This window comes from Streptomyces sp. MGP-P1, from assembly GCF_057766565.1.
In genome coordinates this window covers 1,078,236-1,192,464 of the sequence record NZ_JBYMEM010000006.1, presented here as the reverse complement: position 1 = coordinate 1,192,464, position 114,229 = coordinate 1,078,236, and the positions used below count along the sequence as shown (strand labels likewise).

Sequence of the window (114,229 nt, the reverse complement as noted above, 5' to 3'; positions counted from 1 at the left end):
ACTGTTCCTTGGCGCTGGTGTTGTGGCCGTCGACGACGTCCACACCCGCGAGGGCCTGGCGGATCTCGTCCTCGTTGTCGCCGGAGATGGTACGGGCGGCCTTGATGGACTCCTGGAAGCGAACGAGCTGCTTGGCCAGGCTGACCATGCGATTGTTGATCTCGGTCTGCTTCTGGTTGAAGTGGTTGGCGCCGATGCCCTTCCACTTGCCTTCGAGGTTGTCGATCGTCGCCTGGAGCTGCCGGAGCTGCCCCTTCACCGAGTCGAACTTGATGCTGAGGTCACCCTCCAGCTTCAGGAGCGCGGCATCTGAGACCTTCTGATCTGCCATGGTTCTCTTTCCCTTTCGGTTGGTTCTGCAAGGCCGGCATGGATCGCCGGCCGGTACATGCGGAACGTGCGGTCAAGCGGCCCTACGCCTGCGGACCACGGCGTAGGCCACTCCTCCGAGCACGACCACAGCTGCGGCCACTCCGAGGATCAGGCCCAACTGGCTCTCGTCCCCCGAGGACTTGGTTTCTTCCACCGCTACCGGCTTGTCGCCCTCCGCGCCGTTCTTGGCGGGCTGCGGCGAGGCGGAGTCGGCGGGCTTCTTGGACGAGTCGGCGGGGCCGGTCGTCCTCTCCTTGGTGAGCGGGCTGATGTCCGGGTCGCCGGGGTCGCCCTTGCCCTTGAGGACGTTCATCGAAGGGCGGATCAGACCGTGACCGAGGTACTTGCTGGTCTCGCCCTTCTTCCAGTCACGGCCAGCCGTGTCGAAGAGGACGTTGAGCACCTGGTTGGCGGTCCAGTCGGGGTGGAGGGACCAGACGAGGGCGGCGGAGGCGGAGGCGATGGCGGTGGCGGCGCTGGTGCCGCCGTCGCCGTCGCAGTAGCTCTTGAAGGAGCTGTCGCACCAGTACGGGACGTCACTTCCAGGTGAAGCGATATCTACCGTATCCGAGTGCTGTGAATAGAACGAGACTTTCCCTTTACGGTCCGCCGAAGCAACACCTACTGCTTCAGGGTACGAGGCTGGATATCCTCGCCTGTTCTGTTCATGCCCCTCGTTCCCCACAGCAGCGAGAAACAGCTTTCCTTTGCTTTCTGCGTACTTAACCGCTTCACGTTCCTGGGGTATGGAGTACGGACTACCGAAAGACATACTGATGATTCGCGCATCGCTGTCAGCCGCAGCTCGGATGGCATCCACAGTGTCGTTGGCCTTGGAGGAATGCTTCTTCTCGAACTCACTATCGGAAACACGCACCGGAATAATCTTGGCTCCCGGGGCGAGTCCCTTCAGACCGCCACCGTTCCCCGTACCGGCGATGAGTTCAGCCATCGTCGTACCGTGACCGTTGTAGTCGTCAGTTTCTTCGCCTGGCGCCCCAGACGCGTCGACCCCCTTGAGTACCTGCCCTCGGAGGGACGGCGTTGACGAATGCACACCGGTGTCAATGACAGCGACCTTGATGCCCTCGCCGGTCGTGACCTTCCACATGTCCTCAGCCTGCATCGCGCTGAGGTACCACTGCTTCGACTGTGTGTCGGCTGCAGCCGGCTGCGCCGCGCCGACGAACAACACACTCCACGAAGCGGCCGCGGCCAGCGCACCGAGCACACGCACGCGCCTCTGAGCTCGGCTCATTCCTGCTGTCATCCCGGCTTCCGAACCTTCCCTGGGGCTTCTACTCGACGACCGGCGGCACAGATCCGCGCCGTCCGGCGTTCCACGTCTCTTCGTCTTCCGTCAGGTAGTCGGGACGGGTTGACCCGTTGTCATCATCCTCACGGCCGGAGTTCCGTCGACCGGCGGGACCACGTACCAGACCTGCCCCACCAGATGTAAAGCCCTTGGCGTTCGAGCCAGCGGCGGCAGCCTTGCGGGGAGCGCCCACGACTCCGTTCGCGCCCGAAGCCTGACCGGGTCGACCACCAGGGCGGGAAGTGGCAGCTGCTACTCCGCGCCCGCCGATCACTCCTCGCTGGCCGGAAGCTCCAGCAGCGGCTCTGCCCTGAGGCGCGTTCTGAGGGCTTCCACCGACGATGCCATTCCTGCCTCCCGCGCCAGGTGCGCCGACTGTGGACGCACCGCCCTGGCCGGTGATAGCCCGTCCGCTCGTAGGAGTGGAACGGCCGGTGATCGGTGACTGCGGGCCGACCGGCGAACGGCCGGTGGCCGATCCCCCGCCTCCCATGGGACTGGGACGACCGACCGGGGGGCCGCCCGACCCCCTGGCTACAGGACCTCCTCCTGTGGGCTGTGCCCTGCCCATGCCCAGACCGGTCTGGTTCACCGTCCGCTGCGTTGAAGGCCCCGTGGTACGTGCCGGGTTGCCCTGTGCGGTGTTCATGAAAGGCGGTGGAACGGGCGATGGCGGCGTTCCGGTCGGCCCCGTTGCGGGCGTAGGCGAGGGCAGCGGTGGCGTGCTGGTAATCGTCGTCGGGGCCTGTGGAGGCGCAACACTGTTGATCTCCGTACCTGCGCTCGCGTCCGGCAGGGGTGCGGAGCCAAGGACCTCAGCCTGTGGCCGATGGGCTGAGGCTACTGAAGCAGAGCCCACTTCGGTCTGGCGTCCTGAAGCGTCTGGTAGAGCGCCGTTGCCGATGGATTCACGGCTCGCGGTAGAGACACTGGAGCCGGGAGACCTCCAACTGCCGTCATCCGGCCTCGGCATGCTGATACCGGCGAGGCTCTTCTCGAACCGCGGCGGCTCCTGCCCTGCCAGCACCTCCTCCGACACCGAGTAGTACGACGCCAACCGATTGACCTGGTTGATCGCCTCCTGGCGGTTCTTCTCCACCTCAAGCGCCGCCGCGTACTGCGGGTTGGTCTCCGTCCGGGCCGGGAACAGGATGTCCTTCACGTCCGTCTGGATCATCCGGCGGTCACGCGGCGGCATGGCGCTCTTCACCGACGCCAGGCCGGTGCCCGCGACCGTGATCTGGGTTCCGGCCGCGTCCGCGAAGTCGCCCAGCTTCTCGGCGTGGGCGACCAGGCCCGTGCCGAAGGCTCGGAAGGCCGTGCCGGACTCGCCCTCCCAGTCGACTCCCTTGAGGTGGTCCTTCAGTTCCTTCGCCGCGCGCCGGATGGCGTCCCTGGCCTTCCAGAGGGCCTCGCCGGCGCTCTCCAGGTGTTCCGGGTTGGAGTTCTCCACCATGTCGATGAGGGCGTTGAGCTGGTGTCCCTCGAAGGAGGTACGGCCGCCTGTGCGAGGGTTGCCGAAGCCGAAGGATTCCAGGGCCCGGCCGGCCATCTCCGTCATGTCCGTGACGACGATCTGGGTCTGGACGCGTCCCTCGTCCTGCTTCGACTGCTCGGCAGGCGTCAGGTTCTGCTGCTTCTCGTTGCTCATTCCGCTGCCCACCCGGCGTCCGACTGCTGCTCTTTGTCTGCCTGTTCAGGCTCGGACTGCTCAGACTTCGCGTGCTTCTCGCGCTCCGCGTCCATCCGGTTCTGGATCTCGTAGAACCGCCGCCTGATGTCGTCCTCGACGTTGTCGAAGCCGACGGCCGCCGCGTGCACGCCCAGGCTCAGGTACTCGATCTGGTCGCCGAGGGACCTGGAGAGCGAGACGAGAGAGGAGTGGACCCGGTTGTACTGGGTGTAGAGGCCGTCCGCCTCGGCGAAGCGTGCGTTCGGGCCGCTCAGTGAGGCCCGCGAGACCTTCTGGTCGGCGACCTTCGTCTTGCTGGCCGCCGAGCCCTCGAAGTCCGCCAGCAGGGCGTCCACACGACTCTTGAACTTCTCCAGCGCACCCACTCCGCGCCTGAGGTCACCCGTACCGCCACCGCCACCTGGATCGGTCACAATGCCGTCCTCCCCGTTCCGCATCCCCGTTTGCTCGGATCGTCCCGCGTTGCTATCGCACTGACGCGGTTCGATCCGATCTCATCCCGACAACTCTAGTCACTGCGTACGACAGCGCCAATCGACTTGAGCGTCACGTGACTTGTCTCATGACCGACTCTTCGCTGCCCTACACCGTTCCCGTCGTCATGCCTCTGCCGCCAGGCGCCCCGCGCGTCTCCGCTTGTCCCTTACCGCCACGGCCGTACCCGCGATGGCCGCCACCAGGACGCCGCCGCCGACCACGACGTACGTCGCCAGGCGCGCGTTCCGCTCGTCGGCCGTTTCGCCCAGGTGGAGTTCGGCGGGAGTGGGGGCTTTGCCCTTGCTCATCCCTTCGCTCGCGACCGGGCGGTCGATCGGCCTGTCGTCCTCCGTGAGGGCGCGAACCGGGTCGACCACGCCCCAGCCGACCAGGATGTCGTGGCCCGCGACCGAGCGTTCCGCCGTCTGCTGCATCTGCGCGACGATCTGCTCCTGCGTCCAGTCGGGGTGCTTCGCCTTGATCAGGGCGGCGACTCCCGCGACGTACGGGGCGGAGAAACTGGTTCCGTTGTCGGCGCAGTGTCCGCCTCCGGGGACCGTGGAGATCATGTCCACCCCGGGGGCGGCGATGCCGACGAAGTCGCCGGACTGGGAGAAGGCCGCCCTTTCGTTGTTCCGGTCCGAGGAGGCGACGGCGAGGACGCCCTTGAAGGACGCCGGGTAGGTCTCCTTGACGTTGCCGCCGAGCCCGTCGTTGCCGGCCGAGGCGACGACCACGACGTCCCGGGCGAGAGCGTTGTCCACGGCCTGTCGCAGTTCCGCGGACGGCTTCACGGCGTCGGCGGTGTCCTGGGAGATGTTGATGATGTCCGCGTCCGCCTCGTTGACGGCGTACCGAATCGCTCGGGCGAGGCTGTCGGTCGTGCCGTGGCCCTCGGCGTCGTTCTGCTGGATCGGGATGATCGTCGCGTCGGGGGCCAGGCCGCTGAAGCCCGTGCCCTTCATCTCGCGCGCGGCGATGATGCCGGCGACCTTGGTGCCGTGGCCCACGGTGTCCGTGGTGCCGTTCTCCTTGCCGCGTTCGACCTTCGTTCCGTCGTCGTTCTTGAGGCCCTTCGGCAGGAAGTTGCGCCCCGCCCCGGTGTCCACGGCCGGCTTGAGCTGTTTGTTCCTGACGTCGACTCCGGTGTCGATGACCGCTACGCGTACGCCCTTGCCGGTGGACTGCTTCCACACCTCGTCCAGCAGCACGCGTTGCAGCGCCCAGGGCCGGCCCGGGTAGTTCTTCGAGGGGAACGTGCACTGGGTCGAGTCGTCCGCGGCCGCCGGGATCGCCGGCAGGGTGACGACGAGGACGGCCGCCGCCGCCGTGGCGATGAGCAGGCGGCGGGCCGGCCCGTGGTGGTCGTGGTCGTGGATCGCCATGTCCGTGCCCCGCTCACGAACCCTGCGGCTGGCTGGCCGCACCGGTGGAGAGCCGGGGGCCGGTCGGCAGGAGGGCGGACCAGACCGCCGGTACGGGGTGTGGGTCGACGCCCTTGTAGCCCAGCCGGTTCTGCGCCTGCTGCGCCTCCTCCTGCTGGGACTCCCGCTCCTTCTTCGAGCCGGATTCGCCGATGCCGGAGTCGCCCTGGCCGCTGTCGCTGTTGGACTGCATCGCGTAGCGCAGGCCGGTGTCGGTGACCAGGAACAGGAAGCCTGCGCTGGTCGAGGAGCCCTTGAACTGGCGGAAGAACTCGCCCGATCCCGGCGTGACATAGGCGCTGCTGGAACCGGTGGGGAGCGTCGCGGGGAAGCTCGTACCCACCCAGGTGCTCAGCGTGGTGGCGCCGCTGTCCGCGTCGACGCCGCGCAGTACGTTGCACACGGTGTTCCGGCTGCCCTTCTTGACTTCAGGGGAGTTGACGGGCACGGGCTTGCTGACCGGCCAGTCCTTCTTCTGGTTGAAGGGGGCGCTCGGTTCGAACGCGCCGGCGCTGACCAGCTCGGCGTTGCCCGCCTGCTTGAGGTCCACCAGTTGCCGGCTGCTGAGCAGGAGCTTGGCGGTGAAGTCCGATACCGGCGCGACCCTGCCCGGCAGGACGACGTAACTCTGGGTCCCGGTTCCCGCCGGGGCGGTCAGGACCATGCCGACCCGGTTCGTCCGGTCGTCGAGCGTGCCGGGGGCGCCCGCGGGGGCCCCCGGGGTGCCGTCCACGGTCGGGAAGGTGATCGGGGCCCCGATGTGGAGCGTGGCCAGCCAGGCGGCCGAGACCCGCTGGGGTTCGGAGCCCTGGTCGACCAGGGTGCGCAGGAGCAGTTCGTCCTTCTGGACGGGGTAGGCCTTGCCTGCGGCGTCCACGATGTAGCGGGTCCGATCCGGTCCCGGCCCCTCGACGTACATCAGCTGACCGCCCCGCAGGGCGTTCTTGCCCCCGGTCTTCTTCTCCTCGCGCTCGGCGAAGATGAAGGTCGCCTTATGGATGGCCCTGCCGCCCTCGCCGGGCCGTTCGCAGACCGCCCAGCGCTTTGCCGCCCCCGCTTCCTTGGCGTCGGGCAGGCGGTCGGGGGCGTACGGGATGCCGAGCGTCGCGCCGTGCGGAATCCTGCCGCTGTCCAGCACCGACTCGTTGACGTTGACGACGGTGCCCTTGTCCGGGGCGAGCAGGAGCTTGGCGGAGGCCATGTTCAGGACGGGGTGCAACTGCTTCTTGCCGTCGGTCTTCAGCACCACGTACCGGGTGGTGGATTTGCTGGCGATGATGACGTGTTCCTTGGCGACGTCCCACTTCTGGGGGGCCACCGGCTTGAACATGCCCCAGGCGCCGAAAACGGCGAGAACCACGACGGCGACGATGGCCCCGGGGAGTACCGCGCGCAGCGGTTTGGGGGCGCCTTCCTCGGAACCGGTGGGGTTGGGTTGCAGGAACTGTGCGATCAACCTCCGCTTCGCAAAGGTATAGGCGTTGAGCTCATCCCGCCGTGATGCCATGTGTCCGCTGACCCTTCTCCCCAGTGATCGAACAGGGTCCCACGCGCACCGTCGGCCCCCGCTGCCGTACCGCGCCCCTACTATGCCTGCTGGGGTTCCGCCCCCTGTGCTCAGGTAGGGTGACGACCCGATCAACACCCGTGTAAAAAGCGGTGAATACGGACACGAGGGGGCAACGCGGCGATGGGTGCAGCTACGCGCGAGCGTACCGGGCGGGCCGGCCGTAGAACCTCCGGGACTTCCCGGAGGCAACGTAGCAACGAGTCGCCCGCGACGCCCCCCGTCCCGCCCTCCGGCACCCCCGGTTCGAACGCCCCCGCCGCGACGACACTGCGTTCGATCTCGCGGACCGACCGGGTGCGCCCCGTGCTGCGGCAGCTGGTGATCGTCGAGGTGGGCCTCGTGATCGCCGCCGTGGGCGCGGCGCTCGGTGGCGCCTGGCTGATCCCGTCGCTCGTGGTGCTCTGTCTGCTGGTCGCTCTCGCGGTGGTACGTCGGCGGGGCCGCGCGCTCCAGGACTGGGTGTCGAGCGCCCTCGGGCTCCGGGCCCGGCGCCGGTCCGCGGCCACGCCGCCCTCGGACGCGGAGCCGATGCTGGCGCCGGTCGCCGAGAACGTGCCCGGCTTCGGCCCGCAGGTGTATGTGGACCGGGCTCACCGGACGGTCGGCATGCTCGGCGACGGCACATTCCTGACGGCCGTGGTGCGGGTGGAGGCGAGCGGTGAGTCGCTGCGGCCCGCGTTCGGCGCCCGGTCGCTCCCGCTGTCACTGCTGGGCGACGCCCTCCAGGTCGACGACATCGTGCTGGAGTCGGCGCAGTTGGTGCAGCAGGTGCGGTGCGCGCCGGCCCCTCATCTGCCGCAGCAGTCGGTGGCCCGGCTCAGTTACGCCCCGTTGCAGGACCAGACCGGTGCGCCCGCCCTGCGGATGACGTGGGTGGCGGTGAAGCTGGATCCCGAGCTGTGCCGTGAGGCCATCGAGGCGCGCGGCGGCGGGCTGGAGGGTGCGCAGCGCTGCCTGGTGCGGGTCGCGGACCATGTGGCGAGCCGGGTCACGGGCGCCGGTTTCCAGGCGGCCGTGCTCGACCAGGACGAGTTGAACTCCGCCGTGGCGACCTCCGCGTGCGCCAATCCCATTCTGTCGGGGCGTGCGGGCCGGCCGGACGCCGCTCCGCAGCGGCGCACGATGGAGACGTCCCGGGTCTGGCGGTGCGACGACCGCTGGCACACCACGTACGCGGTGGACCGCTGGCCCGAGTTGGGCCGGGGCGCGACGCCGCTGCCGCAGTTGGTCGCGCTGCTGACCTCGGTGCCGGCCTACGCGACGACGTTCAGCCTCACCGTGCGCAGCGGGGTGCGCCAGGGCTCGACGAGCGTGGCCGGGCATGTGCGGGTCACCGGCGGTTCGGACACCGAACTGATCGGTGTGAGAAGGACGTTGGAGCAGGCAGCCCGGCACGCCAAGGTCGGGCTGGCACGACTGGACCGCGAGCAGTTGCCGGGCGTCCTGGCCACGCTCCCGCTGGGAGGCGCACAGTGAGCAACCGGACCGAGCCCCGGCGCGGGCTGCGCGGCCCCCGTCACGCGGGTCACACCGTGGCCGCGGACCACCTGGGGGCGTTGTCCCTGCCGGTCGGCGACGACGGTGTGATCATCGGCAACGACGCGAACAACAAGCCGCAGCTGATCGGCTTCCACCGCCCGGTGCCGTACGACGTCACGCTGATCGGCGGGCTGTGGACGGCACAGGTCCTGGCGTTGCGGGCGGCGGGCACCGGTGCGCGGGTGGCGGTCGAGACCGGTCGCGTCCAGGCCTGGACCACGCTCGCCCAGGCGGCGGGCGCCGGGCTGGAGTGTGTCTCCCTGTACGACGTGGGCCGTGTTCCGCCGACGGGAGCGACGGTGGGCAGCCCCGTGGTCGTCGTGCGGGACTGCGGCATGCGACCGCCGCGGGGGCGGGTGGTGTCCTCGCCGTGGCAGTCCGTGCTGACGCTGCTTCCTTATCTGAGCCCCGTCGCACCGCGGTTGATGCGGTCGTCCGCGCTGGTGGGCATCCAGCGGGTCTCGCCCGGCGAGGCCGAGCAGATCGGCCGGATCCTGGGGCTGGCGCGCGCCGAGTACGAGGCGCTGCCCACCCTGGCGGACGGTGTCACCCTCTGGGTGGCGGGGCGCGAACACCATTGGGTGATGACGAACGCGACGGACGCCGAGACCGGACTGCTGGGCACAGCTCGCCGGATGGACTGATTCCTGCACCGTTCTGCCCACGAACACCCCTCCCTCCGGGGAACATGGACCACGCACCGAATCCGTTCGATCGAAGGGACGCCGTCATGGGCACCCAGCAGGAAAAGGACGAGCTCTACGCTCTCGACATCTCGGATGTGACGTGGCTCAGCGCGCCCGGCACCGAGGAGGCAGAGGAGCGGGTCGAGATCGCGCATCTGCCGGGCGGCGCCGTCGCCATGCGCTCCTCGCTGGACCCGGCCACCGTCCTGCGGTACACGGAGGCGGAGTGGACGGCGTTCGTCCTGGGCGCTCGCGACGGCGAGTTCGACCTCACATAGGTCCCCTCGGTCAGGTCCCCTCGCACAGGTCCCCTCTGCCAGGCCCTCTCGCAAGGGTCCTCTAGCACGGGGCGTGCGTCACTCGGAGCCTGCGTCACGCAGAGTCGGCGTCACGCAGAGTCGGCGTCACGCAGAGTCGGCGTCACGCAGGGGCCGCTCTCGCGGAGGCGCGGAGTGCCGCGAAGAGTGGCTGCCGGAGCGAGCACTCCCGTTTCATCCTGTACGCGTATGGCACGGATTGACCGTCTCGTCGTCCCCTTTCCTTCGCACGTCGTTCACCGGGGTGCGACACCTGGCCCGTGGGGCGGGGTCTGCCGTGCCCCACGCCCTGCCTGAGTTCACCGGATGGCGATTAGGGTGGGTGGGGCGCGGCAGAAGAAACCTGCGAGCAGGTGATGCGCGTCGCAAGGGGGAGAGCCGGGCGTACCGGCACATCGGGAACGGTCGCCCCCACCCACCACGGCACAAGGGTGCTCGACCACACCAGGAGGCAAAGTGAACGGCGATCGGGACGAGATCCGCGGCGGATGGGACATGCCCGTCGACGAGTCGTCCGACGCGGATCCCGCCGAGATGACGGGTGAGTTCACCATCGACTACACCCCTCCCGCCTGGTACACGCAGAACGCGGCCGGGGATTCGTCGGGAGGATCAGGCTCACACCTGGCGCCTCCTCCGCCGGTCGGGGCGCCCCTGTCCTCGCCCGACCTGTCGGCGACGCCGGGCGGCTTCGACCCCAACTGGACGCCCGCCCCTCCGGCGCCGGCCGAGCCGGTCTCCCCCGCAGCTCCGGAGACCCCGGTCTCCCCCGCCGTGCCGGAGACGCCGTACGCTCCCGCTCCGCACACGCAGACTCCGCAGACCCGGGCTCCGGACGCTACCGCTCCGCACCCGCAGGCGCAGGACGCTCCGGCTGCTGCTCCTGCGGCTGCTGGCGGCGATGCCGGTCCGTTCGGCGGCGATGTGGAGAGCGGCTCGACGATGCGGTTCTCGCCCGCCGCGCTCAAGCGGGAGATCGCGGAGCGCGAGGCGGAAACCGCGGCCGGATCCGCCGGAGGGACGGGTTCCGGGGCTGCCGCGGACGGCCTGTCCGGCGCCGGATCCACGACGGACGACGGAAAGCCCGACACTTTCGCCTCCGGTTCGGGCTCCGAGGACGCTTCCCCGTCCGTCACGTCCTCTACGCCCTCCGATACGTCCTCCGAGTCGGCCGCCTCCGCCCTTCCCCCGCTCGCCGACACGCACTCCGAGGCCGCCTCCCGTACGGACGCGGGCCCCACGGACTCCGAGGACGGCGGCACGGCCGGAGCGAGCACCGACGAGGCCCCGGGCCCCGATGGCGCACCCGCCCCCGCCCCCGACGCCGTGACGAACGCCGCCGGCGCGGGCGCGCAGGACGTCGTATCGCAGAACGCGGGTCCCCGGGACGCCGCGCCCGGGGACGTACCGCCTCCCGTCGCCGACGCCCCGCAGGCCGCCGCCGCACCGGTGCCGTGGTCGCCGCTCGCCCAGGGGGCGCGCTGCCGCCGCTGCCGCCCACCTTCCAGCCGGCCGCTCCGGCGCCCTCCGCGCCGCAGCCCGCGGCGCAGTGGCCCGGTTCCGCCTCCGCGAACGAGGCGCCCGGCGGCTACGGCTTCCCGCAGACGGGACAGCCGCCGCAAGCACCTCAGCCGCTTCAGGCACCCCAGGCACCTCAAGCACCCCAGCAGCCGCACCAGCAGCAGCCGTTCCCCGGTCAGCACGGTCAGCACGGTCAGCACGGCCCCGGAGCACCGCTGCCGCCTCAGGCGCACCCGCAGGCCCCCCAGGGCGCGGGCGGGTACGGCTTCCCGCCGCAGGGCGGCTACGGCTTCCCGCAGCCCGGCCACCCGGGTCAGCCGGGCCAAGCGTCCAACGGGCCGCAGCAGCACGCCCCCTTCCCCGCCCAGGGCGCCCCCAACCTCCCCGCCCCCGTCGCCCCGCAGCAGCCGGAGGCGTACGGGCAGCAGCCCCGGGCCGCCCAGGCCCAGCCGCCCCAGCAGCAACAACAGCCGCCTGTCGACCCGCGTACGGGCGGGGCCTGGCCCACCCCGGTCGCGCACGACCAGCGCGAGCGGTCGGTGCCCGGCGCCCCGCTCGGGTACACGGCGGCCGTCGAGCTCTCCTCCGACCGGCTGGTGCGGGGCAAGCAGAAGGCCAAGAGCAGCCGTAACCCCTCCGCCGCCTCCCGGTTCAAGCTGGGCGGCAAGAAGGAGGAGGCCGAGCGACTGCGCAAGCTGGAGCTGATCCGCACCCCGGTGCTGTCCTGCTACCGCATCGCCGTCATCAGCCTCAAGGGCGGTGTCGGCAAGACCACCACGACGACCGCGCTGGGTTCGACGCTGGCCACCGAGCGGCAGGACAAGATCCTCGCCATCGACGCCAACCCGGACGCCGGCACGCTGGGCCGACGGGTGCGCCGCGAGACCGGGGCCACCATCCGCGACCTGGTCCAGGCGATCCCGTACCTCAACTCGTACATGGACATCCGGCGGTTCACCTCGCAGGCGCCCTCCGGTCTGGAGATCATCGCCAACGACGTGGACCCGGCGGTCTCCACGACCTTCAACGACGAGGACTACCGGCGCGCGATCGAGGTGCTCGGCAAGCAGTACCCGATCATCCTCACCGACTCGGGCACCGGGCTGCTCTACAGCGCGATGCGCGGGGTGCTCGACCTCGCGGACCAGCTGATCATCATCTCGACGCCCTCGGTCGACGGCGCGTCGAGCGCGTCGACGACGCTGGACTGGCTCTCGGCGCACGGCTACGCCGACCTGGTGCAGCGTTCGCTGACCGTCATCTCCGGCGTCCGCGAGACCGGCAAGATGATCAAGGTGGACGACATCGTCCAGCACTTCGAGACGCGCTGCCGCGGGGTCGTCGTCGTGCCGTTCGACGAGCACCTGGCGGCGGGCGCCGAGGTCGACCTCGACATGATGCGGCCCAAGACCCGGGAGGCGTACTTCCACCTCTCGGCGCTGGTGGCCGAGGACTTCGCGCGGGCCCAGCAGCAGCAGGGGCTGTGGACGGGGGACGGCCAGAACCCGCCGCCGCAGTTCGCCCCGCCCATGCCCGTCCAGCAGGGCTACCCGGCGCCGGGACAGCCCATGCCGGCACAGCAGGGCGCCCCCGGTCAGCACGCGCCCGGTCACCAGGTCCCCGGTCAGCAGATCCCCGGACAGCAGATCCCTGGCCAGCAGATCCCCGGACAGCAGCCTTACGCACCGCAGCAGCCCGGCCCCGGCCAGCCCTACCCGCAGCAGCAGCAGCAACACCAGCACCAGCACCCCGGACACCCCCACCCGGGACAGTCTGGACAGCCGGGGCAGCCGGGGCAGCAGGCCGGACAGGCACAGCCCGGGCAGCACCAGCAGCCGTACCCCCAGCAGCAGCCCTACGGTGGACAGCCGCCGTACGGGGGATATCAGGCGGCCGGTCAGCCGAGTGGCCCCTACGCCCCGCAGGGGGCACCGGGGGGACCGCAGAACGGATGGGGTCAGGCCCCTCCCCCGCAGGCCGGGCCGGGTGCGCCCGCGGCCGGTGCGCCGCAGCAGACGCAGCCGGAGCAGCCGGGTGAGCACGCCAACCCGGCAGGCCAGCCCGAGTTGCAGGGTCCGGTGCCGCCCGCCGGGTGGCAGCAGGCGCCTCCGCAACCGCCGGCGGCACCTCAGCAGTAGGGCCGAAGTGGTTTAGACCAATGGGGGTCATGGAAGGGCCCGTACCGTTCGCGCGGTGCGGGCCCTTCCGCTATTCCCGCAGCCCACACGCTGTTTGACTGACCGTTGACGAGCCTCGACCACCGCTGATAAACCTTCGCTTCACCAACTGGCGAACCAGAGATCTACCCGCCTTCTTCAGCGAGTGATGACGCGAGGTCCCCGTCCATGGTCACTAGAGTTCCCCACCACTCCACCCGGCCACGCCGACGCCTGCGCCTCCTGCTGGCCTCCGGCGTGGCCGCCCTGGCACTCACCGCCGGATCCGTCGTACCCGGAAACCTGCTCGCGCCCGCCCCCTCCGAGGCGCGCGCGGACGACGGGAGGACGACGCTCACGGTCGCCGTCGCGCAGAGCGTCGACTCACTCAGCCCGTTCCTGGCGCAGCGGCTGCTCAGCACGAGCGTCCTGCGGCTGATGTACGACTTCCTCACCAACTACGACCCCAAGGACAACAAGGCGATCCCGGGCCTCGCCACCGCGTGGGAGCCCTCCGCGGACAAGCTGACGTGGACGTACACGATCCGCTCGGACTCGAAATGGTCCGACGGGCAGCAGGCCACCGCCGAGGACGCGGCCTGGACGTTCAACAAGATGATGACGGACGACGCCGCCGCGACCTCCAACGGCAGCTTCGTCGGCAACTTCGAGAAGGTGACCGCCCCCAGCAAGGACAAGCTGGTCATCACGTTGAAGGAGCCGCAGGCCACGATGGCCGCGCTCGACGTTCCGATCGTGCCGAAGCACCTCTGGGAGAAGGTCGGCGACTTCTCGAAGTTCAACAACGACAAGGAGTTCCCCATCGTGGGGAACGGTCCCTTCATCGTGACGGACTACAAGGTCGACAGCTATGTGAAGCTGAAGGCCAACAAGGACTTCTGGCGCGGCTCCCCCAAGTTCGACGAACTGGTCTTCCGCTACTACAAGGACCAGGACGCTGCGGTGGCCGCCCTGCGCAAGGGCGAGGTGTCCTTCGTCGCGGGCAGCCCCAGCCTGACCCCGGCCCAGTCCGCCTCGCTGGAGAGCGCGCCGGACATCAAGGTGAACGACGCCCCGGGCCGCCGCTTCTTCGCGCTCGCCGTCAACCCCGGCGCCCGCACCAAGGACGGACAGAAGTTCGGCGACGGGCACCCGGCGCTGCTGGACCAGAAGGTGCGGCACGCGCTGTTCATGGCGGTCGACCGCAAAACCATCATCGACAAGGTCTTCCAGGGCCACGCCGTCGAGGGCGAGGGCTACATCCCGCCGCGCTTCGGCGACTACTTCTGGAAGCCGTCGGCGGACCAGAAGCTGGCCTACGACCCGGCGAAGGCCGCGGCCCTGCTGGACGAGGCCGGGTACAAGAAGAACGGCGCGGGCAAGCGCGTCGGCAAGGACGGCAGGCCGCTCGACTTCCGCATCCTCTGCCACGCCACCGACCCCAACGACAAGGCGATCGGCAAGTACCTCCAGGAGTGGTGGGGCGAGCAGGGCATCGGGCTGAAGGTCGACTGCCTCGACAACGTTTCCGACCCCTGGTACGCCGGTGAGTACGACCTCGCCTTCGACGGCTGGTCCGTCAACCCCGACCCCGACTTCGTCCTGTCGATCCACACCTGCGACGCCCTGCCGGCGAAGCCGAAGGAGACGGCCTCGACCGACAACTTCATCTGCGACAAGCAGTACGACGAGCTCTACAAGAAGCAACTGGCCGAGTACGACCCCGCCAAGCGGGCGGATCTGGTCAAGCAACTGGAGTCGCGGCTGTACGACACCGGGTACATGAACGTCATGGCGTACCCGAATGCCGTCGAGGCCTACCGCACCGACCACATCGAGTCCATCACCACCATGCCGTCGGCCGCGGGCAACATCTACGGCCAGGACGGCTACTGGAGCTGGTGGTCGGCGGTCCCGGCCGCCGGAGCCTCCTCGTCCGGTTCCTCCGACTCCGGTGGCAGCTCCACCGGGGTGCTCATCGGGGTCGGGATCGCCGTCGTCGTCCTCGCCGGTGGCGGACTCCTGTTCGCCATGCGTCGCCGCTCCACCGCGGAAGACCGTGAATAGTCCATGAGCTCAGAAAGCACTCCCGCCCTGCTGAAGGGCGCGGCGGGCGTGGAGAGCACCGAATCCGGCGGCCCGGCTCCGGCCGGGCCGTCGGCCCGCTCCCCGCGCTCCCGCTCCACCGCCGCCTACGCCCGCTACGCGGCGGGCAAGCTCGCAGGGGCGGCCGTCTCCCTCTTCGCCGTCCTCGTCACCAGCTTCTTCCTCTTCCGGCTGATCCCCGGCGACCCGGTCAAGCAGATGACCGGCGGCCGCCAGGTGTCGACCGAGCAGATCGCGGCGATGCGCCGCGAGTTCGGCCTCGACCTGCCGCTGTGGGAGCAGTTCACGCAGTACTGCGGCAAGGCGCTGACCGGCGACTTCGGTACGTCGTACCAGTTCCGCGCGCCGGTCGTCGACAAGATCGCCGAGGCGCTGCCCGCCACCCTGCTGCTGACCGGCACCGCCTTCGTGATCTACACGCTGCTCGGCATCTGGCTGGGCGCCCGCTCCGCGTGGCGCAACGGCAGTGCCGGGGACCGCGCCAACACGGCGTTCGCGCTGACGCTGTACTCGGTGCCCTCGTTCTGGCTCGGCCTGCTCCTCATCATCACCCTGTCGGTGGGCATCGGCCCGATCCCCGGGCTCTTCCCGACCGGCGGTATGGAGTCCGGCGACACCGAGGGCTTCGCCCGGGTGCTGGACATCGCCCACCACATGGTGCTGCCCGTCATCACGCTCGTCGCCGTGGAGTACGCGCGCACCCTGCTGGTGATGCGCTCCTCGCTGCTGGACGAGATGGGCAGCGACTATCTGACGACCGCCCGCGCCAAGGGGCTGCGCGACGACCTCGTCCGCCGGAAGCACGCCGTGCCGAACGCGATGCTGCCGACCATGACGCTGCTCTTCGTGAACCTCGGCACGACGGTCGCCGGGGCGATCCTGGTGGAGACGGTGTTCTCCTGGCCGGGGCTCGGCGGCCTCTTCTACCAGGCGCTGAGCGTGCCCGACCTGCCGTTGGTGCAGGCGCTGTTCTTCGTGTTCGCCGCCGCGGTGATCCTGATGAACACGCTGGCCGATGTGATCTATCCGCTGCTCGATCCCCGGGTGGGCCGATGACGACCTCGACGCAGAAGCCCGAGCCGCTGGAGCCGGAGGCCCCGAAGCCCTCCGCGCAGCCGGAGAAGCCGGTCCCGCCGCCGAGCCCCCGCGCCCTCACCCGGGCCCGGCGGCGGCAGGCGGTGGCCCGCTTCTGGCGGCAGTACCGCACGCACCGCGCCGGTCTCGTCGGGCTCGCCGTGCTGGCGGTGATCGCCCTGCTGGCGCTGACCGCCCCGCTGCTGGTCGGAGCCGACTCGCAGAGCGTGACCAACGCCCCGGGCGGCCCGATGGAGGCGCCGAGCGGTGAGTTCCCGCTCGGGACCGACCAGTTCGGCCGCAGCCTGCTGGCCCTGATGCTCTGGGGCACCCGGGTCTCGCTGACGGTCGGCCTGCTCGCCGCGTTCCTGTCCGTGGCGATCGGCACCCTCATCGGGATCACCGCGGGCCACTTCAAGGGCTGGTACGCCACCGTCATCATGCGGGTCACCGACTGGTTCCTGGTGATGCCGACCCTGGTGCTGGCCATCGCCCTGGCGACCGTCCTGTCCCGGTCGGTGTGGACGACGATCCTGGCGATCGGCGTGACGACCTGGCCGACGACCGCACGCCTGGTCCGCGCCCAGACGCTGTCCGTCGAGTCCCGCCCGTACATCGAACGCTCCCGGGCGCTCGGCGGCGGACACCGCCACATCATGTCCCGTCACGTCCTGCCGAATGTGATGCCGCTGGTGCTGGCCCAGACCACGCTCGTGATCTCCACCGCCATCCTCACCGAGGCGACCCTCGCCTTCCTCGGGCTCAGCGATCCCACGATCGTCTCCTGGGGCGGCCTGCTCCAGGACGCCCGCGAGGCCGGCGCGGTCAGCTCCGGCAACTGGTGGTACCTCGCTCCGCCCGGACTCGCCATCGCCGTGGTCGCCCTCGCCTTCACCCTGTGCGGCCGCGCCATCGAGTCCGTGCTCAACCCCAAGCTGGGGGTGTCCCGTTGACCGCCACGACCACGACCACCACGCCGGGCCCGGACCCGTCCGGCTCGCCCGGCCTGTCGAATCCGGTCGGCGATCCGCCGCTCCTGGAGGTGCGGAACCTGACCGTCACCTACGGGGGCGGGGCCGACGCCGTCCCCGCCGTACGGGGGGTCGATCTGCGGGTCGAGGCCGGGCAGAAGCTCGGCATCGCCGGGGAGTCCGGCTGCGGGAAGTCGACGCTGGCCCTCGCGCTGCTGCGGCTGCTGCCCGCGACCGCCACGCTGAGCGGCGAGATCCTCCTCGACGGCGAGGACGTCCTGACCATGAAGTGGGGGCGGCTGCGGGCGGTCCGCTGGGCGGGCGCGTCGATCGTCTTCCAGGGCGCGATGCACTCGCTGAACGCCGTGCACCGGGTCGGGGACCAGATCGCCGAGCCGATCCTGCTCCACAGCAGGGCCACCCCCGCCGCCGCCCGCAAGCGGGCCGGTGAGCTGCTGGAGCAGGTGGGGCTGCCCGCCGCCCGGGCCCAGGCCTATCCGCACGAGCTGTCGGGCGGTCAGCGGCAGCGCGTGATGATCGCCATGGCGCTGGCCTGCGATCCGCGGCTGATCGTCGCGGACGAGCCGACCACCGCCCTCGACGTGATGATCCAGGCGCAGATCCTGCGGCTGATCGAGGCGCTCGTCGCGGACCAGGGCGTCGGGCTGATCATGATCAGCCACGACCTCGCGGTGCTCGCCGACACCTGTGACCGGCTCTCGGTGATGTACGCGGGCCGGGTCGTCGAGGAGGGCCCCGCCCGGCAGGTGTACACGGACGCCCGCCACCCGTACGGCAAGGCGCTCTCCGCCGCGTTCCCGAGGATCGGGGACCTCTCCTCCCGGCACGCCCCGCGCGGTCTGCCGGGAGATCCGCCGGACCCCTCGGCCCTCCCCGGCGGCTGCACCTTCCATCCCCGCTGCCCGGTGGCGCTCGACTCCTGCGCCACCGAGGACCAGGAGCTGCGGGAGGCCGGGGCCGAGCGCCGGGCCGCCTGCGTCCTGGTGGACGCGCCCGCCGCCGACGACGCGAGGAGCACGACATGAGCACCACCCCTGCGACCGGTGCCACGCCCCCCGTGGTCGCCGCTCCCCTGCTCAGCGCCGAGACGCTCAAGGTCGCTTTTCCCGGCCGGCGCGGGGCCGCCACCGCCCGCGCCGTCGACGGCGTCGACCTCGACATCCGGCCCGGCGAGATCGTCGCGCTGGTGGGCGAGTCCGGCTGCGGCAAGACGACGCTGGCCCGGTCCCTGCTCGGCCTGGTCCCGCCCACGTCGGGCCGGGTCACCTTCGGCGGCGCACCGCTCGACTACTCGGGCCGGGCGCTCAAGGCGTACCGAAAGCGCGTGCAGCTGGTCCTCCAGGACCCCAGCGGCTCGCTCAACCCCCGGCACACGGTGTACGACGCGGTGGCCGAGGGGCTGCGCATCCACGGGTACGCCGGGGACGAGCGGGCCGCCGTCGCCGGGGCCCTGTCCCGGGCCGGGCTGCGACCACCCGAGCGGTTCTTCCTGCGCTTCCCGCACGAGCTGTCGGGCGGTCAGCGCCAACGCGTCGTGATCGCGGGGGCCCTGGTGCTGGAGCCGGAGCTGATCGTGGCCGACGAGCCGGTGGCGTCGCTGGACGCGTCGGTACGGGGCGAGATCCTGGCGCTGCTGCTGCGCCTGCGGGACGAGCTGGGGCTCTCGGCGCTGGTGGTCACCCACGACCTGGGGCTCGCCTGGAACATCGCGGACCGGGTGGCGGTGATGTATCTGGGCCGGATCGTCGAGACGGGCCCGGTCGAGCAGCTGCTGACGGCCCCCCGGCATCCGTACACGCGGGCCCTGTTGTCCGTGCTCCCGGAGGCGGAGGGCGAACCGGTCGTGCTGGCCGGGGAGCCGCCGGACCCCTCGAAGGTGCCCGGCGGCTGCCGGTTCCACGTCCGCTGCCAGGTCCTGGCCTCGGGCGAGGCGGAGCGGGCGGGCGTGGCGGAGGCGTGCCGCACGGTGGATCTTCCGGTGCTGAGCGGCGGCGGGGGCGTCCAGGTGGCGTGCCACTGGGCGGCGGAGTGCGGCGGGGAGGACCGGGGCGGGCCCGCCTGAGGCAGGCGCTGTTCAGCGGGTCCGGTAGCGGGCGTAGATCAGTCCACTGGCGAAGGCGCGCTCCTCGACCAGTTCGAGGTCGAGGCGCACGCCGTCGGGGAAGAACCGCTTGCCACCGCCGACCACGCTCGTGGTGACGAAGAGGTGGTACTCGTCCACCAGGCCCGCCGCGATGGCCTGGGCGGCGAGGTTCGGGCCGTCGACGGTGAGGTCGTGCTCGGCTTCGGCCTTGAGCCGGCGCACCGCGCCCGGGTCGAAGCTCCGCTCGATCCTGGTCCTCGCGCCGGCCACCTCGTCGAGCGTCGTGGAGTACACGACCTTCTCCGCGGCCTGCCAGTCACGGGCGTACTGGAGGATGTGCGGCGGCTGGTCGGGCTCGGTGTGCGCGGTCTCCCAGTAGACCATCGTCTCGTACATCCGCCGGCCGTAGAGGTACGTGCCGACGGGGCGGAAGAGGTCGCCGACGAAGGTGTGCACCTCCGGATCCTCGGCCCCGGCGCCGAGGCCGCCCTCCGCCGCCTCGGCGTAGCCGTCGAGCGAGGTGAACATGGAGTAGATGAGCTTGCCCACGGGATTCCTCCGGCTACGAGTGCCTCGGTCTGCGGATGCCTACGGGGTGATGACCTCGGGACGGCCCGGAACTCATCGGTGCCGGTGGATCGCGCCCGTCAGTTCGCCGAGCGGGCGGCCTGTGCCGCCCCAGCGGTGCTGGATGATCTCGGCGGCGATCGAGACCGCCGTCTCCTCCGGCGTACGGGCTCCGAGGTCGAGGCCCACGGGTGAGGCGAGGCGCGCGAGGCAGGTCTCGTCCACTCCGGCCGCGCGCAGGCGGGCCAGCCGGTCGTGGTGGGTGCGGCGGCTGCCCATCACCCCGATGTACGGGGCGGGCGTGCGCAGGGCCGCGACGAGCAGGGGCACGTCGAATTTGGGGTCGTGGGTAAGCACGCAGATCGCGGTGCGGGCGTCGACCTCGGTGGACTCCAGGTAGGTGTGCGGCCAGGCGCGGACGACCTCGTCCGCCGTGGGGAAGCGTTCCCGGGTGGCGAAGGCGGGGCGGGCGTCGCAGACGGTGACCCGGTAGCCGAGGAACGAGCCGATGCGGGCGGTGGCCGCCGCGTGGTCGATCGCGCCGAAGACGAGCATGCGGGGCGGCGGGGCGTACGTCCGGACGAAGACGGCGACCTCCTGCATCCGGCGCCGGCCGTGCGCCCCGTACCACTGGATCGCGGTGTGTCCCTGGGCCAGCAGCCCCCGGGCGTCGTCGGTGACGGCGGCGTCCAGCCCTTCGGAACCGAGAGTGCCGGGGCTGCCGGGGGTGTCGGCGGGCCGGACGACCAGGCGGGCCCCGGTCTCCGCCGCGCCGGACAGGACCGTGGCCTCGGCCACCGGCAGATCGGCGGCGATCAGGTCCAGCACGGCCGCGAGGTCCTGGCGTTCGGCGGCGGTCGCACAGGCGCGCACCAGGACCTCGATCGTGCCGCCGCAGGTCAGGCCGGTACCGAACGCCTCGTCGTCGCTGATCCCGTACGACACGACGCGCGTCCCGGCCCCGGCGAGCACCTCGCGGGCGACCTCGTACACATCGCTTTCGACACAGCCTCCGGAGACGCTGCCGACCACCGTCCCCGCCGCGTCGACGGCCAGCACGGCGCCGGGGTCACGGGGCGCGCTGCCGTGCACGGCGACGACGGTCGCCAGGGCGAAGGGGATGCCGTCGGCGCACCGGGCACGGAGGTCGGGCAGGATGTCGCGCACCCTGTCAGCATCCGCCGTCTGCGGGCAGAGCGCACGGTGGGGGTGGGGCCTGTCGTCACCTTCCCGTCGTCGCCCGAAGCGCGGCCGGGCGACGCCCGGCAGACGGGAAGGTGACGACAGGCCCCAACGTCAGTGGGTGCCGTCGTACGCGGCGGTCAGCTCGCCGGCGCGCTTCACGTCGGCGGCCATGGCGACCAGGAGGTCGTCGATCGAGGCGAACTTCAGCATGCCCCGGACGTACGCGAGGAAGTCGACGGCCACGTGCAGCCCGTACAGGTCCAGGTCGACGCGGCCGATGGCGTACGCCTCGACGGTCCGCTCCGTGCCGTCGAACTGCGGGTTCGTGCCGACCGAGATCGCGGCGGGCATCGACTCCCCGTCCACCTCCAGCCAGCCGGCGTACACGCCGTCGGCGGGGATCGCCGTGTGCGGGAGGGTCTCGACGTTGGCCGTCGGGAAGCCCAGCTCCCGGCCGCGCTGCGCGCCGCGCACCACGATGCCCTCGACCCGGTGCGGGCGGCCGAGGATCTCGGCGGCCCCGGCGACGTCGCCCTCGGCGATCAGCCGCCGGGTGAGCGTGGAGGAGAACGGCTGTCCGTCGCCCGCCTCGCCCGTGACGTACAGGTCGATGACCTCGACGGTGTAGTCGTAGGTGGCGCCCAGCTCGGTCAGGAGCGCGACGTTCCCCGCGGCCTTGTGGCCGAAGCGGAAGTTGGGGCCCTCGATGACGGCCTTGGCGTGCAGCCGGTCGACGAGGACCTTCGCGATGAAGTCGGCGGGCGACAGCTTGGAGAACTCGGCGGTGAACGGCAGGATCAGCAGGGCGTCCACGCCCAGCTCGGCCATCAGCTCGGCGCGGCGGTGGTGCGGGGCGAGCAGCGGCGGGTGGCTGCCGGGGCGGACGACCTCGCTGGGGTGCGGGTCGAAGGTGACGACGACGGACGGGACGCCCAGCTCACGGGCGCGCTCGACGGCCCGGCCGATGATCAACTGGTGTCCGCGGTGCACGCCGTCGTAGGAGCCGATGGTGACGACGCTGCGCCCCCAGTCCTGGGGGATGTCCTCCAAGCCACGCCAGCGCTGCACTGTGACCGCTCCTCGCCCGAACCTGTGTACGTGTGTATGTCGATTACGCAGGTCTAAGACTGCCATGCGCACGACCCGCGGCCTGCATCGGCATCGGCATCGACGGGCGTGAGGTCTCCAACGCCTCGACCGTGCGCCGGGCGCTCGGCCCCACGACCGCCGCCCACTCCTGCGGGGCGTCGGCCAGCCAGCGGGTGACGAGTGCGGCGAATCCGGGCACGTCGCGGGCGAGCTCGACCAGCCCCCGGTCGAAGCGGGCGGCGCCCTCGGGGGTGCGGACCAACAGCATCCCGGTGCGGTGGACGAGTGCGCGCGTACGGATCTCCGGGCGGCGCTGCGAGCCCTCGGCGGCGGCCCGGAGCAGGGCGTCCAGCACGTCCGGGTCCCGGCCGGTGACCTGCTCGAACTCCAGCAGGACCTCCAGCAGCTCCGCCCGCAGCGGCCGGGACTCGGCGCTTCCGGCCCCGGCGAGGACCCGGGCGAGCGCGGCCCGGACCGGCGGCGGTGCGGGGCGGTCCCGCAGCAGCCCGGTCACCAGGGGCAGGAGGAGGGCCCGGGCGGCCGGACCGTGCTCCAGGCGGAGGTCGACGTACTCGGCTGCGTGCGTGCCGTCCTCGGGGTGGGCGTCAACGTACTCCCGTACGAGTCCGGCGACGTGCAGCGCGAGCGCGGGCGTGTCGAGCCCGGCCAGCGCCCGCAGCACCGCTCCCCCGCCGTCCCCGGGGCGGGCGAGGCGGGCGCGGAGGGCGGCGAGGACCGGCTCCTGGTGGTCCGGGAACACCTCGGCGAGCAGCTCGACGGGCAGCCGGGGGTCTCCGGCGGCGAACGCGCGCAGCGCCCCTGGGAGGTGGGTTCTCCTGGCCACCGGGTCGCGGACGAGGAGCGTGAGGGCGGCGGCGTGCAGGGCGGCGTCCTCGGGGCGGTCCAGCAGCACGAGGGCGGCGGAGCGCAGCAGGGCCCGGTCGCCCTCGGAGGTGACCCGCTGCTGGAGGAGTCCGCCGTAGCGGGCGGCGGCGGAGCGGCGGGCCGGGCGGTCCTCGTCGCGGGCCCAGCGCTCCACGGCCCGGCAGAGCACGGTGGGCTCGTCCTCGGCCAGGGCCAGCAGCAGCTCCCCGGCCCGCTGGTGCGGGGTGGCGATCAGCGCGTCGGTCAGTTCGTCGGGGGCGAGGGCGCGGCGGGCGTACAGCAGGGCCTGCGCGGCGGCGGCGACCGTGGGGCGCGGCGGGACGTCCGGCGCGTCGGGGCCCACGAGCAGGGGGCGTTCGTCGGTGAACCAGCGGCACAGCAGCGGCTGCACGGTCGGGGCGTCCAGGGCGAGGCGGCGGGCGACCGCGTCCAGATAGCGTTCGTCGCCGTCGGTGCGGGGCAGCCCGTCGGCGGGCACGAGGCGGCGGAGCAGATCGATCCGGTCCTCCTCGGGCAGCCTCAGCCGCCGCCAGAACCAGGGCCCGAACTCCCCGTACGCCCCGAGGTCCCCGGGGCCTTCGGGGGCGGCGGAGCGGCGGGGGATGCGTCCGGCGAGGACCCGCAGGACGCCGAGATAGGGGCGGGCGTCGGGCACGCGCAGCAGGCTGCCGTTCAGCAGGTGGGCCGCCCACCAGGCGGCGTCCTCGTCGCGCGGGCCCGTGTCGGTCCACAGCCGGTCCAGCGCCTCGATCAGGTCGGCCATCCGGTGCGCGAGCGCGGCGGTGCCCTGACGGCGGCCGAGGAGCACCATCGCCTGGATCACCGGTCCGATGCGGTGCCGGGGCACGGGCAGGCTGCGGGGCTCGCCGGCGGTGCGGGGGTGCGGCACCCGGTCCGGCCCGCCGCTCCCCCGGTGCCAGCGGTGCACCAGGGAGCGCAGGGCCGCGTCCAGGTCGAGGTGGGCGCCCTGCACCCAGTCGCCGAGCTCCTCGTGGGCGAAGCGGTAGCCCGCACCGGCGGGGACCAGGAGGCCCTCGGTCAGGACGGCGGAGGCCCAGCCGGTGCGCCAGGGGAAGATCTCCTCGAACGCCGTCCGGTCCAGCTCGCCCTGGCCGGGCCCCAGACAGCGGCGGGCCGCCTCGTGGACCTGGCCCGCCACGCGCGCGGCGAGGCGGCGCACGGCGGCGCCGCGGGGCTGTTCGTCGGCGGCGGCCGCGATCCGGACCGCGACGCGCACGCACAGCAGGTCGAGATGGGCGCCGAAGACGTCCTCGGTGTCGGGGCGGCCCGGCACCCCTGGCGGCAGCGCGGCGCGGACCTCGGCGAGGAGTCGCAGGGTGAGCGGGTGCCGGTCGTGGCCGGGGGCGAGGGCGGCGGGCGGGATGCCGTAGGCCTCCTTGGCCCGCTCGGCCTGCTCGGGGGTGAGGTCGCCCAGGCGCAGGGCGGGCGGCAGCCTGCGGGCGGGGCGGTCCGGACGGTGCAGGGCGCCTGGAGGGTAGAGGGCGCCGGCGGTCTCCCAGTGCTCGGGGCGGCAGGCCACGACGAGCCGGACGCCCTGCTCGCGCAGCCAGGCGGCGGTGTCCGCCGTCCAGCCGGCGAGCCGGTGGGCCAGCAGCGGCTCCATCTCCTCGGGGCCGTCGAGGACCACCAGGAGCGGCTGCCCGGCGTCGGCGGCGAGCCGGGCGACGCGCTCCGGGGTGGCCGTGCTCATGTCGCCGCGGGCGCCCGCCGCGGCGACGATCCGGGCGGCGCGGACGAGGGCCCGGCTCGCGGCGTCCGCGATCGAGGTGTCCTCGGCCAGCAGGTCCGCGCCGCGCAGCCAGAGCGTGGGGGCGGGCGAGCCGCCGTCTGCGCGGCGGGCGGCGAGGGCGGCCAGCTCGGTGGTGCGGCCGGTGCCGGGCGCTCCGACGAGGCCGAGGACCAGGCCCGTACCCGCGGCGAAGGCGGCGAGCTCGGCGTGGACGTCGGCGCGCTCGACGGGGGCGGTGCGGGCTCGCGGGCCGTCCGCCGAGCCGACGGAGGTGGCGGTGAGCTGGAGGGCCCCGGCGAGGTTGAGATCGGGGCCGTAGGCGGGGGCGGCGGTGGCGTTGCGGCGCAGCAGGGCGTCCAGCGCCCCGTCCCGGGTGATCGGGAGGGCCAGGCCGGCCGCCTCGTGCGGGGCGGTCAGGGCGGTGCAGAGGATGCCGACGACGGCGCCGGTGGCCGGGTCGGTGACGGGCCCGCCGATGGCCGCGCCCCCGGAGCGCAGGGCATCGCGGCCGTCGGTGCCCAGAGCGAGCTCCAGGGCGGCCGGGACCGGGTGGCCGATGCCGTCCGGCGCGGTGTAGGTGGCGGGGGTGGTGCCGAGCACCCGGGCCTCGCGCCGTCCGTGGGCGGCGATGTCCACGTAGCCGCCGGGCTCGGCGCGGTCGCGTCCGGCGATGGGCAGGGGTTCCGCGTCGAGGGCCTCGGGGCCGCCGGTGCGCAGGAGGGCGAGGCCCAGGGCGGGCAGGGCGGTGATGGCATCGGGGGCGACGGTGCAGGTGCGGCCGTCGGTGCCGTGGAGGAGGAGCGGGCCCGGGGAGGTCACTGCCTGATGGGCGGTGACGACCGTGCCGCGGTCGTCCGCGACGAATCCCGTCCCTCGCGGCCGGCCGGCCTGATCACAGATTCTTACCAGTTTCGACCGGTCCCCACTGCCCATGGTGCGACGTTAGGCCGCCGGTGATCTCCTGGAGCGCGCGGACGGGGAAAGCGCCCCCCACGCCCCCGGGATTCACTCCGAGCGCCCGTCCAATGGGGTGAATAAGCGTGTCCCTCGGAGAGCAGGAATGGTGCCGGGGAGGGGAACGTGGAGCGGGCACCGGGTTGGGGGGGTGGGTGCCCGCTCCACGCATGACCCGCAGAAGCACGGGGCGACCCGGACGCGGGGTGCGGCCGGACGCGGGGTGCGCCAAGCACAGGGTGCGGCTCAGGCGAAGACGGCAAGGCTCTTGGCCTTGCCCTTCTCCTCCTCGACGAGCACGAGGAACGCGCCGTCGGGCCCGAAGACCGCGACCGGCCCCGGCGGATGGGCGGGCATGTCCAGCCGTACGCCGTTGAGGAGCAGCTTGGCGCGCTTCTCGTCCACGTCCCAGCGGGAGAACGCGGAGGCCGCCGCCTCGGCGACCGGCATCACGGTCAGCTCCTCCTGATGCTGGTCGAGCGTCCGGGCCGCGTCCAGTCCGTACGGACCGACCCGGGTACGGCGCAGCGCGGTCAGGTGCCCGCCGACGCCGAGTCCGGCGCCGAGGTCGCGGGCGATGGCGCGGATGTAGGTCCCCGAGGAGCAGACGACGGAGACGACCAGGTCGAGGACGGGGGTGCCGTCCTCGGCGACGGCCTCACGGACGTCGTAGACGCGGAAGGAGGAGACGGTCACCGGGCGTGCCGGGATCTCGAACTCCTCGCCGCCGCGCACCCGTGCGTAGGACCGCTTGCCGTCGATCTTGATGGCGCTGACCTTGGACGGGACCTGCATGATCCGGCCGGTGAGTGCGGCCACCCCGGCGTCGATGGCCTCGCGGCGCACGCCGGAGGCGTCGGTGGACGAGGTGATCTCGCCCTCGGCGTCGTCGGTGACGGTGTCCTGGCCGAGCCGGATCGTACCGAGGTACTCCTTCTCGGTCAGGGCGAGGTGGCCCAGCAGCTTGGTGGCCCGCTGGACCCCGAGCACGAGGACTCCGGTCGCCATCGGGTCCAGCGTGCCCGCGTGGCCGACCCGCCGGGTGCGGGCGATGCCGCGCATCTTGGCGACGACGTCGTGCGAAGTGAAGCCGGACGGCTTGTCGACGATGACAAGGCCGTCCGGCGTGGTGGTCTGCTCGGTCATGCGGAGGCCGGGCCCTCGTTCTTCTCGGAGGATCCGTCGGTCCCGCTCTCGGTCTCGTCGTCCTCGTCCTCGGGCTTGCGGTACGGGTCGGCGTCGCCGGCGTAATTCGCGCCCGTGGACACCTGGCGCACCTCCGCGTCCTTGGCCCGCGCCTTGTCGAGGAGGTCCTCGATGGTGCGGGCGTTGTCCGGGAGGGCGTCCGGGACGAAGGCCAGGCTCGGCGTGAACCTGACCCCGGTCTGCCGGCCGACCTCGGTACGGAGGACGCCCTTGGCGCTCTCCAGCGCGGCGGCGGAGGCCGCGCGCTCCTCGTCGTCGCCGTAGACCGTGTAGAAGACCGTGGCCTCCCGCAGGTCGCCGGTGACCCGGGCGTCCGTGATCGTCACGAATCCCAGCCGCGGATCCTTGATTCGCCGGTCCAGGGTCTCCGCGACCACGACCTGGATGCGATCGGCCAGCTTGCGGGCCCGCGCGTTGTCGGTCACCGGTCCGTCACTCTTCCTTCTGATTTCGCTCGACTGTCAGTCTTCGTCACTGTGCAGCCGCCGTCTCACCGACAGCAGCTCCACCTCGGGGCGTCCCGCGACCAGCCTTTCGCAGCGGTCCAGCACGTCCGTGAGGTGTCCGGTGTCACCGGAGACCACGGCAAGGCCGATCTCGGCCCTGCGGTGGAGATTCTGTCCGCCGGTCTCGGCCACGCTCACCGCGTACTTGCGCTGGAGCTCGGCGACGATCGGGCGGACGACGGAACGCTTCTCCTTCAACGACCGTACGTCGCCGAGGAGCAGATCGAAGGACAGGGTCCCCACATACATGTGTGTCCGGATGTCCCGCCGGTTCGGGTTCGTGCCCCGCCAGAGCTTGCCGGGGACATCAGAACCGTACCGGAACGGCCGGAGCCGATCGACGGAAATACGACCCGTCGACCGGCCCCGACCTTGGTGGAGGGGGGCCGGGAGCGAACTCCCGGACCCCTTCCGCGTCCCTGCGGATCCTCGCGGACCCGAGAGGTGATCAGCCTCGCGGCTTCTCGCGCATCTCGTACGTCGCGATGACGTCGTCGATCTTGATGTCGTTGAAGTTTCCGAGGTTGATACCGCCCTCGAAGCCTTCGCGGATCTCGGTGACGTCGTCCTTGAAGCGGCGCAGACCGGAGATGTTGAGGCTCTCCGCGATGACCTTGCCATCGCGCAGCAGGCGCGCCTTGGTGTTGCGCTTGACCTCGCCGGAGCGGACCAGCACACCGGCGATGTTGCCCAGCTTGGACGAGCGGAAGATCTCGCGGATCTCCGCCGTGCCGAGCTCGACCTCTTCGTACTCCGGCTTGAGCAGACCCTTGAGGGCCGCTTCGATCTCTTCGATCGCCTGGTAGATGACCGAGTAGTACCGGACGTCCACGCCTTCGCGCTCGGCCATCTGCTCGGCACGCCCTGCGGCGCGCACGTTGAAGCCGATCACGATGGCGTCGGAGCCGGTCGCCAGGTTGATGTCCGACTCGGTGACCGCACCCACACCGCGGTGCAGGATCCGGATGTCGACCTCTTCGCCGACGTCGAGCTGGAGCAGCGAGGACTCGAGAGCCTCCACCGAACCGGACGCGTCGCCCTTGATGATGAGGTTGAGTTCCTGGACCAGACCGGCCTTGAGCGCCTCGTCCAGGTTCTCCAGGGAGAACCGGACGCCCTTGCGGGCGAAGTTGGCGTTGCGCTCACGGGCGGCACGCTTCTCGGCGATCTGACGGGCCGTACGGTCCTCGTCGACCACCAGGAGGTTGTCGCCGGCGCCCGGGACGTTGGTGAGACCGAGCACCAGGACGGGGGTCGAGGGACCCGCTTCCTGGACGTTCTGACCGCTGTCGTCGAGCATGGCGCGGACTCGGCCGTAGGCGTCGCCCACGACCACCGTGTCACCGATGCGCAGCGTTCCGCGCTGGACCAGGACGGTCGAGACGGCACCGCGACCGCGGTCGAGGTGGGACTCGATCGCAATACCCTGCGCGTCCTGCTCCGGGTTGGCCCGCAGGTCGAGCGAGGCGTCGGCGGTGAGGACGACGGCCTCCAGGAGCGCCTCGATGTTGAGGCCCTGCTTGGCGGAGATGTCGACGAACATGGTGTCGCCGCCGTACTCCTCGGCCACCAGACCGAACTCGGTGAGCTGACCGCGCACCTTGGTCGGGTCGGCGCCCTCGACGTCGATCTTGTTGACCGCGACCACGATCGGCACCTCGGCCGCCTTGGCGTGGTTCAGCGCCTCGATCGTCTGGGGCATCACACCGTCGTTGGCCGCCACCACGAGGATCGCGATGTCGGTCGACTTCGCACCACGAGCACGCATGGCGGTGAACGCCTCGTGACCCGGGGTGTCGATGAAGGTGATCTTGCGGTCCTCGCCGTTGACCTCGGAGGAGACCTGGTACGCACCGATGTGCTGCGTGATGCCGCCGGCCTCGCCCGCGACGACGTTCGTCTTGCGGATCGCGTCCAGCAGTCGGGTCTTGCCGTGGTCGACGTGACCCATGACGGTCACGACCGGCGGACGCGAGACCAGAGCCTCTTCGCCGCCCTCGTCCTCGCCGAACTCGATGTCGAAGGACTCGAGCAGCTCGCGGTCCTCCTCCTCGGGGCTGACGATCTCCAGGACGTAGTTCATCTCCTCGGCGAGAAGCCGGAGCGTCTCGTCGGAAACGGACTGCGTGGCGGTGACCATCTCGCCGAGGTTCATCATCACGGCGACGAGCGACGCCGGGTTGGCGTTGATCTTCTCCGCGAAGTCGGTGAGCGAGGCGCCGCGCGACAGCCGGACGGGCTGTCCGTTGCCGCGAGGCAGCATGACGCCGCCGACCGACGGGGCCTGCATGGCCTCGTACTCCTGGCGCCTCTGCCGCTTCGACTTACGGCCACGACGCGCCGGACCGCCGGGACGGCCGAACGCACCCTGTGTGCCACCGCGGGCACCGGGGCCACCGGGACGGCCACCGAAGCCGGGACGACCGCCGAAGCCGCCGCCGCCACCGGGACGACCGGCACCGCCGCCGCCACCGGGACCGGCCGGACGGCCGGCGAAGCCGCCGCCACCGCCGCCGCCGGGACGACCGGCGAAGCCGCCGCCGCCACCGGGACGACCGCCGCCGCCACCGGCACCGCCGGGACGACCGCCACCGCCGCCGGGACCACGGCCACCGCCGGGGCCACCGCCGGGACGCGGGCCCGCTGCGGGACGCTGCGGCATCATGCCCGGGTTCGGGCGGTTACCGGCGGGGCCGCCGCCGGGACGCGGAGCCTGCGGGCGGGGCATGCCGCCCGGAGAGGGACGGGCACCGCCCTGACCCTGACCGCCCTGGGGGCGCGGGGCGCCGCCGGGGCCACTGCCCTGGGGACGCGGGGCGCCGGGGCGCTCCGAGCCGCCACCGGGGCGCGGGGCGCCACCCGGACGGGGCGCGCCGGGGCGCGCCATGCCGGTGGAACCGCCGGAGGTGAAGGGGTTGTTGCCCGGACGGGGACCGGCCGGACGGGTGCCGCCGGGGCGCGGGGCGCCCTGGCCCGCGGGACGTGCGGGGCGGTCTCCGCCACGCTCGCCACCACGGCCGCCGTCGCGCTGGCCACCGTCACGGCCGCCGTCGCGCTGGCCGCCGTCACGCTGACCGCCGGCCGGAGCCGGACGGGCGGGTGCGGGACGGGGGCCGGGGGTGGCACCCGCGGGACGCGGGGCCTGGGGCTGCTGCGGGGCAGCCGGCTGAGCCGGAGCCGGAGCCGAGAACTCGGCGGCCGGGACCGGGGTCACCGGGGCCGCCTTCGGCGCGGGCTTCGGACCCGGACGGGGTCCCGCCGACGGCGCGGAGGGCGCCGCCGGGGTGCTGCTGGGGGTCTCGGCCTCGGCGGCCGGCTTGGGAGCCGGTGCGCCGGGCTTCGGGGCCCCGGGACGTGCCGCAGCTGCCGGGGAGGGCGCTGCGGGCTTCACGGGCGCCGCCTTGCGGGGCGCACCGGGCTTGGCAGCGGACTTGCCGGCGTTGCCGCCGGGTCCCTGCAGTGCGTCGGTCAACTTACGTACAACCGGCGCCTCGATCGTCGAGGACGCCGAACGGACGAATTCACCGAGTTCTTGGAGCTTGGCCATGACGACCTTGCTCTCGACGCCGAACTCCTTGGCGAGTTCGTATACCCGGACCTTAGCCACTTCGCTCCTTTTAGGTCCGGGTTACCGCCGGACCGTCGCTACTTCATGGGCGTACTCATCGCGTACTCATCGAGTGCTGCTCATCGCAATCTCGACCTACTTCCAACTCGCGAGGTACCTGACCGCACGGGGACCCGTGCCGTTCACTTTTCTTACGGTGCAACCCGCTCGACGAACCGCGTCAGTGCCGCGGTGTCGAACGGCCCCTTGGCCCTGAAGGCCCGGGAGAACGCCCGGCGGCGGACCGCCAGGTCGAGGCAGACGGAGACGGGGTGCACATAAGCACCCCGGCCGGGCAGCGTACCGCGTGGATCAGGGGCGCAGGCGCCCTCGTCCACCACGATGCGCAGCAGCTCGCTCTTGGCCGCTCGCTCCCGGCATCCCACACAGGTTCGTTCGGGGCAAGCGCGAGCTTGCGTCCGGCCAGACACGTTTAAGTCTACCTCCCCGTACCGACCTCGCCGCTTGGGGGCAAAAATCGAACGGATGTTGTCGTGATCTCAGCGGCGTACTGCCCAGATCTATTCCCTGGAGCCCCTCCGGGTCAACGCTTTTCCGAGCGCTCCCGGGCCCGGTCGGCCCGCTCGCGGTCGGCGTTCTCGCGCTCCTCGTCCGTCTCGGTGTCCGGACGGATGTCGATGCGCCAGCCGGTGAGGCGGGCGGCGAGGCGGGCGTTCTGGCCCTCCTTGCCGATCGCCAGCGACAGCTGGTAGTCCGGCACGGTGACGCGGGCGGAGCGGGCGCCGAGGTCGACGACCTCGACCTTGCTCACCCGGGCGGGCGACAGGGCGTTGGCGACCATCTCGGCCGGGTCGTCGGCCCAGTCCACGATGTCGATCTTCTCGCCGTGCAGCTCGGCCATGACATTACGCACACGGCTGCCCATCGGGCCGATGCAGGCGCCCTTGGGGTTCAGGCCGGCCCGGGTGGAGCGCACGGCGATCTTGGTGCGGTGGCCGGCCTCGCGGGCGATGGCCTCGATGACCACCGATCCGTCCGCGATCTCCGGCACCTCCAGCGCGAAGAGCTTCTTCACCAGGTTCGGGTGGGTGCGCGAGAGCGTCACCGACGGACCGCGGACGCCCTTGGCGACCCGTACGACATACGTACGAAGGCGCAGGCCGTGCACGTACTCCTCGCCCGGGACCTGCTCCTGGACCGGCAGCATGGCTTCCATCTTGCCGATGTCGACCAGGACGTTCTTGGGGTCCTTGCCCTGCTGGACGACGCCCGTGACGACATCGCCCTCGTGGCCCGCGTACTCCCCGAAGGTGCGGTCGTCCTCGGCGTCGCGCAGCCGCTGCAGGATGACCTGCTTGGCGGTGGTCGCGGCGATCCGCCCGAAGCCGGACGGGGTGTCGTCGAACTCCTTGGGCTCCTGGCCCTCTTCGAGGTCGGCCGGGTCCTCCTTGGCCCACACCGTGACGTGGCCGTTCGCATCGAGCTCCACGCGGGCCCGGCGATGGCTGCCGTCGGTGCGGTGGTACGCGATGAGGAGGGCCGACTCGATCGCCCCGACGAGCACGTCGAAGGGGATCTCCTTGTCCTGCGCCAAGCCCTTCAGAAGCTTCACATCGATGTCCACGGCTACGCCTCCTCTTCCTTCTTGTCCTTGCGGTTGAATTCGATCTCCACGCGCGCCTTGGCGATCTCGTCGAAGGCGAGGCGGCGGGCGGTGGGCTTGCGGCCCTTGACGCCGGGCACTTCGAGGTCGAGCCCGTCCTCGTCCACGGCGAGGATGCGGGCGACCAGCTCACCGGAGCCGTCGCCGGCCAGGTGGAACCTGGCCAGCCGGCCGATGGCGCGTACGTAGTGGCGGTGCTCGGTCAGCGGGCGGTCCGCACCGGGGGAGCTGACTTCGAGGACGTACTCGCCCTCGCCCATCGCGTCGGTCTCGTCCAGCTTCTCGGAGATCGCGCGGCTCAGCTCCGCACAGGCGTCCAGCTCCACGCCCTCCTCGGAGTCCACGATGATCCGGAGCACTCCTCGGCGGCCGGCCCGGGACACCTCGATCTCCTCGAGGTCCAGCTGCTGCGCGCTGACGAGCGGTTCCAGCAACCCGCGCAGCCTCTCGCTCTGGGTGGTGCTCATCCGGGTGACTCCTCGGCCGCGTGTGCTGTTGTGGGGATCGTCGTGCGTCAGGTCAAAGGGTATCCGGTCGCCAGGGGTGTTGCCGTCCGCCCGCCGCTCGGCCGCGGGTACGCTCGCCTGCGGTGATCACATCAGGACAGATCCTGTCAGGATCGGTCCCGGCCCGAAGGAGAAACGTGCGGCGCACGGGGACGACGCGCAGGGGGGCGCTCACCGCTACGGGAGCCCTCGCCCTGGGTGCGGTGCTGACCGGCTGCGGGGGCGGCGACGAGGCGGCGGACGGCGGGGAGCCCGCGCACTCCGGCGCGCGGGCCGCCGCCGCGAGGACCGGGAGGACCGTGCGCGAGAAGGCGGTGCGCGACGGCGCCCTCCTGCTCGCCCGGTACGACCTGGTGGCCGAGGCGCATCCGGCGACGGCCGCGGGCCTGGCGCCCCTGCGGGCCGCCGTGCGGGAGCACGGGAAGGCACTGGCGCCGCCGCGCGCCAAGGGCTCCCCCAAGGCCGACGCCCCTCCGGCCGCGCCAGGACCGGTGTCCGCCGACCCGAGGGCCGCGGTGCGGGAGCTGGCCGCCGACGAGCGGCGCCGGGCCGACGCGTACGCGCAGGCCCTCCTGGACGTCGAGCCGGAGCTGGCCCGGCTGCTGGCCTCGGTGGCGGCGGCCGCGGCGGCACACGCGTATCTGCTGACCGAACTGGCCGAGGAGACAGCCGCATGAGCACCCGATCCGCCCGGCCGTCCGAGGAGGACGCCGACTCCCCCGAGCTGACCGCCGTCCAGGCGGCCCTGGCCGCCGAGCACGCCGCGGTGTACGGCTACGGGCTGCTGGGCGGCCGCCTCGACGGGAAGCGGGGCGACACGGCCCGCGCGGCGTACGACGGGCACCGGGCCCGCCGGGACGCCCTGGGCCGCACCGTACGGGACCTGGGCGGGAGGCCGGTGGCCTCGGACGCCGCGTACGCTCTGCCGTTCGCCGTCGCGGACTCCTCGTCGGCGGTACGGCTGGCCGCGGTGCTGGAGGACCGGATCGCGGGCGCCTACGCCGATCTCGTACGGGCCACCGAGGGCGCTCGCCGCGAGGAGGCCGCGGGCGCGCTGCGGGAGGCCGCGGTGCGGTCGGCCCGTTGGCGGGGCGGCAACGTAGCCTTTCCGGGGCTCGCGGAGCGGGCCGCCGGTGCGGATCCGGCCGCGACGGGACCGGTGGAGGCCGCCGGCGCGGACGGCGCGCGCTGATCACGGAGAACGCGCGCTGATGCGTAGAACCGGAAAGGGAACACACGACGTATGGGTTGCGAACCGCCGCAGCGCCTGGTGCGCGCGCTCGGTGAGATGTACGGGGACGCCGCGGCGGCCGACTGGCTGGACGCGCTTCCCGCGCTGACCGAGCAGGCGCTCACCGCCGGGGGCGGCCTCACCGTGGAGCGGGTGGCCGCCCCCGGCGGGCGCAGCTCCCTGGTGGTTCTGGTGCGGCGGGCCGACGGGACCCAGGCAGCGCTGAAGATCGCCCCGCCGGTCGCCGGTCCCGGTCTTGAGCGGGCGGCGCTGGAGCACTGGAACGGGTGGGGCGCGGTGAAGCCGCTGGACGCGCCGGAGCTCGACGCGTCCGGTGCGCTGCTGCTGGAGCGGCTGCACCACGAGGTGTCGCTGCGCTCTCTGCCGGAGGCCAAGGCGCTGCTGGAGGCGGCGGGCACGTTGCGGCGGCTGTGGGTGGAGCCGCCGGCGGGGCACGCCTTCGAGAGCGTGGCCGGGCGGACCGGTCGGCAGAGCGCCGCGATGCGGGCGGCCGCCGAGGCCGATCCGGAGCTGGCGCCGCTGGTGGACGCGGCGCTCGCGGCGCGGGCGGAGCTGGTCGAGGGCTCACCCGAACTCCTGCTGCTGCACGGCAACTTCCGGCAGAGCAAGGTGTTCTCCGGGGAGCGGGCGCCGTGGCTCACGGTGGGTCCGGAGCCGCTGGTGGGCGAGCGCGCCTACGACCTGGCGCGGCTGGTGCGGGACCGGGTGGAGGATCTGATCGCCTCGCCCGGCGGCCCGGTGACGGCCCGGCGAAGGGTCAAGAGGCTCGCGGAGTCGCTGGAGGTGGAGCAGGCGCGGCTGCACGGCTGGACGCTGTTCCGGGCGGTCGAGTCGGGCACCCGCGCACTGGCCGAGGGGCGGCGGCAGATGGGCGAGGTCAACCTGGAGTTCGCGGGCTGGCTGTAGCCGCGTGACGTACGGCGAGGGCCCCCGCGCGATCCCGCGCGGGGGCCTTCGCAGCCGCTGATCAGGCCAGGTCGGCCGTCAGGCGGGCGATCGCCTCGTCGACGGTCAGCTCCTCGCGCTCGCCGGTGCGGCGGTCCTTGAGCTCCAGGACGCCGTCGGCGGAGCGGCGGCCCGCGACCAGGATCTTGGGCACGCCGATCAGCTCGGAGTCGGTGAACTTCACGCCGGGCGAGACGCCGGGGCGGTCGTCGACCAGGACGCGCAGGCCCGCCGCGTTGAGCTTCTCCGAGACGTCGAGGGCCAGCTCCGTCTGGAGGGCCTTGCCGGCGGCGACGACGTGGACGTCGGCCGGGGCGATCTCGCGGGGCCAGCACAGGCCCTTGTCGTCGGCGGTCTGCTCGGTGAGGGCGGCCACGGCGCGGGAGACGCCGATGCCGTACGAGCCCATGGTGACCCGGACGGGCTTGCCCTGCTGGCCGAGGACGTCGAGCTGGAAGGTGTCGGCGTACTTGCGGCCGAGCTGGAAGATGTGGCCGATCTCGATGGCGCGGTCCAGGGTGAGGCCTGTGCCGCACTGGGGGCAGGGGTCGCCCTCCTCGACCACGACGGCGTCGAGGTACTGGTCGACCTCGAAGTCGCGGCCCGCGACGACGTTCCTCGCGTGCTTGCCGTCCTGGTTGGCGCCGGTGACCCAGGAGGTGCCGGGGGCGACGCGGGGGTCGGCGAGGTAGCGGACCTTCTCCAGGCCCTGGGGGCCGACGTAGCCGCGTACGAGGTCGTCGCGGCCGACGAAGTCCTCGGCGGTGACCAGCTCGACGACGGCGGGGGCCAGGTGCTCGCCGAGCTTGCCGAGGTCGACCTCGCGGTGGCCGGGGACGCCGACGGCCACGATCTCGCCGTCCACCTTGACCAGCAGGTTCTTCAGGGTGGCGGAGGCGGGGACGCCGAGGTGCGCGGCGAGCGTCTCGATGGTCGGGGTGTCGGGGGTGTCCAGCTCCTCGATGGCGCCGTGCGCCGAGCCGTCGACCGGGGCGAGGGCGAAGGTCACGGCCTCGGTGTTGGCGGCGTAGTCGCAGTTGGGGCAGTCGGCGAAGGTGTCCTCACCGGCGGCGGCGGGGGCGAGGAACTCCTCGGAGGCCGAGCCGCCCATCGCGCCGGAGACGGCGGAGACGATGCGGTGGTCGAGGCCCAGGCGCTCGAAGATCTTGATGTACGCGGCCCGGTGCAGGGCGTAGGAGTGCGCGAGGCCCTCGTCGGTGGTGTCGAAGCTGTACGAGTCCTTCATCTGGAACTCGCGGCCGCGGAGCACGCCGGAGCGGGGGCGGGCCTCGTCGCGGTACTTCGTCTGGATCTGGTAGAGCATCACCGGCAGGTCCTTGTAGGACGTGCACTGGTCCTTGACGGTCTGGGTGAAGATCTCCTCGTGGGTGGGGCCGAGGAGGTAGTCGCCGCCCTTGCGGTCCTTGAGGCGGAAGAGCAGGTCGCCGTACTCCTCCCAGCGGCCGGACGCCTCGTAGGGCTCCTTGGGCAGCAGGGCGGGCAGCAGGACTTCCTGCGCGCCGATGGCGTCCATCTCCTCGCGGACCACGTTCGAGATGTTGTCCAGGACCTTCTTGCCGAGCGGCAGCCAGGACCAGATGCCGGCCGCGTTGCGGCGGACGTACCCGGCGCGGACCAGCAGCTTGTGGCTGAGCGTCTCGGCGTCCGCCGGGTCGTCGCGCAGTGTCTTGACCATCAATCGGGACATGCGCTGGACCTGGGCCATGATGAACTCCTGCTCGCAAGGGTGGTGGGCCCGAGGTTAGCCGGGCGGTGCGGGCTGGCGGAAATCCATTCAGGCCCCGGGCCTCGCGCGCAGCAGCGGCAGGGACGCGCCCATGACCGCGTAGGGCTGCTGGGCGCTCGGGAAGACGACCTGGCGGGCCAGATCGCGGTAGCCCAGCGAGCGGTACAGGGTGCGGGCCGGGCCGTCCTTGTCGATCGCCGAGAGGATCGACCGGGGGTGGCCGACGGCGTCGGTGATGGCGGTGATCAGGGTGCGGCCGATGCCGCGCCGCTGGTGGTCCGGGTGGACGTGGAGTTCGGTGATGACGAAGGAGTCCTCCAGCCAGCCGTCGGAGCCGGTGGCCCGCAGATAGGGCTCGACGACGGTGGACCACCACTGGGCGCGGTCGTTGGGCAGCCCGTAGACGAAGCCGACGAGCCGTCCGTCGGGGGTGGTGGCGCCGAGTGCGCGGGCGTGGGGGTGTTCCAGGTGCCTGAGGACGATGTGGCGGCGTACGTCGATCTCGTCCTGGCTCAGTCCGAAGGCGGCCGCCTGGACGCGCAGGGCTTCGTCGACGCGGGCGGCCAGGTCGAGGGGGCCGATCTCGGCGTCGGGTGCCGCGGGGCCTTCTTGGGGGACTGCTGCTGCCATGCGGGAACCCTACTGGCCGGGGCGGGCGGTCAGAACCGCCCGTTCCCGGGGCGGGCGCGCGTGAGGGTTCAGAACAGGACGCTCATGAACGCGCCGACCTCGCGGAAGCCGACACGGCGGTAGGCCTTGCGGGCGGGGGTGTTGTAGTCGTTCACGTACAGGCTGACGACGGGGGCGACGTCGGCGAGTGCGTAGCGCAGGACGGCGGCCATGCCCGTTTCGGAGAGGCCCTTGCCTCGGTGTTCGGGGGCGACCCAGACGCCCTGGATCTGGCAGGCCTGGGGGGTGGCCGCGCCGATCTCGGCCTTGAAGACGACCTTGCCGTCGTCGATGCGGGCGAAGGAGCGGCCGGTGCCGATGAGTTCGGCGACGCGGGCCTGGTAGAGGAGTCCGCCGTCGCCGACGAGCGGGGAGATGCCGACCTCCTCGGTGAACATCGCCACGCAGGCCGGCATCAGGACCTCGGTCTCGTCCTTGCGGATGCGGCGGACGAGGGGGTCGGGGGTGACGTCGGCGGAGAGGCTCTCGGTGACCATGAGGGGCTGGTTGGCGCGGACCTCGCGGGCGGGGCCCCAGCTGGGTTCGAGGAGCCGCCAGAGCTGGGTGGCGGATTCGGCGGGGCCGACGATGGAGGAGCAGCGGCGGCCGGCCCTGCGGGCCCGGTCGGCGAAGGCGCGGACGGCCTCGGGGCCAGCGCAGATGGGGACGAGGTTGGCGCCGGAGTAGCACAGGGAGCGGAGCATCCCGTCGGCGTACCAGCCCCACATCTCGCCGCCGAGGCGCCAGGGGTCCAGGCCCGCGACCTGCACGCGGGACGTCACGAAGGCGTTGGTTACGGGCTCGCTCTCCAGGATGGCGAGTGCTGCTTGGAGGTCGCTGGGTTCGAGGACCCGGGTGGTGGTCTGCGTCAACACGAGGGGGCCTCACCATGCGGTCTGCTGATTTCCGCACTTTAACCGACGAGCCTGTCGAACGCCGCTCGAGTCCGGAAGACGGTCTCCGGGCAGGGCGGTGGCGGTCCCCGGACACGCCGCCGCCCCACCGGGCGCGGGGCCCGGCGGGGCGGCGGTGAGCTGGGAGGGGGCGGGTCAGCTGATGGAGACCTCGGGCTCGCCGGACGGGATGCCGTCCTTCTCCATCTGTTCGGCGATCTTCAGGGCCTCTTCGATGAGGGTCTCGACGATCTTCGACTCGGGGACGGTCTTGATGACCTCGCCCTTCACGAAGATCTGGCCCTTGCCGTTGCCGGAGGCGACGCCGAGGTCGGCCTCGCGGGCCTCGCCGGGGCCGTTGACGACGCAGCCCATGACGGCGACGCGGAGCGGGACCTCCATGCCCTCCAGGCCGGCGCTGACCTGGTCGGCGAGCTTGTAGACGTCGACCTGGGCGCGGCCGCAGGACGGGCAGGAGACGATCTCCAGGCGGCGCTGCTTGAGGTTGAGCGCCTCAAGGATCTGGAGGCCGACCTTGACCTCCTCGGCCGGCGGGGCCGAGAGGGAGACGCGGATGGTGTCGCCGATGCCCTCGGAGAGCAGCGCGCCGAACGCGACGGCCGACTTGATGGTGCCCTGGAACGCCGGTCCGGCCTCGGTGACGCCGAGGTGCAGCGGGTAGTCGCTCTGGGCGGCGAGCTGGCGGTAGGCGTTGACCATCACGACCGGGTCGTTGTGCTTGACCGAGATCTTGATGTCGCCGAAGCCGTGCTCCTCGAAGAGGGACGCCTCCCACAGGGCCGACTCGACGAGGGCCTCGGGGGTGGCCTTGCCGTACTTCTTCAGGAGCCGCGCGTCCAGGGAGCCGGCGTTGACGCCGATCCGGATCGGGGTGCGGGTCTCGGCGGCCGCCTTGGCGATCTCCTTGACCTTGTCGTCGAACTGCTTGATGTTGCCCGGGTTCACCCGGACCGCGGCGCAGCCGGCGTCGATCGCGGCGAAGACGTACTTCGGCTGGAAGTGGATGTCGGCGATCACCGGGATCTGCGACTTCCGGGCGATCGTGGCGAGCGCGTCGGCGTCGTCCTGCGTCGGGCACGCGACGCGGACGATCTGGCAGCCGGACGCCGTCAGCTCGGCGATCTGCTGGAGCGTGGCGCCGATGTCGGACGTGCGTGTCGTCGTCATCGACTGCACGGAGACGGGCGCGTCGCCGCCGACCGCGACCGTGCCGACCTGGATCTGTCGGCTGACCCTTCGGTCGGCGAGCTTGGTCGGAACGGCCGGCATTCCGAGAGAAATCGCAGTCATGCGCTGTGCATCCCCAAGGTGTGGATCAAGGTCCCGAGATCGGCGGGCTCCAGCCTTCGAGGTTACGGCACCGGAGGCGGGACGGACGCACCGTGTCGACAAGTCCACCCGTTGGTGAGCGGCCGGACACGGGGTGTGCGCCCGGCCGACACCTGTGGGGCGGAAGGGGTGATCAGGAGATCTTGACGGGGTTCACGATGTCGGCCACCAGGACCAGCAGTGTGAAGCAGATGAAGAGTCCGGCGACCACGTAGGCGACCGGCATCAGCCGGGCCACGTCGAACGGGCCGGGGTCGGGGCGCCGGAAGACCTTGGCCACATTGCGCCGCAGGGACTCCCAGAGCGCGCCCGCGATGTGCCCGCCGTCCAGCGGGAGCAGCGGCAGCATGTTGAACAGGAACAGCGAGAGGTTGAAGCCCGCGAGCAGGAACAGCATCATCGCGACCTGGTTCTGCGCCGGGATGTCGAGGTTCATCACCTCGCCGCCGATCCGGGCCGCGCCCACCACGCCGACCGGCGAGTCGTCGGCCCGTTGGCCGTCGCTGAAGGCGGCGTCCCAGAGGGCCGGGATCTTGGACGGCAGCGCGATCATCGAGTCGACGCCGTTCTCGATCATGTCGCCCATGCGGACGGTGGAGTCGGCGAAGGAGAGCGGCACGATCTCGGTCCGGGCGGCGAAGCCCAGGTAGCCCGCCTTGATGAACTGGTCGGGGACGACCTGGCCGTTGCCGTCCTTCTTCGCGACGGCGTTCTCGCGCAGGACGGCGTCGAGGGTCACTTCCTCGCCGTCGCGCTCGACGACGAGGGTGGCGGGGCCGATGGTCTCGCGGATGCGGTCCGAGAGCGTCGCCCAGTCGTCGACCTTCTTGCCGTCGAAGGCGACGATCCTGTCGCCCTCCTGGAGGCCGGCTGCCTTGGCGGGCGAGACCGGGTCGCCGTCCTTGCAGGTCTCCCGCTCGTCGCTCTGCGAGATCACGCACTGCTGGACGCCGGCGACCTCGGTGGTCTGTGTCTGGAAGCCGAAGGTCATCGCGACGCCCATGAAGATGGCGACCGCGAGGATCAGGTTCATGAAGGGGCCGGCGAACATCACGATGACGCGCTTCCACGGCTTGCGCGTGTAGAAGAGCCGCTTCTCGTCGCCCGGCTCCAGCTCCTCGTAGGCGGCGGAGCGGGCGTCCTCGATCATGCCGCGCCAGGGCGAGGTGGAGCGGGCTTCGAGCCGGCCGTCGGGTCCCGGCGGGAACATCCCGATCATCCGGATGTAGCCGCCGGCCGGGATGGCCTTGATGCCGTACTCCGTGTCGCCCTTCTTCTTCGACCAGATCGTCGGGCCGAAGCCGACCATGTACTGCGGCACCCGGATGCCGAACATCTTGGCCGTGGAGAGGTGGCCCAGCTCGTGCCAGGCGATGGAGAAGAGCAGGCCCACGACGAAGACGGCGATCCCCAGGACCGTCAGCAGGACCGAGGTCAGACTCATGCGCGCGCCTCCGCTGTCGCTTTCGCCGAGAGTTCCCGGGCCCGTGCGCGGGCCCACGTTTCCGCTTCGAGGACATCCGCGACGCTGAGCGAGGTTCCCGGGGCGGGGGTGCCGTGTTCGGACACCACAGCGGTGACCGTATCCATGATTCCGTTGAAGGGCAGCTGTCCGGCGAGGAAAGCGTCCACGCATTCCTCGTTCGCGGCGTTGAAGACGGCCGGCGCGGTGCCGCCGAGCCCGCCCACGTGCCGGGCGAGGCCGACCGACGGGAAGGCCTCGGTGTCCAGCGGGAAGAACTCCCAGCTGGAGGCCTTCGTCCAGTCGAAGGCCGGGGCGGCGTCCGGGACGCGCTGGGGCCAGCCGAGGCCGATGGCGATGGGGCCGCCCATGTCCGGCGGGGTGGCCTGGGCGAGCGTGGAGCCGTCGCTGAACTCGACCATGGAGTGCACGTAGGACTGCGGGTGGACCACCACCTCGATCCGGTCGAACGGGATGTCGTAGAGGAGGTGCGCCTCGATGACCTCCAGCCCCTTGTTGACCAGGGTCGCGGAGTTGATCGTGATGACCGGTCCCATCGCCCAGGTCGGGTGGGCGAGCGCCTGCTCCCGGGTGACGTCGGCCAGCTCCTCGCGCGTACGGCCCCGGAAGGGTCCGCCGGAGGCGGTGACGACGAGCTTGCGGACGTCGGCGCGGGTGCCGGCGGCCAGCGCCTGGAAGAGCGCGGCGTGCTCGGAGTCGACCGGGATGATCTGGCCGGGGGCGGCGAGCGCCTTCACCAGCGGGCCGCCGACGATCAGCGACTCCTTGTTGGCGAGGGCGAGCGTGCGGCCCGCCTTCAGCGCGGCCAGGGTGGGAGCGAGCCCGATGGAGCCGGTGATGCCGTTGAGCACGGTGTGGCAGGCGCTCGCGGCGAGGGTGGTGGCGGCGTCGGGTCCGGCCAGGATCTCGGGGAGCGGCTCGCCGGGCCCGTAACTCTCCCGCAGCGCCGTGCGCAGGGCGGGGACCGTGTCCTCGACGGCGACGGCGACCGTGTCGACCCGCAGCCGGCGGGCCTGCTCGGCCAGCAGGGCGACCCGGCCGCCGGCGGCCGAGAGCGCCGTGACCCGGAAGCGGTCGGGGTTGCGCAGGACCAGGTCGATGGCCTGGGTGCCGATGGACCCGGTGGAGCCGAGGATCACGAGATCCCGGCGGCCGTCCGCGGCGTCGAAGACGAGATGCGGATCGGCGAGGGGGGCGGGGCTGTCGCTCATGCCCCCATTGTTGCCGCTCCGGCTGTGTGCGGGGACAGCGCGTCCCGTGTGGGCCGCGCCGCCCCTCCCGTCAGCGCCCCACCAGGCCGTCCGCGAAGCCCTGGAACACCTCGTGGAAGCGCGGGAACGTCTTGCGTACGCAGCCGGGGTCGTCGTACGTCAGTCCTGGGGTGCGCAGTCCGGCGACCGCGAAGGACATCACGATGCGGTGGTCGCCGTGGGTGGCGATCCGGGTCGGATGCGGTGTGCCGGGGTGGATCTCGATCCAGTCGGGCCCGGTGCGGACGGTGACGCCCATGGCGCGCAGGTTCTCGGCGCACGCCTCCAGCCGGTCGCACTCCTTGACCCGGGTGTTGGCGACGTCCTCGATCCGCACGGGCCCGTCCGCGTAGGGGGCGATGGCGGCGAGGGTCGGCATCGTGTCGGAGATGTCGCGCATGTTGACGGTGAGGCCGCGGAGCCGTCCGGTGGAGCGGACGGTGGTGGCGTCGGCCCCCACCTCCACCTCGGCGCCCATGTCCCGCAGGACGTCGACGAAGCGCAGGTCGCCCTGGAGCGCGCCGGTGCCGAGGCCGGGAACGGTGACCTCGCGGCCGGTGAGGGCCCCGGCGGCGAAGAAGTAGCTCGCGGTGGAGGCGTCGGGCTCGACGGCGTACGCGGTGGCCCGGTAGCCGCCGGAAGGGACGGTGAAGGTGTTCCCCTCCCGCAGTACCTCCACGCCGAAGTCCCGCATCATCGCGAGGGTGATCTCGACGTACGGCGCGGAGACCAGCTCGGTGACCTCGATCCGCAGCCCCTGCGCGGTGAGCGGTCCGAGCATCAGCAGCGCGGTGAGGTACTGGGACGACTCCCCCGCGTCCAGGACGATTCCGCCGCCCTCGACCCCGGCGGCCCGGACGGTCAACGGGTGGTGCCCCTCGGCCGCCTCGTGGCGCAGGTCGACGCCGAGGGCGGTGAGGGCGCGGGTGAGCGGGGCGAGCGGGCGGCGGCGCATCTGGGCGGAGGCGTCGAAGCGGTACGTGCCGGAGGCGGCGGCCGCGACGAGCGTGGGCAGGAAGCGGGCGGTGGTCGCGCCGTCGCGGCAGAAGACGTCGGCGTCCGGGACGGCGGGCCCGGCGGGGCGGCCCTCGACGTGCCAGCGGTCGGCCTCCCGGTCGACCGTGTAGCCGAGGCTCTTCAGGCCTTCGGCGAAGCCCTCGGTGTCGTCCGAGCGCAGCGGTCGCAGCAGGGTGGTGGTGCCGTCCGCCGCGGCGGCCAGGAACAGGGCGCGGGCGGTGACGGACTTGGAGCCGGGGATGTCGATGACGGTCACGGCCCTCATCCTGCCCGGCCGCGGGCGGGGCGTACGGGGTGCGTCCGGTGCGTGGACGGGGCGGACGCACCCCGGTCGGCCCCGGGGCTCAGCGCACCGGGCGGTGCCGGTTCTCCTGGACGGACGGGCCCGGTGTGGCGTCCGCGATCCAGGGGCCGTCGCCGCTGGGGTCGACGACACCCTCCTCCAGCCAGGTGTACGTCCCCGCCAGGACGCCGTCGACGACGCGTCGGTCGAGGTCGTCGGTGTTGGACCACAGGCGGGTGAACAGCTCCTCGACCCGGATGCGGGCCTGCCGGCAGAACGCGTCCGCGAGCTGGTAGGCCTCGCGGCCGTGCTCTCCCGCCCCGCGCAGGTGCTCGGCGCGGACGCAGGCGGCACTCATCGCGAAGAGTTCCGCCCCGATGTCGACGATCCGGCCGAGGAAACCCTGCTTGGTCTCCATCCGCCCCTGCCAGCGGGACATGGCGTAGAAGGTGGACCGGGCCAGCTTGCGCGAGGACCGTTCGACGTATCGGAGGTGACCGGAGAGGTCGCGGTGCCCGGTCGGGTGGAACTCGGCGTACGTACGCGGCAGTTGTCCCGGCCCGGCGACGAGCCTGGGCAGCCAGCGGGCATAGAACCCGGCGGCGTTCGCGCCCGCCTTCGCCTTGGCGGAGAGCGGCTTGTCGGGGTCGATGATGTCGCCCGCGACCTTGAGGTGGGCGTCGACGGCCTCGCGGGCGATCAGCAGGTGCATGATCTCGGTGGAGCCCTCGAAGATCCGGTTGATCCGCATGTCCCGGAGCATCTGCTCGGCGGGCACGGCGCGTTCGCCGCGGGCGGCCAGCGACTCGGCGGTCTCGAAGCCCCGGCCGCCGCGGATCTGGACCAGCTCGTCGGCGATCAGCCAGCCCATCTCGGAGCCGTACAGCTTGGCGAGGGCGGCCTCGATGCGGATGTCGTTGCGGTCCTCGTCGGCCATCTGCGAGGAGAGGTCGACGATGGCCTCCAGCGCGAAGGTGGTGGCCGCGATGAACGAGATCTTCGCGCCGACCGCCTCGTGCCGGGCGACGGGCCTGCCCCACTGTTCCCGGACGCCGGACCATTCGCGGGCGATCTTCAGGGACCACTTGCCCACGCCCACGCACATCGCCGGCAGCGAGAGGCGGCCGGTGTTGAGCGTGGTCAGGGCGATCTTCAGACCGGCGCCCTCCGGCCCGATCCGGCAGGCCCCGGGCACCCGGACCCGGTGGAAGCGGGTGACGCCGTTCTCGATGCCGCGCAGGCCCATGAAGGCGTTGCGGTGCTCGACGGTGACGCCGGGGGCGTCGGCCTCGACGACGAACGCGGTGATGCCGCCGGGATGGCCCTCGGAGGCGGGGACCCTGGCCATGACGACGAGGAGGTCGGCGACGACGCCGTTGGTGGTCCAGAGCTTCACGCCGTCGAGGACGTAGTCCGGGCCGTCGGGCACCGCTGAGGTGGCGAGGCGGGCCGGGTCGGAGCCGACGTCCGGCTCGGTCAGCAGGAAGGCGGAGATGTCGGTGGTGGCCAGCCGGGGCAGGTAGACGTCCTTCTGCTCCTGGGTGCCGAAGATCTTCAGGGGCTGCGGTACCCCGATCGACTGATGCGCGGAGAGCAGCGCGCCGATCGCGGGGCTGACCGAGCCGGCCAGGGCGAGCGCCTTGTTGTAGTACACCTGGGTGAGGCCGAGCCCGCCGTACTTGGTCTCGATCTTCATCCCGAGCGCGCCCAGCTCCTTGAGCCCGGCGATCACCTCGTCGGGGATCCTCGCCTCGCGCTCGATCCGCGCGCTGTCGACACGCGTCTCGCAGAACGTGCGCAGCCGCGCCAGGAACTCCTCGCCGCGCCGGATGTCGTCGGGCGGCGGCAGGGGGTGCGGATGGATCAGATCCAGGCGGAAACGCCCCAGGAACAGCTCCTTGGCGAAGCTGGGCTTGCGCCAGTCCTGCTCCCGGGCGGCCTCGGCGACCCGTCGTGCCTCGCGCTCGGTGACCTTGGGCGCCCCGGGTGCCTGGGGGGTGTTGTGTGGTGCGGACATGAGGGACCTCACCTCGCCGCGCGCCACCGGACGGATGGACCCTGAACCTGGACGCACGGACTGCTAGTCGCTGCTTACTGGTCCGTATGTAACCCGTGTACCCGTGGTTCGGCACCCGCACGAGTGCCCGCGCACGGATACGCGGACGGCCCGAACCCCCGCACAGTTGGGTTCGGGCCGTCCGTTTCGCGCCCCCGCCCGCACCCGCTGTCCAGGCGGGGGCGCGGGCGGGGTCGTCCGGGGTGTTACAGGGCGAGGCCGGTGAGGACCAGGACGCGCTCGTAGGTGTAGTCGTCCATGGCGTAGCGGACGCCCTCGCGGCCGACGCCGGACTGCTTGGCGCCGCCGTACGGCATCTGGTCGGCGCGGTACGAGGGGACGTCGCCGATGATCACGCCGCCGACCTCCAGGGCGCGGTGGGCGCGGAAGGCGGTCTGGAGGTCGTGGGTGAAGACGCCGGCCTGGAGGCCGTACGCGGAGGAGTTGACGGCGGCGAACGCCTCGGCCTCGCCGTCCACCTTCTGGAGGGACATGACCGGGCCGAAGACCTCCTCGCAGGAGAGCTTCACACCGTCGGGGAGGCCGGCGACGACGGTCGGGGCGTAGGTGGCCCCGTCGCGCTTGCCGCCGGTGAGCAGCTCGGCGCCGCCCTGGACGGCCTCGTCGACCCAGGACTCGACGCGCTTGGCCGCGTCCTCGCTGACGAGGGGGCCGACGTCGGTGGCGGCGTCGGCCGGGTCACCGGTGACCAGGGCCTCGACGGCGGCGACGATCTTGGGGACGAGCCGGTCGTAGACGGCGGCGTCGGCGATGACGCGCTGCACGGAGATGCAGGACTGGCCGCCCTGGTAGTTGGAGAAGGTGGCGATCCGGGTGGCGGCCCAGTCGAGGTCGGCCTCGGACGCGTAGTCGCCGAGGACGACGGCCGCGCCGTTGCCGCCGAGCTCCAGGGTGCAGTGCTTGCGGGGCGCCGACTCCATGATCGCGTAGCCGACCGGGCCGGAGCCGGTGAAGGAGATGACCGGGAGCCGCTCGTCCTGGACGAGTGCGGGCATCTTGTCGTTGGGGACCGTCAGGACGGACCAGGAGCCGGCCGGGAGGTCGGTCTCGGCGAGCAGCTCGCCCAGGACGAGGGAGGAGATGGGGGTGGCCGGGGCCGGCTTGAGGATGATCGGGGCGCCGACGGCGATGGCCGGGGCGACCTTGTGGGCGCTGAGGTTCAGCGGGAAGTTGAAGGGCGCGATGCCGAGGACGGCCCCGCGCGGGAAGCGCCGGGTCAGGCCGAGGCGGCCGGTGCCGCCGAGGTCGGTGTCGAGCCGCTGGGCCTCGCCGCCGTTGAAGCGGCGGGCCTCCTCGGCGGCGAACCGGAACACGGACACGGCCCGGCCGACCTCGCCGCGGGCCCACTTGATCGGCTTGCCGTTCTCCGCCGAGATCAGCTGGGCGATCTCCTCGGTGCGCTCCGTCAGCCGCCGTACGACGTGGTCGAGGGCCGCGGCCCGGACGTGCGCCGGGGTGGCGGCGAACTCGTCGCGCACCGCGTGGGCGGCGGCGACGGCCTCCTCGACCTGCGCGTCGGTCGGCACGCTGACGGTGCCGACGAGGCGTCCGTCGTACGGGTTGGTGACGTCGAAGCTGTCGGCACCGGTGGCCCGGCGGCCGGCCACCCAGAAGGCGTGGGGCGAAGTCATGGAGGTTCCGGCCCTTCGGAGGTCGTGAGGAGGTCGTGAGGAGGTCGCGACCGAAGTCGTGACGAAGGTCGTGGGCGCCCGGGAGGCTCCCTCTGTGGTCCCACGGTAGGGCGGGGAGGCATGAATCGTGTTTGTCCGGGGTGGAGTGGGCGGGGCCTCCGCTGCTCCGATTTGGCCAGGGGCTTACGGGTGGCCCGGCGGGATGCGAGGAGTAGCCCCGGGGCTATCCCTCGGCGGGCGTCGCCGCCTCGGTCGTCTTGAGGGCGAGCCACAGCTCCATGCGGACGTCCGGGTCGTCCAGCGAGCGCCCCAGGATCTCCTCCACTCGGCGCATCCGGTAGCGCAGGGTGTGCCGGTGCACGCCCAGGTCGGCGGCGGCGGCGTCCCACTGGCCGTGGCGGGAGAGCCAGGCGCGCAGGGAGGCCACCAGGTCGCCGCGGCCCTTGGCGTCGTGCTCGTACAGCGCGCGGAGCATGCCGTCGGCGAAGGCCCGCACCGCGTCGTCGGCGAGCAGCGGCAGCACCGAGCCGGTGGCCAGCTCCTCGTGCTCGACCAGCGCCCTGCCGCGCCTGCGGGCGACGGAGAGGGCCTGTTCGGCCTGCTTGTACGCGGCGGAGACGGCGATCGGGCCCGAGGGGGCGGAGAGGCCGACCACGACGTCGCTGTCCTCGGCGCCGCCCTCGCGCGGGGCACGGTCGTCCTGGGCCCCGGCGTAGGCGGCGCAGGCGGCGACGGCGGAGCCGCCGTCCGCGGCGAGCACGACGACGCGATCGCCCTCGGGGACCAGGAGCAGCGCCTCGCCGGAGCGGGCGGCGGCGGCCTCCATGGTCTCGGTGAGCAGCTCGGACCCGGCGGGGGCGGCGGTCTCGGCGATGAGCAGCCGGAACGGGGCGTCGAGCAGCCCGCCGTAGAGGTCGCCGGCGACCGCCCGCGCGTGGTCGGGCTGTCCGGCGAGGAGCATGCGCAGGACGGCCGCGCCCAGGCGCTGTTCGGCGCCCTGGAGGGAGCGGGAGCGGGCGGTGGTCAGGGTGAGCAGGGCGACGGCGGAGTGCACGGCGTAACGCTCGGCGGTCCCGAGCGCCGCTCCCGTACCGACGGCCAGCGCGCCTCGGACCCGGCGGCCGGTGCCCAGCGACTGGAGCTCGACCCGGTCCTCGCTGTCGCCGACGACGACGCTGGCGGGCGCGGGGCGGTCCCGGAGGCGTTCGACGTCGGGGGTGAGGCGGGCGGCGCGGCGGGCGGCCCAGTCGGGGGCGGCGGCGAGGACCGCGCCCGAGGCGTCGTACAGCGCGGCCCAGCCGTCGATGTGGGCGGCGAGCCGGGCGAGGAGGTCGGCGGGCCCGTCCCCGGCGAGCGCGGCCTTCGTCAGCTCGCGCTGGGCCTCGAAGCCGGCGGTGACCGCGCGGTACTGGTCGGCGGCGATGGCCGCGGAGACGGCCTTGCTGATGGCGAGGAACGGGGTGCGGCGGGGGACTTCCAGGAGCGGCAGCCCGGCCTCCTCGGCTGCCTCCACGAGGGCGGCCGGGATGGCGTCGTAGTTCACCCCGACCGCGAACCCCACCCCGGCGACCCCGGCCCCGGCCAGCCGCCGCACGTAGCGCCGCATGGACTCGGGGTCGTCGGCGTCGAGATTGGTGGCGGTCACGAGGAGGAGTTCGCCGCCGTCCATGTACGGGACGGGGTCGGCCAGCTCACTGGCGTGGGCCCAGCGCACGGGGGTGCCGAGCCGGTCCGCGCCCGCCCGCACGGTGAGCTTGAGCGCCGAGTGCTGGACGAGCGAGGCGAGCGTGGGGGGCATGGGCCGGGAACCCTCAAGGTCGGGGACGAGGTCGCGGTGTCAGCCTGCGGACGGCGGGATCGCCGGCCGGATCGGTGACACCGAATTTCGCCGTCGCGTATGAACGGCTGTCTCCGATTCTGCCAGGGCGGCAGAGTGCCGGTAGCGGCTCTCGGCCACCGCTGCCGGCCGTCCTTCCCTCCGCCGCTTCCCGATACTCGTTCTTCGCCACGTGCTCCCGGTAGGTGTCTCAGCCGTCGAGGTGGACGAGGAGGGGGGGTTCGTGTTCGCCCTGAACGGTGGTGAGCGAGAGGACGGCGTGCCCGGCCGGCACCGCGTACGCCAGCTCCGAGGCGGACCAGCGCTCCCGCTCGACCTGCCGTACGGTCACCGCGTCCGTGGTCACGGCCTTGCCGGTGACGAGTTTGCGCAGGGCGTGCAGGGCGCGGGTGAAGGGCTGGTCGGCGAAGACGGTGTGCTGGGCGACCTCGCGGGTCTCCACCCATTCCTTGCCCCAGGCTTCGGCGAAGCGGGTGCCTTCCCAGGTGGTGATGCCGGGGAACGTCATCAGGCAGCCAACCGCGCCGAGCAGCGCCGCGTGCAGATGCGGCCCCACGTCGTCGAGGGAGCGTACGGCCAGGACCGCCCCGGCGTTCAGCTGGCGCAGACGCTGCACCGCCCGGACGGAGTCGGTGGTCATCGCGCTCGCGGCATCGTCCAGTACGAGCGCGGCGAAGAGCGAGGCGTCCCGACGCGCACCGACGCTGGAGACGAACTGGGCGAAGACCAGACGGGTGAGGATGCGCGAGGCCTCGGGGTGGCTTCGCTCCGGGAGCACGATCCGGACGCGCACCGGATGTTCCAGGGCGCGCAGGGAGAAGGGCCTGGACCGGCCCCGGGTGTCGAAGAAGGTGCTGAAGGCGGGCCTGTCGAGGAAGGCGATCCGGTCCGCGAGCACTCCGCTGAGGTCTGCGGACGTACCCAGCTGGCGCTCGCGTGCGTCGACCTCCCGCAGGTAGGAACGATGTTCCTCGGGCTGGAGGTCGTCGCGGAGCAGGTCCAGCACCTGACGACCGCCGTCGAGCAGTTCCCGCAGTTCCGGCAGCGACGGGAAGCGGCCGCGGGCGGCGTTGAACGGGCCGATCAGCTGGCCCAGCGTGACGGCGGCCCGACGGCTGTCCACATCCGGCAGATCGCCGGTGAAGGCCTCCGACAGGAGCATCGCGGCCTCGTCCGGGTCGGTGATCCCGCCGTAGAGGTCGAGGTCGTACACCGAGTCCGCGTCGCCGATCTTCACCACGACGTCGTAGGAAGCCTCGGGGCCCAGCTCGACGCCTTCGGCGGAGACGACGACCACGGCCGCCCGCCCGGCCAGTGCCTGGAGGGAGAGCGACTCCACCACCGGCCTCACCAGGCGTCGCGTCCGATCGAAGCCGTGGGGGCCGACTGCCAGGAGCGAGGTACCGAGGACCGAAGGGTCCAGAGCAGCTCCCGCACCCCTCCGGGCGGAGGGATTGCGCGGATGTTCCGCGTAGGCGCCCATCCGCACCTGCGCGGTCAGCAGATCGTGGGTGGCGGCGCGGACCGGGAGATCGCGGTCGCCCGAGGGATGCGGACAGGCCGCCGCCCCGCGCTGCACCACTCCGTCGACGAAGACGCCGGGCGGAAGAGCCCCGGCCTCCACCCGCGACCACGCATGGCCGATCCTGGCGCAGTCGACGTCGTTCATGCTCCGGGCGGCGACCTCGGCGGCAAGCCGGTCGGCGGCCCCGGGCTGCCCCGCGGCCCTCAGCCGCGGCCACACCGCGGGATCCGCCCCCGTCTCGGGCTCGGCTTCCGCAGGGGCGTCGGCGGGGCCGGGCTTCCGGAAGAACTCCAGCCATCCGCCGGTCCGGGCGAACGGCCACAGCAGAGCCGCCCCGATCAGGACGTAGACGGCCACCCCCATGACGGCAGCCGTCTCCGGATCGCCTCGGAACACGGAGACCGGCACCAGCGCGTGGAGGACGGCGTAGAAGAACGGAAGCAGGCTCGTGCCCAGGACGATCCACACCACCAGGAGACCCGTGAGCGCGGCAGCGAGCGCCCTGGCGGGTTGGGGCCGGTCCATGACCAGCCTCCGGTACAGCGCCGGCCAGTTGCCGAGCCGTCCGCAGAAATAGATCAGGAGGGCGGCGAAGAGACTGTTGTAGACGGCGCCGGCCGTCCGCGCGGACTGCCCTGGTTCGCCGCGCCACCAGTCGGAGGGGGTGAACAGTTTCAGGGGGAGCCGCTGCACGGCGATGTAGTCGGTGCGCCAGACGGCCCACGCGAAGATCCCACAGGCGATCGAGATGAGCGCCCCCACGACCAGGGCGCGGGTGGGCACCTCGGCCGAGTCTCCGGCCGGCCTCGGCCGGTACCCGTACCGCCAGAGGCCGGGCTCGGCGTCCGCGCGATGCGCCCGGAGCCACTGCCGCACATCGAGGACGGCGGCGGGCGACCGGGGCGGGAGCGGGGGCAGGGGAGGCGGGGGCGGCGTGGGACGAGGCACCCCGGCGGCGCCGGACCCGCTCCCGTAGGAGGCGCCGAGCCACCGCGCGCCGGGATCGTCCGCACCCTGCCCGCCCTGCTCACGCTGCGAGTCGTACGTGCCCTCGGTGCCCATTGCCACTGCTCCCCTGACGTGCCAAGGCGGTATCTCGGTGCAGTCGCTCAATCTAGTACCCGGGATCAGAACCTCATGGTCGTTCCCGGTTCCCGGACCGCCTCTTCCCGTCACCCGCCCGCCATCTGTCCGTCGAGGACAAGGACACGCTCCCACCACTCCCGATCGGAGCATGCCCGCACCCCTCCCCCGCCCCTAGCCTGCGAGGAGAAGAGCGTCCGAAACACCCCCCAGGAGCCCCTCATGACCGCTATTCCGCAGGAGCGCCGCGTCGTCACTGCCATCCCCGGCCCGAAGTCGGTGGAGCTGCAGGCTCGCCGCCTCGCCGCCGTCGCCGCAGGTGTGGGCTCCACCCTGCCGGTGTTCACCGCCCGTGCGGGCGGGGGGATCATCGAGGACGTGGACGGCAACCGTCTGATCGACTTCGGGTCCGGGATCGCCGTGACCTCCGTGGGCGCCTCCGCCGAGGCCGTGGTGCGGCGGGCCTCCGCGCAGCTCGCGGAGTTCACCCACACCTGTTTCATGGTCACGCCGTACGAGGGGTACGTCGAGGTCTGCGAGCAGCTCGCCGAGCTGACGCCGGGCGACCACGCGAAGAAGTCCGCGCTGTTCAACTCGGGCGCCGAGGCCGTCGAGAACGCGGTGAAGATCGCCCGCGCCCACACCAAGCGCACCGCCGTCGTCGTCTTCGACCACGGCTACCACGGCCGCACCAACCTCACCATGGGCATGACGGCGAAGAACATGCCGTACAAGCAGGGCTTCGGCCCGTTCGCGCCCGAGGTCTACCGCGTCCCGGTCGCCTACGGCTACCGCTGGCCGACCGGGCCCGAGAACGCCGGCGCCGAGGCGTCCGCGCAGGCCATCGACGAGATCACCAAGCAGATCGGCGCGGACAACGTGGCCGCGATCATCATCGAGCCGGTGCTCGGCGAGGGTGGCTTCATCGAGCCGGCCAAGGGCTTCCTCCCGGCGATCGCGCGGTTCGCGAAGGACAACGGCATCGTGTTCGTCGCGGACGAGATCCAGTCCGGCTTCTGCCGTACCGGCCAGTGGTTCGCCTGCGAGGACGAGGGCATCGTCCCGGACCTGATCACCACCGCCAAGGGCATCGCCGGCGGTCTGCCGCTGTCCGCCGTGACGGGCCGCGCCGAGATCATGGACGCCGCGCACGCGGGTGGCCTGGGCGGTACGTACGGCGGTAACCCGGTGGCCTGCGCCGGTGCGCTCGGCGCCATCGAGACGATGCGCGAGCTGGACCTGAACGGGAAGGCCAAGCGGATCGAGGAGGTCATGAAGGGCCGCCTCGCCGAGATGCGGGCCAAGCTGCCGAACGGCGACATCATCGGCGACATCCGCGGTCGCGGCGCGATGATCGCGATCGAGCTGGTGAGGTCCGGCTCGAAGGACCCGAACCCGGAGGCGGCCGGCGCGCTCGCGAAGGCCTGTCACGCCGAGGGCGTCATGGTGCTGACCTGCGGTACGTACGGCAACGTCCTGCGCTTCCTGCCGCCGCTGGTGATCGGCGAGGACCTGCTGAACGAGGGCCTCGACGTAATCGAGCAGGCGTTCGGCACACTCTGATACTTCGAACTCGGAACCGGACGGGGGCGGCCTTTCACCGCTTCCGTCCGCCATCCGGGTGAGGGCCTGTGAAGAACGTGTGCGGGGGCGATGGCGGGAGGCCGTGTCGACTGTCGGCCGCCCCTCCGCTGCCGTACGGTTTCTGCAGATGAGAGAAACACCTCGGTCGCGGGAAACCGCGGCCGATGCCGGGCCGGGGCTTCCCCAGCGCCGTCCCGGGCGTGCGTTCGCGCACACCGGAGCCTCCGGCTCCGGGACTCCTCACCGATCGGACGGCCGCCCGCCCCACACCCCCCGGGGCGCGCGGCGAACCGATCTCGCCGGCCATCCCGGAACAACCCCCCCTGTTCCCGGGTGGCCGGCCCCTCTCGTTCTCCGCTTCCTCGGCCTCGGGCTGCTCGCGGTTCTCTTCTCGCTGATCACCTGGCAGGTGGCCGTCGGGGGTCCGCTGCTGCGGCTCGACGAGCGCGTGGGCGGGGAGCTGTTCGGTCACGGTCCCGCTCCGCTGACGCAGATGCTCTCCGATCTCGGCGGGATGCCGGTGGCGCTTCCGGTGCTGACCTGCGCGGCCGGGTACGCGCTGTGGCGCGGCGCCCGGCGGCTCGCCGTGTACGCGGCCCTCACCATGGCGGCGGTGCCCGCGCTGGTGATCCCGCTGAAGGTGGCGACCGCCCGGCAGGGGCCGCTGACCGAGGCGGTCAACTACTACCCGTCCGGTCATACGGCGACGGCCGCCGTGGCGTACGGGGCGAGCGCCCTGGTCCTGCTGGCCCTCCCCGTCCGTCGTGGCTCCGGGAGGCTTCCTGGCCGCGGGCGTGGATGATGCCCGTCGCCGCGATCCTGTTGACCACGGCGACGGGCATCGGTCTGGTGCTGCACGGCTACCACTGGCCGCTGGACGTGCTGGCCAGTTGGTGCCTGGGGCCTGTCGTGCTCGCGCCCCTGTGGTGGGTCAGTTGCCGAAGTAGGCGTCGAAGTTCTTCGAGAACTCCCAGTTGTTGAAGCGGTCCCAGTTGATCGACCAGGTCATCAGGCCGCGCAGGTCGGACCAGGTCCCGTGGGTCTGGTAGGAGCCGCAGTCGGTCTTCTTGGTCAGGCAGTTGAGCGCCTTGTTGACCTCGGCCGGCGAGGTGTGGCCGTTGCCCGCCTGGGTGGAGGCCGGGAGGCCGATGGCGACCTGGTCGGGGCGCAGGCCGGGGAAGACCCGGCTGGTGTTGCCCGCCACCGGGAAGCCCGCGAGCAGCATGTCGGTCATCGCGATGTGGAAGTCCGCGCCGCCCATCGAGTGGTACTGGTTGTCCAGGCCCATGATCGGACCCGAGTTGTAGTCCTGGACGTGCAGCAGCGTCAGGTCGTCGCGCAGTGCGTGGATGACCGGCAGGTAGGAACCGGCGCGCGGGTCCTGACCGCCCCAGGGGCCGGAGCCGTAGAACTGGTAGCCGAGCTGCACGAAGAAGGTCTCGGGCGCCATGGTGAGGACGAAGTCCGGGCCGTACTTGGCCTTGAGGGACTTCACCGCGGAGATCAGGTTGACGATCACCGGTGAGGTGGGGCTGCGGAAGTCGGTGTCGCCGGTGTTGAGCGAGAGGGAGTGGCCCTCGAAGTCGATGTCCAGGCCGTCCAGGCCGTAGGTGTCGATGATCTTCGAGACGGAGGTGACGAAGGCGTCCCTGGCCGCGGTGGAGCCGAGCTGCACCTGTCCGTTCTGGCCGCCGATCGAGATCAGCACCTTCTTGCCCGCGGCCTGCTTCGCCTTGATCGCGGCCTTGAACTCCGCCTCGGACTCGACGTTCGGGCACTCGGCGACCGGGCAGAGCGCGAAGCGGATGTCGCCGGAGGTGACGGAGGTGGGCTCGCCGAAGGCGAGGTTGATGACGTCCCAGGAGGCGGGCACGTCCGCCATCCGGGTGTAACCGGAGCCGTTGGCGAAGCTGGAGTGCAGGTAGCCGACGAGGGCGCGGGGCGGGAGCTTGGTGTCGCCGCCTCCGCCCCCCGCGGTGGTGGTCGCGGTGACGGCGGCCGACTTCGCGGACTCGCCGGCCGCGTTGGCGGCGCTGACCTGGAAGCTGTACGCGGTGGAGGCGGACAGGCCCGTCACGGTGGCGGAGGGACCGGTGGCCGTGGCGACCTTCGTACCGCCGCGGTAGACGTGGTAGCCGCTCGCGCCGGAGACGGCGTTCCAGGAGAGCGCGACCGAGGAGGAGGTGATGGCCGTGGTCTTGAGGCCGGCGGGGACGGCCGGGATCACGACGGGGTCGCCGCCGGGGCCGACGAGGGTGAGGTCGTCGGCGTAGTAGGCCGGGGTGCCGTACCAGCCGTGGGTGTAGACGCTCACGGAGGTGGTGGAGGGCCCGGTCCTGAAGGTGGTGGTGAGCTGCTTCCACGCACCGGGGGACTGGGTCCAGGTGGAGACGTCGGTGGTGCCGGTGCCGGTCGCGCCGAGGTAGACGTGGCTGCCCTGCACCCAGGCGCTCAGCGTGTACGAGGAGTTGGGCTTGACCGTGATGCTCTGCGAGCACTTGGCGTGGTCGTTGCCGGCCGGGGTCGCCTTGAGCGCGGAGGTGCCGCTGCGGGTGGGCGTGGAGACGGCCGCGCCGCTGGAGGCCGCGCAGTTCCAGCCGTCCAGGCCCGCCTCGAAGCCGCCGTTGCGTGCCAGGTCCACATCGGCGGCGCCTGCCGCCGGGGCCATGGCGACCAGGGCTCCGGCGGCGAGCAGGCCGGCCGAGCAGACGGCCAGAAGTCTGGAGAATCTGACAGTTGGTCCGGTGCGTTCCACAACAGCCTCCGCGCAGGGGGGAATTCGGGTTGGCGTGCGCACAACATGGTCCAGACCAATCAGGTTGTCAAGACCTCTGGCGACCGACTCAGCCCTCCGGACGCTCCCCGCGGGCGTCCCGGGCGGCCGCGCCCGCCGCCTCGTGCATCGCGAGTTCGAGGAGTCCGGCGTCCGTGAGGGTCCCCGAACCGTCCGGCGGGACCAGCCAGCGCACTCCCCCGGTGACCCGCCCCGGGTACGGGACGACGATCCAGGCGCCCCGGCCGCAGCCCCTGATCCCGGTGCCGATCCAGCGGGAGACGGTGCCCGGCGGGACGAAGAAGCCCATGCGCGACTCGCCGAAGTCGGTGAGAACGGGGCCCGGACGGTCGATCAGGCGGGTGAGGACGTCGAGCGTCGGGTAGCCCAGTTCGCCCGGCAGGATCAGAACGTCCCAGCGCCTGCCGGCCGGGAGGAGCGCGATCCCCTGCGGATTGCGCTCCCACTCCCACCGGCAGGCGGCCGGGTCCGGCGCCACCGATGTGAGCCACTCGACCGCGGCCTTCGTTTCCGAGCCAGTCATGACCAGCCTCCCGTCGACGTGAGCACCGGCGGGGTTCCGCCGGTGCGTACACATGCGAGAGAGGGTTCGGTGCCGACTATGACGCGGGTTGGTGCTACTGATCGGTAGTGAGCTGGGTCACAGCATCTGACCTGGGCCAAAAGCGGCTCAGCTGTCGAAGCCGAGGCCGAGCCCGTCCATGGCCCTCAGCCACAGATTGCGGTGCCCGCCGTTGCTGTCGGCGCGGGCCAGGGAACGCTTGGTGATCTCGATCCCCATCCAGGCGAAGGGCTCCGGCGGGAACGGCATCGGCTTGGAGCGGACCATTTCCAGGCGGGTCCGTGCCGTCTCCTCGCCGGAGAGCAGATCGAGCATCACCTCGGCCCCGAAACGGGTCGATCCGACTCCGAGACCGGTGTATCCGGCGGCGTACGCGACCCGCCCCTGATGGGCCGTTCCGAAGAACGCCGTAAAGCGGGAACAGGTGTCGATCGCACCGCCCCAGGCGTGCGAGAAATTCAGTCCGGAAAGCTGCGGAAAGCAGGTGAAGAACTGCTCCGCGAGTTTCAGGAACGTCTCCGGCCGCTGGTCGAGATCGGCGCTGAGCCGGCCTCCGTACGGATAGATCGCGTCGTATCCGCCCCACAGGATCCGGTTGTCCGCGGAAAGCCGGAAGTAGTGGAACTGGTTGGCGCTGTCGCCCAGTCCCTGGCGCCCCTTCCAGCCGATGGAGTCGAGCTGCTCCGGGGTGAGCGGTTCGGTCATCAGCGCGTAGTCGTAGACCGGCACGGTGTACGGGCGGATCCGCTTGACGAGCGACGGGAAGATGTTGGTGCCCAGCGCGACGCGGCGCGCGAAGACCCGTCCGTACGGGGTGCGGACCGCCATCCCGGATCCGGAGCGGACCAGGTCCAGGCCCCGGGTGTGCTCGTGGATCCGTACGCCCAGCTCCAGGCAGGCCCGCTTCAGGCCCCAGGCGAGCTTCGCCGGGTGCAGCATCGCGACGCCGCGCCGGTCCCAGAGCCCGCCGAGGAAGGTGGGCGAGTCGACCTCGGCGCGGAGGGCCTCACGGTCCAGGAAGTCCACGCCCGTGATGCCGAGCCCCACGATCTCCTCGTGCCATTCCCGCAGCTCCTGAAGCTGGTGGGGTTCGGTGGCGACGTCGATCTCGCCCGTTCGCTCGAACTCGCAGTCGATGCCGTAGCGGGCGACCGCGGCCTCGATGGCGTCGAGGTTGCGCTCCCCCAGCTCCTCCAGCTTCGCGATCTCGTCCGGCCAGCGCTCCACGCCGTTGGCCAGGCCGTGGGTGAGGGAGGCGGCGCAGAAGCCGCCGTTGCGGCCCGAGGCGGCCCAGCCCACCTCGTGCCCCTCGATGAGGACGACGTCCCGGTCAGGGTCGCGCTCCTTGGCGATGAGCGCGGTCCACAGACCGCTGTAGCCGCCGCCGACGACCAGCAGGTCGGTGTGCTCGTCGCCGGTGAGGGCGGGCAGCGGATCGGGCTTGGCCGGGTCGTCCAGCCAGTAGGAGACCGGCTTGGCGCCGGAGAGTGATCGTGCGGCAGTACGCATGGCGGCTGGGGCCATGGTTTCCAACTCCTTCGGGACTTTCAGGGTCGAGCGTTGTTCTTCCGTCGGGCGGCTATGACCTGGCCGACGAGAACCACCGATATCGCCATGATGAACATCGCGGTGCCGATGACGTTGATCTGCACGGGCGTGCCGCGCTGCGCCGATCCCCACACGAACATGGGGAACGTCACGGTGGAGCCCGCGTTGAAATTCGTGATGATGAAATCGTCGAACGAGAGCGCGAAGGCGAGCAGCGCTCCCGCCGCGATTCCCGGGGCCGCGATGGGGAGGGTCACCCGCAGGAAGGTCTGCACGGGGCCTGCGTACAGGTCGCGGGCGGCTTCCTCCAGTCTCGGGTCCATCGACATGACGCGCGCCTTGACGGCCGTGACCACGAAGCTGAGGCAGAACATGATGTGGGCGATGAGCACGGTCCAGAAGCCGAGCTGGGCGCCCATGTTCAGGAACAGCGTGAGCAGGGACGCGGCCATGACGACCTCGGGCATCGCCATCGGCAGGAAGATCAGCGAGTTGATCGCGCCGCGCGCCCGGAAGCGGTAGCGGACCAGCGCGAACGCGATCATCGTGCCGAGCGCGGTGGCCCCGAGCGTCGCCAAGAAGGCGATCTGGAGCGAGAGGGAGAGCGAGCCGCACAGGTCGGCGACGCCGCAGGGGTCCTTCCAGGCGTCCAGCGAGAACCGCTGCCAGGCGTAGTTGAAGCGCCCGTTGGGCTTGTTGAACGAGAACACCATCACGACGATGTTCGGAACGATCATGTACGCGAGGGTCAGCAGACCGGCGATGACGACCAGGTTCCGGCGTATCCAGCGCAGTACGGGCATCAGACCAGGTCCTCCGTACCGGAGCGGCGGATGTAGAAGGTGACCGCCAGCAGGACGATCGCCATGAGGATGAACGAGAGCGCGGCGGCCGTCGGATAGTCCAGGACCCGCAGGAACTGGCTCTGGATGACGCTGCCGACCATCTTGGTGTCGGTGGAGCCCAGCAGCTCGGCGTTGACGTAGTCGCCGCTGGCCGGGATGAAGGTGAGCAGGGTGCCGGAGACGACGCCGGGCATGGAGAGCGGGAACGTCACCTTGCGGAAGGTGGTGGCGGGGGTGGCGTAGAGGTCGCCCGCCGCCTCGTGCAGCCGGCCGTCGATCCGCTCCAGCGAGGTGTACAGCGGCAGGATCATGAACGGCAGGAAGTTGTACGTGAGGCCGCAGACGACGGCCATCGGCGTGGCGAGGACCCGGTTGGACTCGGTCCAGCCGAGCCAGCTGGTGACGTCCAGGACGTGCAGGGTGTTCAGCACGTCCACGACCGCTCCGCCGTCGGCGAGGATCGTCTTCCAGGCCAGCGTACGGATGAGGAAGCTGGTGAAGAACGGGGCGATGACCAGGACGAGCACCAGGTTGCGCCAGCGGCCCGCCTTGAAGGCGATGAGGTAGGCGAGCGGGTAGCCCAGCAGCAGGCACAGGATCGTGGCGGTGCCCGCGTACAGCAGGGACCGGATGAACTGCGGGTAGTACTCGCGCAGCGCGTCCACGTACGTCTGGAAGTGCCAGGTGACCTCGAAGCCCTGCTCCAGCGAGCCGGTCTGGACGGAGGTGGAGGCCTGGTAGACGAGCGGCAGGGCGAAGAAGACGACCAGCCAGAGGATGCCGGGGAGCAGCAGCCAGTACGGGACGAGGCGTTTGCGGGTGGAGGGCTTGCGGAGCTTGAGCTCCCTGGGCTCCCCCGGCCGGGAGGGGGCGCGGGCGGCGCCTCGGTGAGGCTCACGCCGCGTCCTCCACGCTCTCCACGCCGGCGTCGATGTCCTGGTCGGCGTCGAGTCCGAAGGTGTGGGCGGGGTTCCAGTGCAGGATCACCTCGGTGCCGGGCAGGAGTCCGGTGCGCCGGTCGACGTTCTGCTCGTACACCTGGAGCGCCTTGCCCGCCGGGCTCTCGACCACGTACTGGGTGGAGACGCCGATGAAGCTGGAGTCGACGATACGGCCGGTGACGCGGTTGCGGCCGACGGCTATGGAGTCCGCGTCGTCCGCGTGGACCAGGGATATCTTCTCGGGCCGGATCCCGAGGAGGATCCGGCCGCCGCTCGTCGTGGGGGCGGAACATCGCTCGCGGGGCAGGGTGAGCTTGCCGCCGCCCGCGGCCACCACCAGATCGCCGCCGGTGGAGACGACCTCGCCCTCGATGAGGTTGGACGTGCCGAGGAAGTTGGCGACGAAGGTGGTGCGCGGGTTCTCGTAGAGGTCGGCGGGCGCGCCGAGTTGCTCGACCCGGCCCCCGTTCATCACCGCGACGGTGTCGGCCATGGTCATGGCCTCCTCCTGGTCGTGCGTGACGTGCACGAACGTGATGCCGACCTCGGTCTGGATCCGCTTGAGCTCCAGCTGCATCTGACGCCGGAGCTTGAGGTCGAGGGCGCCGAGCGGTTCGTCGAGCAGCAGGACCTGCGGGTGGTTGATGAGCGCGCGGGCGACGGCGACGCGCTGCTGCTGGCCGCCGGAGAGCTGGTGCGGTTTGCGGCGGGCGAAGTCGCCGAGCTCGACGAGCTCCAGCATGTCGTCGACCTGCTTCTTGACCGACTTGATCCCGCGACGGCGCAGCCCGAAGGCGACGTTCTCGGTGATGTCCAGGTGCGGGAAGAGCGCGTAGCTCTGGAAGACGGTGTTGACGGGCCGCTTGTACGGGGGCAGGTCGGTGATGTCCTTCTCCCCGAGGAAGACCGTGCCGGTGGTGGCCTCCTCCAGGCCCGCGATCATCCGCAGGGTGGTGGTCTTGCCGCAGCCGGACGCGCCGAGCAGAGCGAAGAAGGAGCCCTGGGGCACGGTCAGGTCGAGCGGCTGCACGGCGGTGAAGGAGCCATAGGTCTTGCTGATCCCGGCGAGGCGGACATCGCCGCCCGCGGTCTGCTGCTGTGTCATGGGTCGCAGTCCCAGTGTGTTCGGGGGGAGTTCGGGGAAAGGGGGTGACGGGTGACCTCGGAGGGGCCGGGCCGGGCGGGTCGTCCTGCGGCGCGGCCGGCGGCGGGTCCGGTGGTCAGGCGCCGATGAGCTTGGCGAACTTCTCCTCGTACGCCGTCTCTTCCTTCGAGGACAGGGAGCGGAAGGAGCGGGACTTCGCCGCCATCTCCCTGTCGGGGAGGATCAGCGTGTTGGAGGCCATCGACTCGTCGATCTTCGCGAGTTCGTCGCGTACGCCGTCGACCGGACAGACGTAGTTGATGTACGCGGCGAGCTGGGCGGCGACCGGCGGTTCGTAGTAGTAGTCGATGAGCTTCTCGGCGTTGTTCTTGTGCCGGGCCTGCGCGGGGACCAGGAGGTTGTCGCTGGAGGTGATGTATCCGGCGGCCGGGATCGCGAACTCGATGTCCGGATTGTCGGCCTGGAGCTGGATGACGTCCCCGGCCCAGCCGACGCAGGCGGCGATGTCACCCTTGCTGAGGTCGGCGGTGTAGTCGTTGCCGGTGAAGCGGCGGATCTGCTTCTTGTCGACGGCCTTCTGGAGACGGCCGATCGCGCCGTCGAAGTCGGTGTCGGTGAACTTCCCCGGGTCCTTGCCCTGGTCGAGGAGGGTCATGCCGATGGTGTCGCGCATCTCGGAGAGGAAGGAGACGCGGCCCTTGAGCTTCGGGTCGTCGAGCAGCTGGGTGACGGAGTCGACCTTGCGGCCGCCCGTCGCCTTCACGTTGTACGCGATGACGGTCGGGATGCCGGTCCAGGGATAGGAGTAGGCGCGGCCCGGGTCCCAGTCGGGGGTGCGGAACTGGGCGGAGACGTTCGCGAAGGCGTGCGGGAGGTTCGAGGGGTCGAGCTTCTGCGCCCAGCCGAGCCGGATGATGCGGGCGGCGAGCCAGTCGGTGACGCATATGAGGTCGCGTCCGGTGTTCTGGCCGGCCGCGAGCTGCGGTTTGATCTTCCCGAAGAACTCGACGTTGTCGTTGATGTCCTCGGTGTACTTGACCCTGATCCCGGTGCGTTTGGTGAAGGCCTCCAGGGTGGGGCGGCCCTTCTCGTCCTCGCTGACGTCCATGTACTCGGTCCAGTTGGAGAAGGTGACCTCCTTCTCCTCGGCCGAGTGGTCGTCGGAGGCCATACCGGCGTCGGCGCGCTTGGCGGGCGGGATGCCGCACGCGCCGAGGGTGGCCATGCCGCCCAGTGCGAGCGCGCCCATGCCGGAGGCGCGCAGCAGGGAGCGGCGGGTGAGGGCGCCCCGTCCGCTGGTCAGGGATCGCCTCATGGCCGCCAGTTGGGCGGACGAGAGGCGCTCGGGCTCGTAACTCTCCATACGCGTTGCCCTTTCGGGTGGGAGGCCGCCAGGACCTCTCGGCCCTGATCGTGCGGCAGCTGCTATCGGTCCCCGAAGATCGTGCGGTGCCAGTCCTTGCGGGCGACCGCGGTGTTGTCGTACATGACGTGCTTGACCTGCGTGTACTCCTCGAAGGAGTACGCCGACATGTCCTTGCCGAAGCCGCTGGCCTTGTATCCGCCGTGCGGCATCTCGGAGAGGATCGGAATGTGGTCGTTCACCCACACACAGCCCGCCTGGATCTCGCGGGTGGCGCGGTTCGCGCGGTACAGGTCGCGGGTCCAGGCGGAGGCGGCCAGTCCGTACGGGGTGTCGTTGGCGAGGGCGATGCCCTCGTCGTCGGTGTCGAAGGGCAGCACCACGAGGACGGGGCCGAAGATCTCCGACTGGACGATCTCGCTGTCCTGGGCGGCGTCCGCGACGAGGGTGGGCCGGTAGTACGCGCCGTCGGCGAGGTCACCGCCGGGGGCCTCGCCGCCGGTGACGACCCGGGCGTAGCCGCGGGCCCGCTCGACGAAGGCGGCGACGCGGTCGCGCTGGGCGTGGCTGATCAGCGGGCCGAGGTCGGTCGAGGCGTCGAAGGGGTCGCCGAGCCGTACGGTCTCCATGAGCGCGGCGACGTCCCGGACGAAGGCGTCGTGGAGCGGGCGCTGGACATAGGCGCGGGTGGCGGCGGTGCAGTCCTGGCCGGTGTTGATGAGGGAGCCGGCGACCGCGCCGTGGACGGCGGCCTCCAGGTCGGCGTCGTCGAAGACCACGAAGGGGGCCTTGCCGCCGAGCTCCAGGTGGAGGCGCTTGACCGTGGCGGTGGCGATCTCGGCGACCCGCTTGCCGACGGCGGTGGAGCCGGTGAAGGAGGTCATGACGACGTCGGGGTGGCCGACGAGGTGCTCGCCCGCGTCCCTGCCCGCGCCGGTGACGATGTTGATGACGCCGTCGGGGATGCCCGCCTCGGTGGCGGCCTGGGCGAACATCAGCGAGGTGAGCGGGGTCAGCTCGGCGGGCTTGAGAACGATGGTGTTGCCCGCGGCGACGGCCGGGAGGACCTTCCAGGCGGCCATCTGGAGGGGGTAGTTCCAGGGGGCGATGGAGCCGACGACGCCGATCGCCTCGCGGCGTACGTAGGAGGTGTGGTCGCCGTCGTACTCGGCGGCGGCCTTGCCCTCCAGGTGGCGTGCCGCGCCCGCGAAGAAGGCGGCGTTGTCGACGGTGCCGGGGACGTCGAACTCGGTGGAGAGCTTGATCGGCTTGCCGCACTGGAGGGACTCGGCGTACGCGAAGTCGGCCGCCTGCTCGGCGAGGACCGCGGCGAAGCGGTGCATCGCCTCGGAGCGTTCGCCGGGGGTGGCGCCGGACCAGCCGGGGAAGGCGGCGCGGGCGGCGGCGACGGCCGCGTCCACGTCGTCGGCGCCCGCCAGCTCGTAGCGGAGCACACTCTCGCCGGTCGCGGGGTTCACCACCTCGTAGTGGTTGCCGGACGTACCGGGGAGCAGCTTGCCGCCGATGTACTGGGCACCTTCCGCGAAGCGGTCCTGAACCTGGAAGCCGTTGCTCATGACGTTCTCCTCCGCCGCTGTACCCGCTGGGCGGGGTCGGCGTAGCTTCTTCGTGAATTGAGTGCCGATCCTGACAGAGGGGTTCGAGCCCAACAAGTGATTCCGTTGTTGCCTTTTGGTTACGCGACGGAATCTGTCGACCATGTGTCGCGTCGGTGCGGAAATCCCCGTACGGAGTGTCAGTGGCGGATGCCACACTCACATGCCATGGGACCGATCGAGGAGCTTCTGGCGGACGTGGCGCGGGGTGAGCGGGTGACGTACCTGCCGTTCTGGGGACACCGCCCGCGCCCGGACGGGCGGCTGGGGAGCAGTTGCCTCAGCCAGTGGTGGCCGTCGCCGTTCACGGTGGACGGGGTGACCTACGCGAGTGCCGAGCACTGGATGATGGCCGGCAAGGCGCGGCTCTTCGACGATCCGGAGGCGGAGCGGGCGGCGGTGTCGGCCAGGAGCCCGGCGGCGGCGAAGAAGGCGGGGCGCCTGGTCCGCGGCTTCGACGAGGACGTGTGGATACGGGAGCGGTTCGCCCTGGTGGTGGAGGGCAGCACGCACAAGTTCGGGCAGGACCCGGAGTTGGGCGGCTTCCTCCTGGGCACCGGGAACCGGGTGCTGGTGGAGGCGTCCCCGCTGGACCGGATCTGGGGCGTCGGGCTCACGGCGGACGACGAGCGGGTGGAGCGGCCGCAGCAGTGGCGGGGGCTGAATCTGCTGGGCTTCGCGCTGATGGAGGCGCGGGAGAGGCTGCGGTCGGGCGCGGAGGCCTGAGGCGGGTTCCGTACGGGGGGCGGGCTGAGGCGGGTTCCGTACGGGGGGCGGCTGAGGCGGCCACCGAGCCCGGCCGGGCGGGGAGCGGTCCCTGCCCGGCCGAGGTGTGTCGCGTCGGCGCGGTGCCAGGACCTAGGGCCGGTCGTCAGACTGCCGCCAGCCGGGCGGCGTCTGGCACGCACGCTCGCGGCGTTGCCGAAAGGCCCTAGCGGCGATCCTCGACGACCAGCGACGTGGCGAACGGGTCGTCGTAGCTGTCGTTGCCGTCCCTGTCGCTGTCGCTGTCGGAGCTCGTCGCGGCCCAGATGGCCAGGCCGAGGAACGCGGCGCCGACGACGATGCCGACGGGGCCGAGGATGACCCCGGCGAGCGCCATGCCCCGGTTGGTGGCCTCGCCGCGCTTGGCACGGCCGAGGCCGATGATGCCGAAGACGAGCGCGAGGATGCCGAGGATGATGTTGAGGCCGTAGAGGCAGAAGCCGACCACCGAGATGATGCCGATCACCATCGCGGCCGTGCCCAGTCCGTTGTTGGGCGCGGGAGCCCAGCCGGCCGGACCTGCTCCGTAGGCGCCGTAGCCCGGGTAGCCGCCGTACGGCTGCGGGGGCGAAGCCGGGTAGCCGTAGTGCGCGGCGGGTGGCGGGGCCGCGTGGCCGGGGCCGTTGGGGCCGATCGGCGGCGGCGGTACGTCCTGGGGTGCGGGTCCGAAGCCTCCGGCCCCGGGTATCGGCCCGGTGCCGTCCCCCGCGGCCGGTCCGGCGCTCGGCATCGAGGTCACGGTCGGCTGGGCGTGGACCGGGGCGGGCGGCGGCGTGTGCGCGGCCGGCTTGCCCAGTTCCACCCTGCTGTCCGGCGGCGCCCACGGATCGCGCGGCGCGGCCCCGCCCCCGGGCTGCTCTGTGTTGTCTGACATGGGCCTCCCCCATCGTGGTCCCGTCATGCTACGGCCAGACCCCGACGCCCCGGACCCCGCCTGCGATGATCGGTGTGGCCGGTACGCCCGGCCGACGTCACGCCGAACGGGAGATTTCCGATGACCGATCCGCATCCCTTCATCGCCGGGCTGCCCAAGGCCGAGCTCCATGTCCACCACGTCGGTTCGGCCTCGCCCCGGATCGTCGCCGAGCTGGCCGCCCGGCACCCGGACTCCAAGGTCCCCACGGACCCGGAGGCGCTGGTCGACTACTTCACCTTCACCGACTTCGCTCACTTCATCGAGGTCTACCTCTCGGTGGTGGACCTGATCCGCACCCCCGAGGACGTCCGGCTGCTCACCTTCGAGGTGGCGCGGGACATGGCCCGGCAGAACATCCGGTACGCGGAACTGACCGTGACGCCGTACAGCTCGACCCGCCGGGGCGTCCCCGAGGTCGGGTTCATGGAGGCCATAGAGGACGCTCGCAGGGCGGCCGAGGCCGAACTGGGCGTCGTGCTGCGCTGGTGCTTCGACATTCCGGGCGAGGCCGGTCTCCAGTCGGCCGAGGAGACCGTCCGGCTCGCGGTGGAGCACCGGCCCGAGGGGCTCGTCTCCTTCGGGCTCGGCGGACCGGAGATCGGGGTGGACCGCCCCCAGTTCAAGCCGTACTTCGACCGGGCCATCGCCGCGGGCCTGCACTCGGTGCCGCACGCCGGGGAGACCACGGGACCGCAGACGGTCTGGGACGCCCTGACCGCGCTGCGCGCCGAGCGCATCGGGCACGGCACCAGCTCCGTCCAGGACCCCAGGCTGCTGGAGCACCTGGCCGAGCACCGCATCGCGCTGGAGGTCTGCCCGACGTCGAACATCGCCACCCGCGCGGTCACGGACATCGAGCTGCACCCGATCCGGGAGATGGTGGCGGCGGGCGTGCTGGTGACCGTCAACAGCGACGACCCGCCGATGTTCGGCACCGACCTCAACAACGAGTACGCGGTGGCCGCCCGGCTGCTGGAGCTCGACGAGCGCGGCATCGCGGAGCTCGCGAAGAACGCCGTGGAGGCCTCGTTCCTCGACCCGGCGGGCAAGCGGAAGCTGGCCGAGGAGATCGACACGTACACGACGAACTGGCTCCGGGCTCCCGGCCGCTGAGCCGGTCGTCGACAATGGCCCCATGGCCAACACCGTCACCAGCGTCACCGCCGTGGGACATCGCGGCGATCCGTATCTCGCGCGCGAGAACACCCTGCCCTCGATCCGCTCCGCCTTCGAACGGGGGGCGGACGCGGTCGAGATCGATGTGCGGGTGACCCGCGACGGGGTGCCCGTCCTGCTGCACGACGCGACGCTGGAGCGGCTGTGGGGCCACGACCGGAGGCTGGACCGGCTGGACCACGCGGAGCTGAGGGAGCTGACGGGCGGCGGGGTGCCCACGCTCCGCGAGGCGCTGCTCGCCATCGGGGCACGCCGGGTGATGGTGGACCTGCCCGGCTCCACGGACGCCTCGGTGAAGAAGATCGTGGGTACGGTCCGGGAGTGCGGGGCCGGGGAGCGTGCGTACTACTGCGCGAGCGCGGACGCGATGCTGCGGGTGCGCGCCGCCGATCCGTCCGCCGAGATCGCCCTGACCTGGACCACGCTCGCCCCGCCGCGTCCGGAGCTGCTGGCCGCGGTGAGGCCGCGCTGGCTGAACTACCGCTTCGGCCTGGTGAGCCGGGAGCTGACGGACCGGGCGCACCGGGACGGGCTGCTCGTCTCCGCGTGGACGGCCGACACGAAGCGCACGATGCGCCGGCTGATCGAGCGGGGCGTCGACTCGATCACCACCAACCGGATCGACACGCTTCATCGGCTGCTGGCCAACTCGACCGGTCGCGGCGGTTCTTGATCGGTCCGGCATGATGGGAGCCCCGCACCGCCCGCCGCCGCTCCGGGGCGCCGGGCCCTTGGCCATCGAGGAGCAGCTGTGATGGACCCCCGACCGCAGGCGGCCACCGCCCGGATACGTTCCGACGTCGCGCACAACGCCCGTGTGTGGAACTACTGGCTGGGCGGCAAGGACAACTACCCGGTGGACCGGGCGGTGGGCGACCGGGTGACCGGGATGTATCCGAGCATCGGTGAAGTGGCGCGCGCGGACCGGGCGTTCCTCGGGCGTGTGGTGCGTCATCTGGCCGGCGACGCGGGCATCGACCAGTTCCTCGACATCGGCACCGGGCTGCCGACCGTGAACAACACCCACGAGATCGCCCAGCACACCGCGCCGCACGCGCGCATCGTCTACGTGGACAACGATCCGATCGTGCTGGCCCACGCCCGGGCCCTGCTGACCAGTTCGCTGGAGGGCGCGACCGAGTACGTCGACGCGGACGCGCACCGCCCCGAGCAGATCCTGCGGGCCGCCGAGCCCACCCTGGACCTGGGGCGGCCGGTCGCGGTGATGATGCTCGGCATCCTGAACTTCGTGCTGGACACGGACGAGGCGCGGTCCATCGTGCGGACGCTGATGGCGGCCGTGCCGTCGGGCAGCCACCTGGTGCTGACCCACCCGACGCGGGAGCTGGGCGGCGAGGGCAACGAGGCGGCGATGCGCTTCTGGAACGAGAACGCCACACCGCCCATCACGGCCCGCAGCAGGGAGGAGTTCGCCGGTTTCCTGGAGGGTCTGGAGATCCTGGAGCCGGGGATCGTCTCCTGCTCCCGCTGGCGTACGAACCCGCGGGAGCCGGAGGTCGCCCAGTTCGGGGTGGTGGCCCGGAAGCCCTGATGCGCTTCCCGGGCCTGTCGGCACGGCTGCGCGGGCCGCGGGCCGTCGATCTGTGGATCACGCTCGCGGTGCAGGCCGCGGTGACCATGCCGTTCGTCGTGCCGCGCGCACCGGACCTGCCGGAGGCGACCTGGGGCGCGTACGGTCTGACGACCGCGGCGCGCGAACGGGCCCGGATCGCACCCGCCACGGCGATGGGCATCGTGGTGGCCGCCTTCGGACCGCCGCCGGCCGTTTGAGCCGGTCGCCGTCCCGCGGAGACCGACGGCCACGAAGGAGCCCGGTCGATCGCGGCCGGGCGGGCCGGTGGCGTCAGGCGCTCGCCGGCACGGGCGCCGGGGCCGTGGCGGCAGCCTGCTCCAGTGCCTCCAGGCGCTTGATCATGCGGCGGACGATCAGCAGCGGGATGACGCCGAAGACCCCGAAGGACATGTCGATCAGGCTCCACCAGAACGGGATGTCGCGGATCGGGCCGCAGATCAGGGCGAGCGGGATGATCCCGGCGCAGGCGATCATGCCGAACTCGATGACCCAGATATTGCGGACCGGGTCGCGGTAGGGGCCGTAGAAGGCGACCGCGATGACCAGGTGGGCGAAGGCCAGCCAGTCGGTGCCGTACAGCATGAAGGGCTGCTCGCGTTCGACGGTGTCGAGCCCTTCGCGGACCCGGGTGATCCACTCCATCAGACCGGGAAGGTGCTCGGGGACCGGGGAGGCCGAGGCTCCCAGCAGGTCCTCGGCCCAGCGGAGTTCGGTGACGAGCGGGAAAGCCGTGAGCCCGCTCAGTACCAGACAGACGATGAAGAACGCCAACCACCTGCGTATACGCCGCGTGAGGGCGTGTCGCTCGCTCATGTCCGCAGCGTACGCCCGCAGTTACCGTTCCTTTGCGTCACCCCTGCCAGGACTTCACAAGCCGACGATGGCGTTCCACTTCTTGGCGAAGTTCATCCGCTCCTCGGAGGTGATGTCGCGGGCGATGGCGAGCCGCTCGCGCATCGCGCCGTCCGGGAAGATCAGCGGATCCTCGGCGAGTGCGGCGGTCTCCTCGTCCTTCGAGGAGGCCAGGACCTCCCGGGCAGCGGGCACGGGGCAGACGTAGTTGACCCAGGCCGCGAGTTCGGCGGCGACCTCCGGATCGTAGTAGTGGTCCACCAGGCGTTCCGCGTTGCGCTTGTGGCGGGCGAGGTTGGGGATCATCAAGGACTCCGCCCACAGTTCGGCGCCCTCCTCGGGGACGACGAACTCGATGTCGGGATTGTCTGCCTGGAGCTGGATGACGTCGCCGGAGTACGCCTGGCAGGCGAGCACGTCGCCGGTGGCGAGGTCCTTGATGTAGTCGTTGCCGGTGAAGCGGCGGATGTGCTTCGAGCGGACCCGCTTCTGTGTCTGTTCGCAGATCTCGTGGAAGTCGTCGGCCGTCCAGCGGGTGATGTCGACGCCGTTGCCCTGCATGAGCAGCGCGAACGACTCGTCGAGCCCGGAGAGCAGGGTGACCCGGCCCCGGAGGTCGTCCGCCCACAGGTCGCCGGTGGACCGGATCTCGCGGCCGAGCTTCTCGCGGTTGTAGGCGATGCCGGTGATCCCGGACTGCCAGGGGACGCTGCGGCGCCGCCCCTCGTCGAAGGCGGGGTCACGCAGCAGCGGGTCGAGGTACTTGGCGACGTTGGGCTGCCCCGCCCTGTCCATCTCCTGGACCCAGCCGAGCCGGACGAAGCGGGCGGCCATCCAGTCGCTGATGACGACCAGGTCCCGGCCGGTCTCCTGGTGGTTCATCAGCGCGGGGCTGATCTTCCCGAAGAACTCGTCGTTGTCGTTGATCTCCTCGGTGTACGTGACGGAGATCCCGGTCCGCCGCGAGAAGGCGTCCAGGGTGGGCCGCTTCGACTCGTCGTCGTCGGTGTCGATGTAGAGCGGCCAGTTGGCGAAGTGCAGGGTGGGGTCGGTGGCGGAGCTGTCACGGCCGGCCCGGTCGCCGGGCTCGACGAAGGCCGCGGGCACCCCGCAGCCGGCCAGGGTGGCGCCGGCCGCTCCCGCCCCGAGGGCGCGCAGCAGGGAACGGCGGGACATGGGGTTCTTCCTGATCGCTCGCACCCGCGCAGAATGCCGGTCGCCGGTCGCGCGGACAATGGACCAAGCGTCCAGCGGGGCGGGCGCGCCCCGCACACCTTGTACAGCCTGTCCCGCACGCCTCGCACGGCGGCGGCACGGGAACGGCCCCGGACCGAGGCCCGGGGCCGTGCACGGTGACAGCGAAGCGGTCAGTCCTCGAGGGACGTCATGACGTGCTTGATGCGAGTGTAGTCCTCGAAACCGTACGCGGAGAGGTCCTTGCCGTAGCCGGACTTCTTGAATCCGCCGTGCGGCATCTCGGCGACCAGCGGGATGTGGGTGTTGATCCACACGCAGCCGAAGTCGAGGTTCTTGGACATGCGCATCGCGCGGGAGTGGTTCGTCGTCCACACCGAGGAGGCGAGCGCGTAGTCGACGCCGTTGGCGTAGTCGACGGCCTGCTGCTCGTCGGTGAAGGACTGGACGGTGATGACGGGTCCGAAGACCTCGTTCTGGATGATCTCGTCGTCCTGCTTCAGGCCGGAGACGACGGTCGGGGCGTAGAAGTAGCCCTTGTCGCCGACCCGGTGGCCGCCCGCCTCGACCTTGGCGTGGGCGGGGAGCCGCTCGATGAAGCCGCTCACCTGTTTCAGCTGGTTGGCGTTGTTGAGCGGGCCGTACGCCACGTCCTCGTCGTCCGGCTGCCCGGTCTTCGTGTCGGCGGCGGCCTTGGCGAGCGCTGTGACGAACTCGTCGTGGATCGACGCGTGGACCAGGACGCGGGTGGCGGCCGTACAGTCCTGGCCCGCGTTGAAGAAGCCCGCCTCGGAGACGCCCGCGACGGTCTTGGCGATGTCGGCGTCGTCGAAGACCACGACGGGCGCCTTGCCGCCGAGCTCCAGGTGGACCCGCTTGACGTCCTTGGCCGCGGACTCGGCGACCTGCATGCCGGCCCGTACCGAACCGGTGATGGACGCCATCGCCGGGGTCGGGTGCTCGACCATGGCGCGGCCGGTGTCCCGGTCGCCGCACAGGACGTTGAAGACGCCCTTGGGCAGGATCTGCCCGATGATCTCGGCCATCAGCACGGTCGACGCCGGAGTGGTGTCGGACGGCTTGATGACGACCGTGTTGCCCGCGGCGAGCGCCGGGGCGAACTTCCAGACGGCCATCATCATCGGGTAGTTCCACGGCGCGACCTGGGCGCAGACTCCGACCGGCTCGCGGCGGATGATGGAGGTCAGACCCTCCATGTACTCGCCGGCCGAGCGGCCTTCGAGGAGTCGTGCGGCCCCCGCGAAGAAGCGGATCTGGTCCACCATCGGCGGGATCTCTTCGCTGCGGGTCAGACCGAGCGGCTTGCCGGTGTTCTCCGACTCGGCGGCGATCAGGTCCTCGGCCCGCTCCTCGAAGGCGTCCGCGATCTTCAGCAGGGCCTTCTGGCGCTCGGCGGGCGTGGTGTCGCGCCAAGCGGGGAAGGCCGCCGCGGCGGCCTCCATGGCGGCATCGACGTCGGCCTGGCCGGAGAGCGGCGAGGTCGCGTAGACCTCTTCCGTCACCGGGCTGACCACATCGATGGTCCGCCCGTCCGCGGCGTCCCGGAACTCTCCGTTGATGTAGTTGCGCAGACGGCGCACCTCGGTGGTCACAACCACCCCTCCTGTCGGCTGTCCCATGGGTGAGATCTCCACCCTAATCGTTCCGGTGTCGCTTTCGACATACCCACCCGCCCCGAACTGCGGATTCAGTTAGATCCAGGCAGCAAGACAACGAATTTCATCGATCTGGGGTTGCGAGACAGACGAGGAGCGGTGCATGGTGGGTACGTGGCCAGTCGCAGCGCAGACTCCAGGACCGGGAACGGATCACCGCCAGCGGTCGATGCCGTCTCCCTCGCAATCATCGAGCAGCTCCAGGAGGACGGGCGTCGTCCCTACGCCGCGATCGGCAAGGCCGTCGGCCTCTCCGAAGCGGCTGTGCGCCAGCGCGTCCAGAAGCTGCTCGACCAGGGCGTCATGCAGATCGTCGCCGTCACGGACCCGCTCACCGTGGGATTCCGGCGCCAGGCGATGGTCGGCATCAATGTCGAGGGCGACCTCGACCCGGTGGCCGAAGCCCTGTCGGCCATGGCCGAGTGCGAGTACGTGGTCATGACCGCGGGCTCCTTCGACCTGATGGTGGAGATCGTCTGCGAGGACGACGACCACCTGCTGGAGATGATCAACAAACGCATCCGGACCCTTCCCGGAGTGCGCTCCACCGAGAGCTTCGTCTACCTCAAGCTCAAGAAGCAGACCTATATGTGGGGAACCCGATAGCCGTGAGCAAGGACCTCAGCCGAACCGCGTACGACCACCTGTGGATGCACTTCACCCGCATGTCGGACTACGAGAACGCGCCCGTTCCCACCATCGTGCGTGGCGAGGGAACGTACATCTTCGACGACAAGGGCAAGCGCTACCTGGACGGTCTCTCCGGCCTGTTCGTGGTCAACGCCGGTCACGGTCGTCACGAGCTCGCCGAGACGGCGTACAAGCAGGCCCAGGAGCTCGCCTTCTTCCCGGTGTGGTCCTACGCCCACCCGAAGGCCGTCGAGCTGGCCGAGCGTCTCGCCGACTACGCCCCGGGCGACCTCAACAAGGTCTTCTTCACCACCGGTGGCGGCGAGGCCGTCGAGACCGCCTGGAAGCTGGCCAAGCAGTACTTCAAGCTCAAGGGCAAGCCGACCAAGTACAAGGTCATCTCGCGTGCCGTCGCCTACCACGGCACCCCGCAGGGCGCGCTGTCCATCACCGGCCTCCCGGCCCTGAAGGCCCCCTTCGAGCCGCTGGTCCCCGGCGCGCACAAGGTGCCGAACACCAACATCTACCGCGCCCCGCTCTTCGGTGACGACCCGGTGGCCTTCGGACGCTGGGCCGCCGACCAGATCGAGCAGGAGATCCTCTTCGAGGGCCCCGAGACCGTCGCGGCCGTCTTCCTGGAGCCCGTGCAGAACGCGGGCGGCTGCTTCCCGCCGCCGCCCGGCTACTTCCAGCGGGTCCGCGAGATCTGCGACAAGTACGACGTCCTGCTCGTCTCCGACGAGGTCATCTGCGCCTTCGGCCGGCTCGGCACCATCTTCGCGTGCGACAAGTTCGGCTACGTGCCGGACATGATCACCTGCGCGAAGGGCATGACCTCGGGCTACTCCCCGATCGGCGCCTGCATCGTCTCGGACCGGGTCGCGGAGCCGTTCTACGAGGGCGGCAACACCTTCCTGCACGGCTACACCTTCGGCGGCCACCCGGTCTCCGCCGCGGTGGGCATCGCCAACCTCGACATCTTCGAGCGCGAGAACCTCACCCAGCACGTCCTGGACAACGAGAACGCGTTCCTGACGACGCTCCAGAAGCTGCACGACCTGCCGATCGTGGGCGACGTCCGCGGCAACGGGTTCTTCTACGGCATCGAGCTGGTGAAGGACAAGGCCACCAAGGAGACGTTCACCGACGAGGAGACCGAGCGCGTCCTGTACGGCTTCCTCTCCAAGGCGCTGTACGACAACGGCCTGTACTGCCGGGCCGACGACCGCGGCGACCCGGTCATCCAGCTCGCCCCGCCGCTGATCTCCGACCAGTCGACGTTCGACGAGATCGAGGGCATCCTGCGGGCCGTGCTCACGGAGGCCTGGACGAAGCTCTGACCGGCACCAGGTCCCCCGGCTGATCGCCCACCGGCGGTCATTTCATACGGTTCTCCGGCCCGGATACGCCCCTTCGAGTGACAAGGGGCGTATCCGGGCCGCGTGCTGTGCGCCCACACCGGTCCGACTATCTACGGTGCCGAGTGACCGATCGGCCGCGTCTTCGTTCCCCCGTACGGGGGAATGGGAAATCTGACCTGAACCGAGGTGTACGCCATGGTGGCCCCGCCGGACAACGACGTGATCTGGGCGCGTTCCCTGCACCACTCCCACAACGGATCGCCCGGTCTCGGCGGTGTCTCCCTCGGTGTCCGGGACGCCGAGATCCTCGCCGTGACCGGGCCGCGCGGCAGCGGGAAGACCACGCTGCTGCACTGTCTCTCCGGACGGCTGACGCCCCAGCAGGGCGAGGTGTGGTTCAACAGCGTCCCCGTCCACACCATGGCCCCCAGGGTCCGCGAACAGCTGCGCCGGGAGCGCTTCGGCTGGATCGCCTCCGATCCGGAGCTGGTGCCGGAGCTGACCGTATGGGAGAACACCGCGCTGCCCCTGCTGCTGCGCGGCGTCTCGCACCGGGCCGCCCGGAAGACCGCCACCGAATGGCTGGAGCGCCTGGACATCGCAGCCTTCGCCAAGAAGCGGCCACACGCGCTCCTCCAGGCGCAGCGCCAGCGGGTCTCGGTGGCCCGCGCCCTCTGCGGCGCCCCGACCGTGATCTTCGCCGACGAGCCCACGGCGACCCTCCACCGCGCGGACCGCACCCAGGTGCTGCGCACCCTCACCACGGCGGCCCGCTCGCACGGCATCACCGTCGTGCTGGCCACGCACGACGCCGAGGTCGCCGCGCTCGCCGACCGGGCCGTCCCGCTGCTGGACGGCCGCTGCGTCGCCACCGGTACCGTGGCCGCGAAACCGGAAGCGGAGGGCCGCGCGGCGTGCTCGCTCTCCGTCTAGCCCGCGGGTCCCATCCCCTCGTCCTGGTCCGGCGGCTGCTGGTGGCCGCCGCCTCGGCCGGCGTCGGGTTCCTCCTCCTGTGCTCCCTCGGGTACGCCGCGGCGCACCCGGCGTCCGCCGGTTCGGTGCTGCGGCTGCTGTGGTGCTTCGTCCCGCTGGCCGCCACGGTGCAGTTCGCCGTGGCGGTGGCCCGGACCGACCCGAGCACCCGCCCCCGGCCGGGCCTCTCCTCCGTGGGCCTCGGCCCGGTCAGGCTGTCCGCGCTGGCCGCGGTCTCCACCGCCGTGTCCACCGCGCTCGGCTCCATGGTGGCCCTGCTCTTCTTCCTGCATCTGCGCGGCGATCTCACCGGGATGCCGTTCGACGGGGCGCCGCGGAGTTCCTCGGCGCGGGCAGCCCGCTGCCGCCGGCCGCCGCGCTGATGCTGCTGGCGCTCGTACCGGTGGCCGCGTCGACGGCGAGCGCGCTGGCGCTGCGGACGCGGCCCGACCCGGCCCGGGACACCTTCGGCTCCGAGGAACTGCCCGAGCCCGCACCCGCCCCGGCCGGACTCCCCTGGGGCGTGGCGCTGACGGCTGCCGGACTCGCGGTCGAGGCGATCGCGTCACGGGGTGCTGCGGGGAGCGCGTTCCCGCTGCCCGGACGGTACGACTCCACCCCGGTCGCGGTACTGATCGGGTGGACGCTCACGGCGGTCGGCCTGGCGATGGCGGGGCCGAGCCTGACCTACCTGTGCGGGCGGGCGCTGCAGGCCGTGCGCCCCGGTGCCGTACGGCTGCTGGCGGGGCGGGTCCTGATGGACGAGGCGCGCCGGATCGGCCGCCCGCTCGGGGTCGTCTGCGCGGTGCTGTCCGCGGCGATCGCCGCCTCGGCGCTGTACGGGGGCGGCGAGCGCCCGTACGGCCCGCTCACCGCGCTCGGCGCGGTACTGGTCCTCGGCTGTACGGCGGCGACGCTGCTGACCTCGGCGCTGGAGGCCAAGCACGCCCGCGCCCACACCGTCGAGGCGCTGCTCAGGATGGGCGCCCCGGCCGCCGTGCTGCGCCGGGCGACGGCGCTGCGGGCGGCCGCGCTGCTGGCCCTGTTCGCCCCGCTGACGTGGGTGATCGCGCAGTTGGCGGCGCTTCCGCTGACGAAGTGAACCGCCGGAGGCTCCCTCCCGGAGGTCCGGGGGCGGGAGCCCGGGCCGGCTCAGGGATGGGTGGCGAGACGGGCGGCCAGGGCGTCGAAGAAGGCCTCCCAGCCGTCCTCCGCCGCCGCGTACTGCTCGGGGGTGAGGTTGCCGCCGCGCTGCTGGAAGGCCAGCTCGGTGGTCCCGTCGCCGAGGTCGCTGAAGGTGACGGTGACGATCTCGCCCTCGGCGTCCTCGGGCGCCGAGCCGTCCAGAAGCGTAAGGACGAGACCGTCGGGCTCGCTCACCTCGCGGTAGATCCCGTGGAAGGGCATCTCCACGCCCGGCATGACGATGACCAGGCTCCACGCGCCGCCGGGCCGTACGTCCATCGTCACCCGGTCCAGGGGGACGTCCGCCTCTCCCCCGTACCAGGCGGCGAAGTCCTCAGGTGAGGTCCAGGCGGCGAAGACGCGCTGCTGAGGGGCGTGCAGGACGCGGGTGAGGTCGATGCCCTCGCGGGTGCCACCGGTCATGATCACGGTCCTTGTCCGATCCGGCCGTCCCGCGCCGCCGGAGCGCCGGGCGCGGGTTGTCCGCCTCCAGCTTGCCCGGCCCGCCGCCCCTCTGCCACGCCGGTCAGGGGGCCAGCAGTCCCGCGAGGGTGTCGTACGTCCCCTCCCACCCCCACGCCTCGCGGACCCACGCCCGCCCCTTCTCCCCCATCGCCGCGGCCGCCACCCGGTCCCGCAGCAGCGCCACGAGCCGGTCCGCGACGGCGGCGACGTCGCGCCCGTCGACCACGTGTCCCGTCTCCCCGTCCCGTACGGTGTCCGGCGCGCCGCCCGAGTCGCCGACGAGGACCGGCAGCCCGGAGGCGGCGGCCTCCAGGAAGACGATGCCCAGCCCCTCCACCTCCAGGCCCCGCCTGCGGGTGCGGCACGGCATGGCGAAGACGTCGCAGGCCGCGTAGTGCTCCGGCATCGCCGCGTGCGGCTGCCCGCCGGCGAGGACCACCGCGTCCGCGACCCCGATGTCCACGGCGAGCCGGCGCAGGGCCCGGGCGTAGGGCCCGTCGCCGGTCAGCAGGAGCACGGCGTCGGGCACCGCGCGCCGCACGGCGGGCAGGGCACGGATCAGGGTGTCCTGGCCCTTGCGCGGGACGAGCCGCGCCGCGCAGAGGATCACGGGCCGCCCGCCCAGGCCGTACCGCTCGCGGACGCCGCCCACCGGAAGGCGTACGCCGTCGCACGCCCCGGGCCGTACGGCGTCGCGCGCTCCTTCCCGTACGGCTTCACGCGCCCCTTCCCGTACGCGGAACGCCTCCGCGTCCACCCCCGGCGCCAGGCGCACCATGCGGCGGGCGGCGGCCGGGCCGAGTGCGGCGGCGATGGGCGCGCGGGTCGCCTCGCCCAGGTAGGTCACCGTGTCGGTACGGTCGCCGATCCGCCGGAGCAGGGTCCGGGCCCCGGGCGTGCGGGCCCACCACACCTCGTGCCCGTGCGTCGTGGCGACGGCCCGCCGCACCCCGCTCTCCCGGCGCAGCCGGTCCGCCAGCAGCCCGAGCGGTGCGGCGGCCCCGAACCAGACGCTGTCGCAGCCGTGGTGGCGGGCGATCTCCACCGCGCGGGCGGCGACGCGCGGGACCGGGAGCAGGGTGTGGGCCGGGTCGCGGACCACGGGGTGGGGCAGGGCGGCGTCATGGGCGGCCGCCCCTGGTTCGGCGGAGGTGTAGACGACGACGGAGTCCGTGGGGAACCGGCTGGTCATGGCATGGACGAAGGTCTCGATGCCGCCTTGGCGCGGCGGGAAGTCATTGGTCACCACGAGGGTGCGGCGGCGCGTCATCGGGAGGCCTGCTTCCGTTGGCGTACGAGTTCGCGTACGGGTTCGGGTACGAGTCCGCGCACCCGTTCACGGAGGCGGAGGGGGTGAGCGGGCGGCTGCCGGGCGAGGGCCCAGACCGCGAGGACCAGCGGGTGCACCAGATAGCCGAACCGGGTCGCGGGCATGAACGCGATGGCCAGGAGGAGTCCGAGCGCGAGCCGCGCGGCGGCGGCCGACCCCGTCGCCGGGGGCCGGACGAGCAGGGAGCCTGCGAGGAGCAGGGCGCTCACCCCGAGCAGCAGCAGGGCCAGGGTGCGGCCGCCGGGGACCTGGGTGGCGAGCAGCCGGCCGGGGAGCGGGCTCGCGGCGGACGAGACCGCTCCGGTGAGCCCGAGGGGGAAGTCGACGACATGGGTCCGGAAGGCTCCCGGGTCGCGCAGTGCGGCGGGCAGGGCGAGCGCGGCGGCGGTGAGCAGGGCGACGAGCCCGCAGCGCAGGGCGGCGCGGCTCCCCCGGCGGCCGTCGCCCCCATAGGCCGTGGCGAGCAGGGCGAGGGCCACCGGCACCGCCGGCCACGCGGTCCACTTGAGCGCGGCGGCCAGACCTAGCGCCAGCCCGGCCCGGCCCGCCCGCCCCTGCCCCGCCCCGGCCAGCCCCAGGCACATCAGCCCGGCCACCGGCAGATCGACGCCACCGACCGCGAGCGGAAGCGCCACCAGGGGGCAGGCGGCGAGCCACCGGGGCGCTTCCCGGCGGGACCCCGCCGGGAGGGCGAGGGCGAACGTGCCGAGGAAGGCCGCGCCCATCCACGGCCGGGGGTCGGTGAGCGGCCCGGGCCCGGCCACCGCCTCCGGTATCCCGAAGACCGCCATGCCCGGGAGGTACGGGTTGAAGTCCTCGGGCGCGGTGGGTCGTTCGAGGTAGGGCGTCCCCTCGGAGAGCAGGAGCCCCGCCGAGCGGGCGACGACGTCGACCTCCAACTGCGCCCGGTCCACGGCGAGAAGCACCAGCAGGGGCAGCAGCACCGCGCCGACGACGGCGACCGCCCCGGCCGTACGGAGGCTCCGCCCGCGGGCCGCGAGCACCGCGGCGGCCGTGTAGCCGAGTGCGGCGGCGGCTCCCCAGATCCGGTGCGGCCCGAGCGAGGAGAAGGCCCCGAGCGCCAGGGCGGTGGCCGCGCAGAACGCCCACCAGGCTGCGTCGCCGGGCAGCGCGGGACGGTCCCGGTGCAGGTCGGGAGAGGTGGGGAGCGCGAGGTTGGCCATGGGTCCGAGGCTAGGAACGGGCCGTTCACGGAACGTCACACCACCGTCCGGTCCTTGAGGTCAACCCGTGGCATGAGACGGCATCGCGAATTCCACCCCTGCTCCGATGCGCCGCGTCCACGGGTGACGAAGAATCTCCGTATGACGCGCACCGTCCCGCCGGATCGTCCGGCCACCCCCGCCGCTGCCACGCCCGCCGCTGCCATCACCGCCGCCACCGCCCCGGCGTCGGATCGGGGCGTCCGGCGACGGCTGCGGCACTGGACGGCGGAGCCCGCGTACGCCTGGCTTACCGGAGCCGCGCTGACGCTCTTCGCGGTCGTGGAGCTGGCCCTCGTACCGGGTTCGGCGATCACGGCCTTCGGGGTGCTGGTCTGCACAGCCTCGCTGGCCCTGCGGGCGACGCGGCCCGCCGTGGGGTTCCTGACCGTGGGCGCGGCCCTCCTCAGCTTCGCGACCGACGGCAACATGGCGTACGCGACCATCGCCGGGTCCCTGATCGGCTGCTACACGCTCGGGCGGCACCGGGTGCAGCATCCGGCGGTGCTCGTCCTGGCCGGTTCGCTGGCCGCGCTGGCCGTCAATCTGGTGCACATCGACCGGTGGGCCCGGGACGGCTCCCCGGGGCTGCCCGCGCTCCAGGGCACCGACCGGTTCAGCCTGGGGCTGTACGCCGAGACGCTGGTGCTGACGGTGATGATTCTGGGCGCGGTGAGTACGGGCGACGCGGTGCGGGCGCGCGAGGAGACCCGGCACACCCGGGCCGCCGCGCAGTCCCGGCTGCTGGCGATGGAGCGGCGACAGGCCGCTGAGGCGGAACGCGCAGCCATCGCACGGGAGTTGCACGACATGATCGCGCACTCGGTGTCGGTGATCGCGGTGCGCGCCGAGAGCGCCACGTACACGACCCCGGACCTCTCGCCCCCGGCACGGGACGCCTTCCAGGAGATCGCGGGCACGGCACGGTCCTCGATGGCGGAGCTGCGGCGGCTGCTCGGAGTGCTGCGGACGGGCGACGGCGCCGCGACGGCCCCGCTCACCGCCCCGCAGCCCTCGCTGGCCGGTCTCGACGACCTCCTCGATCAGCACCGGGCGGTGGGCGGTGCGGCCGAACTGCGGGTCACCGGCGAGCGGGCGCCGTTGCCCGCGTCCTGGGAGCTGTCGGCGTACCGGATCGTCCAGGAGGCGCTGACGAACGCCCGGCGGCATGCCCCGGGCGCCCACACGGTCGTCGAACTCCAGTACCGCCCGGGCCTGCTGACGGTCCGTGCGACGGACGACGGGCCGGGCCCCGCTCCGTCCGGCGGCTCCGGGCGGCAGGGGCACGGGCTGGTGGGCATGGCCGAACGGGCCGCCCTGCTCGGCGGGGGACTCACCACCGGCCGGGGCCCGGCCGGCGGCTTTCTCGTGGAGGCGGAACTGCCGTGGTGATCCGGGTGCTGGTGGCCGACGACCAGGCGGTCGTGCGGACGGCGTTCTCCGGCCTGCTGAACACCCAGGACGACATCGAGGTGGTCGGAGAGGCGGAGGACGGCGAGCAGGCCGTGCTCAAGGCCGCCGAACTGCGTCCCGATGTGGCGCTGTTGGACATCCGGATGCCGAAGCTCAGCGGCATCGTCGCGGCGCGCGGCATCGTCGCGGCGTCGGGCGGGGCGACGAGGGCGCTGATGCTGACGACGTTCGGCCTGGACGAGTACGTGTACGACGCCCTCACCGCCGGAGCCAGCGGATTCCTGCTCAAGGACGCGACCTTCCCCGAACTGCTGCACGCGGTACGGGTGGTGGCGGACGGCCACGCCCTGCTGGCTCCCGAGGTCACCGGGCGGCTCATCGCGGAGTTCTCCCGGCAGCGGGTCAGCGCTCCCCCGCAGCGCTCGATCGACGGACTGACCACGCGCGAAGCCGAGGTGCTCGTCCTGATCGCGCGAGGCCTCTCCAACGCGGCCATCGCCGACCGGCTGACCATCACCGACCACACGGTGAAGACCCACATCAACCGGCTGTTCGCGAAGATGGAACTGCGGGACCGGGCACAGGCGGTGATCCTGGCGTACGAACTGGGGCTGGTGGTGGCGGGGACCCGGCAGCCGTAACGGTTGGCGGCGGAGTGCTCGTCCCCTCACTCCGCCGCCAGCACCACCGTCTCCGCCGCGGCGAAGCGGACGCCCACGACCGCGCCCTCGTCCGGGGTGTCCCGGAGGGCGCACTCGGCCTCCAGCACCGGCGCGTTCTCGGGCGTCAGGCGCACGGTCACGTGGTTCCCCCGGAAGGTGCGGACGCCGACCGTGCAGCGCAGACCGTCCTCGGGCTCGCCGATCTGGACACCGGCGGGCCGGACCAGCAGATCCACCTCGCCCTGCGGGGAGCCCTCGGGAACCGGGACCTTGCCCCAGGCGGTGGCGGCGGCCCGGCCGGTCACGGTCGCCCCGGTGACGTTGTCGAAGCCGAGGAAGCGGGCGACGAACGCCGAGACGGGGCGCTGCCAGACGTCCAGCGGGGTGCCCTCCTGCGCGATCCGGCCGTCCCGCATCACCACGACCCGGTCGGCGAGCGCGAAGGCCTCGCCCTGGTCGTGCGTGACGGCCAGCACGGTGGTGCCCAACTCCTGGAAAAGGGAGCGCAGTTCGACGACAAGCCGTTCGCGGAGGCTGCGGTCGAGCTGGCCGAGCGGCTCGTCCAGCATCAGGAGCTTCGGGCGCGGGGCGAGCGCGCGGGCCAGGGCGACGCGCTGCTGCTCACCGCCGGAGAGCGCGGCGACCGCGCGGCGTTCGGCGCCGGGCAGACCGACCAGCTCCAGCAGCTCGCGTACCCGGTGCCCGGTCTCGGTCCGCCCGACGCCGTGCATCCGGAGCCCGAAGGCGACGTTGGCGCCGACGTCCCGGTGCGGGAAGAGCTGGTGGTCCTGGAACATCAGGCCGAGGCCGCGCCGGTGCACCGGGACGCCACTCTGGTCCTGTCCGGCCAGCAGGACCCGGCCGCCGTCCATGGGCTGGAGTCCGGCCACGGCCCGCAGCAGGGTGGACTTCCCGCTGCCGCTGGGACCGAGCAGGCAGACGATCCGGTGGTCGGCGACCTCCAGGTCGACCGCGTCCAGCGCCGTCCGCCGCCCGAACCGCACGGTGGCTTCCCGCAAGCTCAGCATGTCGTTCAGAACTCCCCGGATCGGTCGGTGCGGATACGTTCGAGAAGCAGCAGCGACACCGCGCACACCAGCATCAGGATCGTGCTGAGGGCCATCGCCTGCCCGTAGTTGAGCTCCCCGGACCGGCCCAGCAGCCGGGCGACGGCGACCGGCAGGGTCGGGTTGTCGGGCCGCGCGATGAAGACCGTCGCGCCGAACTCCCCGAGGGAGACGGCGAAGGCGAAGCCCGCCGCGACCAGCACCGCCCGGCGCACCAGCGGCAGATCGACCTCCCGCCAGGCCCGCAGCGGGGAGGCCCCCAGCACGGCGGCGGCCTCCCGCAGCCGGTCGTCGACCGCGCGCAGTACGGGCAGCATGGTCCGCACGACGAAGGGGACGCCGACCAGCGCCTGGGCCAGCGGGACCAGGATCCAGGAGGTCCGCAGGTCGAGCGGCGGCTCGTCCAGGGTGATCAGGAAGCCGAAGCCGACGGTGACGGCGGACACCCCGAGCGGCAGCATCAGCAGCGCGTCGAAGCCGCGGACCAGCGGCCCGGCCCGCCGCGTCAGGGCCGCCGCCGCGAGCCCGCCGACGACGAGCGCGATGACCGTCGCGACGAGCGCGTACCGCAGGGAGTTGCCGACGGCCTCCAGCGGCGGGACCAAAAAGGTGGAGGAGCCGCCGGACCCGGCCGACTGGAGGGCACGGTAGTAGCCGAAGCCGTACCCGCCGGCTCCATCGAAGGAACGCTCCACCAGGACCCCGAGCGGCAACAGGATCAGCAGCAGCGCGGTGAGCAGGACGCCGCCGAGCAGCGCCCACTGTCCGGGACCGCGCGGCCTGCGGGAGGTCTGGGCAGGGTCGACCAGCTTCAGCGCCCGCTCCCGGCGGCGTACGGTCGCGGCGTGCACGGCGAGGATCGCGCCGACCGCGGCGAACTGCACCAGGGTCAGCACGGCGGCCGTCGGCAGGTCCAGCAGCTGCGCGGTCTGCCGGTAGATCTCCACCTCCAGCGTGGAGTAGGCGGGTCCGCCGAGGATCTGCACGACGCCGAAGGAGGTGAAGGTGAAGAGGAAGACCATCAGCGCGGCGGCGGCGACGGCCGGGGCGAGCGCGGGCAGCGTCACCCGGCGGAAGGCGGCGAACCGTCCGGCGCCGAGCACCCGGGCGGCCTCCTCCTGCCGGGGGTCCAGCTGGGACCAGAGCCCGCCCACCGTCCGCACGACCACCGCGTAGTTGAAGAAGACGTGGGCCAGCAGGATCGCCCACACGGTGGTGTCCAGGCGGACGCCCCACACCTCGTCGAGGAGCCCGCCCCGCCCCAGCAGCGCCAGGAACGCGGTGCCGACGACGACGGTGGGCAGCACGAACGGCACGGTGACGACCGCCCGCAGCAGCTGCTTGCCGGGGAAGTCGAACCGGGCGAAGACGTACGCCCCGGGCAGGGCGATCAGCAGCGTGAGCGCGGTCGAGGCGAGGGCCTGCCAGGTGGTGAACCAGAGGACGTCGAGGATGTCCGGGCGGGCCAGCACCTCGCCGATCCGCCCGAACTGCCAGTCGCCTCCCGCCTTGAGCCCGCGGCCGACGATAGCGGTCACGGGATAGGCGAAGAACAGCGCGAAGAACGCCACGGGCACGGCCATCAGGCCGAGCCGCAGCGCGGCCCCGCGCCGCCCCGGCCCGCGTCGGGTCCGGGCGGCCCCGGCTGTCTTCGCCCCGGGCTCTACTTCAGGACCAGCGACTGCCACGACTGGATCCACTGCTCACGGTTGGCGGTGATCTTCTCGGGCGCGACGGTGGGAGGCGTGTCGATCTTCTCGCCGAACTTCGTGAACAGCTCGGGCAGGGCCGCGTCCTTCACGACCGGGTTCACGAACATGTTCAGCGGCATGTCCTCCTGGAACGTCTTGCTGATCATGAAGTCCAGCAGCGCCTTGCCACCCGCCTCGTTCTTCGCCCCGGTCAGCAGCCCGGCGTACTCGGTCTGGCGGAAGCAGGTGCCGGTGGCGACCCCGGTGGGGGCTTCCTTGGGCTGCGGGTCGGCGTAGAGCACCTCGACGGGCGGGCTGGAGGCGTAACTGACGACGAGCGGCCGGTCGGCATTGGCCTTCTTGCCGCCCGCGGAGCCGGAGAACTCCTCGTTGTACGCCTGCTCCCAGCCGTCGACGACCTTGACGCCGTTGGCCTTCAGCTTCTTCCAGTACGCCTCGTAGCCGTCCTCTCCCTCCACGGCGATGGTGCCGAGCAGGAAGCCGAGACCGGGCGAGGAGCTCGCGGCGTTCTCGGTGACGAGGAGGTTCTTGTACGCGGGCTCGAGCAGGTCCTGGAAGGTCTTCGGCGGCGCGAGCTTCTTCTCGGTGAAGTACTGCTTGTCGTAGTTGACGCAGATGTCGCCGGTGTCGACGGGCGTGACCCGCCTCTTCTCGTCCGTCTGCGTGTCCGCCGCGACCGTGTCCAGGCCCTTGGCCTCGTACGCGGCGAACAGGCCGTTGTCGAGGGCGCGGGAGAGCAGGGTGTTGTCGACGCCGAAGAAGACGTCGCCGCGCGGGGAGCCCTTGGTGAGGATCTCCTGGTTGAGCGCGGCCCCGGCGTCGCCGCTCTTGAGGATCTCGACCTTGTAGCCGGACTCCTTCGTGAACGCCTTCAGCACCTTGTCCGAGACGTTGAAGGAGTCGTGGCTGACCAGGGTCACGGTCTTGGAGGCCGGGCCCTTGGACTCCCCGGAGCCGGCGGACCCGTCGTCGCCGCAGCCCGCTAGCAGCGTGACGCCGAGAGCGGCGGCGAGCGCGGTCGCCGCGTACTTCGTGGTGGTGTTCATGTGATTCCTCCTGGAGGTGACCAGGAAGAGACGCGGCCCCGCCCGCCGTCCGGCGAACCGGAAGCGGGCAGGGCGCAACAGCTTGAGTAAGGTCCGAACTTCCTACCCGGAATGACCCGGGCGAGGTTCAGAGGGTCTGCGGCCAACCTGTCCTTGGTGCCGCACTCTCAGCGCTGTGGCGCTCCCCTGTCGGAATATGAAGTTGATTTCGGCCTCAGGCTACACCGGCGGTTTTCGGCCGCCCGGGCGAGGCCGGCGCTCGGAGGCCGCCGGCCCCGGCAGTCGGCTAGCGCTCGGAGGCCGCGAGCTGCCCGCAGGCCCCGTCGATCTCCTGACCGCGGGTGTCGCGGACGGTGACGGGCACGCCGTGGGCGGCGATGGCCTCCACGAAGGCCTTCTCGTCCTCGGGCCGCGAGGCGGTCCACTTGGAGCCCGGCGTGGGGTTCAGCGGGATCAGGTTGACGTGCACCCGCTTGCCCTTGAGCAGTCGGCCGAGCCGGTCGCCGCGCCAGGCCTGGTCGTTGATGTCCCGGATCAGGGCGTACTCGATGGAGATCCGGCGGCCGGACTTCTCCGCGTACTCCCAGGCGGCGTCCAGCACCTCGCGGACGTTCCACCGGGTGTTGACGGGGACCAGGGTGTCGCGCAGCTCGTCGTCCGGGGCGTGCAGAGAGACGGCGAGACGGCACTTGAAGCCCTCGTCGGCGAAGCGCAGCATGGCCGGGACGAGGCCCACGGTGGAGACGGTGATCCCGCGCTGCGAGAGGCCGAGACCGTCCGGCTCCGGGTCGGTGAGGCGACGGATCGCGCCGACCACCCGGTTGTAGTTGGCGAGCGGCTCGCCCATGCCCATGAAGACGATGTTGGACAGCCGCGCGGGCCCGCCGGGCACCTCGCCGTCGCGCAGGGCGCGCATGCCGTCGACGATCTGGTGCACGATCTCGGCGGTCGACAGATTGCGGTCGAGGCCGGCCTGCCCGGTGGCGCAGAAGGGGCAGTTCATACCGCAGCCGGCCTGCGAGGAGATGCACATCGTGACGCGGTCCGGGTAGCGCATCAGGACGGACTCGACGAGCGTCCCGTCGTGCAGCTTCCACAGGGTCTTGCGGGTGGTGTCGTCGTCGCAGCTGATGTGCCGCATCACGGACATCAGGTCGGGGAACAGCGCCTCGGCGAGCTTCTCCCGCGATCCGGCCGGGATGTTCGTCCACTCGGCCGGGTCGGCCGCGTACCGCGCGAAGTAGTGCTGCGAGAGCTGCTGGGCGCGGAACGGCTTCTCACCGGTCGCGGCGACCGCTTCCTTGCGCTCGGCGGGCGTGAGGTCGGCGATGTGCCGCGGCGGCTTCTTGGATCCGCGGGGCGCGACGAAAGTGAGTTCTCCGGGCTTAGGCATGGTTCATCCAGTGTCGCAGACAGACGGGCGAGGGTCCGCCGCCCTGTGGACGACGGACCCTCACTCGTAAAATGTGCAGGTGGGACAGGGTGCCGGTGGTGCCGGGATGCCGAAGCGGTCAGCCGGAGCCGACGAACAGCACCAGCAGCAGCCAGACGACCGGCGCGGTCGGCAGGAGCGAGTCCAGCCGGTCCATGATGCCGCCGTGGCCGGGGAGCAGGGTGCCCATGTCCTTGATCCCGAGGTCCCGCTTGATCATGGACTCGCCGAGGTCGCCGAGAGTGGCGCTGGCCGCGACCGCGAGGCCGAGCAACAGACCCTGCCACCAGGCGCCGTCGTCGATCAGGAACTCCATGCACAGGGCGCCGGCGACCATCGCGAAGGCGACCGCTCCGAACAGGCCCTCGCGGGTCTTGCCGGGGCTGATGCGCGGGGCGAGCTTGTGCGTGCCGAAGCGCCAGCCGACCGCGTACGCCCCGGTGTCGCTGACCACGGTGAGGATCAGGAAGGTCAGGACCCGCCACGACCCGTCGTCCGCCGTCAGCATCAGGGCGACGAAGGTGGCCAGGAAAGGTACGTAGAAAGCCGCGAAGACCCCGGCCGTGACGTCCTTGAGATACCCGTCCGGCGGCTCGGTCATCCGCCAGACCAGCACCGCGAGGGCGGTCAGGGCCATCGCGATCCAGGCGCCCTCGGGTCCTCGCGCGTAACCCGCGACGACCATCGCGGCTCCGCCGACGGCCAGCGGCACCAGGGGCGCCTTGATGCCCTTGCGTTCCCGGAGGCGGGAGGTCAGCTCCCAGACGCCGACGACGACCGCGGCCACTATCACGCCGATGAAAGCGGCCTTCACGATGAACAGCGAGACGCCGATGACGGCGCCGAGACCCAGGCCCACCCCTATGGCCGCACGCAGATCACGCCCCGCACGCTTCTTCTGCGGCGGGGGCGGAACCGGGGTGGACATGGGCTCCTGCGGCTTCTCGTCACGGAACAGGGGGCCGCTGACGTGAGCGGCTTCCCTGTCCCGGTGCTCGCGGCTCTGCGCGTCTCTACCTGCGTCGGGAACGTCCGGCACGTTGGGCATGGGCCGAGTCTGCTGGGCGCCATGCACATCGTGGGCAGGACCCGCCGGGGCAGCCCTCATCTCGGGCGTGCCCCAGTGACCGGCTCCTTGCGGGGCACCCCAGGAAGAGTCGTTCATCAGACTTCGAGCAGCTCGGCTTCCTTGTGCTTGAGCAGCTCGTCCACCTGCGCGACGTACTTCGCGGTGGTGTCGTCAAGCTCCTTCTCGGCGCGGCGCACCTCGTCCTCGCCGGACTCCTTGTCCTTGACGAGCTTGTCGAGGGTCTCCTTGGCCTTGCGGCGGATGGAGCGGATGGAGATCTTGGAGTCCTCGGCCTTGGTCTTGGCGACCTTGATGTACTCCTTGCGGCGGTCCTGGGTGAGCTCGGGGAACGTCACCCGGATGATATTGCCGTCGTTGCTCGGGTTGACGCCGAGATCGGAGTCACGGATCGCCTGCTCGATGTTGCGCAGCGCGGTCTTGTCGAACGGCGTCACGACGGCCATCCGCGCCTCGGGAACCGAGAACGAGGCCAGCTGGTTGATCGGGGTCAGCGCGCCGTAGTAGTCGGCGACGATCTTGTTGAACATCGCCGGGTGCGCGCGGCCGGTGCGGATCGCGGCGAAGTCCTCTTTCGCGACGACAACGGCCTTCTCCATCTTCTCCTCGGCCTCGAGGAGGATTTCTTCGATCACCACGTGCTCCTGCGTGTCTTGGGTGGGCCCGGCGTCGTCATCGCCTGGCCCTGCGGGTCCTGCGTCGCGTCCTCACCTGCACGGTGTCCGACCGGCAGGCCGTTGTCCATCCTGGGGGGCCGTCAGGCCCGGGTGCTCTCGTCACTCACGAGCGTGCCGATCTTCTCACCCTTGACCGCGCGAGCGATATTGCCCTCGGTCGTCAGCTCGAAGACGAGGATCGGGAGCTGGTTGTCACGGCAGAGCGTGATGGCGGTGGCGTCGGCGATCTTCAGATTGCGGGTGATCACCTCGCCGTACTCCAGTGCGTCGAACTTCACCGCGTCGGGGTTGGCCTTGGGGTCGGAGTCGTAGACCCCGTCCACGCCGTTCTTCCCCATGAGCAGCGCCTCGGCGTCGATCTCCAGGGCACGCTGGGCGGCGGTGGTGTCGGTGGAGAAGTACGGCATGCCCATACCGGCGCCGAAGATCACCACGCGCCCCTTCTCCAGGTGCCGTACGGCGCGGAGCGGGATGTACGGCTCGGCGACCTGGCCCATGGTGATGGCGGTCTGGACGCGCGAGTCGATGCCCTCCTTCTCCAGGAAGTCCTGGAGCGCCAGGCAGTTCATGACGGTGCCGAGCATGCCCATGTAGTCGGACCGGGCCCGGTCCATGCCGCGCTGCTGGAGCTCGGCGCCGCGGAAGAAGTTGCCTCCCCCGATGACCACCGCGATCTGGGCGCCGTCGCGTACGACGGCGGCGATCTCGCGGGCGATGGTGTGCACGACGTCGGGGTCGACGCCGAGACCGCCGCCGCCGGCGAATGCCTCACCGGAGAGCTTCAGCATGAAGCGTCCGGAACCCTTGTCGTCGTCGCGCTGGTCGTCGGCCTGAATGGCGTCCGCGCCCTTTTCCATGGAAATTCTCCTCGTGCACATACGAAGAAGGCCATTGCCGGTGGGTCTGGTGTCCCTACAGCGGCAATGGCCTCCTCGTCAGATCTGCGGTCGTCCGGCGTGGGTGCGGCCGTCGACTGCACCTGGGGTGTCCGGCGCATCAGGGACGGACAGGCCACGGCGTCTGGTGCGGTGCATCGCAAGGCGCTGGAACGTCCCTCTCGCGGAGCGATTCGGACGTTTCGGCAACGCTGCGAGGTGCCGTGTCAGACGTCGCGGACCCGGTCATGATGCGCCGGATACCCTCTCGACCCTAGCGGGTCCGGTGCGGTTCGCCCGGACGGACTCAGATGCCGACCTTGATGCGCGAGAAGCGCTTCAGGGTGACACCGGCCTCGTCCAGGACCTTCTGGACCGACTTCTTGGCGTCCAGCGCGTACGGCTGGCCCAGGAGGGTGGCCTCCTTGAAGAAGCCGTTGACCCGACCCTCGACGATCTTCGGGAGCGCGGCCTCGGGCTTGCCCTCGGCGCGCGTGGTCTCCTCGGCGACGCGACGCTCGGCCTCGACGACCTCGGCCGGGACGTCCTCGCGGGACAGGTACTTCGGGGCGAAGGCGGCGATGTGCTGCGCGATGCCCTTGGCCAGCTCGGCGTCGGCCTTGTCCAGCTCGACCAGCACACCGATCTGCGGGGGCAGGTCGGGCATGGTGCGGTGCATGTACACACCGACGTAGGCGCCGGTGAACTGCGCGAAGCGGTCCAGGACGATCTTCTCGCCGAGGTTGGCGTTGGCCTCGTCGACGTACGCCTGGACGGTCTTGCCGGCCTCGATCTCGGAGGCGAGGAGCGCCTCGATGTCGGCCGGGGAGGTCGCGGCGACGTGAGCGGCGAGGGTGTTGGCGACGGCCTGGAACTTCTCGCCCTTGGCGACGAAGTCCGTCTCGCACTTCAGCTCGAGGAGGACGCCGGACGTCTGGTCCTCGGAGATGAGGGAGACGACGGCACCGTTCTCGGCAGAGCGGCCCTCGCGCTTGGCGACGCCCTTCTGGCCCTTGATACGGAGCGCCTCGACGGCCTTGTCGACGTTGCCGTCGGCCTCGTCGAGCGCCTTCTTGCAGTCCATCATGCCGGCGCCGGTGAGCTCGCGGAGCTTCTTGACGTCAGCGGCGGTGTAGTTCGCCATGAGTCTGTATGTCTCTCTCGAAGTCTGAAAGATCTACGGGTGAACGGCGGGGGCGACGCTTGTGGCGTCGGCCCCCGCCGTCAGCAGCCGTGACGGGTGTCAGGCCTGCTCGGCGTCCGCGTCGGCGGCCGGGGCCTCGGCGGCGGCCGGAGCCTCGACAGTGGCCTCGGCCTCGGCGACGGCCTCGGCCGGCGTCTCGGCGTCGGCTTCGGCGTCCTTCTCGGTCTCGACGGAGGACTGGACGTCGGCGGCAGCCGCGGTCTCGTCCTTCTTGTCGCCCTCGAGCAGGTCGCGCTCCCACTCGGCGAGGGGCTCGCCGGCGGCCTTCTCGCCCGGCTTCGAGTCACCGGTGGCGGCACCGGAGCGGGCGATGAGGCCCTCGGCGACGGCGTCGGCGATCACGCGGGTGAGCAGGGTGACGGAGCGGATCGCGTCGTCGTTGCCCGGGATCTTGTAGTCGACCTCGTCGGGGTCGCAGTTGGTGTCGAGGATCGCGACGACCGGGATGTGGAGCTTGCGCGCCTCACCGACGGCGATGTGCTCCTTCTTGGTGTCGACGATCCAGACGGCGCTGGGCACCTTCTGCATCTCGCGGATACCACCGAGGGTCTTCTCCAGCTTGGCCTTCTCGCGCGAGAGGACCAGGAGCTCCTTCTTGGTGAGGCCGGAGGCGGCCACGTCCTCGAAGTCGATGAGCTCAAGCTCCTTCAGACGCTGAAGGCGCTTGTAGACGGTGGAGAAGTTGGTGAGCATGCCACCGAGCCAACGCTGGTTGACGTACGGCATGCCGACGCGCGTCGCCTGCTCGGCGATGGCCTCCTGGGCCTGCTTCTTCGTACCCACGAACATGATGGAGCCGCCGTGGGCGACGGTCTCCTTGACGAACTCGTAGGCGCGGTCGATGTACGACAGCGACTGGAGCAGGTCGATGATGTAGATGCCGTTGCGCTCGGTGAAGATGAAGCGCTTCATCTTCGGGTTCCAGCGACGGGTCTGGTGACCGAAGTGGACGCCGCTTTCCAGCAGCTCCCGCATCGTGACGACGGCCATGGCCGTACTCCTTGAGGTGCTCGGTTATCGCGACCGCAGGTTTGCGCTCGCGCCTGACGCCCCGACGCGCCGTGCCACGAGGGACCGAGGAGCGCGGCCACCTCCGAGAAGAGGGAGATGGCGGGGCGTGCGAAGTCGACCCGGTGACCCGGATCGCCGTAAGAAGTGTACGGGACCGGTCGGGTGCCTGGTGACGGCGATGTCCACAACCGTGCGACCGTGACGTCCACGGCCGGGTGGCCCCGATATCCACAACCGGCGAGTAGTCCACAGAAGCGGTCCTTGATCCCCGGAATCCAGGCCTCCGGGCCATCGTGGCGTCATGCGCCTTCCGTCCGGCCCACGCCGCTCCCCCGCCCGCCGCACCGCGTTCCCGCTGCTCCTGGTGCTCTCGGTGCTCCTCGCGCTCCCGCTGTGCGTGCCGCTTCCGGCCGGCCCCTCGGCCCCGGGTAGGTCCGTCGTCCCGGCCGCAGCCTTGGCGTCCTCGCCGAGAGCGGGCACCGACGCGTCCTTCCGTCCGGGCGTCCGTGCGGGCGTCCGTCCGGGCGGCGGCACGGTAGGTGGCACGGGCGGTGGCACGGAGGATGGCACCGGCAGCGACGCCCGGAGCTGGCCGCTGACGGGGAGGCCCACGGTGTTACGGGGGTGGGAGCCGCCCGCCGGTCCGTACGGGCCCGGCCATCGCGGCGTGGACCTCGCGGCGGGGCCGGGCGCCCGCGTGCTGGCGGCCGCCGACGGCCGGGTGTCCTTCGCGGGCCGGGTGGCGGGGCGGGGGGTGGTCACCGTCGAGGTGGCCGGCAGCGGTTCGCCGCCGTTGCGCACCACGTACGAGCCGGTGCGGGCGCTGGTCGAGGAGGGCGCGAGCGCCCGGGCCGGGCAGCCGGTCGGGGTGCTGGAGGAAGGGCCCTTCCACTGCGACGAGGGCTGTCTGCACTGGGGGCTGCGGCGCGGGGACGCCTATCTGGACCCGCTCTCGCTGCTGCCGCCTTCACTGCTGCGGAAGGGCCCCTCGCGGCTGCTGCCGGTGTTCGGGGTGCCGGAGCCGGACGCCGTCCGGATCAGCCGCTCACGCCGCGCAGGACCATCGCGACGACGGTGTCCGCGATGACGCCCGGCTCCTCCGCGACACCCAGTTCGATACGGCGCACGGCGGCGTCGACCGAACCCTGCATGAGCATGGCGGCCAGTCTCGGCTGGGTGTGGCCGAGGTCGCCCAGCGCTTCGACGATCATGGCGATCAGTCCGCCGTGCGCGGCCCGGATCTTCTCCCGGGCGCCCGCGTCCAGCTCACTCGCCGAGATTGCGACGACCGCCCGGTGGCGACGGTCCCCGACGAGGTCGAGCTGCCGGCGCACATAGGCCTCGATCTTCGCCTCGGGCGTCTCGGCACCCTGCATGGCGTTCTCGACCTCGGCCGCCCAGACGGGGAAGTCGACGGCGCACAGCTCCTCGACGACAGCGGCACGGGAGCGGAAGTACTCGTACACGGAGGAGCGCGCGAGGCCCGTGCGCTCGGCGAGCGCGGGGAAGGTCAGCGCCTCCGTACCGCCCTCGGACAGCAGGGAGCGCGCGGCGTCCAGGAGGGCGCCGCGCTGCATGGTCCGGTGCTCGGCCACCGAGGCCGCTCGAATCCTGGGCACGCCTCCACTCTACGGCGGCAGGGGTGCGGGGGAAGGGCACGGCCGCCGATCGGATGGCCGGAGAGTGCTCGGAGGGGGGTGTCAGCGGCCCGCGTCGGCCAGCTTCGCCCGGAGCTGGAGCACGGACTTGGTATGGATCTGGCTGACCCTGCTCTCGGTCACCCCGAGGACGTTGCCGATCTCCGCGAGGGTGAGTCCCTCGTAGTAGTAGAGGGTCACCACGGTCTTCTCGCGGTCGGGAAGAGTGTTGATGGCCCGCGCGAGCAGTCTTCTCAGCTCGCGGTCCTCCGCGACCTCCACCGGATTGTCCGCGGCGGTGTCCTCCAGGGTGTCCATCAGGCTCAGCCGGTCGCCGCCCTCGCCGCCGACGTGCAGCAGCTCCTCCAGGGCGACCACGTTGGCCAGCGACAACTGACTGAAAACGGCGTGCAGTTCCTCCAGCGCGATGCCCATCTCCGAGGCGACCTCGGCCTCCGACGGCGTACGCCGGAACTGCGCCTCCAGCGTGGCGTACGCGCGCTCCACGTTCCGCGCCTTCTGCCGGACGGACCGGGGGATCCAATCCAGGGCCCGGAGTTCGTCGATCATCGCACCGCGGATCCTGGTGATCGCGTACGTCTCGAACTTGATGGCCCGTTCGATGTCGAACTTCTCGATGGCGTCGATCAGTCCGAAGACCCCGGAGGAGACGAAGTCGGCCTGCTCGACGTTGGACGGCAGCCCCACGCTCACCCGGCCCGCGACGTACTTCACAAGCGGCGAGTAGTGCAGGATCAGCTGCTCCCGCAGTCGCTCGTCGCCCGTGGTCTTGTACGAGCGCCACAACTCGTCGAGGGAGGAGGGGGCGGAGGGCGCACAGTGCCACGCGCAACCGGTGGTACTGCCGCGCGGTCAGACCCGGAGGTGTGCTGGGGCATGTGGTGCCTTGAGCCGTTCTGCCGTGAAGTGCTGGGGGACTTTTGTCTGGGGCGGAATCCTTGTGAGCGTAGCGTGACTGTGACGTCGCAGTCCGCGCAGGACGGGAGATCCCCGCCGCCTGATCGCGTTGCGCCGTTCACGCCGTCCGCGCCCGCCGAAGGCCGGGGCAGCCGCCGTGGGCACGGGCCCCTGAACAGGTCACCGATCGATCGTGCGAGGTCATCGGCCTTACCTTTTCACCCGAATGCTCCAGGTCAAGTACCGCCTCGCCGCGCGTCGTCGTTGCGTGCCGACGGAGGCGTCAATCGCCAGCCGTCGCCTTCGCGTTCGACGAACCCCAGTGAGTGCAGTTCGTACAGTCGACCGAGCGTTTCGTCGGCGGACGTCCCTGCGGTGCGGGCGAGGTCACGGGGGTGGGCGACACCGTGGTAAGGGAGTGCGTCGAGGACCCTCGCGGCGACCGCGTCCAGGTGGTCCCTGGGCAGCACCGGGCCGCGGCGGACCGGTGGCAGGTCGCCGATGTTCCCAACCAGTTCGACGACTTCGTCCGCGTCGGTGACGAGCACGCCCTCACCGCGCAACAGCTCGTGGACCCCTGCCGACAGTCCGCTGGTGGCGGGCCCGGGGACCCCCATCGCGAAGCGGCCGAGCCGTTGCGCCTGGCGGGCTGTGACCAGCGAACCGCTGCGGTATTCGGCCTCGACGACGACCGTCCCCCTGGTCAGCGCGGCGATGACGCGGTTGCGCAGGACGAATCGGCTTCGGGTGGGGTGGGAGGACGGGGGCAACTCGGCGACGATGAGGCCCTGTTGGGCCAGCCGCCCGAGCAACTCGGCGTGCCCGCGCGGGTAGGCGACGTCGACCCCGCAGGCCAGGACCGCCGTGGTCGCTCCGCCCGCGGCCAGCGCGCCCTGTGGGCTGCCCCGTCCACCCCGAACGCCGCGCCCGACACCACCACCCAGCCCCGCTCGGCGAGCCCGGAGCCGAGGGCCGCCGCCATGTGCGCCCCGTACGGGGTGCAGGCCCGCGCGCCGACCACCGCGACCGAGCGCAGAGACCACAGCCGCAGATCGGGCCGCCCCCGCACCCAGAGCCCGACGGGCCGCGCGTCGCCCAGGTCGTCCAGTTGGCTCGGCCACTCCCGGTCGCCCGGGCAGACGAAGCGCCCGCCCACCGCGGCGACCGCGGCCAGGTCCCGCCCCGGCTCCGCCCCGGCGGCCCGCAGCCGGTAGCCCCCGAGCCGTGCGGCCGTCATCCCCGGCAGCTTCTCGGCGGAGCCGTCCTCGACGGTGAGCCTCCGCATCAGCTCGATGGGGCCGGTCTGCCGGAGCCAGCGCCCCGCGCGCTCGTCGCCCGGCTCCAGCACCCGGGTCAGCGCGGCCCTGGCCAACCGCTCCGCGTCCCTGTGCCGCAAGGGATCCCGGCCACCGTCCCGGACCGACTCCGGCCCGTGCCCCCGGCCGCCGGACTGCACGCCGCCCTCCCGGCCCGGCCCCGCCTTGTACACCCGGCCCACCCCCGCCCCGCACCCATGGTCCGGCTCTGCCCCGTCACCTCGGTCCAGCCCCGCCCCGTCCTTCCGTCCCACCCCCGCCCCGCACGCCCGGTCCGGCCCCGCCCCGCACACATGGTCCGGCCCGCGCCCTCGGCTCTCGCCCGGGCCACCGTCCCGGGCCGACTCCAGGCCAGGCCCCGGCGGGCACCCCCGCCCCGGCAGCCCCTCCCCCGTCACCCCGGTCATCGCTCCCCCACCCCCATCGGCACCCCGCGCTGGATGCCCGTACGCAGCTCCAGGGCGACCGCCACGTCGGAGGCGTCCGGGCGGGCGGCTCCCCGCAGGTCCGCCACGGTCCACGCCACCCTCAGCACCCGGTCCAGGCCCCGGGCCGTGAGGCTCCCGCGCTCCAGATCCCGCTCCGCGGCCGCCAACGCTCCCGGAGCCACGAGCAGCCGGGTCCGCAGCTCATGGCCCGGGACCTCGCTGTTCGTGGTCCACGGGGTGCCGGCCAGCCGCTCGGCCGCCCGCGCCCTGGCGTCCCGCACCCGTGCGGCGACGACGGCCGTCGACTCGCCCCGGCCGCCCTGCCCCAGGAGGTCCGCGCGGTCGACCGGCTCCACCTCGACCCGCAGGTCCACCCGGTCCAGGAGGGGCCCGGACAGCCGCGCCTGATAGCGGCGGACGACCGAGGGCGGGCACTCGCAGCCCGCGCCGGTGAGCGAGTGCCGGCCGCAGGGGCACGGATTGGCGGCCAGCACCATCAGGAAACGAGCCGGCAGCCGCACCACCCCCGCGGACCGCGCGACCACCACGTGCCCCGACTCCAGCGGCTGCCGCAGCGCGTCGAGGGCCTTGCCCGAGAACTCGGGGGCCTCGTCCAGAAAGAGCACCCCGCGGTGGGCCAGGGACACCGCCCCGGGCCTCGGCATGCCGTTGCCCCCGCCGACCAGGGACTGCATTGTCGCCGAGTGGTGCGGGGCGCAGTAGGGCGCCCGGGAGACGAGTGGTTCACCCGGGGGGAGGATGCCCGCCACGGAGTGGACCGCCGTCACTTCGAGGGATTCCTGCCGGGTCAACGGCGGAAGGACCGACGACAGCCGCTCGGCCAGCATGGTCTTGCCGGCGCCCGGCGGGCCCGAGAACAGCAGATGGTGTCCCCCGGCCGCGGCCACTTCCAGGGCCTGGCGGGGGCGCGGCTGCCCCGCGACGTCCGCCAGGTCGGGCCGGTGCCCGTCGCCCCGCCCGGCGGCCGGGACGAGCCCCGTACCGAGGCCCGTGCCCGGGATCATGAGCCCGGCCAGCATGGCGTCGGGGCGTCCCTGGCCGTCGACCGGCTCCTCGGGCACCGGTTCGTCGCACAGGACGGCGATGAGCTGGCGCAAGCTCCGGACGCCGAGGACCGAGACCCCCGGCACCAGGGCCGCCTCCCCGGCCGTCTGCTCGGGGACGACGACCTGCTCGTACCCCGCTTCGGCCGCCGCGAGGACGGCGGGCAGCACGCCCCGTACCGGACGGACCCGGCCGTCCAGGCCCAGCTCGCCGATCATCACCACGTCGGCGATCGCGGCGGGGTCGATCCGCTCCGCCGCGCCGAGGACCGCACACGCGACGGCGAGGTCGAAACCCGAACCGCTCTTCGGCACGGAGGCCGGGGAGAGGCCGACCGTGAGCTTCTTCTGCGGCCACTCGGCACCGGAGTTGACCACGGCGGCCCGCACCCGGTCCCGGCTCTCGACCAGGCTCTTGTCCGGCAGTCCGACCAGGGTGAAGGCCGCCACGCCCGGCTCCAGGTCCGCCTGGACCTCCACCACCACACCCTCGACGCCGACCAGCGCCACGGAACACGCTCGTGCGAAGCCCATCAGGACACCCCCCGGGCGTGCTCCGCGACCGGGGCTCCGCGCCGGGGCACGATCACCCCGATCAGATCGATGCGGACCCCGCCGGGCGGCGGCCGCCGTGCCGGTCGAGCCAGATCTCGGCGAGCCGTCGCAGCCGGTCCGCCTTGACCGGACCGACCGCCGCCATGGGGTGTTCGAACCCGTGTGACCTGCGCGTCTTCACCTCGCAGAAGACCAGGGCGTCGCCGTCCCTGGCCACGATGTCGATCTCTCCGGCGCGACAGCGCCAGTTGCGCTCGACCACCGCCATTCCGGCTTCGGCCAGCAGCCGCGCCGCCAGATCCTCGCCGTACCGCCCGAGTGCCCCCCGTGCGTTCATATCGGCACCACCTCCGGCACCGACTGTGACGCGGCCCGCCCCAAGATGTGGATCTTGGTGGACAACTTCGCGAATGTGGAAAACCCGGCCACCCACAAGGGTGACCGGGTCGTATCCGCGACGCGCGTATCGGGGGCCCGGCACCGGGCAGCGCGGGGTCAGCCTCCCGGAAGTTCCAGATCGCTCTTGTTGAGCTCTTCGATGTTGACGTCCTTGAAGGTCAGCACGCGGACCTGCTTGACGAACCTCGCGGGCCGGTACATGTCCCAGACCCAGGCGTCCGCCATGGACACCTCGAAGAAAACCTCACCCTGGACGGAGTGCACCTGCATCTCGTAGTCGTTGGTGAGGTAGAAGCGCCGTTCGGTCTCGATCACATATTTGAACAGACCGACGACATCGCGGTACTCCCGGTAGAGCTTCAGCTCCATCTCGGTCTCGTACTTCTCGAGGTCCTCGGCGCTCATGGCATGTTTCCCCTTCAGCCGTGCGTGCCCCCATTGTGCGTCAGCCTCCGGCACCCCTGGACGATTAGACGATTTCGGGGGCCAGAACCAGCGGAACGCACGGGGGACCCTCGTCGAGGAGCGTGCGCAGCAGCTCGGCGAGTCTGGTCGGGTACACCGTCTCACGCGTCGCGAGCAGTTCGGCGGAAGTCCACCACCTCAGACCGGCGACGCTGCGCAGTTCCAGTTCGGTGAGACCCCGCGGGGCCGTCGCGGTCCGCGTCGTACGGGCCAGGTAGTACCACTCGTCCTGGTCCCAGCGACGCCCGTCGAACGGGAAAGAGCAGATCCGGGTCCAGAGCAGCGGGCCCAGCTCGATGTCCGTGACCCCGGTCTCCTCCTCCAGCTCGCGGCGGGCCGCCGCCTCCCGGGTCTCGTCGCCCTCCAGGCCACCCCCCGGGGTGAACCACCAGGTGTCGTCCGGGTCGTCCGGCTCATGGCCGTGCAGCAGCAGGACGCGGTCGTCGGGGTCCAGCAGGACCACCCGGGCGACCCTGCGGGCCCCGGAGGTCATCGGGCCGCTCCGGCGGGCGTCCTCCGGCGGGCGCGGCGCCCCGCCACGGGCCCGTACACCGCGCCGCCGAGGATCAGGAGGACTCCCACCACGATCGCGCCCAGCTGGAACCGCAGCGGCCCGGCTTCGGAGACCCCGCCGGGCAGCGCGGCGAACGAGGAGGGCCGGTCGATCATGCCGTCCATCGGCCAGGCCACCGCGTCCACCCGGGCCCGCACCGCGCTCAGCGGCACGGAGCCCTCGCCACCGTCCTGGAGGTGGACCCGGGAGTCCAGGGAGGTGGCCCGTTCGTCGCCGAGCAGGAAGATCTGCCCCTGGGGCACGGTGGCGGAGAAGTCCTGGGGCGAGGCCGGAGCCTTCGTGCCCGGGGCCGCCGGACCCCGGTCGAGGTAGGGCTCGTCGACGGGGGTTCCGTTGACGGTGAGCCTGCCCTCCCGGTCGCAACAGGTCACCTTGTCGCCGCCGATCCCGACGACGCGCTTCATCATCGGTGTGGCGCCCCAGAGCTGGTCGGTGAAGACCACCACGTCACCGCGCCGGACATCGGCGCCGTCTATCCGCTCGGCGAGCACCCGGTCACCGGGCTTCACCGTGGGGGACATCGAGTCGGTCGGGACCGTGTAGGGCTGGTAGACCACCGCCGCCCAGACGAAACCGCCGAGGAAGAGCACACAGCCGACGGCCACGGCCAAGCCCGACACCATGGCGCCGAGCCGGCCGCGGCCGTCTTCCTCGCGTTCTGTACCGCTCATCCCAGCGCTCCCCCGTCGGAGATCGACAATCGCTGATCCGAGTCGGCACCCTACCCGGCGGTACGCCCGGCGGTCAGCCTCCGGCGGCGCCACAACACGAGGGGCACCGCACCGGCTACGCCCAGTGCCGCCGGCGCCATCGCCGCGGCCGCGTTCAGACCGGGCTGGTCGAAGGTGTCCGGGACGGGGAGGGTCGCCCAGCGGCCCAGCGGCCAGGCGATGACGACGGCTCGGCCGACGACCTCGTCCGTGGAGACCGTGCCCTGTCCCGGGAGCTCCTGGTGGTAGCGCGAGTCCAGGGAGTTCTGCCGGTGGTCGCCCATGACGAAGATCCGGCCGTCCGGCACCTTGATCGGGCCGAAGGGCTTGTCGTTGCACGGGGTGTTGCCGGGGAAGATGACCGACTTCTCGTCCAGGCTCTTCCCGTTGACCGTGACCGGGCCGTTCTCCTTGCACTCCACGGTGTCGCCGCCGACCGCGACGACCCGCTTGATCAGGTCCTTCTCCTCGGAGGAGGGCATCAGACCGATGAAGCTCAGGAACTTCTGCACCGCGTTGGGCTCCGGGGTCACGGTGTCCTCCAGCCAGCCGCCCGGGTCGTGGAAGACCACGACCTCGCCGCGCTCCGGCTCCGAGCCGAACCACGGGGTCAGCTTGTCGACCAGCACCCGGTCACCCCGCTGCAGCGTGTTCTGCATGGAGTCCGAGGGGATCGAGAACGCCTGGACCAGGAACGTCTTGATCAGCAGCGCCAGAACCAGCGCGATGCCGACGAGCAGCGGAAGCTCCAGCCAGAAGGAACGTTGCCTCCTGGCCGGCCTGCCGCCGTCGCCGCCCGGAGGGTCGCCCTCACCCTCCGGCGGGACCGCCGCCCCGCCCGCGGGAGACTCGTCGCGCTCCGGCCGGTCCTCGGGTTCGTCGTGTCCGGATCGTGCGCCGACCGCCAAATCCCCCACATCCACTCCTCAATACGTGCCACTGCCCGCGCCCGATCCGGTGCAGGCCCACCACTCCCATAACGAGCGGGAGTTCCGCAGGGGTCGGGAGCCGGACCATTCCATAGGGATCCGGAGGTGCCACACTATTCGACGGGGCCGGAGCCGCCGCCTCCGATGCCCGCGCGTCCGGGACCGCGCTGAAGGCGTCGCGTTGTTCCAGGGTGCTCCAGTGGCCGAACGGCCAGGCGATCACGACGGCCCGCCCCACGACCTCTTCCTCGGAGACCGTGCCCCGGTCGGGCTCGTCGAGGTGGAAGCGGGAGTCGGCCGAGTCGGACCGGTGGTCCCCCATCATGAACAACCGCCCCTCGGGAACCTTCACCTCGAACGAGATGGTCGAGGGCCGGTCGTCGGGGTGGAGGTACGTCTCGCCCAGCGGTACGCCGTTGACGGTGACCCGGCCGTCCTCGCCACAGCACTTCACGGTGTCGCCGCCGACCGCGACGACCCGCTTGATCAGGTCCTGCTCGTCGTCGGACGGCAGCAGCCCGATGAAGGTCAGCAGTTCGGTGACCTGCTTGACGCCGATCGGCAGGTCCTTCTTCTCCGCGGGGCTCTCCTGCCGGAGCCAGCCGCCGGGGTCCTTGAACACCACGACGTCGCCGCGCTGCGGCTCCGATCCGAACCACGGGGTCAGCTTGTCCACGAGCACCCGGTCGCCGATCCGGATGGTCTGCTCCATCGACCCGGACGGGATGACGAACGCCTGCACCAGAAACGTCTTCAGGACGAGCGCGATCAGGAGCGCCACGACGACGAGGACGGGGATCTCCCGCACCGCGGAGCCGCGCCGCTTACGCCGGACCTTCTTGGCCAGTCGGCGGCGTTCCGCCCGGGTGGGCAGGGAGCGCGGCCGGGTGGTCCCGGTCGGCAGGGCCGCGTCGGGACCGGGTGCGCCGCGCGGACGCCCGCGGTTACCCATGCGCCGCGCCGGGCGCCCGTACACCGTCGAAGGCTCCGGTCCCCTCCAGCGAACCCGTCCGGGCAGGCAGCCAGCCCAGCCAGTCCACCCGGCCGGTCACCCGCTCGACGGGGACCATCCCGCCGCCGGGCGATCCGAGATGGTCCCGGGAGTCGCTGGAGCGGCTGCGGTGGTCCCCCATCATCCACAGGGTGCCGGCGGGGACCACGATGTCGAAGGGCACCCGGGAGGCCGTGTCAGCCGGGTGCAGATACGGCTCGTCCACCGTCACGTCGTTGACCGCGAGCCTTCCCCGCGCGTCGCAGCAGACGACGCGGTCACCGCCCACGCCCACCACGCGCTTCACGAAGTCGGTGTCGGCGGGCTCCGTGAGCCCCAGGGAGGAGGCCGCGCCGCGCACCAGCCCGGTCAGCGGGTTCGCGTCGAGATCCTCCCGTACGAACGAGCCGGTGCCGTCGAAGACCACCACGTCGCCGCGCTCGGGCTCGGCGCCGAAACGGTAGGCCAGCTTGTTCACGAGGACGCGGTCACCGACCTCCAGCGTGGGCTCCATCGAGCGGCTGGGGATCAGGAACGGCTGGATCACGTAGGAGCTGAACAGCAGCAGGGCGACAACGGCCAGGACCACCCCGGTGAGCACCCGCCGCCAGGACAGGACGGAGACGACACGGTCCCGTATGCGCGAAAAGCGCGACCTCTCCCCGGGCCCCGTGTCGGGTTCCGGGGAGCGGTCGCGCTCCGAGTGCTGTGCTTGCGTGTCCATCGCGGCCGAAGCTTATCCGGCCATGCTGTGGACGGGTCACCCCCAGGGGGATGACCGGCGGCGGCTCAGCGGTCGCGCTTCTCCTTGATCTTCGCGGCCTTGCCGCGCAGCTCACGGAGGAAGTACAGCTTGGCACGACGGACGTCACCGCGGGTGACGAGCTCGATCTTCTCGAAGATCGGGCTGTGCACCGGGAAGGTGCGCTCGACGCCGACGCTGAAGGAGACCTTGCGGACCGTGAAGGTCTCGCTGACTCCCGAACCCTGGCGGCGGATGACGATGCCCTTGAACTGCTGGATACGGGAGCGGTTGCCCTCGATCACGCGCACGTGGACGTTGACGGTGTCACCGGGGCGGAACGCCGGGAGGTCCGAACGCAGGGTGGCGGCGTTGACGCCATCGAGCAGGGAAGCCATGGTTTCTGCTTTCTTCGCCGATGCCACAGGTCATCGACGGAATGTCGTTGAAGAGTTCGGAGTGCTGATCACGTCGGGCGGGCGTCTTTCCCCCTGTGGCAGGGGCGCACACCGGACGTACAGCAGCGGCCTATTCTTCCACGGCGGTGGGCCTGCGCCAAAATCGGCCGCCGGGCTCCGGTGCGAAGCCGAGGATGGAGAGGATCTCGCGGTCCTTCTTGTCGAAGGCGCTCGCCTCGCACCGCTCGATCAGGTCGGGCCGGTTGAGTGCCGTGCGGGCGAAGGCCTGGTCCCGCCGCCAGCGGGCGATCTTGCCGTGGTGGCCGCTGAGCAGGACGTCCGGGATGGAGCGGCCGCGCCACTCGGGCGGCTTGGTGAAGACCGGGCCCTCCAGCAGATCGGCCATCGCGCCCGGGGCGAAGGAGTCGTCCCGGTGGGACTCGGCGTTGCCGAGGACGCCCGGCAGCAGCCGGGCCACGGCCTCCGTGATCACCAGGACGGCCGCTTCCCCACCGGCCAGCACGTAGTCCCCGATGGAGACCTCGACGACCCGCAGCCGGGTGGCGTACTCGTCGATCACCCGGCGGTCGATGCCCTCGTACCGGGCCGGCGTGAAGACGAGCCAGGGCTCGGCGGAGAGTTCGACGGCCAGTTCCTGGGTGAACGGCCGGCCGCTGGGCGTGGGCACGACGAGCACCGGGGAGTGCGCCCCGGCCTCGTAGCCGTCGGCCAGGGCCTCGTCGAGCGCCTCGCCCCAGGGCTCGGTCTTCATGACCATGCCGGGGCCGCCGCCGTAGGGGGTGTCGTCGACCGTGTTGTGCCGGTCGTACGTCCACTCCCGCAGGTCGTGGACGTGGACGTCCAGCACGCCGCGGGCGCGGGCCTTGCCGACGAGGGAGACGTTCAGCGGTTCCAGGTACTCCGGGAAGATCGTGACGACGTCGAGCCGCATCAGCCGTCGCCCTTCGGCGCCTCGTCCGCGTCCTCGGCTGCCTCTTCCCCGTCATCGCGCGAGGAGGCGACCACGGCCTCGCTCTCGTCGATCAGGCCGGGCGGCGGGGTGATGACCGCGCGCTGCTCCTCCAGGTCGATCTCGGTGACGATCTCCTCCACGAAGGGGATCATCACCTCGCTGCCGTCGGGGCGCTCCACGATGAACAGGTCCTGCGAGGGCAGGTGGGAGATCTCGGTGATCCGGCCGACCCCGGTGCCGTCGGCGAGCACCACGTCGAGGTCGATCAGCTGGTGGTCGTAGAACTCGTCCTCGTCCTCGGGGACCTCCTCCGGGTCCACCTCGGCGATCAGCAGGGTGTTGCGCAGCGCCTCGGCGCCGGTGCGGTCGCGCACACCCTCGAAGCGCAGCAGGAGCCTGCCGCTGTGGACCCGGCCCGTCTCGATCGTCAGCGGACCGGTCGCCGCCGGTTCGGTGGCCAGGACGGCGCCGGGTCCGAGCCGCAGCTCCGGCTCGTCCGTTCGTACCTCGACGGTGACCTCGCCCTTGATGCCGTGGGCGCGGCCGATCCGCGCGACTACCAACTGCACGCTGTTCTCCGATTGGTGGGGTGGGGACGTCGACGACCTGTCGGAAACGTCCGGGTGGCCGACGACAAAGGCCGGGGACGGCCCGAAGGCCCTCCCCGGCCCTGGCCGGTGTTCAACTCGCTTATCAGCGAACCTGGTCCACATCGACGAGGTCGACGCGGATCCCACGGCCGCCGATGGCACCCACGACCGTGCGCAGGGCGCGAGCGGTGCGGCCGTTACGGCCGATCACCTTGCCGAGGTCGTCGGGGTGGACCCGGACCTCCAGCACGCGCCCGCGACGCAGGGTGCGCTCGGCAACCTGTACGTCGTCGGGGTTGTCGACGATGCCCTTCACGAGGTGCTCGAGAGCCTCCTCGAGCATGCTCAGGCCTCGGTCGACTCGGTGGACGCGGGGGCCTCAGCCGCCTCGTCCGCCTTCTTGTCGGACTTCTTGGCCTTGGGGGTGATGGCCTCACCCTTGGCCTCGTCGCCGTCCGAGGACAGCGCCTCGAACAGCGCGCGCTTGTCAGCCTTGGGCTCCGGCTGCAGCAGCGGCGCGGGGGCCGGGAGGCCCTTGTGGGCCTGCCAGTCACCGGTGAGCTTCAGGATCGCGAGGACCGGCTCGGTCGGCTGGGCGCCGACGGACAGCCAGTACTGCGCGCGCTCTGCGTTGACCTCGATGCGCGAGGGGTTCTGCACCGGGTGGTACAGGCCGATCTCCTCGATGGCCCGGCCATCACGGCGGGTACGGGAGTCGGCGACGACGATGCGGTAGTGAGGCGAACGGATCTTGCCCAGACGCTTCAGCTTGATCTTGACTGCCACGGAAGTGGTGTCTCCTGGTCTATGACGTGGTTGGGCACAACTAGATGCCACGTGGGGTTGCGGTACTCGGAGTGCCCGATGGACGCGTCAGCCGGAGGAGAGAGGGGTCCTGTGCGACTGTCGAGTACAGCTAGCCATTGTGCCACACGCCATCGCCTCACCCCACCGCGACCGCTTCCGGGATCCGGAACGGCTTGCCGCAGCCGCCGCAGACGATCGGCGCCTGCGCCAGGACCGACGGGACGACGCGGACGTTGCGTCCGCAGTCGCAGACGGCCTTGACCCGCACACCGCCCCCGGAGGAACCGTGCCGGGCGGCAGGTCCGCGGAAGGAGCGCTTGGTGTCGGCGGCGGTGGCGACGGTGTGCGCCTTGAGGGCGCGCTGCAGCCGTTCGGCGGTCGGGCGGTACCGGCGCTTGGCTTCGGGATTCAGCGTGACCAGCGAGAATCCGCTGCTGGGGTGGGGTTCCTCGGCATGATCGAGGCCCAGCTCCTCGGCGATCGCGAGGAAGCGTCGGTTGTGGTAACGGCCGGCGCGGGAGGTGTCTCGGACTCCTCTCGCGGCGGCGATGCCGTGGACTGCCTCATGGAGCAGTCGCTCGAAGGAGAGCTCGGCGCCACAGGCGGACGAGGACTCTCCGATCAGGGACTCGGGCGCGGCAAGATCGGGCAGCTCGGGGTGGTACCGCTGAATGTCGGCCCACGCCTGTGCCAGCTCTGCGGCAAGTACAGGTGGTGTCGTGCTCACGTCGTGACAACGAGCCCGAGGGCCCCGGTGTTCCTATTCCGGGGCATCCCAAATAATTTGCACGTACCAGTCAGTTGCCCTTGATGCGTCCGGACGAGGGCGGGTGCGCAGAACTGCGGAGAAGACGCACAGCTCACACCAAGGTGGTGCACAGCGTGCGGTACGCCCCAGGCCCCGGATGTGAGGAGCGCGGGCGGCCCGCGCTCCTGACGAATCCGCCCGAGAGCCTACCCGCCGCCGCGCTCGACGTGCCCGGCGCGGGGTGTCGGGTAAGACTGGTCGGAGAGCAGACGTGGCACGGGGCGCACGAACGGGGCACGCAAGCACTGCTCCACACCCCCCTGGACGGAACGGCGGATGCGCAGTTCTCTGGCTAGGGGGTGCGGAACACACGCACACGGGGGACGTCCACTCGGGCACGACCGACCTCTTGGCGGATTGGGGCACTTTCCATGACACCAACGCTCGTCCGGAACCAGCCGGCCGCGGATGGATCCGCACCGGCGGACGCCGGTACCCGCGCACGCGACTGGGCCGAGATCCAGGAACGCATGCTCGCGCCGCTGTACGAGGCGGTGTACGACCGGATGGAGGTCGGGGCCGCCACCCGGATGCTGTCCCTCGGCTGTGGCTCGGGCCTCGCGATGCTCGTCGCGGCGGCCCGGGGAGCGCACGTCACGGGTGTGGACTCCGACCGGGAGCGCCTGGCGCTGGCCAGGGCACGGCTGTTGCCCGGGGCGGGCTGGGACGACGCGCCCGCGCACTCGCCTCGGCAGTCCCGCCGTCGGGCCCGGCTGCTGGAGGACGGGCTGCCCGCACCCGTCGGCGCGGACGGCGCCCCGTACGACCTGATCACGGTCTTCGAGCCGATCGGCTGTGCGGCCGGGGACTCCGAGGGGCTGGTGCCGGCGCTGCGGTCGGCCGTGCCGCTGGCCGTCAGGGGCGCCTCGGTGGTGCTCACCGGTTGGGGGCCGCCGGAGCGCTGCGCCACGGCCGCCGTGCTGCGGGTGGCCGCGCGGCTCGCGGAGTCGGCGCGGCCACCGCGTACCGACCCGGACAGGTGGCGGCCGACGCTCCGGGACGATCTGGAGGACGTGGCGGCACGGGCCGGGTTGAAGCCGGACGGTTCGGGGCGGGTGTCCTGCCCGTTCGGCTACGCGGACGTGAACAGCGCGGTGCGCGGCCTGCTGTCCACCGGGCTCTTCGACGCCGCCGTACGGGCCACGGACCGCTCCCAGGTGGAGAAGGAGGTCGCGGAGGCCCTGCATCCGCACCGGCGGCAGGACGGCACGGTGTGGATGCCGAACGTCTTCCGCTACCTGGTCTGCGTGACCTGAGCCGACGGGGACACGACACGCGTAAGGGACGCCCTCTCTCAAGGGCGCCCCTTATGCGTGGTGCTTCTGATCGCGTTACATGAACTTCTTGAACTCGTCCGGCAGCTCGAAGTTCTTGTCCTCCTGGGCGGGCAGACCGACCGCGCCGCCCTGGGCCGCCTGCTCACGGCGCTCGGCGGCGGCGGCCTCCTCGGCCTTGCGCTTCATGGGGTTGCCGCTCTTGCGCTTGCCCTTGGCCTGCTTGACCTGCTTCTTCTGGCGGCCGGGGCCGCCGCCCATGCCGGGCATGCCCGGCATCCCGGGCATGCCGCCGCCCTGGGCCATCTTCGACATCATCTTGCGGGCCTCGAAGAAGCGCTCCACCAGGCCCTTGACCGCGGAGACCTCGACGCCCGAACCCTTGGCGATACGGGCGCGGCGCGAGCCGTTGATGAGGGTCGGCTCGGCGCGCTCCTTCGGGGTCATCGACTTGATGATCGCGGCGGTGCGGTCGATGTCGCGCTCGTCGATGTTGTTGATCTGGTCCTTGATCTGCCCCATGCCGGGCAGCATCCCGAGCAGCTTGGAGATGGAGCCCATCTTGCGGACCTGCTCCATCTGGGCCAGGAAGTCGTCGAGGGTGAAGTCCTTGCCACCCTTGCTCGACTGGAGCTTCGAGGCCATTTTGGCGGCCTCTTCCTGGCTGAACGTCTTCTCCGCCTGCTCGATCAGGGTGAGCAGGTCACCCATGTCGAGGATGCGGGAGGCCATCCGGTCAGGGTGGAACGCGTCGAAGTCCTCCAGCTTCTCGCCGTTCGACGCGAACATGACCTGCTTGCCCGTGACGTGGGCGATCGACAGGGCCGCGCCGCCGCGGGCGTCGCCGTCGAGCTTGGAGAGCACCACGCCGTCGAAGCCGACGCCGTCGCGGAAGGCCTCGGCGGTGTTGACCGCGTCCTGGCCGATCATCGCGTCGACGACGAAGAGGATCTCGTCGGGGCTGACGGCGTCGCGGATGTCCGCGGCCTGCCGCATCAGCTCCTGGTCGATGCCGAGGCGTCCGGCGGTGTCGACGATGACGATGTCGTGGACCTTGGCCTTGGCGAACTCGATGGAGTCCTTGGCGACCTGGACCGGGTCGCCGACGCCGTTGCCCGGCTCGGGGGCGTACACCGCGACGCCGGCGCGCTCGGCGACGACGCTCAGCTGGTTGACGGCGTTGGGGCGCTGGAGGTCGCAGGCGACGAGCAGCGGGGAGTGGCCCTGGCCCTTGAGCCAGAGGCCGAGCTTTCCGGCCAGCGTCGTCTTACCGGCGCCCTGGAGACCGGCGAGCATGATCACGGTGGGCGCGGTCTTGGCGAACCGCAGCCGCCGGGTCTCGCCGCCGAGGATGGAGACGAGCTCCTCGTTGACGATCTTGACGACCTGCTGGGCGGGGTTCAGCGCCTGGGAGACCTCGACGCCGCGCGCCCGCTCCTTCACGTTGGCGATGAAGGCCCGGACCACGGGCAGGGCGACGTCGGCTTCCAGCAGGGCGATACGGATCTCGCGTGCCGTGGCGTCGATGTCCGCCTCGGACAAGCGGCCCTTGCCCCTGAGGTTCTTGAAAGTCGCGCTAAGGCGGTCGGAGAGAGTATCGAACACGGCGCTCGTCGGTCCTCAGGGTCGGGGGCGGGGCAGGTCAGTCGCACTCCAGGGTATCCGCCCCCCGGGGAACGCCAAGCCCTCGCCCGGAACCTGCCGGACGAGGGCCGGGGTCACGCGGTCATCCCAGGGCCTTCTCGACCTCCCTGGCGACCTCGGCGGCCCGGTCCGGGGACAGCGGTTCACCCTCGGTCCCGGTGACGTAGAAGGCGTCCACGGCGTTGGCGCCGAGGGTGGAGACATGGGCGCTGCGCACCCGTACCGCACTGCCTTCCAGGGCGGTGCCGATCCGGTGGAGCAGGCCCGGGGCGTCCTGGGCGCGTACCTCGATGACGGTGGCGCGGCGGGAGCCGGCGGCGGCCACGGTCACCCGGGGCGGCGGGGCCTTCACGCCGCGCCGGCGCGGGTAGGCGGCCTCGCGCTCGGCGAGGCGGGCGCGGATGTCCAGGGAGCCGTCGAGGGCGCGTACGAGGTCGGCGCGGAGGCGGGCGGCCTGCGGGAGGGACCCGTACTCGGCGGCGACCCGCCAGCTGAGCAGCAGCAGGTCCGCCCGCTCCCCCAGCTCGTTGGGGAGCTCCACCGCGCGCAGGTCGGCGGCGCGCACGGTGAGGCGGTGCAGGGCGAGGACTCCGGCGGCTGCGGGCAGGACACCGGGGCGGTCGGGCAGGGCGATGAGGAGTTCGACGCCGATGGGTTCCACCGCGCCGTCCCCGGCAGGCTCCTCGGGCCGGGTGTGCAGGGCGAGGACGGGTTCGCCGGTGCGCAGGGCCTCGATGGCGAGGCGTTCGTGCTCGGCGCTGGGCGCGGCCTCCTGGGGTTCGTCGGAGGACTCCCCGGTGAGGACGGCGGCGACGCGTCCGACGAGGTCGGTGACGAGGGAGGCGCGCCACGAGCTCCAGGCGGCGGGCCCGGTGGCGAGCGCGTCGGCCTCGGTGAGGGCGTGCAGTAGTTCCAGCGTGGAGGTGCTGGAGACGGCTTCGGCGACCGACCGCACGGTGGCGGGGTCGTCGAGGTCGCGTCGGGTGGCGGTCTCGACGAGCAGCAGATGGTGGCGTACGAGGGTGGCGATGACGCCCACGTCGTGGGTGTCGAAGCCGATGCGGGTGGCCATGTCCCGGGCGATGACCTCGCCGGCCACGGAGTGGTCGCCGGGCCAGCCCTTGCCGATGTCGTGCAGGAGGGCGGCGACCAAGAGCAGGTCGGGGCGGTGGACGCGGCGGGTGAGGAAGGAGGCGCGGACGGCGGTCTCCACGAGGTGCCGGTCGACGGTCCAGGTGTGGACGGCGTTGCGCTGGGGGCGGCAGTGGACGCGTTCCCAGTCGGGCAGCAGCCGGGTGATGATCCCTTCCGCCTCGAGTGCCTCCCAGACGCCGACGGTGGCCTCTCCCGCGCCGAGCAGGGTGACGAGTTCCTCGCGGGCCTCGGGGGGCCAGGGGACCGGCAGCGGCTGGGCGGTGGCCGCCAGGTGGCGTACGAGGTGCCGGGAGAGCGGGAGCCCGGCCTCGGCGGCGGCCGCGGCGGCGCGCAGGGTCAGGACCGGGTCGCGTTCGGGACGGGCGGCGCGGGCGAGGACCACTTCGCCGTCCGCGTCCACCACGCCTTCGGCGAGCGGGGAGCGGTCGGGGGCGGCCTTGGAGCCGAGCCCGCCGCCGAGCAGGGCGCGGAGCCTCGGGCGGACGGAGCGGGCGCGCAGGACCCGGTTGACCTCGCGCCAGGTGACGTCGGTGGCGTACGAGACGGTGCGGGCGGCCTCGTAGACCTTGCGGAGCAGGGTGTCGGCGTCGAGGAGGCCGAGGGCCTGGGCGACCTGGTCCTGTTCCTGGAGGGCGAGGCGGTCGGTGGCGCGGCCGGTGGTGAGGTGGAGGGCGTCGCGGGCGTCCAGGAGGGTGCGGCGGGCCTCGGTGAGGCCTTCGCGGGGGGCGTCGGCGACCCAGGAGGCGGCCACGGCGCGCAGGGCGGTGGCGTCTCGGAGGCCGCCGCGGGCCTCCTTGAGGTCGGGTTCCAGGAGGAACTGGAGCTCGCCCATCCGCTCGGCGCGCTCCTGGCAGAGCTCGTGGAGGGCGGGGAGGCGTTTGGGGGCCTGGTTGCGCCAGTCGGCGAGGATCGCGGTGCGCAGGGAGGCGACGAGGCCGAGGTCGCCGGCGACGGGGCGGGCGTCCAGCAGGCCGAGCTGGACCTTGAGGTCCTCGCCCGCGGTCCTCCTGGCCTCGCCGGGGGTGCGTACGGAGTGGTCGAGGGCCAGGCCCAGGTCCCAGACCGGGTACCAGACGGAGTCGGCGAGGGCGGCGAGGGCCGCCGCGTCGGCGCTGCCGTCGTGCAGGAGGAGCAGGTCGAGGTCGCTGCGCGGGGAGAGTTCGCCCCGGCCGTAGCCGCCGACGGCGACGAGGGCCGCGCCCCGTACCCCGGCGCGTGCGGCGGCGGCGGTGAACAGGCCGGTGAGCCAGTCGTCGGTGAGGCGGGCGAGGGCCGCACGGCGCGGCGGCCCGGACCGCGCCTCCTGCTGGAGGAGGCGCAGCCGGGCCGCCGCGTAGCCGCTGGGTCCCGGGCCTTCGGTTCCGGTGGTCACTTCGGTACTCGTCACCCGGTTGCCTTCCGTTTGCGGGCCGTAGGTCAGAGGGCGTCCGGGCCGCGCTCGCCGGTCCGTACGCGGACGGCGGTCTCGACCGGGACGCTCCAGACCTTCCCGTCACCGATCTTGCCGGTGCGGGCGGCCTTGACGACGACCTCGATGAGCTGTTCGGAGTCCTCGTCCTCGACGAGGACCTCGATGCGGATCTTGGGGACCAGGTCGACGGTGTACTCGGCGCCCCGGTAGACCTCGGTGTGGCCGCGCTGCCGCCCGTAACCGCTGGCTTCCGTGACGGTGAGCCCCTGGACGCCGAAGGCCTGGAGGGCCTCCTTGATCTCGTCCAGCCGGTGGGGCTTCACGACCGCGGTGATGAGCTTCATGCGTCCACCTTCTTTGCCTTCGGTGCTGCCGTCGGGTCCGTCGCGGGGGCGGTGGTGGTACGGGAGACCGTGCCGCCGCCGGCGCCGCTGAAGTCGTACGCCGTCTCGGCGTGCTCGACCTGGTCGATGCCGGAGACCTCGTCGTCCTCGGAGACCCGCATCCCGATCGTCCGGTCGAGCAGAAGGGCGATGAGGGCGGAGACGACCAGAGAGTACGCGAGGACGGCGACGACGCCGACGACCTGCTTGCCGAGCTGTTCGAGGCCGCCGCCGTAGAAGAGGCCCTTGGCGTCGGACTGGACGCCGCCTGTGGCGAAGAAGCCGACCAGGATGGAGCCGATGATGCCGCCTACGAGGTGGACGCCGACGACGTCCAGGGAGTCGTCGTAGCCGAACCGGTACTTCAGGCCGACCGCCATGGCGCACAGGACACCGGCGATGACGCCGATGACGATCGCGCCGAGCGGGCTGACGGAGCCGCCCGCCGGCGTGATGGCGACGAGTCCGGCGACCGCGCCGGAGGCGGCGCCCAGGGTGGTGCAGGAGCCGTGGCGCAGCTTCTCGTAGACGAGCCAGCCGAGGACGGCCGCGGCGGTGGCGACCTGGGTGTTCAGGAACATGACCGCGCCGACGCCGTCGTCGTTGCCGAGCCAGGATCCGGCGTTGAAGCCGAACCAGCCGAACCACAGGAGGGCCGCGCCGAGCATGACGAGCGGCAGGCTGTGCGGCCGCATCGGGTCCTTCTTGAAGCCGACGCGCTTGCCGATGACGAGGATGACGCCGAGGGCGGCGGCACCGGCGTTGATGTGGACGGCCGTCCCGCCGGCGAAGTCGATGACGCCCATCTCGAAGAGCCAGCCGCCGGCGCCCCAGACCCAGTGGGCGACGGGGAAGTAGACGACGGTGACCCACAGGACGATGAACACCGCCCAGGCCGTGAACTTCACCCGGTCGGCGAGGGCGCCGCTGATCAGGGCGGGGGTGAGGACGGCGAACATCAGCTGGAAGACGGCGAAGACGTAGACCGGGATGGTGTAGCCGTCCCAGAGTTCGGTGACGCCGATGCCGCTGAGGCCGACGTAGTCGGAGCTCCAGCCGATGACCGAGCCGACGTCGGTGCCGAAGGCGAGGCTGAATCCGTAGAGCACCCACAGGATCGTGACGATCCCGAGGCTGATGAAGCTCATCATCAGCATGTTGAGGGTGCTCTTGACGCGGACCATGCCTCCGTAGAAGAAGGCCAGGCCGGGGGTCATGAGCATCACCAGGGCCGAGCAGATGAGCATGAACCCGGTGTTGGCGGCAGACAGCTCGGGGGCGTCTGCGGCAAGCGTCGTGATGCCTGGGGGCATCGGCGTCTCCTCGTCGTCGGTGCGGCCGCGGCGTGCGGGGGAATGCTGCGGGACCACTGGGAAGGTGCGGGCCGGCTGATGGGTCGGGTGCGGGCCGGTTATGAGCCACGAGGTTGGCCGAGCGCCGTTTCCGGGGATGCCGCACGATGTTTCGCGAGCGTGACGAAGAGGGATCGCGTGTTACGGCCGAATGAATCCGGGGTGGCGCGTCCGGCGCCCTGCCTACCTGGCGGCGGACGCCGCATACGGTGCGGTTGAAACGCCCGGGGGCCGAAGAAGCAGGAAACCGGCCACGGCGGCCCTCCGGACGACCAGGCGATGGGGGAGCCGAGTCGGGCTGTACGGGAGGGGCGCCGCGGCCGGGGCCTAGGGTCTGTCTTCAAAGGGTCATATCCACATCAGGAGTGACGCGATGGTGAGTGCCGCTTCGTAGGATTCTCGGGTTTTGTCGTAGCGGGTGGCGATGGCCCGGTACTGCTTCAACGCGTTGAAGCAGCGCTCGACGACGTTGCGCTGCTTGTAGCGCTCCTTGTCGAAAGCGGGCGGCCTGCCGCCGTTGCTGCCACGACGGCGGCGGTTCGCCTGCTGGTCCGAGCGTTCCGGGATCGTGTGCGGG

The 114,229-nt window shown here is 71.7% G+C and carries 93 protein-coding genes and 8 pseudogenes (2 of these 101 only partly in view); 27 read left to right on the top strand and 74 right to left on the bottom strand.

All coding sequences use genetic code 11. The features are described from left to right. From AC3CH1_RS21075 to eccB, 6 genes are all read right to left on the bottom strand, one after another. Window positions 1–331, bottom strand: partial view of a WXG100 family type VII secretion target gene (locus AC3CH1_RS21075; protein WP_265598987.1) — the 5' portion only. The gene continues 23 nt to the left of window position 1, outside the view; the window shows 331 of its 354 coding nt (coding positions 1–331); its start codon is at window positions 329–331; the stop codon falls past the left edge of the window. A gap of 72 nt (window positions 332–403) precedes the next feature. Next, window positions 404–1,642 (bottom strand): S8 family serine peptidase, encoded by a 1,239-nt coding sequence (locus AC3CH1_RS21070; protein WP_488464320.1) that lies wholly within the window; start codon window positions 1,640–1,642, stop codon window positions 404–406. A 28-nt stretch (window positions 1,643–1,670) separates the two neighbouring features. Then, entirely contained in the window at window positions 1,671–3,338 is a 1,668-nt protein-coding gene (locus AC3CH1_RS21065) for a hypothetical protein (RefSeq protein ID WP_488464319.1), read from the bottom strand. After that, window positions 3,335–3,817, bottom strand: coding sequence for a DUF2563 family protein (locus AC3CH1_RS21060; RefSeq protein WP_488464318.1), 483 nt, complete (start codon window positions 3,815–3,817; stop codon window positions 3,335–3,337). The genes AC3CH1_RS21065 and AC3CH1_RS21060 overlap by 4 nt, the downstream gene beginning before the upstream one ends. A gap of 162 nt (window positions 3,818–3,979) precedes the next feature. After that, window positions 3,980–5,242 (bottom strand): type VII secretion-associated serine protease mycosin, encoded by a 1,263-nt coding sequence (gene mycP / locus AC3CH1_RS21055; protein ID WP_488464317.1) that lies wholly within the window; start codon window positions 5,240–5,242, stop codon window positions 3,980–3,982. A gap of 13 nt (window positions 5,243–5,255) precedes the next feature. After that, window positions 5,256–6,788, bottom strand: a complete 1,533-nt coding sequence (gene eccB, locus AC3CH1_RS21050; RefSeq protein WP_488464316.1) for a type VII secretion protein EccB — start codon at window positions 6,786–6,788, stop codon at window positions 5,256–5,258. 183 nt (window positions 6,789–6,971) lie between these two features. On the opposite strand from eccB, the gene eccE reads away from it, so the two are divergent. The 9 genes and pseudogenes from eccE (at window position 6,972) to AC3CH1_RS21005 (ending at window position 19,304) form a co-directional block, all read left to right on the top strand. After that, the gene (gene eccE / locus AC3CH1_RS21045) at window positions 6,972–8,327 is read left to right on the top strand and encodes a type VII secretion protein EccE (protein ID WP_488464315.1); all 1,356 of its coding nucleotides are present in this window, start codon (window positions 6,972–6,974) and stop codon (window positions 8,325–8,327) included. Next, window positions 8,324–9,034 (top strand): hypothetical protein, encoded by a 711-nt coding sequence (locus tag AC3CH1_RS21040; RefSeq protein ID WP_215102984.1) that lies wholly within the window; start codon window positions 8,324–8,326, stop codon window positions 9,032–9,034. The genes eccE and AC3CH1_RS21040 overlap by 4 nt, the downstream gene beginning before the upstream one ends. Window positions 9,035–9,120: 86 nt before the next feature. Further along, entirely contained in the window at window positions 9,121–9,354 is a 234-nt protein-coding gene (locus AC3CH1_RS21035) for a DUF397 domain-containing protein (protein WP_228923244.1), read from the top strand. A gap of 495 nt (window positions 9,355–9,849) precedes the next feature. Continuing rightward, window positions 9,850–13,052: pseudogene (locus tag AC3CH1_RS21030) on the top strand (SCO5717 family growth-regulating ATPase). A gap of 207 nt (window positions 13,053–13,259) precedes the next feature. After that, the gene (locus AC3CH1_RS21025; protein WP_488464314.1) at window positions 13,260–15,137 is read left to right on the top strand and encodes an ABC transporter substrate-binding protein; all 1,878 of its coding nucleotides are present in this window, start codon (window positions 13,260–13,262) and stop codon (window positions 15,135–15,137) included. 3 nt (window positions 15,138–15,140) lie between these two features. Further along, window positions 15,141–16,232, top strand: a complete 1,092-nt coding sequence (locus tag AC3CH1_RS21020; protein ID WP_488464313.1) for an ABC transporter permease — start codon at window positions 15,141–15,143, stop codon at window positions 16,230–16,232. After that, complete coding sequence (locus AC3CH1_RS21015) at window positions 16,229–17,203, top strand: ABC transporter permease (protein ID WP_329160202.1); 975 nt, start codon at window positions 16,229–16,231, stop codon at window positions 17,201–17,203. Before AC3CH1_RS21020 ends, AC3CH1_RS21015 begins: the two co-directional genes overlap by 4 nt. Further along, window positions 17,200–18,267, top strand: a complete 1,068-nt coding sequence (locus AC3CH1_RS21010) for an ABC transporter ATP-binding protein (RefSeq protein ID WP_488464312.1) — start codon at window positions 17,200–17,202, stop codon at window positions 18,265–18,267. Before AC3CH1_RS21015 ends, AC3CH1_RS21010 begins: the two co-directional genes overlap by 4 nt. Then, window positions 18,264–19,304, top strand: coding sequence for an oligopeptide/dipeptide ABC transporter ATP-binding protein (locus AC3CH1_RS21005; RefSeq protein WP_488464311.1), 1,041 nt, complete (start codon window positions 18,264–18,266; stop codon window positions 19,302–19,304). Before AC3CH1_RS21010 ends, AC3CH1_RS21005 begins: the two co-directional genes overlap by 4 nt. A 12-nt stretch (window positions 19,305–19,316) precedes the next feature. Here AC3CH1_RS21005 and AC3CH1_RS21000 read toward each other — a convergent pair whose 3' ends face one another. The 11 genes from AC3CH1_RS21000 to rimP form a co-directional block, all read right to left on the bottom strand. After that, window positions 19,317–19,874, bottom strand: coding sequence for a dihydrofolate reductase family protein (locus AC3CH1_RS21000; RefSeq protein WP_488464310.1), 558 nt, complete (start codon window positions 19,872–19,874; stop codon window positions 19,317–19,319). 72 nt (window positions 19,875–19,946) lie between these two features. Continuing rightward, window positions 19,947–21,059 (bottom strand): XdhC family protein, encoded by a 1,113-nt coding sequence (locus AC3CH1_RS20995; RefSeq protein ID WP_488464309.1) that lies wholly within the window; start codon window positions 21,057–21,059, stop codon window positions 19,947–19,949. A gap of 129 nt (window positions 21,060–21,188) precedes the next feature. Beyond that, the gene (locus tag AC3CH1_RS20990) at window positions 21,189–22,145 is read right to left on the bottom strand and encodes a bifunctional riboflavin kinase/FAD synthetase (protein ID WP_488464308.1); all 957 of its coding nucleotides are present in this window, start codon (window positions 22,143–22,145) and stop codon (window positions 21,189–21,191) included. Window positions 22,146–22,188: 43 nt separating this feature from the next. Further along, window positions 22,189–25,734, bottom strand: a complete 3,546-nt coding sequence (locus tag AC3CH1_RS20985; RefSeq protein ID WP_488464307.1) for a trypsin-like peptidase domain-containing protein — start codon at window positions 25,732–25,734, stop codon at window positions 22,189–22,191. A 267-nt stretch (window positions 25,735–26,001) separates the two neighbouring features. After that, on the bottom strand, window positions 26,002–26,901 hold the full coding sequence (gene truB / locus AC3CH1_RS20980; RefSeq protein ID WP_488464306.1) for a tRNA pseudouridine(55) synthase TruB: 900 nt from the start codon (window positions 26,899–26,901) through the stop codon (window positions 26,002–26,004). After that, window positions 26,898–27,386: a 30S ribosome-binding factor RbfA gene (gene rbfA / locus AC3CH1_RS20975; protein WP_488464305.1), complete on the bottom strand. Its 489-nt coding sequence runs from the start codon at window positions 27,384–27,386 to the stop codon at window positions 26,898–26,900. Before rbfA ends, truB begins: the two co-directional genes overlap by 4 nt. 36 nt (window positions 27,387–27,422) lie before the next feature. Further along, window positions 27,423–27,716, bottom strand: coding sequence for a DUF503 domain-containing protein (locus AC3CH1_RS20970; protein ID WP_030085244.1), 294 nt, complete (start codon window positions 27,714–27,716; stop codon window positions 27,423–27,425). Between the two features lie 199 nt (window positions 27,717–27,915). Then, entirely contained in the window at window positions 27,916–31,074 is a 3,159-nt protein-coding gene (gene infB / locus AC3CH1_RS20965) for a translation initiation factor IF-2 (protein ID WP_488464304.1), read from the bottom strand. Between the two features lie 152 nt (window positions 31,075–31,226). Beyond that, a complete protein-coding gene (locus AC3CH1_RS20960) occupies window positions 31,227–31,505 on the bottom strand; it encodes a YlxR family protein (RefSeq protein ID WP_488464303.1) in 279 nt (92 codons plus the stop codon). A 113-nt stretch (window positions 31,506–31,618) separates the two neighbouring features. After that, entirely contained in the window at window positions 31,619–32,659 is a 1,041-nt protein-coding gene (gene nusA / locus AC3CH1_RS20955) for a transcription termination factor NusA (RefSeq protein WP_488464302.1), read from the bottom strand. Window positions 32,660–32,661: 2 nt separating this feature from the next. Next, window positions 32,662–33,165: a ribosome maturation factor RimP gene (rimP, locus tag AC3CH1_RS20950; RefSeq protein WP_215107249.1), complete on the bottom strand. Its 504-nt coding sequence runs from the start codon at window positions 33,163–33,165 to the stop codon at window positions 32,662–32,664. Window positions 33,166–33,341: 176 nt separating this feature from the next. Between rimP and AC3CH1_RS20945 the strand changes: the two genes are divergently transcribed. Genes AC3CH1_RS20945 through AC3CH1_RS20935 form a run of 3 tightly spaced genes read left to right on the top strand, consistent with a single transcriptional unit; the run spans window position 33,342 to window position 35,362 of the window. After that, window positions 33,342–33,881, top strand: a complete 540-nt coding sequence (locus AC3CH1_RS20945) for a hypothetical protein (protein WP_488464301.1) — start codon at window positions 33,342–33,344, stop codon at window positions 33,879–33,881. Beyond that, window positions 33,878–34,396 carry a ferritin-like domain-containing protein gene (locus AC3CH1_RS20940; RefSeq protein ID WP_488464300.1) on the top strand — a complete coding sequence of 173 codons (519 nt, stop codon included), beginning with the start codon at window positions 33,878–33,880 and terminating at the stop codon, window positions 34,394–34,396. The genes AC3CH1_RS20945 and AC3CH1_RS20940 overlap by 4 nt, the downstream gene beginning before the upstream one ends. A gap of 51 nt (window positions 34,397–34,447) precedes the next feature. Next, a complete protein-coding gene (locus tag AC3CH1_RS20935) occupies window positions 34,448–35,362 on the top strand; it encodes an aminoglycoside phosphotransferase family protein (RefSeq protein ID WP_488464299.1) in 915 nt (304 codons plus the stop codon). A gap of 61 nt (window positions 35,363–35,423) precedes the next feature. On the opposite strand, the gene AC3CH1_RS20930 is transcribed toward AC3CH1_RS20935, so the two are convergent. From AC3CH1_RS20930 to AC3CH1_RS20880, 11 genes are all read right to left on the bottom strand, one after another. Next, a complete protein-coding gene (locus AC3CH1_RS20930) occupies window positions 35,424–37,127 on the bottom strand; it encodes a proline--tRNA ligase (protein ID WP_488464298.1) in 1,704 nt (567 codons plus the stop codon). A 69-nt stretch (window positions 37,128–37,196) separates the two neighbouring features. Beyond that, window positions 37,197–37,778 carry a GNAT family N-acetyltransferase gene (locus AC3CH1_RS20925; RefSeq protein WP_488464297.1) on the bottom strand — a complete coding sequence of 194 codons (582 nt, stop codon included), beginning with the start codon at window positions 37,776–37,778 and terminating at the stop codon, window positions 37,197–37,199. 68 nt (window positions 37,779–37,846) lie between these two features. Continuing rightward, window positions 37,847–38,692, bottom strand: coding sequence for a GNAT family N-acetyltransferase (locus tag AC3CH1_RS20920; protein WP_488464296.1), 846 nt, complete (start codon window positions 38,690–38,692; stop codon window positions 37,847–37,849). A 174-nt stretch (window positions 38,693–38,866) separates the two neighbouring features. Continuing rightward, entirely contained in the window at window positions 38,867–40,021 is a 1,155-nt protein-coding gene (gene ispG / locus AC3CH1_RS20915; RefSeq protein WP_488464295.1) for a flavodoxin-dependent (E)-4-hydroxy-3-methylbut-2-enyl-diphosphate synthase, read from the bottom strand. A gap of 172 nt (window positions 40,022–40,193) precedes the next feature. Further along, a complete protein-coding gene (locus AC3CH1_RS20910) occupies window positions 40,194–41,504 on the bottom strand; it encodes a M50 family metallopeptidase (RefSeq protein ID WP_488464294.1) in 1,311 nt (436 codons plus the stop codon). Continuing rightward, window positions 41,501–42,754 (bottom strand): 1-deoxy-D-xylulose-5-phosphate reductoisomerase, encoded by a 1,254-nt coding sequence (gene dxr / locus AC3CH1_RS20905; RefSeq protein ID WP_488464293.1) that lies wholly within the window; start codon window positions 42,752–42,754, stop codon window positions 41,501–41,503. The genes AC3CH1_RS20910 and dxr overlap by 4 nt, the downstream gene beginning before the upstream one ends. Window positions 42,755–42,824: 70 nt before the next feature. Beyond that, window positions 42,825–44,066 (bottom strand): 3-phosphoshikimate 1-carboxyvinyltransferase, encoded by a 1,242-nt coding sequence (gene aroA, locus AC3CH1_RS20900; protein WP_488464292.1) that lies wholly within the window; start codon window positions 44,064–44,066, stop codon window positions 42,825–42,827. 88 nt (window positions 44,067–44,154) lie between these two features. Continuing rightward, window positions 44,155–46,110 carry an acyl-CoA dehydrogenase family protein gene (locus tag AC3CH1_RS20895; RefSeq protein ID WP_488464291.1) on the bottom strand — a complete coding sequence of 652 codons (1,956 nt, stop codon included), beginning with the start codon at window positions 46,108–46,110 and terminating at the stop codon, window positions 44,155–44,157. A gap of 245 nt (window positions 46,111–46,355) precedes the next feature. Next, on the bottom strand, window positions 46,356–47,801 hold the full coding sequence (locus AC3CH1_RS20890) for an aldehyde dehydrogenase family protein (protein WP_488464290.1): 1,446 nt from the start codon (window positions 47,799–47,801) through the stop codon (window positions 46,356–46,358). Window positions 47,802–48,024: 223 nt separating this feature from the next. After that, entirely contained in the window at window positions 48,025–49,599 is a 1,575-nt protein-coding gene (locus tag AC3CH1_RS20885; RefSeq protein ID WP_488464289.1) for a PucR family transcriptional regulator, read from the bottom strand. 229 nt (window positions 49,600–49,828) lie between these two features. Continuing rightward, window positions 49,829–52,225, bottom strand: a complete 2,397-nt coding sequence (locus tag AC3CH1_RS20880) for an ATP/GTP-binding protein (protein ID WP_488464288.1) — start codon at window positions 52,223–52,225, stop codon at window positions 49,829–49,831. A gap of 243 nt (window positions 52,226–52,468) precedes the next feature. On the opposite strand from AC3CH1_RS20880, the gene gabT reads away from it, so the two are divergent. Further along, complete coding sequence (gene gabT, locus AC3CH1_RS20875; protein ID WP_488464287.1) at window positions 52,469–53,809, top strand: 4-aminobutyrate--2-oxoglutarate transaminase; 1,341 nt, start codon at window positions 52,469–52,471, stop codon at window positions 53,807–53,809. A gap of 469 nt (window positions 53,810–54,278) precedes the next feature. Beyond that, window positions 54,279–54,811 (top strand): annotated as a pseudogene (locus tag AC3CH1_RS20870) (phosphatase PAP2 family protein). Here the strand turns inward: AC3CH1_RS20870 and AC3CH1_RS20865 are convergent. The 8 genes and pseudogenes from AC3CH1_RS20865 to AC3CH1_RS20830 all read right to left on the bottom strand — a co-directional run bounded on the left by AC3CH1_RS20865 (window position 54,762) and on the right by AC3CH1_RS20830 (window position 64,565). Then, entirely contained in the window at window positions 54,762–56,585 is a 1,824-nt protein-coding gene (locus AC3CH1_RS20865) for a chitinase (RefSeq protein ID WP_488464286.1), read from the bottom strand. The pseudogene AC3CH1_RS20870 and the gene AC3CH1_RS20865 sit on opposite strands and share 50 nt — an antisense overlap. 88 nt (window positions 56,586–56,673) lie before the next feature. Then, the gene (locus tag AC3CH1_RS20860) at window positions 56,674–57,147 is read right to left on the bottom strand and encodes a bifunctional DNA primase/polymerase (protein WP_488464285.1); all 474 of its coding nucleotides are present in this window, start codon (window positions 57,145–57,147) and stop codon (window positions 56,674–56,676) included. Between the two features lie 147 nt (window positions 57,148–57,294). After that, window positions 57,295–58,710, bottom strand: a complete 1,416-nt coding sequence (locus AC3CH1_RS20855; RefSeq protein WP_488464284.1) for an NAD(P)/FAD-dependent oxidoreductase — start codon at window positions 58,708–58,710, stop codon at window positions 57,295–57,297. 23 nt (window positions 58,711–58,733) lie between these two features. Further along, window positions 58,734–59,537, bottom strand: a complete 804-nt coding sequence (locus AC3CH1_RS20850; RefSeq protein WP_488464283.1) for an ABC transporter permease — start codon at window positions 59,535–59,537, stop codon at window positions 58,734–58,736. Then, window positions 59,537–60,477: pseudogene (locus tag AC3CH1_RS20845) on the bottom strand (ABC transporter permease). The gene AC3CH1_RS20850 and the pseudogene AC3CH1_RS20845 overlap by 1 nt, the downstream one beginning before the upstream one ends. Further along, on the bottom strand, window positions 60,474–61,625 hold the full coding sequence (locus AC3CH1_RS20840) for an ABC transporter ATP-binding protein (RefSeq protein ID WP_488464282.1): 1,152 nt from the start codon (window positions 61,623–61,625) through the stop codon (window positions 60,474–60,476). The pseudogene AC3CH1_RS20845 and the gene AC3CH1_RS20840 overlap by 4 nt, the downstream one beginning before the upstream one ends. Window positions 61,626–61,740: 115 nt before the next feature. After that, entirely contained in the window at window positions 61,741–62,988 is a 1,248-nt protein-coding gene (locus AC3CH1_RS20835) for an ABC transporter substrate-binding protein (RefSeq protein ID WP_488464281.1), read from the bottom strand. A gap of 62 nt (window positions 62,989–63,050) precedes the next feature. Continuing rightward, entirely contained in the window at window positions 63,051–64,565 is a 1,515-nt protein-coding gene (locus AC3CH1_RS20830) for a gamma-aminobutyraldehyde dehydrogenase (RefSeq protein ID WP_488464280.1), read from the bottom strand. A 207-nt stretch (window positions 64,566–64,772) separates the two neighbouring features. On the opposite strand from AC3CH1_RS20830, the gene ybiA reads away from it, so the two are divergent. Then, entirely contained in the window at window positions 64,773–65,330 is a 558-nt protein-coding gene (gene ybiA, locus AC3CH1_RS20825) for a riboflavin biosynthesis intermediates N-glycosidase (RefSeq protein ID WP_488464279.1), read from the top strand. Window positions 65,331–65,535: 205 nt separating this feature from the next. On the opposite strand, the gene AC3CH1_RS20820 is transcribed toward ybiA, so the two are convergent. Continuing rightward, window positions 65,536–66,243 (bottom strand): DUF4190 domain-containing protein, encoded by a 708-nt coding sequence (locus AC3CH1_RS20820; protein WP_488464278.1) that lies wholly within the window; start codon window positions 66,241–66,243, stop codon window positions 65,536–65,538. Window positions 66,244–66,363: 120 nt separating this feature from the next. Between AC3CH1_RS20820 and AC3CH1_RS20815 the strand changes: the two genes are divergently transcribed. The 4 genes from AC3CH1_RS20815 (at window position 66,364) to AC3CH1_RS20800 (ending at window position 69,252) form a co-directional block, all read left to right on the top strand. Beyond that, entirely contained in the window at window positions 66,364–67,398 is a 1,035-nt protein-coding gene (locus AC3CH1_RS20815) for an adenosine deaminase (protein ID WP_488464277.1), read from the top strand. 22 nt (window positions 67,399–67,420) lie between these two features. Beyond that, entirely contained in the window at window positions 67,421–68,134 is a 714-nt protein-coding gene (locus tag AC3CH1_RS20810; protein WP_488464276.1) for a glycerophosphodiester phosphodiesterase, read from the top strand. An 81-nt stretch (window positions 68,135–68,215) separates the two neighbouring features. Then, window positions 68,216–69,013: an SAM-dependent methyltransferase gene (locus AC3CH1_RS20805; protein WP_488464275.1), complete on the top strand. Its 798-nt coding sequence runs from the start codon at window positions 68,216–68,218 to the stop codon at window positions 69,011–69,013. Beyond that, on the top strand, window positions 69,013–69,252 hold the full coding sequence (locus AC3CH1_RS20800) for a hypothetical protein (protein ID WP_488464274.1): 240 nt from the start codon (window positions 69,013–69,015) through the stop codon (window positions 69,250–69,252). The genes AC3CH1_RS20805 and AC3CH1_RS20800 overlap by 1 nt, the downstream gene beginning before the upstream one ends. Before the next feature lie 73 nt (window positions 69,253–69,325). Here the strand turns inward: AC3CH1_RS20800 and AC3CH1_RS20795 are convergent, their stop codons facing one another. The 3 genes from AC3CH1_RS20795 to AC3CH1_RS20785 all read right to left on the bottom strand — a co-directional run bounded on the left by AC3CH1_RS20795 (window position 69,326) and on the right by AC3CH1_RS20785 (window position 72,714). Then, complete coding sequence (locus AC3CH1_RS20795; RefSeq protein ID WP_397793588.1) at window positions 69,326–69,868, bottom strand: hypothetical protein; 543 nt, start codon at window positions 69,866–69,868, stop codon at window positions 69,326–69,328. A 54-nt stretch (window positions 69,869–69,922) separates the two neighbouring features. After that, on the bottom strand, window positions 69,923–71,083 hold the full coding sequence (locus tag AC3CH1_RS20790) for a polyamine ABC transporter substrate-binding protein (protein ID WP_488464273.1): 1,161 nt from the start codon (window positions 71,081–71,083) through the stop codon (window positions 69,923–69,925). Window positions 71,084–71,274: 191 nt separating this feature from the next. Next, window positions 71,275–72,714 (bottom strand): gamma-aminobutyraldehyde dehydrogenase, encoded by a 1,440-nt coding sequence (locus AC3CH1_RS20785; protein ID WP_488464272.1) that lies wholly within the window; start codon window positions 72,712–72,714, stop codon window positions 71,275–71,277. Between the two features lie 177 nt (window positions 72,715–72,891). Between AC3CH1_RS20785 and AC3CH1_RS20780 the strand changes: the two genes are divergently transcribed. From AC3CH1_RS20780 to AC3CH1_RS20765, 4 genes and pseudogenes are all read left to right on the top strand, one after another. Continuing rightward, window positions 72,892–73,383 carry an Lrp/AsnC family transcriptional regulator gene (locus AC3CH1_RS20780; RefSeq protein WP_007452460.1) on the top strand — a complete coding sequence of 164 codons (492 nt, stop codon included), beginning with the start codon at window positions 72,892–72,894 and terminating at the stop codon, window positions 73,381–73,383. Next, window positions 73,368–74,747, top strand: coding sequence for an aspartate aminotransferase family protein (locus AC3CH1_RS20775; protein ID WP_488464271.1), 1,380 nt, complete (start codon window positions 73,368–73,370; stop codon window positions 74,745–74,747). The genes AC3CH1_RS20780 and AC3CH1_RS20775 overlap by 16 nt, the downstream gene beginning before the upstream one ends. A gap of 216 nt (window positions 74,748–74,963) precedes the next feature. Then, entirely contained in the window at window positions 74,964–75,701 is a 738-nt protein-coding gene (locus tag AC3CH1_RS20770) for an ABC transporter ATP-binding protein (RefSeq protein WP_488464270.1), read from the top strand. After that, window positions 75,683–76,842, top strand: a pseudogene (locus tag AC3CH1_RS20765) (hypothetical protein). Before AC3CH1_RS20770 ends, AC3CH1_RS20765 begins: the two are co-directional and overlap by 19 nt. A 50-nt stretch (window positions 76,843–76,892) precedes the next feature. On the opposite strand, the gene AC3CH1_RS20760 reads toward AC3CH1_RS20765, so the two are convergent. From AC3CH1_RS20760 to AC3CH1_RS20750, 3 genes are all read right to left on the bottom strand, one after another. Next, the gene (locus AC3CH1_RS20760; protein ID WP_488464269.1) at window positions 76,893–77,348 is read right to left on the bottom strand and encodes an SRPBCC family protein; all 456 of its coding nucleotides are present in this window, start codon (window positions 77,346–77,348) and stop codon (window positions 76,893–76,895) included. 103 nt (window positions 77,349–77,451) lie between these two features. Next, window positions 77,452–78,660, bottom strand: a complete 1,209-nt coding sequence (locus tag AC3CH1_RS20755) for a glycosyltransferase family 4 protein (protein ID WP_488464268.1) — start codon at window positions 78,658–78,660, stop codon at window positions 77,452–77,454. Further along, window positions 78,657–79,904 carry a glycosyltransferase 87 family protein gene (locus tag AC3CH1_RS20750; protein WP_488464267.1) on the bottom strand — a complete coding sequence of 416 codons (1,248 nt, stop codon included), beginning with the start codon at window positions 79,902–79,904 and terminating at the stop codon, window positions 78,657–78,659. The genes AC3CH1_RS20755 and AC3CH1_RS20750 overlap by 4 nt, the downstream gene beginning before the upstream one ends. A gap of 141 nt (window positions 79,905–80,045) precedes the next feature. Here AC3CH1_RS20750 and AC3CH1_RS20745 point away from each other — a divergent pair, with 141 nt between their 5' ends. Next, the gene (locus AC3CH1_RS20745; RefSeq protein ID WP_488464266.1) at window positions 80,046–81,335 is read left to right on the top strand and encodes a sensor histidine kinase; all 1,290 of its coding nucleotides are present in this window, start codon (window positions 80,046–80,048) and stop codon (window positions 81,333–81,335) included. Continuing rightward, a complete protein-coding gene (locus tag AC3CH1_RS20740) occupies window positions 81,329–81,997 on the top strand; it encodes a response regulator (RefSeq protein WP_488464265.1) in 669 nt (222 codons plus the stop codon). Before AC3CH1_RS20745 ends, AC3CH1_RS20740 begins: the two co-directional genes overlap by 7 nt. 26 nt (window positions 81,998–82,023) lie before the next feature. On the opposite strand, the gene AC3CH1_RS20735 is transcribed toward AC3CH1_RS20740, so the two are convergent. The 9 genes from AC3CH1_RS20735 to rpsB all read right to left on the bottom strand — a co-directional run bounded on the left by AC3CH1_RS20735 (window position 82,024) and on the right by rpsB (window position 92,108). After that, window positions 82,024–83,046, bottom strand: coding sequence for an ABC transporter ATP-binding protein (locus tag AC3CH1_RS20735; protein ID WP_488464264.1), 1,023 nt, complete (start codon window positions 83,044–83,046; stop codon window positions 82,024–82,026). A gap of 5 nt (window positions 83,047–83,051) precedes the next feature. Next, window positions 83,052–84,668, bottom strand: a complete 1,617-nt coding sequence (locus AC3CH1_RS20730) for an ABC transporter permease (RefSeq protein ID WP_488464456.1) — start codon at window positions 84,666–84,668, stop codon at window positions 83,052–83,054. An 80-nt stretch (window positions 84,669–84,748) separates the two neighbouring features. Continuing rightward, window positions 84,749–85,843 (bottom strand): thiamine ABC transporter substrate-binding protein, encoded by a 1,095-nt coding sequence (locus AC3CH1_RS20725; protein WP_488464263.1) that lies wholly within the window; start codon window positions 85,841–85,843, stop codon window positions 84,749–84,751. Window positions 85,844–86,129: 286 nt separating this feature from the next. After that, window positions 86,130–87,236: a dual-specificity RNA methyltransferase RlmN gene (rlmN, locus tag AC3CH1_RS20720; RefSeq protein ID WP_018960715.1), complete on the bottom strand. Its 1,107-nt coding sequence runs from the start codon at window positions 87,234–87,236 to the stop codon at window positions 86,130–86,132. A gap of 118 nt (window positions 87,237–87,354) precedes the next feature. After that, complete coding sequence (locus AC3CH1_RS20715) at window positions 87,355–88,440, bottom strand: phosphatidate cytidylyltransferase (protein WP_488464262.1); 1,086 nt, start codon at window positions 88,438–88,440, stop codon at window positions 87,355–87,357. Beyond that, a complete protein-coding gene (frr, locus tag AC3CH1_RS20710) occupies window positions 88,440–88,997 on the bottom strand; it encodes a ribosome recycling factor (protein WP_018960718.1) in 558 nt (185 codons plus the stop codon). Before frr ends, AC3CH1_RS20715 begins: the two co-directional genes overlap by 1 nt. 122 nt (window positions 88,998–89,119) lie before the next feature. Next, window positions 89,120–89,896: a UMP kinase gene (gene pyrH / locus AC3CH1_RS20705; RefSeq protein ID WP_488464261.1), complete on the bottom strand. Its 777-nt coding sequence runs from the start codon at window positions 89,894–89,896 to the stop codon at window positions 89,120–89,122. A gap of 325 nt (window positions 89,897–90,221) precedes the next feature. After that, complete coding sequence (gene tsf, locus AC3CH1_RS20700; protein ID WP_018960720.1) at window positions 90,222–91,058, bottom strand: translation elongation factor Ts; 837 nt, start codon at window positions 91,056–91,058, stop codon at window positions 90,222–90,224. Between the two features lie 99 nt (window positions 91,059–91,157). Continuing rightward, window positions 91,158–92,108: a 30S ribosomal protein S2 gene (gene rpsB, locus AC3CH1_RS20695; protein ID WP_488464260.1), complete on the bottom strand. Its 951-nt coding sequence runs from the start codon at window positions 92,106–92,108 to the stop codon at window positions 91,158–91,160. Between the two features lie 322 nt (window positions 92,109–92,430). Between rpsB and AC3CH1_RS20690 the strand changes: the two genes are divergently transcribed. Beyond that, window positions 92,431–93,216, top strand: coding sequence for a murein hydrolase activator EnvC family protein (locus AC3CH1_RS20690; RefSeq protein WP_488464259.1), 786 nt, complete (start codon window positions 92,431–92,433; stop codon window positions 93,214–93,216). Here the strand turns inward: AC3CH1_RS20690 and AC3CH1_RS20685 are convergent. The 17 genes and pseudogenes from AC3CH1_RS20685 to AC3CH1_RS20605 all read right to left on the bottom strand — a co-directional run bounded on the left by AC3CH1_RS20685 (window position 93,167) and on the right by AC3CH1_RS20605 (window position 106,352). After that, entirely contained in the window at window positions 93,167–93,724 is a 558-nt protein-coding gene (locus AC3CH1_RS20685; RefSeq protein ID WP_018960723.1) for a TetR/AcrR family transcriptional regulator, read from the bottom strand. The genes AC3CH1_RS20690 and AC3CH1_RS20685 overlap by 50 nt on opposite strands. Before the next feature lie 105 nt (window positions 93,725–93,829). Continuing rightward, window positions 93,830–94,665: pseudogene (whiG, locus tag AC3CH1_RS20680) on the bottom strand (RNA polymerase sigma factor WhiG). Window positions 94,666–94,920: 255 nt separating this feature from the next. Beyond that, window positions 94,921–96,032 (bottom strand): annotated as a pseudogene (gene dprA / locus AC3CH1_RS20675) (DNA-processing protein DprA). Window positions 96,033–96,403: 371 nt separating this feature from the next. Further along, window positions 96,404–98,026 (bottom strand): YifB family Mg chelatase-like AAA ATPase, encoded by a 1,623-nt coding sequence (locus tag AC3CH1_RS20670; RefSeq protein WP_488464258.1) that lies wholly within the window; start codon window positions 98,024–98,026, stop codon window positions 96,404–96,406. Beyond that, window positions 98,026–98,384, bottom strand: a pseudogene (locus AC3CH1_RS20665) (YraN family protein). The gene AC3CH1_RS20670 and the pseudogene AC3CH1_RS20665 overlap by 1 nt, the downstream one beginning before the upstream one ends. A 158-nt stretch (window positions 98,385–98,542) precedes the next feature. Continuing rightward, complete coding sequence (locus AC3CH1_RS20660) at window positions 98,543–98,851, bottom strand: DUF2469 domain-containing protein (protein WP_003965949.1); 309 nt, start codon at window positions 98,849–98,851, stop codon at window positions 98,543–98,545. 64 nt (window positions 98,852–98,915) lie between these two features. Further along, complete coding sequence (locus AC3CH1_RS20655) at window positions 98,916–99,404, bottom strand: NUDIX hydrolase (RefSeq protein ID WP_488464257.1); 489 nt, start codon at window positions 99,402–99,404, stop codon at window positions 98,916–98,918. Then, window positions 99,401–100,156: a signal peptidase I gene (lepB, locus tag AC3CH1_RS20650; RefSeq protein ID WP_488464256.1), complete on the bottom strand. Its 756-nt coding sequence runs from the start codon at window positions 100,154–100,156 to the stop codon at window positions 99,401–99,403. The genes AC3CH1_RS20655 and lepB (AC3CH1_RS20650) overlap by 4 nt, the downstream gene beginning before the upstream one ends. Before the next feature lie 50 nt (window positions 100,157–100,206). Next, a complete protein-coding gene (gene lepB / locus AC3CH1_RS20645; protein WP_488464455.1) occupies window positions 100,207–101,103 on the bottom strand; it encodes a signal peptidase I in 897 nt (298 codons plus the stop codon). Then, entirely contained in the window at window positions 101,006–102,076 is a 1,071-nt protein-coding gene (gene lepB / locus AC3CH1_RS20640) for a signal peptidase I (RefSeq protein ID WP_488464255.1), read from the bottom strand. The genes lepB (AC3CH1_RS20645) and lepB (AC3CH1_RS20640) overlap by 98 nt, the downstream gene beginning before the upstream one ends. After that, entirely contained in the window at window positions 102,069–102,839 is a 771-nt protein-coding gene (gene lepB, locus AC3CH1_RS20635; protein WP_488464254.1) for a signal peptidase I, read from the bottom strand. The genes lepB (AC3CH1_RS20640) and lepB (AC3CH1_RS20635) overlap by 8 nt, the downstream gene beginning before the upstream one ends. Window positions 102,840–102,904: 65 nt before the next feature. Beyond that, window positions 102,905–103,255, bottom strand: a complete 351-nt coding sequence (rplS, locus tag AC3CH1_RS20630) for a 50S ribosomal protein L19 (protein ID WP_265599056.1) — start codon at window positions 103,253–103,255, stop codon at window positions 102,905–102,907. A 130-nt stretch (window positions 103,256–103,385) separates the two neighbouring features. Further along, entirely contained in the window at window positions 103,386–104,207 is an 822-nt protein-coding gene (gene trmD / locus AC3CH1_RS20625; protein WP_488464253.1) for a tRNA (guanosine(37)-N1)-methyltransferase TrmD, read from the bottom strand. After that, window positions 104,207–104,797 (bottom strand): ribosome maturation factor RimM, encoded by a 591-nt coding sequence (gene rimM, locus AC3CH1_RS20620; protein ID WP_488464252.1) that lies wholly within the window; start codon window positions 104,795–104,797, stop codon window positions 104,207–104,209. The genes trmD and rimM overlap by 1 nt, the downstream gene beginning before the upstream one ends. Window positions 104,798–104,921: 124 nt before the next feature. Continuing rightward, complete coding sequence (locus AC3CH1_RS20615; RefSeq protein ID WP_003965959.1) at window positions 104,922–105,161, bottom strand: RNA-binding protein; 240 nt, start codon at window positions 105,159–105,161, stop codon at window positions 104,922–104,924. Between the two features lie 2 nt (window positions 105,162–105,163). Next, complete coding sequence (gene rpsP, locus AC3CH1_RS20610) at window positions 105,164–105,604, bottom strand: 30S ribosomal protein S16 (RefSeq protein ID WP_215108526.1); 441 nt, start codon at window positions 105,602–105,604, stop codon at window positions 105,164–105,166. Between the two features lie 157 nt (window positions 105,605–105,761). Then, complete coding sequence (locus AC3CH1_RS20605) at window positions 105,762–106,352, bottom strand: hypothetical protein (protein ID WP_488464251.1); 591 nt, start codon at window positions 106,350–106,352, stop codon at window positions 105,762–105,764. A 452-nt stretch (window positions 106,353–106,804) separates the two neighbouring features. Here AC3CH1_RS20605 and AC3CH1_RS20600 point away from each other — a divergent pair, with 452 nt between their 5' ends. Continuing rightward, a complete protein-coding gene (locus AC3CH1_RS20600) occupies window positions 106,805–107,689 on the top strand; it encodes a methyltransferase domain-containing protein (protein WP_488464250.1) in 885 nt (294 codons plus the stop codon). 75 nt (window positions 107,690–107,764) lie between these two features. Here AC3CH1_RS20600 and ffh read toward each other — a convergent pair whose 3' ends face one another. From ffh to AC3CH1_RS20575, 5 genes and pseudogenes are all read right to left on the bottom strand, one after another. Continuing rightward, window positions 107,765–109,312, bottom strand: a complete 1,548-nt coding sequence (ffh, locus tag AC3CH1_RS20595; RefSeq protein WP_488464249.1) for a signal recognition particle protein — start codon at window positions 109,310–109,312, stop codon at window positions 107,765–107,767. Between the two features lie 121 nt (window positions 109,313–109,433). Further along, window positions 109,434–111,893 (bottom strand): [protein-PII] uridylyltransferase, encoded by a 2,460-nt coding sequence (locus AC3CH1_RS20590; RefSeq protein ID WP_488464248.1) that lies wholly within the window; start codon window positions 111,891–111,893, stop codon window positions 109,434–109,436. A 29-nt stretch (window positions 111,894–111,922) separates the two neighbouring features. Beyond that, the gene (locus tag AC3CH1_RS20585) at window positions 111,923–112,261 is read right to left on the bottom strand and encodes a P-II family nitrogen regulator (RefSeq protein WP_007452846.1); all 339 of its coding nucleotides are present in this window, start codon (window positions 112,259–112,261) and stop codon (window positions 111,923–111,925) included. Further along, the gene (locus AC3CH1_RS20580) at window positions 112,258–113,613 is read right to left on the bottom strand and encodes an ammonium transporter (RefSeq protein ID WP_488464247.1); all 1,356 of its coding nucleotides are present in this window, start codon (window positions 113,611–113,613) and stop codon (window positions 112,258–112,260) included. Before AC3CH1_RS20580 ends, AC3CH1_RS20585 begins: the two co-directional genes overlap by 4 nt. 387 nt (window positions 113,614–114,000) lie before the next feature. Further along, window positions 114,001–114,229 (bottom strand): annotated as a pseudogene (locus AC3CH1_RS20575) (IS5 family transposase) (it continues 622 nt past the right edge of the window).

Excerpts from the sequence above, each read along its gene's own strand:
- AC3CH1_RS20885 (WP_488464289.1), bottom strand. The coding sequence starts at position 49,599 with ATGCCCCCCACGCTCGCCTCGCTCGTCCAGCACTCGGCGCTCAAGCTC.
- AC3CH1_RS20735 (WP_488464264.1), bottom strand. The coding sequence starts at position 83,046 with ATGCTGAGCTTGCGGGAAGCCACCGTGCGGTTCGGGCGGCGGACGGCG.
- AC3CH1_RS20745 (WP_488464266.1), top strand. The coding sequence starts at position 80,046 with ATGACGCGCACCGTCCCGCCGGATCGTCCGGCCACCCCCGCCGCTGCC.
- AC3CH1_RS20985 (WP_488464307.1), bottom strand. The coding sequence starts at position 25,734 with ATGGGCAGTGGGGACCGGTCGAAACTGGTAAGAATCTGTGATCAGGCC.
- AC3CH1_RS20615 (WP_003965959.1), bottom strand. The coding sequence starts at position 105,161 with ATGCTCGAGGAGGCTCTCGAGCACCTCGTGAAGGGCATCGTCGACAAC.
- AC3CH1_RS20830 (WP_488464280.1), bottom strand. The coding sequence starts at position 64,565 with ATGAGCAACGGCTTCCAGGTTCAGGACCGCTTCGCGGAAGGTGCCCAG.
- AC3CH1_RS21005 (WP_488464311.1), top strand. The coding sequence starts at position 18,264 with ATGAGCACCACCCCTGCGACCGGTGCCACGCCCCCCGTGGTCGCCGCT.
- AC3CH1_RS20860 (WP_488464285.1), bottom strand. The coding sequence starts at position 57,147 with ATGACTGGCTCGGAAACGAAGGCCGCGGTCGAGTGGCTCACATCGGTG.
- AC3CH1_RS20880 (WP_488464288.1), bottom strand. The coding sequence starts at position 52,225 with ATGGGCACCGAGGGCACGTACGACTCGCAGCGTGAGCAGGGCGGGCAG.
- AC3CH1_RS20895 (WP_488464291.1), bottom strand. The coding sequence starts at position 46,110 with ATGTCCGCACCACACAACACCCCCCAGGCACCCGGGGCGCCCAAGGTC.
- AC3CH1_RS20655 (WP_488464257.1), bottom strand. The coding sequence starts at position 99,404 with ATGACCTCCGGGGCCCGCAGGGTCGCCCGGGTGGTCCTGCTGGACCCC.
- AC3CH1_RS20670 (WP_488464258.1), bottom strand. The coding sequence starts at position 98,026 with ATGGGCTTCGCACGAGCGTGTTCCGTGGCGCTGGTCGGCGTCGAGGGT.
- AC3CH1_RS20600 (WP_488464250.1), top strand. The coding sequence starts at position 106,805 with ATGACACCAACGCTCGTCCGGAACCAGCCGGCCGCGGATGGATCCGCA.
- rlmN (WP_018960715.1), bottom strand. The coding sequence starts at position 87,236 with ATGCCTAAGCCCGGAGAACTCACTTTCGTCGCGCCCCGCGGATCCAAG.
- AC3CH1_RS20970 (WP_030085244.1), bottom strand. The coding sequence starts at position 27,716 with ATGTATGTGGGGACCCTGTCCTTCGATCTGCTCCTCGGCGACGTACGG.
- AC3CH1_RS20580 (WP_488464247.1), bottom strand. The coding sequence starts at position 113,613 with ATGCCCCCAGGCATCACGACGCTTGCCGCAGACGCCCCCGAGCTGTCT.
- AC3CH1_RS20585 (WP_007452846.1), bottom strand. The coding sequence starts at position 112,261 with ATGAAGCTCATCACCGCGGTCGTGAAGCCCCACCGGCTGGACGAGATC.
- AC3CH1_RS20930 (WP_488464298.1), bottom strand. The coding sequence starts at position 37,127 with ATGGCCCAGGTCCAGCGCATGTCCCGATTGATGGTCAAGACACTGCGC.
- AC3CH1_RS20815 (WP_488464277.1), top strand. The coding sequence starts at position 66,364 with ATGACCGATCCGCATCCCTTCATCGCCGGGCTGCCCAAGGCCGAGCTC.
- AC3CH1_RS20660 (WP_003965949.1), bottom strand. The coding sequence starts at position 98,851 with ATGAGCGCCGAGGACCTCGAGAAGTACGAGACCGAGATGGAGCTGAAG.
- AC3CH1_RS20725 (WP_488464263.1), bottom strand. The coding sequence starts at position 85,843 with ATGAACACCACCACGAAGTACGCGGCGACCGCGCTCGCCGCCGCTCTC.
- AC3CH1_RS21070 (WP_488464320.1), bottom strand. The coding sequence starts at position 1,642 with ATGACAGCAGGAATGAGCCGAGCTCAGAGGCGCGTGCGTGTGCTCGGT.
- AC3CH1_RS20855 (WP_488464284.1), bottom strand. The coding sequence starts at position 58,710 with ATGGCCCCAGCCGCCATGCGTACTGCCGCACGATCACTCTCCGGCGCC.
- AC3CH1_RS20690 (WP_488464259.1), top strand. The coding sequence starts at position 92,431 with ATGCGCCTTCCGTCCGGCCCACGCCGCTCCCCCGCCCGCCGCACCGCG.
- AC3CH1_RS20910 (WP_488464294.1), bottom strand. The coding sequence starts at position 41,504 with ATGAGTCTGACCTCGGTCCTGCTGACGGTCCTGGGGATCGCCGTCTTC.
- ybiA (WP_488464279.1), top strand. The coding sequence starts at position 64,773 with ATGGGACCGATCGAGGAGCTTCTGGCGGACGTGGCGCGGGGTGAGCGG.
- truB (WP_488464306.1), bottom strand. The coding sequence starts at position 26,901 with ATGACCGAGCAGACCACCACGCCGGACGGCCTTGTCATCGTCGACAAG.
- AC3CH1_RS20810 (WP_488464276.1), top strand. The coding sequence starts at position 67,421 with ATGGCCAACACCGTCACCAGCGTCACCGCCGTGGGACATCGCGGCGAT.
- AC3CH1_RS21065 (WP_488464319.1), bottom strand. The coding sequence starts at position 3,338 with ATGAGCAACGAGAAGCAGCAGAACCTGACGCCTGCCGAGCAGTCGAAG.
- AC3CH1_RS20770 (WP_488464270.1), top strand. The coding sequence starts at position 74,964 with ATGGTGGCCCCGCCGGACAACGACGTGATCTGGGCGCGTTCCCTGCAC.
- AC3CH1_RS20800 (WP_488464274.1), top strand. The coding sequence starts at position 69,013 with ATGCGCTTCCCGGGCCTGTCGGCACGGCTGCGCGGGCCGCGGGCCGTC.
- AC3CH1_RS20835 (WP_488464281.1), bottom strand. The coding sequence starts at position 62,988 with ATGGAGAGTTACGAGCCCGAGCGCCTCTCGTCCGCCCAACTGGCGGCC.
- AC3CH1_RS21035 (WP_228923244.1), top strand. The coding sequence starts at position 9,121 with ATGGGCACCCAGCAGGAAAAGGACGAGCTCTACGCTCTCGACATCTCG.
- mycP (WP_488464317.1), bottom strand. The coding sequence starts at position 5,242 with ATGGCGATCCACGACCACGACCACCACGGGCCGGCCCGCCGCCTGCTC.
- AC3CH1_RS20840 (WP_488464282.1), bottom strand. The coding sequence starts at position 61,625 with ATGACACAGCAGCAGACCGCGGGCGGCGATGTCCGCCTCGCCGGGATC.
- lepB (WP_488464254.1), bottom strand. The coding sequence starts at position 102,839 with ATGGACACGCAAGCACAGCACTCGGAGCGCGACCGCTCCCCGGAACCC.
- rimP (WP_215107249.1), bottom strand. The coding sequence starts at position 33,165 with ATGAGCACCACCCAGAGCGAGAGGCTGCGCGGGTTGCTGGAACCGCTC.
- gabT (WP_488464287.1), top strand. The coding sequence starts at position 52,469 with ATGACCGCTATTCCGCAGGAGCGCCGCGTCGTCACTGCCATCCCCGGC.
- pyrH (WP_488464261.1), bottom strand. The coding sequence starts at position 89,896 with ATGGAAAAGGGCGCGGACGCCATTCAGGCCGACGACCAGCGCGACGAC.
- AC3CH1_RS20820 (WP_488464278.1), bottom strand. The coding sequence starts at position 66,243 with ATGTCAGACAACACAGAGCAGCCCGGGGGCGGGGCCGCGCCGCGCGAT.
- AC3CH1_RS20790 (WP_488464273.1), bottom strand. The coding sequence starts at position 71,083 with ATGTCCCGCCGTTCCCTGCTGCGCGCCCTCGGGGCGGGAGCGGCCGGC.
- ispG (WP_488464295.1), bottom strand. The coding sequence starts at position 40,021 with ATGACTGCGATTTCTCTCGGAATGCCGGCCGTTCCGACCAAGCTCGCC.
- AC3CH1_RS20805 (WP_488464275.1), top strand. The coding sequence starts at position 68,216 with ATGGACCCCCGACCGCAGGCGGCCACCGCCCGGATACGTTCCGACGTC.
- AC3CH1_RS20730 (WP_488464456.1), bottom strand. The coding sequence starts at position 84,668 with ATGGCCGTGCCCGTGGCGTTCTTCGCGCTGTTCTTCGCCTATCCCGTG.
- AC3CH1_RS21025 (WP_488464314.1), top strand. The coding sequence starts at position 13,260 with ATGGTCACTAGAGTTCCCCACCACTCCACCCGGCCACGCCGACGCCTG.
- AC3CH1_RS20890 (WP_488464290.1), bottom strand. The coding sequence starts at position 47,801 with ATGACTTCGCCCCACGCCTTCTGGGTGGCCGGCCGCCGGGCCACCGGT.
- rpsB (WP_488464260.1), bottom strand. The coding sequence starts at position 92,108 with ATGGCCGTCGTCACGATGCGGGAGCTGCTGGAAAGCGGCGTCCACTTC.
- rplS (WP_265599056.1), bottom strand. The coding sequence starts at position 103,255 with ATGGCTTCCCTGCTCGATGGCGTCAACGCCGCCACCCTGCGTTCGGAC.
- AC3CH1_RS21060 (WP_488464318.1), bottom strand. The coding sequence starts at position 3,817 with ATGCGGAACGGGGAGGACGGCATTGTGACCGATCCAGGTGGCGGTGGC.
- AC3CH1_RS21015 (WP_329160202.1), top strand. The coding sequence starts at position 16,229 with ATGACGACCTCGACGCAGAAGCCCGAGCCGCTGGAGCCGGAGGCCCCG.
- lepB (WP_488464256.1), bottom strand. The coding sequence starts at position 100,156 with ATGAGCGGTACAGAACGCGAGGAAGACGGCCGCGGCCGGCTCGGCGCC.
- eccB (WP_488464316.1), bottom strand. The coding sequence starts at position 6,788 with ATGGCATCACGGCGGGATGAGCTCAACGCCTATACCTTTGCGAAGCGG.
- AC3CH1_RS20925 (WP_488464297.1), bottom strand. The coding sequence starts at position 37,778 with ATGGCAGCAGCAGTCCCCCAAGAAGGCCCCGCGGCACCCGACGCCGAG.
- AC3CH1_RS20755 (WP_488464268.1), bottom strand. The coding sequence starts at position 78,660 with ATGACGCGCCGCCGCACCCTCGTGGTGACCAATGACTTCCCGCCGCGC.
- AC3CH1_RS20935 (WP_488464299.1), top strand. The coding sequence starts at position 34,448 with ATGGGTTGCGAACCGCCGCAGCGCCTGGTGCGCGCGCTCGGTGAGATG.
- AC3CH1_RS20750 (WP_488464267.1), bottom strand. The coding sequence starts at position 79,904 with ATGGCCAACCTCGCGCTCCCCACCTCTCCCGACCTGCACCGGGACCGT.
- AC3CH1_RS20795 (WP_397793588.1), bottom strand. The coding sequence starts at position 69,868 with ATGAGCGAGCGACACGCCCTCACGCGGCGTATACGCAGGTGGTTGGCG.
- AC3CH1_RS21020 (WP_488464313.1), top strand. The coding sequence starts at position 15,141 with ATGAGCTCAGAAAGCACTCCCGCCCTGCTGAAGGGCGCGGCGGGCGTG.
- AC3CH1_RS20715 (WP_488464262.1), bottom strand. The coding sequence starts at position 88,440 with ATGAACGACTCTTCCTGGGGTGCCCCGCAAGGAGCCGGTCACTGGGGC.
- dxr (WP_488464293.1), bottom strand. The coding sequence starts at position 42,754 with ATGAGCGACAGCCCCGCCCCCCTCGCCGATCCGCATCTCGTCTTCGAC.
- AC3CH1_RS20850 (WP_488464283.1), bottom strand. The coding sequence starts at position 59,537 with ATGCCCGTACTGCGCTGGATACGCCGGAACCTGGTCGTCATCGCCGGT.
- eccE (WP_488464315.1), top strand. The coding sequence starts at position 6,972 with ATGGGTGCAGCTACGCGCGAGCGTACCGGGCGGGCCGGCCGTAGAACC.
- trmD (WP_488464253.1), bottom strand. The coding sequence starts at position 104,207 with ATGCGGCTCGACGTCGTCACGATCTTCCCGGAGTACCTGGAACCGCTG.
- lepB (WP_488464255.1), bottom strand. The coding sequence starts at position 102,076 with ATGGGTAACCGCGGGCGTCCGCGCGGCGCACCCGGTCCCGACGCGGCC.
- tsf (WP_018960720.1), bottom strand. The coding sequence starts at position 91,058 with ATGGCGAACTACACCGCCGCTGACGTCAAGAAGCTCCGCGAGCTCACC.
- AC3CH1_RS20760 (WP_488464269.1), bottom strand. The coding sequence starts at position 77,348 with ATGACCGGTGGCACCCGCGAGGGCATCGACCTCACCCGCGTCCTGCAC.
- AC3CH1_RS20940 (WP_488464300.1), top strand. The coding sequence starts at position 33,878 with ATGAGCACCCGATCCGCCCGGCCGTCCGAGGAGGACGCCGACTCCCCC.